Genomic DNA, 115343 nt, shown 5'->3' with positions numbered 1-115343 from the left:
TTCCACGCAGGTTCACCATCAGCTTTATTCAGCTTAAGTAAATCGCGAATTGGACTGAAACCATGTACACGTACTGTTGTAACACCTTCTTTTGGCTCGCCTTTAACTAAAGCCAAATGAATGTCCGGGTTACCAATCTCACGATAACGATAGAGTTCAAATGAACCATATTCTGTTTGAATGGTCTTTTGATCCAGACGTTCAACCGTTTGCTCATTGGTCATGCGGTAGTGAATCAAGTCCGCAATTGTACCAATTTTTAAGCCATGCTTCTCGGCAAAAATTTCTAAATCTGCACGGCGTGCCATTGTGCCATCTTCATTAATGATTTCACAAATGACAGAAGCCGGTTCAAGACCTGCTAAACGCGTTAAATCACAACCTGCTTCGGTATGACCTGCACGATGTAAAACACCACCTGGTTGTGCCATTAATGGGAAAATATGGCCAGGTTGTACGATATCAGTTGGTTTTGCATGCGCTGCGACAGCAGTTTGAATTGTATGTGCACGCTCTGCTGCTGAGATACCTGTTGTAATACCTTCAGCGGCTTCGATTGATAACGTAAAGTTAGTGCTATGTTGGGCACCGTTTTGGTCAACCATCAAAGGAAGGTTTAACTGTTTACAGCGCTCACGACTTAACGTTAGACAAACTAGACCACGTGCATGAGTAATCATGAAGTTAATATCTTCAGGACGAACATGCGTTGCTGCAATGACAAGATCACCTTCATTTTCGCGATCTTCGTCATCCATCAAGATAACCATTTTGCCTGCACGAATATCGGCGACAAGATCTTCAACACGACTCAGCGGCATTCGCTTTCACCTTTTTTTGTCGTAAGACAATTTCTATTTAATAAATTTTGCATAGTTTACGCTGTTTAGATAATTTTGCCTATGATTCTGATTTATCCAAATTTGTGACACTTAAGAATAGATCGAGATTTATTTATACAAATAAATCATAAAAAAAAGGAGGGGTTTTAAATAAAAGCTATGAATTTAAATAAAAAAACCTAGCCAAAAGGCTAGGTTCTGGTATGCGCAGTTATTTTTTATGAAGCTGCACTGCTTGGACTATCATTTTGTGGGATTGATTTTTTACCCATTAAAATTTCAGTCCGGATATTTTGAGCAAGTTCAGCACACTCTGCATTCATGCCATTGATCATAAATGCATGACGAGTCATCACATTGCTTGGGTTTGGCATTGCAACAAGTTGATAGCTGTCTTGAATCGCCTTGAGTTGATCATTCTCAAGATATAAAGCCGACTCTTTGGCATGAAGATGCTGTGCTAAACGTTGAGCAGCTTCTTTCGCATCAATTTGCATGGCTTCTACAGCGTTACACGTTGCACTACGAGTTTGCAGTGCGAAACGTTTATCTTCACGGTAACGTTTATATAAAACGTCAGAGAGTAGTTGGAAGACAGTTCCAATCATGAGCAGACACTCTACGGCATGCGTATGCGACGTTGAAATCGCAAGCGTCGCACCGTCGGCATTAAACTCGTCTACCACTTCAATATCGGTTAGCTTCAATTGGTAATGCTTAACGCACAACTCAATACTCTTGTTTAAAAAGAGCTGACAGAGTTTGAAATAAGGCACAGAAACAGATTGGTTAACACTGCTTAATAACTGTTTAGGGTCATAAAACTGGATATTGAGTGCCAAAGTATGTTGATCAACTGAATCTGAAGTTTTTTCAGTTTGTGGGCGAACCTTTGGTTTAGCTTTTGCTTGTTGCTGTGCTTGTGCAACCAACGTGACCGTATTTTGCTTTTCTAGAGCCAATGCTTGAGTTAACTGCTGAATTTCATGCTTCAAGCGGTTTTCTTCATTAATACGTGCCAAATATTCGCTACGGGTTGGACGAGCAATCGCGCGATAGGCAAGCCATAATAAAACATGCAAAAATAGTGAAGCTAAAATTGCAAGCCATTGTGTACGAAGAATTTCTCCAATACTTGGCTGGATCAGCGTAACTTCGATAGACCCTACTTTCTTTTCATTTTGAAGGGCATCACGAGCAAAAATCTCGCCTTGGCGGGTTTTTGAAATTCCGCTCGTTGCTAGAACCTGTTTGTTAGCATCAAGAATGCGAATAGACGCAACACTTGGATTGGTCGCATAGCGATTGGCAATCAGAGCTAAAGACACCGTATTGGCAGGTTCAAGCTCAGATAAGCTGTCTGCAACGAGCTGACTGGTCATGAGCTGACCTTGACTCGCACGGTTTTCATTAAGCTGGTGTGTCGTTGCAATGACCAATAAAAAGGTATGCAATGCAAAACTAACGATCAGTAGGCTAGCAAATAGCCCTTGTCTAGGCGCAATCAAGTTAAACTTCCAAGGCAATTATATTGAAATTCGATTATGATTCTTACAATAGTTGTCACTCAGACTAGAGTCAATTCATGCGAGAAATCATTCTTATATCCTTTTTAGGACCAGACCAACCAAACCAGTTTACCCGATTAATGCAAGTACTATCCGTACATTCATTGCAAATACTGGATGTAGGTCAGGCTGTTATTCATAATCAACTTACATTAGGCATTGTGGTCGCTTCTGATAATGAAACTGCGACCGCATTGGCAATGAAAGAGATTCTGATTTTAGCACATGATATTGGCTTAACAGTGCGCTTTAAACCAATCACGGGCGCAGAATACGATCAATGGGTAAGCGAAGGCGGCCGTACTCGTTATATCGTCACGGCTTTAGCCCCAGAACTCACTGCTGCACATTTACAAGCGGTTACACAAATTGTGTCTAGCCAAGGCTTTAACATCGAAACGGTAACGCGTTTATCAGGTCGTGTCGACTTTGAAAAGGATAGCGCATTCCCACGCCGTGCATGTGTACAGTTTGGTTTAAGTAGTGGCCCAACTTTAGATGCACAAGCTATGCGTGCTGCATGTTTACTTCTTTCAAGCGAATTAAATATTGATGTTGCTGTTCAAGAAGACAACGCTTATCGACGCAATCGCCGTTTAGTGTGTTTTGATATGGACTCAACCTTAATTGAGCAAGAAGTGATTGATGAGTTGGCGATTGAAGCAGGGGTAGGCGCTCAAGTTGCTGAAATTACTGAAAGAGCGATGCAAGGTGAGCTTGATTTTCAGCAAAGTTTCCGCGCACGTGTCGCATTATTAAAAGGGCTTGATGCCGCTGTTTTACCTAAAATTGCAGAGCGATTAACCATTACTGAAGGTGCAGAACGCCTGATCTCGACTTTAAAAGCACTTGGGTATAAAACGGCAATTTTATCAGGTGGATTCCAGTATTTTGCTGAATATTTACAAGGCAAACTGGGTATTGATGAAGTTCATGCCAATATCTTAGATGTGCAAGACGGTTTCGTAACAGGTGAAGTGAAAGGTGCGATTGTTGATGGTGCCCGTAAAGCTGAGCTATTACGCGAGCTTGCGAATAAAATGGGTATTTCTCTAGAGCAAGCGATGGCAGTAGGCGATGGCGCAAACGACTTGCCAATGCTTGCTATTGCGGGCCTGGGCGTTGCTTATCGTGCAAAACCATTAGTACGTCAAAATGCAAATCAAGCGATTTCAAGTGTGGGTTTAGATGGTGTACTTTATCTACTCGGTATGCATGACAAAGATTTAAATCGTGCTTAACCTATATGGATAAGCTTTAAGCGCTACTTCAGAGTAGCGCTTTTTTTATGCAGAATAGTCATAAAAACAAGCAAGTTATGACAGAATTTTGCACAGAAAAAAGGCAATAAAAAAAACTGAAAAAAACTTATTTTGATCCTTAAAAACAGCATATTTTTTTGTAATGACACGCCAGAATTGATGCCATATAGGGAATCGAACTTTTTGAATTTTACAAAAATGTAATGACAAAAGAATGTTGCGACAAAGTATGTCGCATTAAGAAAAAACGGGTCTTTTTTTCTAAAAAAAAACATACATAATGCATCCTAAGCTTCAACACAAATCATGAATTAAAGTTGTTTTTGGAATGAGGTCGGGTATTAAAGACCGAATGTTTTTAGACGTTTTCATTAAGACGGAGGTTTCTATGGTAACAGCGAATTTTGCCGCTATCGCCGGATTCAGCTTAATTGCTGTCGCGCTTGTTGCTGTTTTCTTTTCTCCTTACCGTCGTTGGCTTGGTTTTATGCTTGCAGGGATGTTCTTTTGGGGGCTATTGGAAGTGGTCCGTTTTGGAGTTCAAGTCACTTTTGAGATGCCAGTCACATATAGTTATTTAACTGCACTAAGTCTAGCGATGGTAATGGTTACATTTATTTTGTTACGTGAGGATAAACAAGCACAAAAGGCTTTGGCAAATCGCCAATATATAGAACACACGCCAGTATATGAAGATGATCAGCAGCAATGTTCTAGCCGATAATTAAATTGTTATCTAAAGGTAAAAAGGCATGCACAGCATGCCTTTTTCATTTACGAAACGTGATTTTTATTATACAAAGCATTTATTAAAAAATAGCCAGTTATGCTACGATAGATGTGTCTGTTGACGTTTCATCTAGATTGCGTTGTCAGCTAAAAAATTATCAATTGAGGCATAAAACATAAGCAATGGTATGGCCTTGCTAAGTTTTGCTCTAAAGTTTTCATAAAAATACAATAGGCGTGAATGTTCATGAAACTTTCTTCTATACCTGTAGTCAAGTTACCTCTCGTTGATGTCAGTACAGACCCGTTAGATTTATTGGTAGCAGGTTTAGTGCTGCGTATGAAGCAGTTGGCGCGTACTAGCCCTAAGTTTATTGAACTGATTCATGACCGTGCTTTCCGTATTCAGATCGGTACAGATTTAGGTGTTGCTCGCCAAATTATTATTAACAATGGTCACATCGATACAGTCGCTGGCTCACCTGAAAAAGCTGATTTTATTTTGCAATTTGCAGACAGTGAGCAAGGTGTAAAAACTTTGATCAAAGGTGACCCAACAGCATTTATGACGGGGATGCAAGAAGGCAGTATTAAAATGGAAGGTGACTTCAGCCTATTGGTATGGTTTAACCAAGTTGCTAAGCTCATTCCACCTAAGTTACCAAAACCAGTAAAAGATAAAGTACGTCAGGCGCGTGCTTTTATTAAAGAGAAAACTGGTCGCTAATATCCAGCTATAAAAAACTCCCGTTTTGGGAGTTTTTTTATATTTATGCTTCAACTTCCAGATTGAATGTCACTGGACCATCATTTATTAAATGTACTTTCATGTCAGCAGCAAATATTCCAGTTTGAACTTTTTCAAATTGAGAATGCGCATATTCAACCAATTGCTCGTATAAAGCTTTTGCGTCGCTAGGTGGCATTGCTGGACCAAAATCTGGACGTAATCCCTTTTGTGTTTGTGCCATCAAGGTAAATTGTGACACAAGCAGGATTCCACCATTTGCTTGAGATACATTCCAGCCCATTTTGCCTTGCTCATCATCAAAGATTCGATATTTCAAAATCTTATCAATAAGCTTTTGGCCAATAGCCAAAGTATCATCTCGGCCAATGCCTAAAAACACCAGTAGGCCGTGTTGGATTTCGCCTGTAGTTTCACCGTCTACGACCACTTTGGCTTCAAGAACTCGTTGTATTAAAGCGCGCATAGTTAAAGCAAATTTCTATAATTAATTGAATTAATGTAGTTTAGCAGAATTTAAATTAAATGATTTTTAAAAGGAAATTTCATGGAACTGCAACAATGGTATAAAACCTCGCAATTCATCCATAAAAATATGCTTTAATGCTAAGAAGCAAGCGAATAATCATTGACTATGTCTCCAATTATCCATTCTTTACTAGATACAGACTTGTACAAATTTACGATGCTACAAGTGGTTTTGCATAAATTCCCGCAAACACATAGTGTCTATCATTTTCGTTGCAGAAACTTAGAAGATACAGTTTATCCGTTAGTGGATATTTTGGATGACTTAAACGAGCAACTCGACCATTTATGTAATCTCAAATATAAAGAAGACGAGCTACAATATTTACGAAAATTACGATTTATTAAAAGTGACTTTGTCGATTATTTAGAATTATTCCAACTCAAACGACGTTTTATTCAGGCAAGTATTGACGCGGAAGGCCGACTAGATATTCATATTGAAGGACCAATGGTCCAAGCTATGATGTTCGAGATTTTCGTTCTGGCTATTGTAAACGAATTATATTTTAGCCGTATCAAAACAGATCAAGTTTGGGCTGAAGGCGAACGCCGTTTACAAGCAAAACTCGAATTGATTCAGCAATATGAAAAGTCTCAACATCCGAATGACCCACCGTTTTTAGTTTCTGATTTTGGTACGCGTCGTCGTTATAGCTTTGCATGGCAAAAACATGTCGTAGCAGCTTTTCATAAAACTGTACCAAATGTGTTCCGTGGTACAAGTAATGTATTACTGGCTAAAGAGCTTAACATTACACCAATTGGAACCATGGCTCATGAATTCCTACAAGCGTTTCAGGCGCTTGATGTCCGCTTACGTGATTTCCAAAAAGCTGCTTTAGAAACATGGGTGCAAGAGTATCGTGGAGATTTAGGAATTGCCCTAACTGATGTGGTGGGGATGGACGCCTTCTTACGTGATTTTGACCTGTATTTTGCCAAACTATTTGATGGTTTGCGTCATGACAGTGGTGACCCGTATGAATGGGGTGATAAGGCTTATGCGCACTACCGTAAATTAAAAATTGATACCAAAACCAAAATGCTGACCTTTAGTGATGGTCTTAATTTGCCAAAGGCATGGGAGTTGCATCAATACTTTAAAGATCGTTTTCAGGTGAGTTTTGGTATTGGAACTAACCTAACCAATGATATGGGCCAAAAGCCGCTCAATATTGTGTTGAAACTTGTTGAATGTAATGGTCAGTCTGTTGCGAAAATCTCTGACAGTCCAGGTAAGACCATGACTGATAATGATACGTTCTTGGCCTATTTACGTCAGGTTTTTGAAATCGAAGAACTTGAAGAAGTGGTTTAAGTAAAAAGTAGTCTCGCTATTTTTTATTTTTAAAAGTGAGAATGCTGATATCTGATTTTCTGCTAAAGCGTAGCAGAAAATCAGAGTTTGTTAGATATATGCTTATGCTAATATGAAATTAAGCTGGTATAAAAAGAAACCATGACGATGATACTCCCTGATTTTAAACTCGGTTTATTAATAGAAGCAGAAGAGTTAGTGCCTTATTTAGGCAATGAATTTATTCGCGTTGTAGATTTGAGCCGTGCATCGGTTTATGAACAACTTCATGTTCCACATGCCATTCACTTACAACCAAAATGGTTGGTAGCTCAACATGAAGAAGCTACTGGTGTTTTGCCGGATGAAGCGGGCTTACAAGCACTGATTGAAAAATTGAATATTTCACCTAATCATCATGTTGTGGTCTATGACGATGAAGGCGGAGCATGGGCTGGGCGTTTAATCTGGAATTTGCATTGCTTAGGATTCACCCGTACCAGTTTAATTAATGGCGGTATCCATGCATGGTTAGGAGCAGGGCTACCAACCACAGCAGAAGTCGAAAAAGTTTCTCCTGTTGCAGACTTAATTCAGATTGATTTATCGCATGCTGCTCAGTTCCGAGTGAACTATGAAGAGCTGCGCAAACAAGTTGAGCAAGAAAATGTGCAATTGTGGGATTGCCGCACGAGTGATGAATATAGTGGTGTCCGTTTAGCAGCGCGACGCGGCGGTCACATTCCAAATGCTCTCCATTTTGAATGGAGTACTGCACTTAATCGTGAAAATCATCTAAAATTGCATCCGCTTGAACGCACGCGGCAGCGCCTTGAACAACTGGGGTTTGATTTACATCAACCTGTAGTTGTGTACTGCCAGTCACATCACCGTTCCGGTTTGGCCTATATTCTGGCTAGACTCTTGGGCTGGGAAGCAAAAGCCTATGATGGTGCGTGGAGTGAATGGGGCAATCGCCTCGATAGTCCTATTATTACTGGAGAATCACCGTCGTGAGTTTCACATCTCGATTAAAAAAAGAATTATTTATTAAGGCACAAAATCTTGTACCACAGCATCAATTGAGCCGTGTGATAGGTAAAGTGGCGGCGAGTGAAAATCCAGTTGTGAAAGCCGCTGTTATTCATGCATTTAAAACCAAATATGGGATTGATTTATCAATCGCTGAACAAGGCAATGCATTGAAATATAAATCTTTTAATGACTTTTTTACCCGTGCATTAAAAGAAGGTGTACGTCTAGTTGATGAAAATGCAGATAGCATCGTGTCTCCAGCAGATGGTGCGATTTCCCAAATTGGTAAAATCACTGCGGGTGAAGTATTTCAAGCCAAAGGCCAAAGCTTTTCTGTAGAGAAACTCATTGGTGATCCACAGCTTGCTCAGCCATTCCAAGACGGTGAGTTCGCTACAGTTTATTTGTCACCGCGTGATTATCATCGTGTGCATATGCCTTTTGCAGGGACATTAACAGAAACGTTATATGTACCCGGCGAGCTATTTTCGGTAAATCAAGTCACTGCGGAAAATGTACCGGGTTTATTTGCTCGTAATGAACGTATGGTGTGTTTGTTTGATACTGAACTTGGCCGTATGGCGGTTGTTTTAGTGGGTGCAATGATTGTTGCTGGTATTGAAACTGTGGCAACAGGTAAAGTGAAACCTTCAGGTCGTATCGAATTACAGCATCATCAGTTAAAGCTAGAAAAAGGTGCTGAGCTTGGACGTTTTTATTTAGGTTCTACCGCAGTTATATTATTTGAAAAAGATAAGATCGAATGGGAACAACGTTTTAAAGCTGAGTCTGTGGTTGTAATGGGCGAGCGCATGGGTCATACAGTTTAATCACTTTTATAGCCTGTATAATACAAATAAGCCCTGAATTTAATTATTCAGGGTTTATTTTTTTAATACAAAAATTAAGTCGTTATTATATTCAACTTAAAAACGAATATATTCTAGATAGAGCCGAAATAATAATTTTAAATTATTTAGTCCAACCATATTTTTTGAAAATAATATTACCTTGCTGAGACGATAAGAACTCTACAAAACGTTTCGCTTCAGCATCTTTTAAACTATGTTTTGTTAATGCTACACCTGTATCGCGATAGACAACTAGCTCTGGCTCGATAGGGATAATTTGCCCTACGTCTGGGTTACTAATTCCCCAAATATTAAAGACTAGCCAAGCATCGTAGCTGCTATTTTCTTCCCAATTTTTCTTGGCAATACCTGTGTTGGCAGCGTAGGTGACAATATTTTTTCGAAAAGATTTTGTTAATTGAATATTTCCGGTTCTACCCGCAATATCCTCCCACATACCGACTTGACCTGCACCATGCGTAACTAAAACTTTAACACCGGGTTTAGTGAGATCCTTAAATCCTTTAATATTTTTAGGATTTCCTTTTCTCACTAAAATCGCTGCGGGACGTAAATATAAAGGTTCCACCGAGTCTTTTATAATTTGTTCAGAAAAAGCATTTTCAAAATCAGACATCATCGCCTCGGAACCACTATAGATCACATCGGCATCTAATTTCGCTTTATCAGACCATTGAGAAGTTGGGCCGGAAGTCACATGGACTGCTATCCCCGTTTTTTTGGTGAATTGTTTGGCAGCTTCTTTCATTGCTGGGGCTGGGCCACCAGGACCATAGACTTGTATGTCTGCAAAGCTATGGATAGGTAGAGAACCGAGAATAAGACAAATCAGGTACGGTATAAATTTATATTGTTTTGACATTTTAATCACTATCGTAATTAAGAAAATATCAGCATATATTTTTTATTATTTAAATGGGATTAATTTTTTGCAACTATATTTATACTAGATATTCTTAAAAGTTTTTTTATCAAATTTCAGCAATAATATTCAAAGTATTTAGTTATTGAATATAAATATAGATAATTTTATGGTAATTTATATTTTATAAATTAATTATTTAAATAGATGTAATATTAATAATAGAGGAGTAATCCCTTGATTAGAAAAAGTAATTCTTTTTTAAAAATTTTATTTAGCAGTGCTTGTTTGGTGTCAGGTTCTGCTATGGCTGCTCCAATTACAGATTTGGGTAAGCAAATTGTGAGCGAAAAACCGGGTTCAATACTCTCTATAGAACAACAAAAAGTGACGGATTTATTTCCTCATGCCGATCAACGTTTGTTAGTCAATTATCGTAGTCGAGGTATTCAGAACGAACCCATCGTGGCATCGGCTTTTATTTTATTACCGAAAGGAACACCACCAAAAAATGGCTGGCCGATACTTGCTTGGGCACATGGCACGACAGGAGTTGCTGATACCTGTGCACCTTCGGGTGATTATGTTGGTGGACCAGTTCATACATATCAAGAAGTTGCTTCTAAAGCTTTAGATGGTTGGTTGGCACGTGGCTATGCAGTTGTCGCACCTGACTATCAAGGCTTAGGTACTTTAGGTGCACATCCTTATATGAATGCAAAGAGCCAGCTACATACGGTGGTCGATGCTGTGCGGGCATTACATGTGCTTAAGCCTAAAGATTTTAATAAACAGTGGTTGGTAATGGGGCATAGTCAGGGTGGAGCTGCGGCAATTACAGTGGCGACTTATGGTCAGAAAGATGCTCCCGAATTAGATTTAAAAGGAGCGATTGCACTTGCTCCGGGTGGTTATCAATATGAAGGCATTGCAGAATATGTGTTGAGTCACCCAAATCCAGAACCTAGTGTAGCCGCATTTTTCCCAATTGTGTTGTTGGGAGCACAAGCAGCGGAGCCAAGTATTGTTCCTGAAAATTTAGTTAGTCCAGAAATGAACACGGTGCTGACTCAAGCACGTAGTCGCTGTTTATCTGAACTCCAATCTGATTTGAAGAAATCGCCTTCGAGCATATTTCGACCTGATGCAGACTTAAAACCTCTTTTGGCTTATCTAAAACAACAGTCCATTGAAAATATGGTGCCTACTGTACCGTTAATGATTGTTCAAGGTTCTAAAGATCATTTAGTCGACCCTAGAGGGACATCAGCTTATTACCAACAGTTATGTAAATTAAAAAAACCAACTATCTATCAAACAATTGATGGCGGAGATCATCGCGATGCATTGCGCCAGAGCAATACGTTTGCCACTAGTTTTTTAAACGTAATTGAGAAAAATCAGAGCAAATCGTATTGCTCTAATTTTAAGTAAATTGGTTTTAACTAATACAAAAAAGCCGACTTTTCATAAGTCGGCTTTTTATATGTACGGGGGATAATTTTAAGTCATGTTATATAGTCTTTCTTTTGGAAAAACTGCGGTAAATGTTGATCCTTCGTTTTCTTTAGACTGCACATCTAAATACGCGCCGTGTTGCATCAGCACGTGTTTTACAATCGCAAGACCTAAACCTGTACCACCTGTTTGGCGACTACGGTCACTGTCAACTCGATAGAAGCGTTCAGTTAGTCGTGGCAAATGCTTAGGGTTAATACCAATACCTGTGTCTTGTACACTAAAGTAAGCATGTTCGCCATCGTCGTGCCAGCCAATCGTAATCGTTCCACCTTTTGGTGTGTACTTGATGGCATTGGTAATTAAATTACTAAATGCACTGGCAATTTCCATGTCAGAACCAATCAAGTCACAGTGGCTATCAATATGTAAATTGAGCGTATGTCCATAATCGGCATTGTAGGCCTGAGCATCATCAAAGAGTTGATTCATTAAGCTCGGCATTTCAATAATCTGATTTTTCGCAATTTTCTTATTATTTTCTAAATTTGATAACAGCAGTAAATCATTCACCAAAGCATTCATACGCTTAGTTTGAGACTGCATCTGATCAAACGCACGTTTCCAGCGTGGACTAATATCTTCCTGATCGGTAAACGTTTCGATGTAACCACTGAGTACGGTTAGCGGGGTACGAAGTTCATGAGAAATATTATCGACGAAGTCTTTACGCATTTGCTCAAGGTTGTGCATGCGAGTCACATCGTAAGCGACTAATAAACGACTTTCTCCACCAAATCTTGTGAGTTTAACCTGCACATAGCGGTCATCATCAAAATTTGAGTGAAGCTTAATCCCGTCGGGTGCCTGATCAATATTGTTAAAATATTCAATAAAGGTTGGCTGACGTAAAATCGTTAATAAGTTACGACCACGGTCGAGAGGACTGATTCCTAACAAACGTTCAGCTGCAGGGTTCCACCATTCGATTTGATGTTGGTCATCAATGAGTACAACCGCTTCAGCAAGCGCAACTAATGAAGACTGTGCTCGGTCAATTAAACCGACCATTTCGGCCTGAACAATTCGTTCTTGGCGCTGAGCACGGTAGACGTTAAATAATAATGCCCCCCAAATCCCATTAAGATTTGGAGGAACGTCATAAGGTTTATTTGCAATCCAGTCATTGACCAGATATAAAGAACGCAACTGGAGTGTAAAAAACACCACAAAGGCGATAAAAATACAACTCCAGAAATACCCGACACCTAAACCGACTAAACCGGCAATAATTAGAAAAAATAATAAAAGCCGTAAATCTTGTTTGGCAAACGTCCATAAACTACTGTAGCGAGAAAGCTTTTGTTCACGTACCTGTTCAGGGACGGGGTAGGGTTCATACATAAATCTTGGTTAACCTGCGGCTAAATCTGCACGTGTAGAGAAACGGTAGCCAGTTCCACGTACGGTCTGAACAAATCGGTCAACACCAAAAGGTTCTAGTACTTTACGCAAACGACGGATATGCACATCGATAGTGCGGTCTTCAATATATACATTACCGCCCCATACTTGATCGAGCAACTGGGCACGCGTATATGCACGCTCTGGATGGGTCATAAAAAACGCAAGTAAGCGATATTCAGTTGGACCCATATCTAAAATACTGTTACCAAAGCTAACACGCTGGCTCACAGGATCAAGAATTAAACCATTGGCATCAATTGTTTTTTCACCACTTAATGCATTAGCACGACGCAGGACCGCCTTAATACGTGAAACCAGTTCACGTGTTGAAAAAGGCTTAGTCATGTAGTCATCTGCACCCGCGTCAAGACCTTGTACTTTGTGGTCTTCTTCTCCGCGAGCGGTGAGCATAATCACTGGAATTTCTGCTAGGTTCTCATCGCGTTTTAAGCGGCGACATAAATCGACACCGCTTACGCCTCCAGGTAACATCCAATCAAGCAAGATAAGCGCCGGACGTTGGTCGACGATAATTTGATGAGCCTGTTTGGCATCTTCTGCCTGTAAACATTGAAAGCCTGCCATGTCCAAAGAAGTATGGATCATTTCGCGAATAGGAAGCTCATCATCGACAATTAAAATGTAGTCATCTTTCACAACGCAATATCCTATAGATTTAACGGTGAACCGTTTTGTAGTTATGACAGGCTTATTACAAAGATTAATTATGACAATTTCATTGCAGAAAAGTCTATAAAATTGAATTTAGCAATAATTTGTGACAAAACCAAGGCAAAGGTATGACCAAATTATGACATATAACTTAGAGAATTCTTAAAAACATTCAATAAGTTACTATATTAAAGGTTTAACTGGTTTGTCCCATTTATAGCTGTCAAAAAACTTTAATATTATTTTGAAACTTGCGCTAATAAAGATAAGAAAACGATACGGCATGCGGTTAAAACCTGTTCAAGAGACTGCTTAAACCCTCCCATGACCCATCGAATCGCAATTTGAGTGACATATCCATTCAAACCAGTTGCGATTAAAGAGAGCTCATTTTCATGGTGTTGAATTTGGGGCATGGTCAGCATAACGAAGGCCTGAATCATGCGATCAAATTGCGCGAGTGTTTCTTGAATAGTGGCTTGATTATGTAATTCTTGTACCAAAACAGCATCGACATAGACAATGCGAGCTAATCTTGGGTCATCTTTTAAGGTAGTCAGCAGTGCTCTTAAACCTGCATCAACCATTTTTTCTGGATCGGGTGCAGCTTTAATCACGGCTTGCATCAGATTTTGCTGTAATTCTTCAATCATTTTTAAAAAGATGGTTTGGAATAAATCTTCACTCTTCTTAAATGATTCATAAAAATAACGTTCTGTGAGTTTTGCCTCTTGGCAGACATCTTTTACCGTTACTGAAAAAAAACCGAGCGTTCCGTAGGTCGCAATGCCTGCTTCAATCAGTTTTTCGCGGCGTGCTTCTTTACGTTCAGATAGAGATAAACCTTTGAACTGACGTTCTTTACTCACACTTTTTGTTTTCTTTTTACTGGTTGAGTCGTTAGTCGTCATAAATAAGTCGTTTCCTAATTTATAGGTTTTGGCCAAATATGCTCACTATGATAAAGCGCTCAGAAGAATTGTGCCATTCTATCTGAAATTACAGTGTACTATATTGACAATGGATATTGTCAAAATTATATTGAAGATGTCTAAACTGCACATGCAATGAACCGATTGTGCAAATATCGAAAAACAAAGGATGGACAATGAAAAATTTTAAAAACAAAGTCGCTGCAATTACGGGCGCAGGTTCTGGCATTGGGCAACAGTTAGCAATTCTTTTGGCAAAACAGGGCTGCCATCTTTCGTTGAGTGATATTAATGAAAAAGGATTACAACAAACTGTCGAGCTTTTAAAACCGTACAGTGATATTACTGTTACCACCAAAAAGCTTGATGTGTCTGATCGCGAAGCGGTAAAGCAGTGGGCGCAAGAAACTGTACAAGATCACGGTTCTGTTAACCTGATTTTTAACAACGCTGGCGTTGCATTAGGCTCTACTGTTGAGGGTGCGACCTACGAAGATTTAGAGTGGATTGTTGGGATTAACTTCTGGGGTGTCGTATACGGTACTAAAGAATTTTTACCGTTCATTAAGCAGACTCAAGATGGCCATATTATTAACATCTCAAGCTTATTTGGTCTGACTGCTCAACCGACTCAATCTGGTTATAACGCAACTAAATTTGCTGTACGCGGTTTTACCGAATCATTACGCCAAGAGTTAGATATCGAAAAAAGTGGTGTGAGCTCTTTGTGCGTACATCCGGGGGGAATTCGCACCAATATTGCTAAAGCTGCAAAAATGAGTGATAGCTTGAGTAGTTTGGGTATGGACCCGACGAAATCGATCCAAAACTTTGACAAGTTACTACGTACTCCACCAGAAGAAGCTGCACGTCAAATCTTGGATGCCGTTTTGAAAAATAAACGCCGTTTATTGATTGGTAGTGACGCAAAAATTCTTGATGCATTTCAGCGTTTGTTCCCAACAGGATATCAACGTGCTTCAACCATTGTGACCAAATTAATGAAATAAGATTTAAATTAAAAAAGCCATCAATTGATGGCTTTTTTTATATGGTTTAGATCATTCTAAATAAGAACTTTGATCTTCTTTTTCTTCCAGATAAATTGGTAATACAGGCCTTGGATAATACATAAACTGACAAATGCCAAGGCATAGGCAACCCAGATGCCTTTAAGGCCCCATATTGAGCTAAACCAATAAGCACATGGAATTTCAATAAATAAAATAGCCGAGATATTGATTAGCATTGGAACAGTCACAGTTCCACTAGCACGCATGATCGATGCAAAAATCGCACCTGCACCAAAGAATAAAATTGCCCAAAGTACAATAAATAAAAGTTGCTGCCCTAATACCACCACAGTTGGGTCGGTAATAAACAAAGCCATTAAATATTTTGAAAATAAATAGCCAAGTGCAATTAAGGCACCTGTAAATAAGAAGTTCATGCCTAAAGCTGTGCGGGTTACCCGTGCTAACAGATCTGATTTGCCAGCGCCAATCGCTTGTGCTGCAAAAATTGAAGCTGCAATTGAGATGGATAAGGCAGGAAACTGAATGTAGTTGAGTACCTGATTCACTGCACCATACGCTGCTGTAGCATGTGATCCATAACGGTTGACCAGTCCAACAATAACCAAACCCGCCATTGAGGTGGTAATCATTTGAATACCGGTTGGGACACCTAAGCGCAAAATGATTTTGCTCAGTTCTGGATTATGACGGATATGTTGCAGAAGCTGACGATTCGGGCGAAGTGGATGATTTTTCTTGTTCAGATAAATTGCGAGAAAAATCAAAATAGCTACATAGCCCGTAATCGTTGCGATTGCTGGCGCAATAATCCCTAGAGCGGGTAAACCAAAATAACCTTTAAGTAATATTGGGGTAATAACTAAGCCAATCACACTGGTTAAAGCAAGGGCCAGCAAAGGGGTAGTACTATCGCCTACACCACGTAAAATTGAGGTATAGATAATATATACAAACAGAAGCGGGCTACCCGCAAGCATCCATTGCACATAGGGCAAAGAAAGATGCATCACTTTTGGATCTGTACCTAATAACTCTAAAATATCATGGGCAAAAAACACACCGATAATCGCGGTAATTACCCCACCAATCAGTGTCATAAACAGGGTAGAGCCAACCACACTTTGGACTTTCTCTATATTTTGCGCCCCCCATGCTTGTCCCACTAAAACAGTAGTACCGGTTGAAATCCCGATAATAAAAGCAAGGAGCAAGAATAAAATAGGGAAAAAAACCGAGACGGCAGCAATCGCATCTACTCCCAGCATTTGACCAACAAAGATAGTGTTAATCGTTCCCGACAAGTTCTGTAAAATATTGGTTGCAATGAGGGGCAATAAGAAAACAAAAAATGCTTTCCATAGATTTTGCTGATGAATTAAAGACTGTCTTGGTGGCATGTATTCTCCATCGCCCATCTCTTTGATGAGCGGGGCGGATATTCAACTTAGCATAGTTGGAGCGAATGACTTGTAGTATTTTTACAGTGCTAAGTGGCTAAATTTATTAACATTCATTCAAGATTTCTCCTGCTTTTTGCAGAGTTTCATCATTTTTTGCAAAGCAGAATCGAATCAAACGTAAAGACTCAGGCGCTTGCTGATAGAAAACCGAAACTGGAATAGCCACGATCTTATGTTGCTCAGCTAAAAATTGGCACATTTCCACATCGTTTAAGTCGGATCTAATTTGACTGTAATCGAGATTTTGAAAGTAAGTACCTTGAGATGGTTTTAGTAAAAAACGACTATTGTGAATCGCCTGATTAAACCGATCTCGCTTAGTTTGATAAAACTGCGAAAGCTCTTGAATATGTTCTGGATGTTGCTCCATATATTGCGCTAGAGCAATTTGACAAGGTGTCGTGCCACAGAAATTTGCATATTGGTAAATCTGGCGGAATAAACGCATTAACTCAGGTGAGGCGACGCAATAACCTGTTTTCCAGCCCGTCACATGAAAGGTTTTTCCAAAAGACCCAATCACAAAACTACGCTCTCTGAGTTCTGGAAAATGCAATGCACTAAAGTGTTGCTGACCATCAAAAACTAAGTGTTCATAGACTTCATCAGATAAAACTACAATATTTTTATCTCGAATCAGTTCAATAAGCTCTAACCAATCTTGTTTTGCCCAGATAATCCCTGTTGGATTATGAGGAGTATTCACCACAATCATACGGGTTTTGTCATTAATCAAATCTTTAACTTGTTGCCAGTTCACTTTAAAGTCAGGTGCTTGCAGAGCAATATGAATTGCTTTACCGCCTGCTAACTCGACAGAAGGGCCGTAGCTGTCATAACTTGGGTCGAAAATAATCACTTCATCACCTGCAGTAATGCAGGCCTGTATGGCACAAAAAATTGCAATGGTTGCGCCAGGAGTAATCGTGATTTGAGTTACAGGGTCAAGTTGAAGCTGATCGCGCTGTTGAAATTGTAAAGCGAGTTGCTCCCGTAAACCGAGAATACCATCACCGGGTGGGTACTGATTATGTCCAGCTAAAGTCGCCTGAGATAGGGCTTCCAGCAGGGCCTGTGGTGCCGGAAAATCTGGAAAGCCTTGTGACAGGTTGAGTGCACCTAGACGATGTGCCAGTGCCGTCATGGTACTAAAAATAGTTACGCCTTGAGTGGCCAATTTTGACTTTAGCTGTAGCATATTGTTCTCTTTTTTAAAATATTTAAAGTTATAAAATTGATTCAATCACTGCCCGAATTACACCGAGTGTCAAACCAATAAATGCACCGACTACAACGCCATTCACTCGGATCATGTGTAAGTCGCCACCGACTTCATTTTCAATTTTCCCAATCATTTCGCGCGAATCCCATTCATGAATGCGCTCACTCACATAGCGTATGATTTTATGGCTATATTGATCCGTAAAATTCATAGCAAGTCCTGTCATTTCTTTGTTGAGAACTTCACGTACTTTTACATTCTGAACAAGGTTTTCACCCAGTTGCTGGATAGCCGCTCTTAAGTTCATTGCAATGCCAGAGTCTTCTTTCATTAAATCTTCTTTAATGGCATCACACAGAATCGTGACAGCACCACTAATAAAATTTAGAACCTGCGGACTGTCTAGCAACGCATCCTTACCGCTGTTAAGGCGCTGACTCGCAACGCTGTCTGGTTTTGCCAGCTCAAGCATGAGTGAATGAGCTATGGTTTCAATTTCTTGTCGCCATGGGTGTTTATGGTCTGCCAGCATCGATTCCACTTTTTCAACCAAGGAGTCGATGGTGCGTTGTTGAACGTCAATACCAATCCAGCTTGCACCTCTTGCAAGAGACCATACGCCTAACGCTTTAAACATTTTTCTGGTTAATTCACGAGTTTTATCCGGATTTTGTACTACCCACTCATGAGCGATATCCAGACCTCGCTGCAATACATCTTGGTGGAAATCATTTTCCAATACTGCACGCAGCATTTCACTTGCGAGTTTATTAACTTGAGTGTTACGTACCCATTGCACGCTGTTATTTTGCACAAAATTAGCAATTTGCTCTTGGCTAACAAATTCAAAAATTTTCGGCACAGTTTGCTGAATGAGCTCTACCACTTGTGTATTGTTTTGTGGACTTGCTAACCATTGACCAATTGCAAGGCTTAAGTCAGTTTTTTCTAAGCTACGTTCGACCACTTGAGGCGAAAGAAAATTTTCTTGTACAAAACGGCCCATTGACTCTGCAATACGTGCCTTGTTGCGTGGAATAATCTCGGTGTGGTCACGTAAAAACTTAGGAATTGGCAGCTTACCAAATGGGTTACGAAACAGAACGGTAATCGCATACCAGTCGGCTAAACCACCGACTACACCTGCTTCAGCACCCAGCATTAAAATATGAATAAAATCTGTGTACTCTGGCAGAAACCGGTCGGCAACCATCAGTGCGACCCACAGCACAACGACGATAATTAGCGCTAGAGTGGCAAAATATTTGCTACGTTTAAGACTGGGCACGTGGTGGACTTCTTCTACCATGCTCATACATTTATCCTATTCATTTTTGTTTTACTGGAGGCTCGGGCGGTGGCAACAGCGCTCCTGTCGGACTCAATCCATATTTTTGACCGATTGATTTCAAGATCAAGGTTGCATCAAAAGCGTCCTGAGGAGCCTGTTTTTGATCCCGATAACATTCAATAGTATACGACACTTGAACAGGATCGATATTGACCACTTGTGGGTAATCATAGAACGGATCATGCCAGAAACCTGGATAGCGTCGACCGTAGCCATAAGGATAAAAACTTGGAGCAGATGGATAAATCACAGCCTGACGTGGTGGTTTTTGACTCTGATTACTTGGGTCATTGAGTACTTTAAAAAAGCGGAAACCTTTTTGTACGGTCGTTTGTGCAGATTTCACCAAGGTGATTTCTTCAGCTCTGCCATAACTCATATTTGAATCGGCTTGAAAACTAATACGGAACGTTTGGGCATTTAGAGGATATGCTGAAAACTGCCCAAGCTGATCAAAGGTTTTTGGTTTACTTGGAGTCGTTGCACACGCAGTTAAAGTTAAGGCAGTGCCTAAGGCTAAACAAAGAGAGAGATATTTCATGATGAACTCCCAGCTGAGCATTAAAAAATAGATGACTCAGCATTAAAAATTAAGAAGTTTTAAAAACTACTGTTCGGTTCTAATAAAAATTCGGTTTCCTCTGGAGTGGAAACACGCCCGAGAATGGTATTTCGATGAGGATAGCGTCCAAAGCGATCAATAATGACTTTATGCTTTTTCTCAAAGCTTAAATTAATTTCATTGCCGAGGCGTTGAAATAATTTTAAGGCAAACTCATGAATCAATTTTGATTCACTATGCATAAACGGCATATATAAAAAAGAGCGTTGCTCTGGATTAAGGTGTGCATCGAGTTGCAAACTTATGGCCTCTTGCGCCAACGCTAATGCCAAGCTGTCATAGGCAAAAGATTGAGGCTGATCACGATAGATGTTGCGAGAAAATTGGTCTAGTACAATAATCTCTGCTAAACGACCTTCTGCTGTTTTTCGCCAAGACCAGAGTTCTGCTTGAGTTGCCTGTCGATGAACGTCAGAAAAATTTACACGGATTTTTTTGTCAAAATCATCACTTTTCGCAAACCAAAGTGAACGGTGTTCAGGAGAAAACCAGAAATTTAAAATGTCTTGTTCGTTCATGATATTGACAACTCTTTAGCAATTATTCTTCAATAAAATCACAATTCTTTCGTGTCTTAAATAACAAGATTGTGATAAAAATTGCCAAACTGGAATGATGTGATTATATAAATAGCCGTATCATCTCACGATTTTGTATATAGTGATCTTTAATAAGCGAGCAAATGCATGAGTCAACCCACTACACCATCTCAATCAGTTATTCCTGCTTGGGTGGATTCGTCGCTACTACAAGGCATGTTACGTGGAATAGAGCGTGAAAGCCTACGTATGCAAAGTAATGGGTTCTTATCGCAAGAGTTACATCCGAAGGCATTAGGTTCAGCTTTAACACATCCACAAATTACGACTGATTATTCAGAAGCGTTGATGGAGTTTATTACTTCACCTAAGCCAACGATTGAAGAAGCTTTGCATGAGCTCACCGATATTCATGCGGTTGTGCACCGTCATTTAGAAAATGGTGAAAAACTCTGGCCGCTTTCGATGCCATGTATGTTAGACGACAATGAAGAACGGATTCGTCTAGCACAATACGGCACCTCTAATATTGGTCGTTTTAAAACACTATATCGCCGTGGGTTAGGAATTCGATATGGTCGTCGTATGCAGACCATTTCAGGGGTGCATTACAACTTATCTTTCCCAGATACACTTTTTGCTGAGCTACAAGCTCATGAAACTGACGAACAATTAAAATCATTAAGTTTGCAGGATTATCGTAGCCATCGTTATTTTGGGCTTATTCGTAACTTCATTCGTTTAACACCGTTAGTGATGTTCTTGGTGGGCGCAAGTCCAACAGTATGTCGCTGTTTCTTGACCGGACATAAACATCATTTGTTGCCTTTAATCAAAGGTTCATATTATTTGCCGTATGCTACAGCACTCCGTATGGGACGATTGGGTTATCAAAACTCGGCTCAAAAAAGCTTAGGTATTCATTACAACAATTTGACGGGCTATCTGGATGGTTTACAAAAAGCCGTTCATTCTCCTTACCCACCATTTAGCCGTTTAGGGTTAAATGATGCCTCTGGTGAGCCGTTGCAAATTAATGACCATGTTTTGCAAATCGAGAATGAATATTACAGTCTAGTACGTCCAAAACAGGTGCCTCAAGCAGGTGAAACACCGTCTCAAGCTTTGAAAAATCGAGGAGTGGGTTATGTTGAATTACGTGCTGTTGATGTAAACCCATACTCGGCAATTGGCGTTGATGAAACGACGGCAGGCTTTCTTGAAGTGTTAGCACTTTATTGTCTGTTAAGTGATAGCCCAGACTTGCTATGTCCTGAACAAGACTTGGTTGAGAAAAATCAGACAGAAGTGGTAAACCGAGGCCGAGCGCCGAACGCAACCATTACAGATTTAACTGGGTCATATCACATCGAAGATTGGGCACGTCTGTATATTGCAAAAATGCAAGATTGTGCGCAGTTACTCGATCAGACCTATGCAACGAACTTGTATAGTTCAGCTTTAGCGGTCATGCAAGCACGAATTGATGAAGTTGATGAGACTTTGTCTGCACATGTTATTGACGATACGTTAAAGCATGGTGGAACTTGGAGTTTTGGTAGCCACATGGCTCAGTTACATGCTGAAAGTTATGAACAGCATGAGCTTAGTGTGGACACTTTGAAACATTTTGAACAATTGGCTGCACAATCTTTACAGCAGCAAGAACAACTTGAACAAGATACTCAGGTCAGTTTTGATCAATATCTTGAACAATATCGATAATAAAACGAGGTTTTACATGCGATTAAGTTACCGTTTGGTGAGTGGACTACTTGTTTTAGCAAGTATTGTCGGCATGTCTTTTGCGTTGTATCTGGAACATGTAAAAGGTTTAGAGCCATGTCCGCTCTGTATTTTTCAACGTGTTGGCTTAATGGCGATGGGCCTTGTAGCACTGATTGCCTTTTTGCATAACCCAGTTTCAAATGCGGTTAAACGTTTTTATGCATTTTTAGCAGGCATTGCAATTTTATGGTCAGTGGGTGTGGCAGGACGTCATGTCTGGTTGCAACATTTACCACCAGATCAAGTACCAAGCTGTGGCCCAGGTTTAAATTATCTAATTGATGCCTTACCAATGAAAACGGTTTTGCAAGAAGTATTGTCGGGTTCAGGTGAATGTGCAGCAATTGATTGGACCTTTTTAGGTCAATCTTTACCAGTTTGGTCATTGGTCTATTTCCTCTTACTATTACTGGTCTGTTTATGGCAGTTATTCCGTTTTTATCCAGTATTTAAGACAACCAAAAAAAGAGCTTAAAGCTCTTTAAAAAAGCCCAACACTATGTTGGGTTTTTTTATTGCTTGGGAATAGATCAAAATATAAAAAATGAATTAAAAAAGCATAACGATATAGACAGATAGTTCTGTTTTTTATAAAGTGCAGCCGTTTATACATCCTTATGATTATAAAAAATGCTTTTTAATATATTTAATGTTTTGGAAAAAATAGGGTTGAGTGCACAGAAACGCGCGATTCACGTGCAATTTTCTAATGAACTACTCAATAACCAAGTTTTTTTACAGCGTATCGAAGGCCAACATCAGCTAAATGGGGGAATTGAAGCTGAGTTAATTTGTCTTTCGACGAGTGCCCAAATTGCATTGAAGCAGTTTATAGGGGTGCAAGTTGCTGTTGATCAGGTTACTGATTCAGGACAATTATTCCGAACAACAGGAATTGTGACTGAAGCTAGTTATGGACAAAGTGACGGTGCTTTAACGCTTTATAAACTGACCTTAAAAGACGCGACAAACTTATGGCACAAGCGCCGTAATAGTCGTGTTTTTATGAATAAAAGTATTATTGAAGTCACGGAAGTTTTATTTAAAGAATGGCAAGAAAAAAGTCAGCTTTTTGCGACAAGTTTAACTCTTGATCTTAGCGGGTTAAGTCAGAATTATGATATTCGCCCATTCATAATGCAGCACAATGAGTCTGACTATGACTTTCTGACACGCTTATGGCGAAGTGAAGGCGTTAGCTGGTTAATTGATGAAGCCGAACTTTTTGTTCCTCATTTTACTGCGTCAATACAGACCCAAAAACTAAGACTCATTGATGACAATAGTCAGTACCAGGCTATAGAACGTCGCAGCATTCGTTATCACCGCAGCAGTGCAACAGAATATCAAGATAGCATTACAGGTTTTGTAGCGGTGCGGACTCTGCAACCGACAGCAGTACATGTGCAGCGCTGGCAACCCGATGTTCTGGCACATGAAGAAGGTGTAGGTTCAGTTATTACTACTCACATACATTCAGAGCAGTTTGATTCAGCGAGTTTGAGCCTTGAACAAGCATGGCACATGAGCCCAGCTTGGATGCAAGATTTAAAAGGGGAAGATCAAGCTACCGCTTCAAGTAGTAATCAGCTAGAAAAATTAAATCAGCACTTCACGAATATGTATGCGAGTCAAGCCAAATACTTTAAAGCCTATAGTAGTGTCCGTGATGGCCAAGTTGGTTATTGGTTTAATCTACAGGAGCATCCTGAAATTGATCAGCATGAAGGAGCAGATCAAGAGTTCCTAATCATTGCTAAAAATTTCTATAACCAAAATAACTTACCTAAAGATTTACATCAGCAAGTTAGCCAGTTATTAACCCAAAGTCGTTGGGATAAACATGGTTATGAAGATATCGAACGTCAAGGTAATGAGCTGACATTAATACGTCGTCAAATTAAAACTGCACCTGAATATAATCCAGAACAGCATCGACCAATTGCCTACCCACAAAGAGCGAAAGTCGTGGGGCCAGAGGGAGAGACTATTCATGTCGATGAATGGGGGCGTATTAAGGTGCGTTTTCTATTTACCCGTAGTGATGATCATGGACATGACGGTGGCGCAGGTAGCAATGACAATGATACCGACTCGGCTTGGGTAGATGTACTAACTCCTTGGGCAGGCGAAGGTTATGGGGCACGCTTCTTGCCACGTATTGGTGAAGTGGTTGTCATTGACTTCTTTGATGGCAATATTGACCGTCCATTTGTGACTGGGCGCATCCATGAAGCGCAGCGCTCACCAACCAAGTTCGATGTGAAAGGACAGCTTCCTGATACTAAAAAACTAAGCGGAATTCGCAGTCAGGAAATCAGTGGTAGTGGCTTTAACCAATTACGCTTTGATGACACAACTGGGCAAATTAGTACCCAATTACAAAGTAGCCATGCAGCGACTCAGCTTAATTTAGGCAACTTGAGCCATCCGAAAGAACAAGCAACAAGCCAAGGCCGTGGAGAAGGCTTTGAGCTAAGAACAGATGCTTGGGGAGCTGTGCGTGCAGGTAAAGGTATGCTCATTAGTACCTATGCGCAAGAGCAAGCGATTGCAGACCATTTAGAGGCTGCACAAGCACAATTCTTACTTTCACAAGGCTATGAAAGCATGAAAATGCTCAGTGAAGTTGCAGCAAAGCAACAGACTGATGCTTTGAACGTGATTAATCGCTTACCCAAATTCATCCAGTCACTTGAGCTAAAAACTACAGGACAGGCATTAGATAGTACGGTGAATCTATTTAAAGAAGGTATTAATAACGATCCTATTCACGCCTTAAAAGACTGTGGTGGCTTTATTCAAGATATTGGCGCGCTAGGGGGAAATGCAAAAGGCGTTGTAGACGAATTTAATGCTTTCTTTACCGATGCCAAAGATGCGGTGGAAAACTTAAAAGCATTTATTGAAAATGTTGAAGAGCATGGTGCCGACATCGTTAAAGGAAAACTTGCCAGTATTAAAGACCGCATTCATAAAAATCCATTTGAAAGTATTCAAGAGGTTGGAAAAGTCTTAGCCAACGTCGAGACCAAAGACTTTGACATGATGAGTGTATGTGGCACTTTTAGTAAAGGCAGTAAATTAGAAGTATCACCTTCTAAAGCATTAAGTTCTTTGCAAGGCTTTATGGAAGGTTATACCCAAGGTTTAGAAAGCAGTTCCGATACTAAACAGCAAGAGCAAGGCAAGATCTTTAGACAAGCTCTTATGTTGTTGGCATCGCCAAATGGTATTGCTTTGACAACGCCTGAAAATATTATTCTACAAGCTTCGCAAGATATTGCCGAAAGTGCGAGCGGTTCAATTAATTTGAGTGCGCAGAAAAATATTATTGGGCATGCACAAGACAAAATTAGTTTGTTTGCTGCGCAAAAAGGTTTCCGTGCTTATGCAGCAAAAGGAAAGCTCGAACTACAAGCGCAAGATGATGCTATTGAAGCGATTGCCAAGAAGGTCATCAAGTTCATTTCTACTGAAGAAAAAATCGAGCTTACTAGTCCAAAAGAAATTGTATTAACAGCAGGTGGGTCACAGCTCAAAATTAATGCTAATGGCGTATTTTCAACAACTGGTGGTAAGTTTGAAAGTAAAGCTGGGCAGCATTTGTTTACGGGTGGAGCAACAGTAAATGCTGAATTGCCGAAAATGCCTGAGAGTGGAATATTTAGTCGAAGATTTGATTTTAGTGATATTTTCAATTTAGAAAACTTGAAAGAAGAAATTAGATTTAAAGTCATCAATAAAACAAAGAGTACGGAATATATCGGGATATTGGATGAAATGGGAAGAACACCAAGAATATTTAGTGATTCGTCAGATGCTGTTGAGATTCAATTTATTAGTAACAATGGCAATAAAAGTACGCTACCTACAAAGGAATTAAATGAAGATCTTTATAATCATGATACTGGGGATTTTATAGATGATGGAATTCAGAGTCAGCTTGAGGAAGCTCTAGATGATGAATATAAAGATGATTTAGAAGATGATTTTAATAAATTTGGAGTATAAGAGATGAAACGCAGTTTAACATTGCTACTGAGCACATTTATCTCAATACAAGCTTTTGCTGAAGAAAATGCTTGTGAAAAAATTTGGGATAGCTTCAAAAATAAAAATGAAAGTATCAAAATTGATAAAGTTAATGTCCCCTGTAAACAAATTTGGGAAGATAGCAATAAAGCAAAGCTTATAAAGACTATTGGTTTAAACCCAAAAGATGCTCAATGGATGTCAACAGGGGAATGCCAAGTTATTGAAGTTAATAAAAATAAATACCAAGTTTATTATGCTTATCTAAAAAATGATCATAGTGATATAAATATCATTAATGACACTAATGGTAATTATTTTTCATATTTTAGAAATTTAGGTCGCTATGATATGTTTGAAGATAAGTTTTTTCCAACAAAAAAAGCTAATAAAAATGGTGTGGAATTAAGCTGCCCTGGATTGGGGAATTTTGAGAAAATGAAACCTATTTTAAGTTCATATATCAATAATAAAAAAATTGATATTAAACGATTTAGTTTTGAGGACTTAAATAAATGAAAAATGGTAAATCTATAAATCAAAAATCATATCCGTTAACGCGTTATGGATTTATTTGTGCCGTTTCAAGAATGGAATCTTCATCAGATTTAAGTTTACCCTTAACGGCACCGGTAAATATTAGAGCAAGCCAAAATAAAAATTCTCGGGGTTATATTGGTTTTTTTCAGTTTGGGGAAGCTGCACTGATTGATCTTGGTTATTATAAGCATTGGAAAGATAATTCTGATAAAACCAAAGCAAACGATTGGACGGGGAGTTGGGTTGGACATAATGGTGTTAATTCTTTATCAGATTTTTTGAAATCCCCTGCTAAGCAAATTCAGATCATTGGAGAATGGATAGATCTTCTTTGCAAACGATTAAGAAATAGAAGTTTTAATGAATACTATGGGAAAATAATAAATGGAATTGAAATTACTGAATCAGGTGCTATTGCAGGTGCTCATTTAGTTGGGGAAGGAGGATTAGGTTCTTTTTTAGGTATATCAGGTTTTAAAGGAAATTATAAAGAAGTAGATGGAAATAATGTTCATATTAGTAGATATATTGAGATGTTTAACCATTATGACTTAGAAAGCTGTTGTAGCAGAAAAATATATATAATATTAAAAAACCAAATAGGACAAATAGCAAAAAATAAAAAAGTAACTATTGAATCTGAATATAGTGGTAAGTTTAAACAATCTAAGTTTATTGTAAGCGCTGAGTCAGATGAGCAAGGATTATTACCTGTTATTATTAGACATCCAGACAGTAAAATTATAATTAAAGTAGATGGCAAACAATCTGCTGTTATCACACAAGCCTCTGATAAAAAACAATCTATTGAATTAAGTGTAAGTGAAGATATTAAAATTCAATCTGTCTTACAAAAACCTGCTGAACCAGAGCCAAAACAAGAAAAAGTTGTTGTTGTGGAACAGAAAACTGTTGATTTGAAGAAAGATGAGGTGAAAACGAATGCTTCTAAAGATATAAAATTTGATATAGCGATAATTGAAAGTGACACAAATAGAAAAATAACGAATATGAGGTTTTTCGTAAGATATAAAGGTAAGATCAAAGAGCATACTTCTGATAGTTCAGGAATAAAAACTGGTATAATTGCAGAAGAGGGGGAAAATTTAGATATATTGGTAAATGGAAGTAAAGGTTATCAAAAACTAAAAACAATATCTGTAACTAAAGGAATGGAAAATAGCTGTATATCAGTCCCATTAGGACTAGTCAGTGTGAAATTGAAGATACATGATAGTAAAGGTAATATTTTAAAAAATAATAAGTTTTTTGTTTCATATAGAGGTAGAGAAATAGAAAAAATAACGGATAGTAATGGCTTTATTCAATTAAAAATGTTGAATGCATTTGTTTATAAATTGCTACTTTCAAATAAGAAACCTGTTTTGACATTAAGAAATGATCCAAGTATTTCCGTAATCAATGTTAACTTAAATTCTGCGGCTACAATAATACAGATGCCTCGAGTAGCTCCAAATTCTCCAAGTAAGACAGTACCAGCAAAAACAACACCAGCGAAAGAAACGTCATCTGAGAAAGAAGAGAGCTTTGTTGATTACTTAATTGATTTTATTCCTTCATTAGGAAAAACAGAGAATGTTCATACAGAGAAAAATGGTAATCCTTTAACCAAACAATATGGTAGTGATGTCACTTTTACTATTAAAACAATCAATAAAGAGACAAATAAGGAAGAAAATCTAGCCTATTCAATTAAGTATAATGGTGCAAAAAGAACACATTATACTGGACACGATGGGATTGGATTAAAAAAACATCGGGGCGAAGAAGGAAAGAAAATTGAAATTGTTGTAGATGTTGATAGTAAAGAACAAGTACTTTATACCGCTATATTGAAGAATCCTATGCCAGTTATTGAAATAAGAATAGATAAGCCAAAAGATGATGGCTCATATTTATTCCCTTTAAAAGCACGGACAAATTCATATAAAAATGGATTTGCTCGATTTGGTTCTAATCGTAGTGGTGGAAAACGTAAACACGCAGGTTGTGATCTGTATGCACCAGCAGGAACTGAAATTAGAGCGATGGCTGATGGTGTAGTAAGAAATGTTTATTATTTTTATGATAATACAGATGCTATTGAAATTGTTCATCCAAAACATATCATTCGTTATGGGGAAGTTCGAAAGGGTAAATCTTTAGTAAAAGCTGGAGATAAAGTTGTAAAGGGTCAAGCAATAGCTTATGTAGGTAGCTTAACAACTAAAGGTATTCCAAGTATGATGTTGCATTTGGAAATGTACTCAAATCCAAATGATAAAGGCACTTTAAACGGTACAAGTGTTTATAAGCGGCGTTCGGATTTAATTGACCCTACACCTTTTTTAGATAGCGCATCATTATGAGCATTCAATCATGAAGAATATTTATATCTTAATTTTTATAGGTGCTTTAATTGCATGTAGTAATAAAGACCAACAGAAAACACCAAGTAGCTTAAATCACGAATCGAATGTAATTCAGGCTGAAGTGTATGAGCAACAATCTTCAGCTATAAGTGAAGTTTCACCAGCGAGTGAGCCAAAAGTAATTGCAGATAAGGTGGCCGATACAAAAGAAAATATTCAAGAAAATCAAATTTCATGTTTAAATAAAAATATTACAGATTGGTATGGTTTTGATGAAGCTAATGCTGAACCTAAATGTGTTAATTTAAGCAATTTTAGATTGTCTACTTATAAATGTGATATCTCTAAAAATGCTTTTGGTGCAGATAAAGATGCTCTTTTATTAGAAAATCAAGATAAGCGAATTTTCGCTTATTCTAATCCTCAAGATTGCAATGAAATTCTAGAAATACGAAATTCTAATGCACCATAAAGTTACCCCTGTTAGTTCTATTATTTGCAAATAATTTTAGTTCAAATAAAGATAAGTGCTAGTAATATATTTTTTAAACTTAGTATCCGTACTAAGTTTTTATTTATATTTGTAAGAAAAAAATAATAAATATCCTTATTATAGATGAGATAGTAATTAAGAGTAAGACTCTACTAAATCAATAAAAAATTAAAGATATTATCATGGATATAATTAGAAATTCGATAATATAGGTTTTTCTAAAAATCATTAAAGTTTAAAAAAGTTAATTTTAAAAGAATCTTTTTATTAAATTAAAACCAATTTAATATTTTTAAGTTATTGATTTTCATATTGTTAATATTATTGTTATCCCCGTTAATTAAATAGGGGAGTTTGGCGCCCATCAAAATAGGCAAGTCATCTTCAATATTATCACTATATGTTGCAAACCAAGGTTGTTTGATATCAAGCTTATTCAATCTTCTTACTTTTTCTTCAGACCTACAATGTATCCCACTTATCCATCCTCCTAGTTTCTTTTGCAAAGGAGTACCAATAATTTGTACATCTAGATTGATGGACTCTAGTAAAACATTCGCTAACTTTTCTGGTGCAGCCGTGGCAATAAACACAATCCTTCCATGTGCTAAATGATCTTTAACTTCAGTTATACCTTGCTCAAACCAATATAATGAATCAGAAGTAATATCTTTGATATTATTGGAAAATTTTTTAAAACTGTATTCTAATTCTTCTTCATTCATACCATACGTTGCAATCCACAAATACAATGAAGCACCTTTAGATTTATATTTCTTGAATTTCATAAGAGGTAAAGCAATCGGACTAACAATAATTGCAGCGATAAATTTGAGAAGATTAGATTTCAATTTATCTGTTAACCATGCCTTTGTAGAGTCACCCGCAAGTAATGTCCCATCCAAGTCAAAAACAACAATTTCTTTCATATATTTCTCTAAATTTACTAATAGTGATAAGAATTAATTTTTGAAAAGAGTATTTTTAATAGTTTATTTATGAAATCATAAAATATTTTATTGTATTGCAATTTGGTTATAATAGTTTGACTTAATTGTTTATAAATTAATTTAATGAAATTTTTTTGTTTATTATTGCTGGCTCTTTCTGCTAACGCATTTGCAAATACGGATAAGTGGAATGGTACTTATCATTATTATAGTTCAGAAGAGTTGCCGGGTGGTAATGTTGCGACGATAGAATCTGTTTTAACATTAACACCCAAAAAGTGTGAGTATTCTATTAGTGGCTTTCAGGTTGATAAATCTTATATATGCAAAGTGAAAGAGAAAAATAACGAGCTATATTTCTTTAATGTTCAAAGTGGTGAAAAGTTAGGAAAAGTAGTCTTTAAAAAAGGAAAATACTATCTTTATTCTGATGAAGTTTTAGATAGTAAAGACAACTTATTTTTTAAAGATAAATAATAGTTATAGAGCTTTTTTTACGTCTCTACAATCCCTTCTAAATCTTCGAGCGTATAGTTCGGCATATCAATAATATGAGTTTGAATACCTTCTTGCACATAATCATTAACATTAGGATATAACCAGCGAGTAATCTGTTCCGCGACACTTGAGTGATACTGAATTTCGAAGTGATTTAAGCCATAAAACACGGCTTTATGAGAGTCTGGGACTTTGAGCTGAAAACGTGGATTTGGGTGTTCACCTAGCGCGCTTTTTACACTTACCAAATAGTCGCCAATCACCGTCAGCGCTTTGTTACGTACTTTTTCAAACTCGAGGGTGCCTGCCACTAAAAAAGTATTGATATGGGAAGGTAGCGGAGCTGGGGCACGATTATCATCCATCATGCCAATTCGGGCATCCATATATTCCCAATCGTCATCACGGACGCTACCGTGGCGTAAGTCTAAAATGCCATTACTACGAATATTAACCAGTTGACCAAGTAAACCTACAAAAGGGAAAGCCCCGAGTTTGTCTTGTATGGTAAAGCCAAAGCGTTCTAAGACTGCGCCATGATGTGGTGAACCAATGCAGACTAGATTCTCGACCATATGAATCCATTGATACATATTTTGTTTACCATAAAACAAGGCACTACGAGAAACCAATCCACCCATACTATGGCCAATGATATCAATACTGGTAATTCTTGGGTTACGTTGTACCAAATCTTCTAATAAATTTGAAAAACTGCGTCCATTGGCTGAAATACGTCGACCTGTATTGTAGTTTAAATACAGCATCGTGTTGTGGTCACGCTGGGCTAACAAGCGCTCCCCAATACCGCCATAATGTGCATTTGACCAAGTAAGATGGTTCATACACAAACCATGGGCCAAAATTACGATACGTCCTGCAAGTTCCCCTTGTTGGATTGCACCGTAGTGATCATATAGCACCATGGGTAAGGCGAGGGGGCTATGCTGTTTAAGCAGATAATCCCCAAAAATCCCATTCAAAATTCCAACCAAAAAATGTAGGCTTGGGGTGAGTGGTTTTTCGTGAAGTGTAGGATATTTTTCAATAATATGACGTAAACTTGGCGCTAAAAAACAGCTACCGTATTTTTGTAAAGCGCCATAAGAAAGCTGATATGCCTTTTGCACAAATGGTCGTTTTTGAAAGTTTTTAGCATTTTGTGTGCTCACACCAAAAGCATTTTTTAATACTTCAATATTAATAACTTGAATTAATTCATGTACACCATTTAAGCTGGTGCTGAACAGTTGAGCTAGACCTTCTAATACGTCTGCCTGACTAGGTGGCGTACGATCCCATTTACAATAAGTTTCATGTAGTGGTGTTAAGCTCGGCATATCTTTTCCCCATGTACGTTATAACCGACGTTTTAAGCTGTACTTTTTATCAACGGCAGTAAACGTTTCCATCTTAGTAGTTTAAATAACACATGTTTTTAAAATACTGATGAATGGTTAGTTGAGTGGTTTTTCTTGTCTAACAATAGCGTTTTTATATACAAACTGAGAACAAAAATGTGAGTTTATTCTCAATTTAGAGGGAAATATATGAATATTATCTACCTCCATGGCTTTAATAGTAGCTCTCTTTCAATTAAGGGACTAAGCCTGAAGCAGTATTGTAGCGAATTGGGTATAAATGTGCATTTACCAGACCTAAATAGATCTCCCGATCTAGTGGTAGAGCAAGTTTCAACACTTATTGAATCTTTACAAGACGTGGCTTTAGTCGGTAGTAGCCTTGGCGGATTTTTTGCGACATATTTTGTCGCGAAATATAATATTCCGGCTGTACTGATTAATCCTGCTATGCAACCATGGAAGCTGTTTGATGAGTTATTTCAAGTTGAAAGCATGCCCTATGTGGTGAATGATCAATGGTCAATTGACCATATTCAGTTACGACAGTTACAACAACTTGAACTGAAACAACCTGAAAATGCTGACAAAATACTCGTCTTGTTGCAACAAGGCGACGAAATTTTGGATTATCGTCAAGCACAACGCTATTATAGTGCTGCAACGCCATCCTCATTGATTTTGACGGATGCTCATGGCAATCATGCTATGGAAGATTTTGAAGAAAAATTACCGTTAGTGATCGAATTCTTTGCGCACACCATCAAATAAGGAAAACGTACAACGTGACACAATATACGGCTCAATCGCTTGAAGTCCTTTCTGGTTTAGACCCTGTTCGTCGTCGTCCAGGGATGTATACCGATACGACTCGACCTAACCATTTAGCCCAAGAAGTGATTGATAATGCTGTTGATGAAGCATTAGCTGGTCATGCCGACAAGATATGTGTCACGGTTTATAAAGATGGTTCATTGTCAGTTGAAGATAATGGCCGTGGTATGCCAGTGGATATTCACCCTGAATATGGCCAAAGTGGTATCGAAATCATTCTGACCAAGCTGCATGCCGGTGGTAAATTCAGTACCGATAACTACCAATTTTCAGGTGGTTTACATGGTGTGGGGATTTCAGTTGTAAACGCTTTATCAACACGTGTTGAGGTTGAAGTTCAACGTCAGGGTAACCTATACCAAATGGCCTTTGAGCAAGGTGAACCAGTAGCGCCTTTAGCCGTTCTCGAAGGTAAAGCACCAAAACGCGCGACAGGGACAACGGTACATTTTTGGCCAGAAGCGAAATATTTTGATAGTCCAAAATTTGCTTTAAAAGCCCTTAAACACAATTTAAAAGCCAAAGCTGTTTTAGCGGCTGGCTTAAAAATTATCTATATCGATCAAATTAACGATGAAAAAATCGAATGGCAATTTGAAAATGGCCTCGTCGATTATTTGATGGATGAGTTGCAAGATCGCGAAATCTTGCCAAATCCTGCTTTTGTGAGCAGCGGTCAGGCAGATCGTGCGGCATGTGAATTTGCAATTTGTTGGAATGTAGAAGGCGGTGAACAGGTTCAAGAAAGTTATGTCAACCTGATTCCAACCGCGCAAGGCGGTACTCATGTGAACGGTTTACGCTCAGGTGTAACTGAGGCGTTACGTGAGTTCTGTGAGCTGCGCAACCTGTTACCACGAAACCTTAAACTTTCGGCAGAAGATGTTTGGGATGGCGTGAACTATATTTTATCGCTCAAGTTTCAAGAGCCACAATTTTCAGGTCAAACCAAAGAGCGTCTTTCGAGTCGAGAAGCATCTAATATTGTTTTAAATATTGCTAAAGATGCTTTCGCACTCTGGTTAAACCAACATGCTGAAATTGCTATGCAACTGGCAGAAATGGCGATTTCTAAAGCTGGTCGTCGTTTAAAAGCAGCGAAGAAAGTCGAACGTAAAAAGATTGTTTCTGGCCCTGCTTTACCGGGTAAATTGGCAGACTGTGTGGGGCAAACACGTGAAGACAGTGAGCTATTCATTGTCGAGGGTGACTCAGCAGGTGGTAGTGCCAAGCAAGCCCGTGATAAAAACTTTCAGGCCATCATGCCAATTCGTGGAAAAATCTTAAATACGTGGGAAGTTTCTTCAGATGAAGTATTGGCTTCTCAAGAAGTTCACGATATTGCAATTGCGATTGGTGTAGATCCGGGCAGTGATGATTTATCTGAACTACGTTACGGCAAAATCTGTATTTTGGCCGATGCGGACTCGGACGGCTTACACATTGCGACTTTGCTTTGCGCTTTATTTGTTAAACACTTTCCAGCATTGGTTGAAGAAGGACATTTGTATGTGGCAATGCCACCATTGTTCCGTATCGACATTGGCAAAGATGTCCATTACGCGCTTGATGATGATGAACTTGAAACTATTTTGAAAAATATTAAAGGTAATCGTAATCCGCAAATTACCCGATTCAAAGGGTTGGGTGAGATGAACGCGATTCAACTACGTGAAACTACGATGGATCCTAATACACGCCGCTTGGTTCAATTAGATCTTGATGATGCCCATTTTACAGCAGGTTTACTCGACAAATTACTTGCGAAAAAACGTTCGGCAGATCGTAAGCAGTGGCTTGAGCAGAAGGGTAACTTGGCTGATATTACTGTTTAAAATAGAATTAAAAAAATCCCCGCTCAACTGAGTGGGGTTTTTTATGCAAACCTAAATTGTTGGAAATCACCACTACGGGTTCTGCCATTAAATTAAAAAATAGACAGATTTGTCTATTTTAATTTAGACAGTAATTTTTATAGCTTCTGGAAATTGAAAAACATCACAATTTGCACCGTTACCAATTCGATCCACCACTGCAAAATCACTTGGTGCTTCAAAGGTAAGCAAAGGATGATGCCATGTGCCTGCCCGATAATTGATACCTTGCTTACCATCTGAGATAAAAGCACATAGCTTTGAAATATCGGGAGTATTCTCGTCTAAAGCGGGCGCAACAATAATTAAAAACTTTTGTTGCTGTAATGGAATAAATGCTTGAGAGCCTTTCGGATGGCGTTCTAACATTGAAATTTCCAGAGGTAGCACACTGGCCTTAATATTACGGAAAATACTAATTCCTGCCTTTGCTTCCCCTTCAATTTCAGTTTCTACGAGTGCATGGTAGCGCTCGGTGTGGGCATCGTTAATATGAAAAAAGTCATGCCCGTCACAACAAATAACTTCTCCGAAGGGCTGAAAATTTTCAATTGTTAAAGGCTGAATTTGAACATTCTTCATCATGACTTGGCAATTTTTCCCCATAAACGAACACGGCTAATGCCACCATCTGGAATCATGTTAATACGAATATGCGAGATTTTTTCATGCTGTAAAATCTCATTTACATACTCATGAATATGATCCATTTGCATCGGTTGAGCTTGTAGTAAGTAAGACCAGAACATACTTTGAGGAATTAACTGTGCATCGGTTGGATTTTCAAGGTAAACCGCCTGAATAGAAACCTCAGCAGGGAAGTTCCCTTTAAAGTGAGCCGTATCAATTTCAAGTTTCTCAATTTTTCCGCTTTTACCGAGTGCAAGAATACACCAGTCATAACCCGGAGCTCGGCGGCGTTTAGTTTCCCATCCATCGCCCATGTTGACGCCACGACCAGGGTTAATCAAATTACGTGGATGTCCAAAATGCGCATCGCTATAGGCAACTACACGGCCACCATTTTTGAGAGCTAATAAATCAAGAGTTTGCTCGCTATCAGTTACCTGAATATGAACGTCTCCATAGACACGTAAACGAGCAATACCACCATCTGGGAAAATATTGAGGCGTATATGAGTGAAAAGTGCATCATTATTGACCATAAAAATATGATGCTGACTTGGGCCGAGTTCCGTATTTCCTAAAAGACTCTCCCATTTTGCCCCTGTAAGGTCACCATTTGGTGCATAACATGCTTCTAATGATGCAGATGCAGGATAGTTTCCTGTAAAAAAGCTGGTGTCGATATCAAGAGCAGTGATTTTTCCACTCACCCCTAGTTTTACAATACACCAGTCATAGCCTGCATGACGCTTACGGCGAGTTTCCCAGCCGTCCATCCATTTGCCGTTGTCATCAAATTTATCTTCAACAAAAATAGGTGCTTCAAATTGCAGCATACGCTTTGCTTCTGCAAAGAAATCATCTGAACACTCAATGACTTGTGCACCAATTCGGGCATCTGCCAAATTAGTTTTAGTATTCAAAATTTCAGGAAGTTCAAAAGCTGGAGCATGCAATGTTGCCATAATGGAGTATCCGTATTTCTTGTTAAAAACATGATTTTTCATTTAAAACTGCACTCACACTGAGCGTGCCGAGACGAGTTTTGTACTTAAATATATAAGCATGGTGCATGCCAGTTTTGTGGAAAAGCTAAATAATTTTTGAACGATGGCATGTTTTTAGCATAAGCACCCTATAGGTCAATATCTATAGGAGCGTGTTATGAATGTGGTGATTATTGGTGCGGGAATGGGAGGTCTAACCACAGGCATTGCATTAAAAAAATTTGGTCACCAAGTCCGTATTTTCGAACAAACTGAAAAAATCCTTCCTGTCGGTGCAGCAATTTCGCTATGGTCAAATGGTGTGAAATGTCTGAACTATTTGGGATTAACCGAGAAAATCGCCAAACTTGGCGGACAAATGGATGACTTGGCCTATGTAGATGGTTTAACTGGCGATGTGATGACACAATTCAGTTTATTGCCATTAATTGAAGAAGTAGGCCAACGACCTTATCCAGTTGCACGTGCTGATTTACAAAATATGCTCATGGATGAATTTGGCCGAGATCAGATTTATTTAGGCAAAAAAATGGTCCGCCTTGAAGACAAAGCTGATTATGTCGAGGTTCATTTTGCAGATGGTAGCTCAACGCAGGCTGATCTATTAATTGGGGCGGATGGTACCCACTCACTTACACGGACCTATGTGTTGGGCCAACAAGTACAGCGCCGTTATGCGGGATATGTGAACTGGAATGGCCTAGTTGAAATATCTGAAGATTTAGCGCCAGCCGAGCAATGGACGACTTATGTGGGGGAAGGTAAACGCGCCTCTCTGATGCCGGTTGCGGATGGTAAGTTTTATTTCTTTTTAGACGTACCTTTACCAGCAGGTCTAGACAATAACCGAGATGACTATAAAAAACTTTTAAAACAATATTTTGCTGATTGGTGTTTGCCAGTACAGCAACTCATTGAGCGCTTAGACCCGCAAAAGACCAATCGGGTCGAAATACATGATATTGAACCGTTCACTCAATTTTATAAAGGTCGCGTGGTGATTTTAGGGGATGCTGCACACAGCACGACACCTGATATTGGGCAAGGCGGTTGCCAAGCCATGGAAGACGCAATTTATTTAGCGCGTTCTCTGCAAATTAATACTTTGGGGCTAGAGGATGCTTTACGTCGTTATCAAAACAAGCGTAATGAACGTGCAAATGAATTGGTACTTCGTGCACGTAAACGTTGTGATGTGACGCATATGAAAGATGAAGCTGTTACACAAGCATGGTATGAAGAACTACGCCGTGAACAAGGCGGACATATTATGCAGGGGATTATTAGCAATATTGTGGGTAATCCACTCGATTAAAAACAAAAACAGCAAGGATTCTTCCTTGCTGTTTTTATGCTTCTAAATAAAAATTTTAGAAGTGGTATTTAACCAATGCACTAACGTTATTTTCGTCGGCACCTTTAATACCAAATTTGTTATTCCACACTGAGTGCTCGATACCTAGGTATAAACGTGTATCAGGAGAAATGTGTTTACCTACATTCCATTTCCATTGAGTTGTCCAGTTCAACTCGCTTGCATGGTCATCTTCAGCAGTTGACCAGTCAAGGAAACCATCTACCAAGAAATCTTCAGATCCTAATTTTAATGGAATGCCGTAAACGAATGTCATTTGATAATCGTCGTCAGTGTTCTCATTATTCGCACGGTAGAAGTTTAAATTCGCATATTGGAAATATGGGATATCTAAATCAACTGCAAAACCATAAAGGAAGTTGTCGAAGTTATTGCCGTTTTGAGAGTTACTCTCCCAAGTGGTACTAATCAACACATCTTTTACTGGGCCATATGCCAGTTTTTTACCAGACACTTCACCTAAGCTTAAACGCGGTGATAACTCAAAATAAGTACTTTTATAGTCATCTTCGCCACGCATGCGATCTAAGAAGAAAAATACATCAGCGTATTTAACTTTCGCTGCATATTCCAAAGTAATTGTGGTTTCTTTCTCATCTACAACTTCATAGTTTTCACCATAAAGTCCAGTCACGCTAAAATCTTGCCAAATTGGTTTCGCCTGAACCATGGCAGTTGCAGATAACAAGGCACAAGTCGCCGCAAGTTGCTTTAATTGCATTTAAATGATCTCCCCCCAAATAAAGCACGCTAAGGATACAGGGTCTTAAGCAAAAATGAAGCCAAATTTGATCAACGGTTAAAAAAAAGCCCACCGAAGTGGGGCGCTAAAAAGTAAATCTTTAATGAGTATTTCTTGTGTTTATTGTTTGGCTTAAATGCGGAGTACGCGAGCTGCGAAATGAAGGTAAATGATTAAATAATAAATTCAACAAGATAGCAAAAATACATGTTGAACTAATACCTGAGTGAAATAATGTTTGTACCCAAACTGGGAAATGGGCATAAAACTCATGGTTAATAATTGGGATCATCCCTGCTGATAAAGCAGTTGCCACAATAATCAAATTTTTCTGATCGTTATAATCTATTTTTGCCAAAGTGCGAATTCCACTCGCTGCAACCGACCCAAACAAGACCAAACCTGCACCACCAAGTACGGGCATTGGAATCGCGGCAATCAAACGACCCATAATGGGCAGTAGTCCTAAAACAATCAGAATCACACCACCTGCTGCGACTACAAAGCGGCTTTTGATGCCTGTAATCGCAACCAGTCCAACATTTTGGGCAAAAGCACTTTGCATGAATGAACCAAAGATAGGCGCAAAAGCACTCGAAAACATATCTGCACGAACGCCATTGGCGATCCGTTTCGAATCGACTTCAGTTCCTACAATATCTCCGACTGCAATAATATCGGCTGTGGTTTCAGTCATAATGACTAAGGTAACGATTAGCATCGACAAGATTGCACTGAGCTCGAAAGTTGGTAAACCAAATGCAAATAAGTGTGGAAATTGGAGCCATTCGCCTGAACTCACCTGACTAAAATCACCAAAACCCATAAAGTAGCCAAGGGTAGTACCAACAACAATAGCCAACAAAATTGATAAACGACGAATGCTTGCTTGCGGCAGCATATTTAAAACAATCACAATGCCTAAGGTCAGCAGGGCCAAAGAGATATTTTCTACGCTACCCCAGTCAGGCGCTTTGTTGTTACCACCCATCATCCAGCGAATTGCAACAGGTAGCAAAGACAATCCAATAATCGTAATGACGCATCCAGTCACAACGGGTGGGAAAAACCGAATAATTTTTGAGAAGTAAGGCGCAAGGCATAGTCCAATCAGAGATGCAGCAATGACCGCGCCGTAGACAGCAGGCAAACCACCGCCTGTGGTGATAATAGCAACCATGGTGGCTACACCTGCAAAAGACACACCCTGTACCAGAGGTAATTTTGCGCCTAAATATTTGGTTCCGATTGTTTGGATTAGGGTTGCCAGTCCCCCTACAAATAGAGCAGCTGCAATTAACATTCCGATTTGTGCTGCGCTTAAGCCAGCTGCCGTTCCAATAATCAAGGGCGGGGCTACAATGCCACCATACATAGTCAGCACATGCTGTAAGCCGTAAGCAAAACTTTTGGAAATTCCTAAATATTCATGCTCTGGAGAAATCGCATTTTTTTGCTGATGATTCATATTTTTCTCCTATTTATAATTGAGTTAGCTACCGCGATAAGTGGAGTAAGCAAATGGGCTGATCAGTAATGGAATGTGATAATGCTGATTGACGTCTTCTATAAAAAATTGGATACAAACGCGTGGGAAAAAAGTTTTGACTTGTTGTGATGAAAAATAAGGTGCAATTTCAAATTCAAGTTGATAAGCACCTTTGGCAAAGTCTTTTATTCCAAAATCACTCACTCGACCGTCTTGATTGGTAATTGCAGTCGCTATCAGCTCATGGGTTGTTGCATGAAACAACTTTACTTCTACGTCTGCAGCCGGTTTACCTAAATTCGTATCTAAAATATGAGTGCTGATCATGCTTGTATTTCCTGAGATAGACGTAATAGAGCAATCGCTGCGAGTTGCTCATGTACAATTTTTTTTTCAATAGCCAAGTCATTTTGTAGACGTTTATGTAGCTTTATTAAAATTTCATCGCTACTCAGGCCTGCCGCTTTAATTAAAAAAATAAAGCCAAACTTTTGTTCATAATCGAGGTTGCCTTGTAGCAAAGCTTGTTGTGTTTGTTCATCTAAAGAAATGCCAGCTTGTTCTTTAGATGAAAAATGCTGCTCTTTTGCATTGAGTTGTTTTTTTGCTTGTCTTTCACCGATTTTAGGATGGGTGGTTAAAGCGGTTTGAATCTCTTGCCATGACCATAGGCGGCTTAATTGCTCTGCATATTCCAAAAAAGCTGCTTTTGATGAATAAGGGCGTTCTGAAATAATTTTTTCGGCCCATGCAGAAATATGGACACAGTTGTTTAACAGAGTCTTGAGTTGTTCGGGCGGGGCTTGATTAAACTCGATTAAAAACACTGTTATTCCTAAACTCGTTAATGTGATATAGAGTTTTAGCAATAACAGTGCCAAGAGTGATGTGTGATTCGCTGATGAATTTGGAAAATTAAAAATCAATTATTGAGTTATGTGATTTTTATACCAATACTGCGCAATATCCTGTCGACGACATATCCAAACACGATCATGCATTTGAATATAGTCGAGGAACCTTTGTAGCGCTTTAAAACGGCCTGGTCGCCCTAAAATACGGCAATGCATTCCAATGGACATCATTTTTGGTGCAGTTTCTCCTTCTGCATACAACACATCAAAACTATCTTTTAAATATTGAAAAAACTGTTCTGAGCTATTAAATCCACCCGGTGAGCAGAACTTCATGTCGTTACATTCCAAAGTATAAGGAATAATGAGATGAGGGCGTGATGCACCAGCTGTATCGGTGAGAGTCGTCCAAAAGGGCAGGTCATCGCCATAATAATCAGAGTCATATTGAATTTGCGGAAATTCTGCAAGTAACTGACGTGTATTCGGGCTGTCACGTCCGGTGTACCAACCTGTCACTTTATTTCCAAACAAGTTTTCTAAAACAGATAAAGCCTGTTCGATATGCTGCTTTTCAACTTCCCTATCGGTATCTTGATAGTGAAGCCAGCGGTAGCCATGAGAAACCACATCATAATCAGCTTGCTTAATCGCCTCTACAATATAGGGGTTACGGGCAAGCGCCATAGCCACTCCGAAAATGGTCATTGGGAGTTTGCGCTTTTGGAACTCATTATGAATGCGCCAAAAACCAGCACGTGAACCATATTCGTACATAGAGTCCATCGACATATGTTTCGCCGGGTAACTTGCAGCGCCAATAATCTCCGATAAAAACTGTTCTGAGCCATCATCGCCATGCTCAATATGTTTTTCGCCACCTTCTTCATAATTAAGCACAAATTGCACTGCAACCTTGGCATTGTTAGGCCATTTAACCTGTGGAGGTTGCCCGTGATAACCGATCAAATCACGTGAATAAGGAGACTTTTGAATTTGCTCAATGAGCTCGGCTCCAGATAGGTAAAATTTGGACACGATTGCTCTCCTTTTGTTCAATTTTTCATAAAAATTTAAAAAATCAGCTTGCATATTTTTATAGATGGACTGATATTGAAGATATGAAGATCTTCAAAATAAATTAAAAGCAGTACGTTTAAGTCAGGAGATAACAAACCATTACACCATCAAAATGTACAATTGAAGTCAGTTCATGCATGCTTAAAACATGCCAACATAAAAAAGTTTTGCATAGAAAAGATCCACAGTAAGAAAGAGAGGATGGTATTTATGAATATTGAAATCCGCACAGATAAAAACATCCATAACAGTGAACGTTTAATTACTTATGTACGTGCAGAACTTACTCAAGAATTCCAACGTCATAGCGAACGTATTACGCATTTCTCGGTTCATTTTAGTGATGAAAATGGGGACAAAGGTGGTGACAAAGATATCCACTGTATGATTGAAGCGCGTCCTTCAGGTTTAAAACCGGTTGCAGTGCACCATAAAGCAGGAAATATTGATGCCTCAATTCATGGTGCGATTGAAAAATTAAAACGTAGCCTTGAACATACTTTTGAGAAAAAAGAACACCCGAGAGGTGGACAACCAGAATTCATTGATGATGAAGTCTAATTGAAAACGCTAAAAAGCCCTTAGGGGCTTTTTTTATATTTGATGAAAATAAAACTATTCACAACATTAGGTTTGCAATGCGATGCAATCAACCTCTAAAATCTTCATATGAGATTAGGCATAATAGCCCTAATATATTTTTGAGAGATGGTCATGTTAACCACCCAGCAGCAAGCTTTAATTAAAGCCATAGAAGAATTAGAACTCGCGCAAGTGCAAAAATTACTTGCTGACGGGCTTGATCCGAACTTTATTGATCCGGAACAAGGACCACCTGTATCAATCATTTGTGACGGAATTTTCAAATGGTGGGAAGATGTATCAGAAGCCTATGAAGCGGGTACACCTTTATCAAAAGAAGAAAAGCAAAAAAGATTACAAGTTTACCTCGATATTCTTGAAGCTTTAATTCAAGCCAAAGCCAACGTACACCTTTGGGATGCAGAAGAGTTTTATGGTCCTTTATGGGATGCGGCAAGCTCGGCATGTGCTCCAGCCGTTCAACGTTTACTCAATGAAAAAGTTGACCCAAACACACGTGATGAAGAGGGTCTCACTATTTTATCTTCAATCAGTCAGTTGTTCTTTGATTGTGACTTTGATGAAATAGATTGGTCAGAAGCGCTTCAAGAAGAGCGTGAAACACTCGAGTTATTGCGCCAACATGGGGCAAAAATGTCAAAAGAACTAACTACTTGATTGGATAATAGAATGAGAACATTTCAAATTTTAACTTTTGCTCTGACCACTGTTGCTGCAGGAAGTACTTTTGCCGCAGAGTTCTCGTTTGACCGTCCAGGTGCTGGAATGGGAACGGGAATTACTCCTGTAGGTAATTTGGCTTGGGAGCAAGGTTTACCAAGCGTAACCTATACTGAGTCGACTGTTGACGGTGTTAAAGAAAAGACCGTAACCTTAAATCAGGATATGTTATTCCGTACAGGTTTAGCGCGTGATTTAGAATTACAATTAGGATGGCAAGGTCCAGCATGGACTCAAACTAAACGTGCTGGCAAAAAAAATGATACTTCAGGTTTTGGTGATGTAAGTATTGGTTTAAAAAAAGCTATTGATTTAAAAGACGATAGATTGTCTATGGCAGTGTTGGCAGAAGCTATCATTGCAACGGGAAATGATAAATTTACAGCCCATGATGACATTTATAGTCTTAGCTCTGCGGTAGCTTACCAATATAGTGATTTAGTGGGCACCTCAATTACCATGCGCTACGAAGTGCAAAATAGTGATTGGGCAGTGACAGCAGTACCGACGATTGACTATAAAATCGCAGGTAAGCTATCAGGTTATTCTGAGTTCATTTACCGTAAAGCTGAAAGCCAAGACTATGAGTATGGTTTAGGTACAGGTTTAGTCTACGCCGTAAATAATCGTACACAACTCGATGCAAGTATCGGGGTTGATTTGAATGGCCAAGACAAGAGCTACAATGGTGGCTTAGGTGTGGCGTTCTTGTTCTAAATAAAGCAATTTAAATTTATGTTAATGAAAAAGCTTATTCATCAGGGAATTCTTTATTTTCTAGCAGTTGCTGTTTGTGTGTTTAGCCAGTTGGTTTCTGCGCAAGATAAGTTACTTTCACCCGAACAAGCTTTTTCATTTTCGGTTGAATCTTCTGAGCCGCATACTGCGAGTTTGTCTTGGCAGATTCAGCCAAATTACTATCTTTATCAGCATAAATTTTCCGTACAACAAGGTACTCAACCTTTAGCTTTGAAGTTACCCAAAGCGATTGCCCAATATGATGAAAATTATGGGCAAAGTCAGGTTTATTACCATCAAGTTAATTTCCAAATTAAGACTAAGCCATCAGAGCACTATAGTGTGACTTGGCAGGGCTGTGCCAAAGATCGTATTTGTTATCCGCCACAAACTATTGAGTTTCAAACTGATGCAGATGGCCTAGTTGGTGTACAAAACCAAGCAGGAACAGCCCCAAAACGATTGCTAGATTTAGCAAATACACAATCTGACACTTCCAAGGGTTCAGAATCCATAGAAAAAGAGCAGAATACAGAGACAGCAGTTACTACAACCACACCACAAATTGCGCAAGATCAGATCTGGTCTGCTAAGTTAATTGAGAACTCATTGTGGTATGGCGTTTTATTATTTTTAGGTTTAGGCATGTTGCTCGCATTTACACCATGCTCTTTACCGATGCTGCCCATTTTAACTTCACTCATCATTCGGGATCATAAAGGTCTAAAAGCTTGGACCATTGCACTTACTTTTGTGTGTAGCATGGCATTGGTTTACGCAGGCTTAGGTTTAATTGCTTCTTCGGCAGGTCTAAATTTCCAGCGCTGGTTACAACAGCCAGCAACCTTAGTTGCTTTTAGTTTGCTGTTTATTGTCTTTGCTCTGAATTTATTCGGTCTATTTGAGCTTCGTTTACCACAAACATGGTTAAACCGACTTGATCGTATTCAGTCGATGCAACAAGGTGGCACTTTAGTGGGTGCTGGAGTCATGGGTGTGGTTTCTGCACTCTTGGTGGGTCCTTGTATGACCGCACCCCTCGCTGGAACTTTATTATTTATTTCTCAAACACAAAACCAGTGGCAAGGGGCTTTGCTTTTATTCTGTCTAGGTTTTGGTATGGGAATTCCGCTATTACTGGCAAGTATTTTAGGGGCGAAATTTCTGCCTAAAGCTGGTGATTGGATGCATCAGATTAAAGTTATTTTTGCTTTTCTGATGTTAGGTTTAAGTCTTTATTTTATTCGTCCTTTATTGCCAGATTGGGGCATGCAAGTTCTTAGTCTCGTATTAGGTCTCGCTTTTATAGCCTATGCTGTTTATCAGTTTTTCTGGAAAAAAGGACAGCTACAATGGCTCTACGCGATTTTATTATTAATCGTTACACCTTTTGTAGCCTATAACCAATACCAACACATTCAAAATCGAACTTTGCAAAGTTCTAATCATATGGCCGAATGGCATATTGCAACTACAGCAGCGGACTTTGAGAAAATTTTAGCAGCAGCGCCTACAGATCGAGCTATTGTCGTTGATGTCTATGCAGACTGGTGTGTTGCCTGCCAACCGATTGAGCATCGTATTTTAAAATCACCTGAGGTTCAGGCTGCTCTTGCACCATATTATTTAATTAAGCTTGATTTGAGTCATTATGACCAGTCACATGAAGCGCTACTCAAACAATGGAATATTTTAGGTCCACCGACCTATCTATTTTTAAGCCCAGAGCAAAAAGAAATTCGCGCATTGCGTTTAACTGGTGCTTTTAGTCAGCAAGAGCTTTTGCAACAACTTGCGAGCTTGGCAAAACTAAAAGATTCATAAGGTATTCATCGTTTCAATCTGATGAAATGTACGTACTTGATTGCGTCCTGAAGCTTTTACCGCATAGAGTGCTTGATCAGCCTGTCGAATAACAAGATAAGGGTCTTCTGCAAAAGCTGAACTGCTGATTCCAAAACTTGCACTAATATGAATAGGATTGTTTTGAGCGCTACAAACGGGTAGTTCTTGTAAAGCAAGACGACAACGCTCAGCAATTTTCTCTGCTTGAATAATATCGGTGTGAGGGAGTAATAAAATAAACTCCTCTCCACCAAAACGTCCAATAATATCCTCGTTACGCAAGTTCTCAGAAAGACATTGAGCGATTTCAATTAAGACTTGATCACCTTGGTGATGCCCGTATATATCATTAATTTTTTTAAAATGATCGATATCGAGAAGTACTACTGCATAATCAAATTGCTGTTGGTGTAGCGACTCTAAATGCGTGTTTAAACTACGTCTATTTAATACATTGGTTAAGGGGTCAAGTTGGCTTAGGCGTTGAATATAAGTTTCACGTTGCCGCCATTGAGTGAGCAATATTTCAAATAAAATAAAACAGGCCAATAAGATGGGCATAATAAAAAAAGCCATGCTCCCTAACCAAAAGGGGTTAGTTTGAGCATGTTCCATAGCCTTAAAATTAAATAGAGGGGCATAAGGCACAGTACCGCTCATACTTAAATATGTACATACCGTTAAAATAATCGTTGCAGGTACAAGTGCGCTATAAACAATTTTACGGTCAAATAACACCAGACCGACACCAATAGTGCCCACATAGCCGACCATAGTGGCTGGACTAATACTGCCAATTAAATATCCATCATGGCATAGCATGAGTGCAAAGAACTGCACACTAATGAAAGGAATGACTCTTTGAGCCCACTCAACATTTTTGTATCGATAGCAGGGGATAATCAAAAGGCCCAATAAAAATAAGGTCAATAAATTAAGCCAGATTTGTGACTCAACCAAAGGCAGATTTGCCCATTGCCAGACGCTTGGCGTAATTAAAATATAACCTTTCCATAAGATCCAACTAAAGTTCATGGCGCAGGCAAGTGTGAGCATCAGTGCGCTTTTTTGTAGTGGTGTCCAGTTGATGATGTGATTGTTATGGATGAAATCGATTATCACCTGTTTTGTTCTATGTATGGGATAAGTGATTAAACGATTTTTCATAGTACGTAAGGGCTCCTAAATTTAGATGCCTCTTTGTTAGACCATTCTAATATTGGATTGTTTAAATTAATTTATATTTTAAACATAGCATGATTTTCATTTTATACATGATGCCTTTTATAAGGAAAATGATGTGAAAAGTTTTTAGAGCTATTCACATCATTGATAGGTAAATTAAGTTTTATCAAGCTCATGGGCAAATTCAGCAATATCTGCCAATGCTTGTTTTGCTTCATCAAACCACGCATTAAACATCTGAAAGTTATGCCACATGCCCGTATAAAGTTTGAATTGAACTTTAACGCCAGCCTCTTCAGCTTTTTCTCTAAAACGCTTGGCATCGTCTAATAAGATTTCTTTAGATCCTACTTGAACCAAAGTTGGCGGTAGGCCATGCAAGTCATCGAAAATAGGTGAAACGCGTGGATCATCAGCTGCAATATGATTGCCTATATAGTACTGAGTTCCTGTTTTTAGGGCTTCAATAGATAATAATGCATCATGTTTTTTATTAAATCTGAGAGACTCACTCGTGAGCGTTAAATCCAAAAATGGAGATAACAAAATCAGGCCACTTGGCATAAGCTCAGGTTGTTCTTTTAAACGCAAGCAAAGTGCCAGTGCTAAATTTGCTCCGCATGAATCACCCGATAAAATAATATCTTTAGGCTGAACGCCTTGTACCAATAAAGATTGATAGATGTCATATAGTGCTTCAGTCGCCTCAGGGTAGGGATGTTCAGGCGCAAGCGGATAATCCACATGAATAATCTGCATTTGGGTGCGGGCAGCTAAATCCGTCATAAAAGCATGGTGAGTTTTGACACTCCCAAGGAAAAAAGCACCACCGTGAATGTGAAAAATCAGTTGAGTTGCAGAATCTTGCGGTTTGATTTCTTCACCTTTAATGCCTGCTAACCGAATTGGGCGCACAGAAACATTTTTTTGTCGTGGAAAAGCACGACACATCTGATCTAGAACGGGACGTAAAGCGGTAGCCGGCAAATTTAGCTGGCTTGGCTTGCGAATTGTTGTTTTAAGAAAAGTTTCTGTAAAGTAATATTTCCAAACATTTGATATATTCATATAGCATCCATTTTTATGCTAGTTTCTTGTTTTCTTGTAAATTTTATTTTGCAAGATTACAAGGTTACACGAAACAGTCACATTCAAAAATTGCAATATCTTTGCGACTTCTGAATACTGAAAATCTTGAAAGACCCAAGGATATTACAAAAATGAAAAAGATTGCTTTAGCTTTAGGACTCATTGGTATGGCTGCATTTGCCAATGCGGCTGATTCACTCAATGGAACGGTATGGAAAACGATTGATGATCAGACCAACAAGCCAAAAGCCGTAGTGAAATTTACGGAACAGAAGGACGGAACCTTAACTGCAACCATTCAAAACATTTTGACACCGGGCGAAGAAAACGCTTGTACAAAATGTGAAGGTCCGTATAAAAACAAACCACTTAAAGGTGTCACCATTGTACATAATTTAAAAAATGTAGGTGGTAACAGTTATGAAAACGGTACGATTTTAGACCCAAAATCTGGTAAAACTTACAAATTGAAAGGTGAGTTAACCGATGGCGGTAAAAAGCTTAAACTGCGTGGTTATATTGGCGTTTCTGCACTTGGTCGTAACCAAACATGGATTCGCGCGAACTAAAAGTTTTAATAAAAAAACGAGCCGTATGGCTCGTTTTTTTATGCTTGGATATTTTGATAAGTGGTTTCATCGAAACCTACAATGAAACCTTGAGCGGTTTGTAAAACGGGTCTTTTAATCAAACTTGGTTGAGCAATGAGTGCTTCAATAAGGTGATCTTCATTGCTTAAAGCACGATTTTGTTCTTCTTCTGAAAGCTTACGCCAAGTTGTGCCTTTTTTGTTGAGAACAGTATCTTGTCCAATTTCTTTTAACCAGATTTTTAGAGTATCTGCATCAATGCCTTGTTTTTTATAATCATGAAAATCGTAGCTAAGCCCTTTGGCTTGCAAAGCATCAAAAGCTTTTTTCATTGAGTTACAGTTTTTAATTCCATAAATTTTTAACATTTTATCGGACCATGTCAAAAAGAGAGAGCACACAGCCTAACCCAAAAAGCTTTTAAGCACTACTTTATACCGATACTTTTAAAACAAATGAAAATTAATGATTAATTGAAAGAGAAATGTCATGTTATTGTCATAAGACAAGGTAATAATGAGCTTAATAAGAAGAAGTTAAAACTAAAAGAACTTAGCGCAAAAATAAGAGACTAAAAAAGAGAAAACCCGCATTTAATCATCCTGATCATGCGGGTCTCATTTCAACGTCCATTGTCACATCCTTGCAAATAAACTTATCATAAGTTTATTTTATCTTCCTACGGCGTCCTATCCTTTTGCGTCATCCTGACTGCTTCCCTGTGCCGTGGGGCTATAATGCCGTTAAAGCTGTGTAAGAAAAATACTCAAAAACGACATATGCTGTAAGCGAAAACGACAATGTAAGTGAACAGTTGTTCACTTACTCTTGAATTTTGTAGTCAATAATGACAGGTGCGTGGTCACTAAACCATTGATCTTTATAAACCCAAGCATTAATTGTGCGGGCTTTCCAGTCTGGTGAGCAAGCATGATAGTCAATACGCCATCCTACATTTTTTGCACGGGCTTGACCGCGATTTGACCACCATGAATAAAGTTCTGCTTCTGCGCGAACCACACGGAAGGTATCGACATAACCCAGTTCGTCATAAATATGATCAAGCCATGCACGTTCATGTGGTAAACAGCCAGATGATTTTTGATTACCTGACCAGTTTTTAATATCTATTCGTTTATGAACAATATTGTAGTCACCGCAAATGATGACTGACTTATTTTCATCACGCCATTGTTTCAAGATTTTTGCGTATTCACCTAAAAATAAATCTTTACGTGCTTGCGCTTCTTCACCACTTGAGCCTGAAGGTAAGTATAATGATGCAATATGTACCGGATGTGACAAACCTAAATCGAATTCCGCAGAAATAAAGCGGCCTTGACTGTCAGCTAGCTCAAACCCTAAACCATCTTTAACAGAGACGAAGGGTAAGCGGCTATATATCGCAGTCCCTGCGTAGCCTGCACGCTCTGCTGGAAAGAGATGGGTATGCCATCCTTCGGGTCTAAACTTTTCAGTCCATTGTTCATGGGTAATGCGGCTTTCCTGCATGCATACGACATCGGCATCTGATTGTTCTAACCATTCAAGTAAGCCTTTCGTTACTGAAGAACGTAAGCCATTTACGTTAATGGAAACGACTCGAAGAATTTTTACATCACTTGGATACTGATCCTTTGGTATCATGCGAAAATTTAACCTCAATTGTGAATTTGGAGCACCTCATGACAACGCCTGTGTCATTTCACCCGCAAGCATTTATCGAACTCGCATTATCACGCGGTGTGCTTAAATTTGGTGAGTTTACTTTAAAATCTGGACGCGTGAGTCCTTATTTTTTTAATGCAGGCCTACTCAACGATGGTGAAGCTTTATCTCTTTTAGCGCAAGGCTATGCTGATAAATTAACACAATGCCAAAATGTTGATGTGATTTTTGGACCAGCTTACAAAGGTATTCCGTTTGTAGCAGCGACCGCTGTTGCTTTGTCTCAAGTCCATAACAAAAGTGTGCCATGGGGCTTTAACCGGAAAGAAGCAAAAGATCATGGCGAAGGCGGTGTTTTAGTTGGTGCTGCGGTTGAAGGTAAAAAAGTTTGGATTATTGATGACGTGATTACCGCGGGTACAGCGATTCGTGAAGTTGTAACGATTTTGAAAAATGCTGGCGCAACTATTGCGGGTGTTTTGGTGGCATTAGATCGTCAAGAACGTGGTCAAGGTGAGCTTTCAGCAATTCAAGAAGTTCAAAAAGAATTAGAAATTCCTGTGCACGCCCTCATTACCATGAAAGATTTGATGGATTATTTAGAAGCGAAAGGCGAAAAAGAAGCGCTAGCCAATATGCAAGCTTATCGCGAGAAATATGGTATCTAAAAAGAAAAAGGCATACCTCTAGATAGAGGTATGCCTTTTTAATATTTACTTAAAACTGATAATTCAAACGCAATAGCACATTACGTGGTGTGCCTGGCATGCTATCTGAGCGCCAGTACTCTTTATTGGTTAGATTATTCACCGCAAGTGTGACGTTCCATGGGTTAGCACTATAACCAATCGCCGCATCGACACGGTTAAAACCTTCCATTTTTACTTGATTATTAAGATTTGGATAATAAGAGCCCACATAGGTCACCCCCACCTCGGTATACCACTGCTCGGTTGGTAAATAGCGAACAAATAAATTACCCGTGTTTTTAGATGTGTTGGCTAAATAATTGCCTTCTTGTTCAGGTTTTTGTTTGTCTTCTTTTACTTTTGCATCTGTATAGCCATAACCACCACGGACAAAGACATTATCAAGTACACGGCCAATAAAACTAAATTCAAGACCACGGGATTGATGCTGACCAGCAGTTGCCCATACTTCCGGTTCTTCATTAGGTTTTGGTTTATAGCGGATATTATTTTTACGAATATCAAAGACAGAAAGTTGAGTATTTAAACGATTATCTAACCATTCACTTTTTACCCCAACTTCGTATTGCTCGTTATATTGAGGTTCTTTATCCATTTTTGTGACATCGGTGCTTCCAGTGACTTGGTTGACACCCATTTGTCCGCCAAATGGTGCAAAGCTCTTAGAATAAGACGTGTAAAAGCTATGTTCAGGAAGCGGTTGCCATACCAAACCAACATTTGGGCTAAAGCTACCATCTTTTACATTACGGTGTTCATTAGTTAACTTGTTGGTGGTTGAAAAATCGAAGTAGTCGTAGCGGACGCCCATCATGAGTTTAAGTTGGTCATTTAGACCAATTAAATCCTGAATAAATATGCCGTAAGTGGTGCCTTCATTATAGTTATGCTGACTAATTTTTAATGGGCCATTGCCACGACTGTACTCTCGTTCACCCGTGATTGGATTAACGTAACCATAAATGGCTGACCCATTTTGAGTTTTATTGGCTAGACGTGGCTCTCGCTGTTCATACGTCCAGTCTGTACCCACCATAATTTGGTGTTCAAGCTGACCAGTTTTGAACTTACCCTTAATATCAAAGGTATTGGTGGTGGTCTTATTGCTTGTTTGCTGCCAGTAGTAATTCTGATTGATATAACCTTTTTTGGTGTTGCATTCTTTGCCTTTCAAGTCATTTCCATCGAGGCCACAATATGTTCCAAAATAAAAATGATCAAAGTTCTGCTCTGCTTGTCTGTAACTTGCTGCCCAGTGAAAGTTCCAATCAGGTGCATATTCATAATTCACATCGGTACGCACAACTTGCAAAATATCATCAACATAATCGCCGTCTTGGGCAAATCCCATTTTAATTGAATTTCCCGCAGGCAAGTTTTCATATGCTGGACCACGATCAGGTACACGACCTAATTTGTCATAGGTGTATTGCGTGGTCCAAGTGAGTGTTCCATCGTCATTTTTATAAGTGAAACTTGGTGAAAACATTTCAATCTTATTTTCAATACCAGAGCGGAAGCTGCCTGTCTCGCCATATTCTCCCGTTAAACGGACTGCTAAATTGTCATTAATGACTTGGTTGATGTCAGCGGTTGTTCCGTAGTTATCATATGAACCCGCATATGCACCAACTGAACTTTTAGAGTCAAAATTGGCGAACTTACTCACCATATTCACAACCCCGCCACCAGCACTACGACCATATAAAATAGAAGCGGGGCCTTTTAAAATTTCAATACGTTCAATATTGGCTGTACTACGGCGTACTTGTCCGCTTTCACGTATACCATCGCGGTAAATATCGCCTGTATCAGCACCAAAACCACGAATCGTAATGCCATCACCGCGCATATCGTAACTGGTTGATACGCCTGGAGTACCTTGCAGCATCACACTTAAATCATTCGATCCATAAATTTTATATTTCTGTACATCAATGGTATCAACGGTTTGAGGAATATCTTTTTTGTCTAAACCATTACGTGTGACATTGGCTTTGTCATAGTCGATATAACTTTTAATCGGATCGAGCTCACTCATGGCCTCAATTTTTATGGTGGGCATGGTAGCTGCAACTTTTGATGAGTCAGTTACATCTTCTGCATAGGCCCCTTGACTATTTAAGATCATTAAGCTGAGTAAGCTGAGCGGGAATGAACCCTTAATGTGGGGAGATGATAAAGAAATTCTTAACATAAAAATAAAATCAATTAACAAAAATAAAAGTATAAATGATAATTATAATCATTTAATTGTTTAGAATAAAAGAAATATTGCCTTAAAAAATGACATCTTTATTTTTTAGTAACTGATTTTTAGAAAGATGATTGGGGAATTAAACGGATAATATGAGTTAACTCATTAGTTTTTCTTGTTAATTGATTTTTGAAAGGGGAGCTTTTTACCGATTAAAGCTCCCCTTAGAATTACGCATTATTTTTGAGAACATCTAAAATATCCATTTCTGGATCATAATTTTCATCAATCGTTTTACAAATTGCTTGTCCAACAATCACATGCGTGCCATTAAAGGTCATAGTTGGCGTTTCATATAATTCCCAACCATGATTCAATGCTTTAGTGACTCGTGCACAGAAAGCAGAGTCATCTGGGCCTGTTAAATAGCGATAAAGTTTCATCTTTAGCCTTTAAAAATAATATTTTATCAATATAGTTTAACCGAATTTACCTTTGCTCAAGATAAAGAAATAACAGATAAGGTTTTACTGAAATTAAGAAAAACCAGTGAAAAATCTCAGTTATACTCATGCTAATTTAAATTTTAAGAAGAGCTTGAGCATGCGTGTACTTGTCGTCATGGATCCGATTGAAACCGTAAACCTTAAAAAGGATTCAACCATGGCAATGTTGTGGGCGGCGAGCCGTCGTGGACATGAATTAGGTTATGCATTACAGCAAGATTTATATATTGATCAGGGTAAGGCGTACGGCCTAATCTCACCGTTAAAAGTTTTTGAAGACTACAATCATTACTATGAGCTAGGCGAAAAGAAAAAAGAATCTATCGCAGCTTATGATGTTGTGCTCATGCGTAAAGATCCACCGTTTGACATGAATTTTGTCTATACAACTTATGTGCTTGAGCAAGCTGAGCGCGAAGGTTCATGGATTATTAATAAGCCTCAGTCACTGCGTGATTGCAACGAAAAACTTTTTGCAACGCAATTTCCAGAATTACAAGTCCCTACACTTGTGACATCGCAACAAAGTTTAATCCGTGAATTTATTAAAGAACATGGTGATGTCATTGTTAAGCCACTTGATGGTATGGGTGGTATGGGTATTTTCCGTTTATACCAAGACGGTGTAAATATTGGATCTACCTTGGAAATGCTGACAGAGCTAGGTACACGTCCAATTATGGCACAGCGTTATATTCCTGAAATTGTAGAAGGGGATAAGCGTATTTTAATGGTAAACGGTGAGCCTATTCCTTACTGTTTGGCTCGTATTCCACAAAATGGTGAAGTACGTGGTAACTTGGCGGCAGGCGGTTTAGGCCAAGCACGTCCGCTTACTGAAAACGATAAGTTGATCGCAGCTAAAATTGGTCCTTTCTTACGCGAAAAAGGTTTGGTTTTTGTTGGTTTAGATGTAATTGGTAATTATGTCACTGAAATTAATGTCACTAGCCCAACCTGTATTCGTGAAATTGATGCTCAATTTGGTACATCAATTGCAGACGATCTATTTGATGTATTAGAAGCTGGTCGTTCAGCTTAACTCGTTATTTCAGGTGGTTTTCCACGGTATTTATGGGAAATCACCTGAAAATATATGAATTAATAAAATAACAATACTAAATACACCACAGCTTTGTAGGCATATTTTCAAAAAAGCACATCTTTCTGTTATAAACGAGTGAAATTCGCTTTTCGTTAATGAAGCTTTAGGATTAAAATAAACGGCTACAAAAATAGATGACAATTTCCATTGTTTTTTGAGTTGAAGAATTAGACCGTGACCGATTCACAGCAAAGCAAACCCAAACATGTCATGATGATGGCTGCCGGTACAGGCGGACATGTTTTTCCAGCCCTCGCCGTAGCCAAGCAACTTCAACAACAAGGTTGTCAGGTTTCATGGTTAGCCACGCCAACTGGTATGGAAAATCGGTTGTTAAAAGATCAAAATATTCCAATATATCAAATTGATATCCAAGGGGTTCGTGGCAATGGATTAGTCCGTAAAATTGCTGCACCTTTTAAAATTTTAAAAGCCACTTTGAGCGCAATGCGCTATATGAAACAGCTTAAAGTTGATGCAGTTGCAGGCTTTGGCGGTTATGTGGCGGGGCCGGGTGGTTTAGCCGCACGTTTGTTAGGTATCCCTGTACTTATTCATGAGCAAAATGCAGTTGCAGGTTTTACCAATGCGCAGTTATCTCGCGTTGCTAAAGTGGTGTGCGAAGCATTTCCAAACACCTTTCCCGCTGGTGGAAAAGTCGTAACCACAGGAAACCCTGTGCGTCGTGAAATCACGGATATTTTGAGCTCAAAGTGGCGCTATGATGAGCGTGAGCAAGCGGATAAACCTCTAAATATTCTAATTGTTGGCGGTTCTTTAGGTGCTAAAGCACTCAACGAACGCTTACCTCCAGCATTAAAACAATTACAAGTTCCACTCAATATTTTTCACCAGTGTGGCCAGCAACAAGTTGAGGCAACTCAAGCACTTTATGCAGATGCACCAGCTCATTTAACTGTTCAAGTTTTGCCTTTTATTGAAGATATGGCAAAGGCTTATAGTGAGGCGGATTTAATTATTTGCCGAGCTGGAGCACTCACGGTAACAGAAGTTGCAACAGCAGGTGTGGCCGCAGTTTTTGTACCACTTCCTATAGCAGTTGATGACCACCAAACTGCAAACGCCAAATTTCTGGCCGATGTCGGTGCTGCGAAAATTTGCCAGCAATCGACCATGACACCAGATGTTTTAAATGAATTGTTCACTTCGCTGATGAACCGCCAATTACTTACCGAAATGGCAGTGAAAGCGCGTCAACATGCCCAACCAAATGCGACTCAGCATGTGGTTGATCTTATCCAAAAAATGTAATCGGATTTACTATGTCTCCATCAACAGCTGCGAACCAAGCAAAAAAACTGATTAAAGTGCCTGAAATGCGCCGTATCAAACACATTCATTTTGTGGGGATCGGTGGCGCTGGGATGTGTGGCATTGCAGAGGTTTTGGGTAACCAAGGCTATAAAATTTCCGGTTCAGACATTAAAGCGTCTAAAACTACAGAACAATTAGAGAATAATGGCATCAAGGTTTATATTGGCCATCAACCGGAAAATATTAAAAATGCCAATGTGCTTGTAGTTTCTACAGCAATTGATCCGGAAAATCCGGAAATTAAAGCTGCGATTGAACAGCGTATTCCAATTGTACGTCGTGCAGAGATGCTAGGCGAACTGATGCGTTATCGTCATGGTATTGCTGTAGCAGGTACACATGGTAAAACCACAACTACAAGTCTTTTGACGACGATGTTGGCTGAAGAAAACCTTGATCCCACTTACGTTATTGGTGGTTTACTTAACAGTACAGGCGTAAATGCAGCATTAGGTGAAAGTCGTTTCATCGTAGCTGAAGCTGATGAATCAGACGCATCTTTCCTTTATTTGCAACCAATGGCAGCCATTGTAACGAACATTGATGCTGACCATATGGATACCTATGAAGGTAGCTTTGATAAATTAAAAGATACATTTGTACAGTTCCTTCATAACTTACCATTTTATGGTTTAGCCGTAGTGTGTGGTGATGATGCCAATATTCGTGAGATTTTGCCGCGTGTAGGCCGTCCGGTTATTACTTATGGTTTTAATGAAGATAACGACATTCGTGCAATTGATATTGAACAAGATGGTATGCGCTCGCACTTTACTGTGTTGCGTAAAGGCCGTGAACCATTAGGTCTAACGATTAATCAACCGGGTTTGCATAATATTTTGAATGCCTTGGCAGCAATTGGTGTCGCAACGGATGAAGGTGTTTCTGATGAAGCAATTAGCCGTGCATTAGAAGGATTTAGTGGTGTAGGTCGCCGCTTCCAAGTACAAGGTGAGTTTGAACTTGCTGATGGCAACGTTAAGTTAGTTGATGACTATGGACACCATCCTAAAGAAGTAGAAGCAACCATTAAAGCTGCTCGTCAAAGCCATCCAGATCGTCGTTTGGTTATGTTGTTCCAGCCACATCGTTACTCTCGTACTCGCGATTGTTTTGATGACTTCATTGAAGTGCTTTCTCAAGTCGATCAATTATTATTATTGGAAGTTTATCCTGCTGGTGAAAAACCTATTGTGGGTGCAGATAGCCGTACTTTGGCGCGTAGTATTCGTTTACGTGGACAAGTAGAGCCGATTTTAGTTGATCCGGTTGAAGGTAATTTGCAAAACATCATGCAAAATGTGTTACAACCAAATGACTTGTTATTAACGCAAGGTGCGGGTAACGTGGGAACAATTTCGGTAGAACTTGCACAACACCATTTGTATGTGAAATAAACAAAAAGTATTGAATTATCGGGTTAAGGATTTAAACGTGTCAAATGCTACAAAATTCGGCAAAGTTGCCGTGTTATTTGGTGGGAAATCGGCTGAGCGTGCTGTGTCTTTAGATAGTGGTCAGGCAGTTTTGGACGCTTTGTTACGTTCAGGTGTTCAGGCTGAAGCATTTGATCCGCAAGACCGCAGTGTGACTGAACTTGTAAATTATGATCGTGCATTTATTGTATTGCATGGTCGCGGCGGTGAAGATGGCCAGATTCAAGGTGTACTTGAATGGTTAAATCTGCCTTATACAGGAACCGGTGTACAGGGTTCTGCTATTGGCATGGATAAAGTGAAAACCAAGCAAATCTGGCAAGGTAGTGATTTACCTACAGCGCCATATCGCATTATTACTAAAGAAACAGATTTAGATGCGGTAATTGCTGAGTTGGGCTTACCTGTCATTATCAAACCTGTACATGAAGGCTCGAGTGTCGGCATGAGTAAGGTTGAGAAAGCAGAAGACTTTGCTGCTGCAATTGAAAAAGCGACCCAGCACGATGCTGTGGTGATGGCCGAAAAATGGATCACTGGTCGTGAATTCACAATTTCTTTCCTAAATGGACAGCCATTGCCGGTTATTCGTTTGCAGCCACCAGCAGATGTTGCTTTCTATGACTATGAAGCGAAATATCAACGTAATGATGTAGAGTATGGTATCCCTTGTGGTCTCAGTGAGACTGAAGAGAAAAACCTACAAGCATTGTGTTTACGTGCTTTTCAGGCTGTTGGTGCAGAAGGCTGGGGTCGTATTGATGCAATGCAGGATGAGCAAGGTAATTTCTGGCTTTTAGAAGTAAATACTGTCCCAGGTATGACCAGCCACTCTTTAGTTCCAAAAGCTGCTAAGGCTGTTGGTTATAGCTTTGATGAATTGTGTGTTGCAATTCTTGAGCAAACATTGGAAGGTACGGCTTAAATATGGCACAACTTCCGGCTTCCATGCGCCGTAAACGTGCGGCCATCACCTCTATTCATGATAAACCGCCTACACGTAAGCAGAAACTTGCGAATGCTGGTGGATGGGTGCTGTTGGTTATTGCTTTTGTAGTGCTGGCAGTCGGAGTTTATGGGTTATATAAAGTTATTACAGATGCAAAAGTTGCAAAACTAGAAGTTGTCGGTTCAGCCTCTTCGGTTGAAACACAACAAGTGATGCAACATGTTGCTCCAATTATAAAAGCAAATTATTTCACATCTGATTTAGAGCAGATTCGTGACAAAACATTAGAAATTTCATGGGTAGACCGAGTTGTTGTATCTCGTGCTTGGCCCAATGGCATTCGTGTTCGTGTCATGCCTCGACATGCTATCGCCCGTTGGGGAACAGGTCGCTTGTTAAGCGATGGAGGCGATGTGTTTAGTGAGGCGGAGCCAACAATTCATCCTGAACTTCCGTTGCTTCATGGGCCGGTAAGTCAGTCAAAAATGATGATGCGACGCTATAATGAAATTAATCAATTATTCCATCCTGTCAATTTACGCTTAAAAGAGTTATATCTGACTGAGCGAATGACTTGGTTTATGCAGTTTGACTCTGGTTTACGCATTATCGTTGACCAAGATCAAACAATGAATAAGTTGCAACGTTTAAGTCATTTGGCACAATCTGACTTAAAACAGGTGTGGCCGAAAATCTCAGCCATTGATTTGCGATATCGTAATGGATTATCTATTCAATGGAAGAACGCAACACCACCTAAAATTGTGAATGGTCAGTTTGTTGTAACGATTGATGACACAAGCATTGCAGGTGGAACAAAAGCAAAGCCATAATACGTGGCTTTAAAATAGGCAATTTGCCTGGTATTAAACAACAAAGAAATGGTATGAGTGATGAGTGAAGCTGTTCCCTCAGTTGTTGCGATTGACATTGGGACGCATAAAGTTTCAGTTTTGATTGGAAAAATTCATGCGCCGGATAACATTCAAGTTATCGGTATGGCAACTGCTCGCAATCGAGGCATGAATAAAGGAAAAATTGTAAGCCTCGATAAAGTCATTGCTGCGATTAAAAATGCTGTTGCGGAAGCGGAAAATATGGCCGAATGTCGCATTCATAGCGCATGGGTATCTATTCCGAGTACCGAGTTGCAAAGTTTTTATGCCTCTGGTCGCACACCAGTATCTAATCCAGCACATGTGATTACAACAAATGAAGTTGTGCGCGCGTTAGAATTGGCAAAAGCAAGTCATGTGACTTCTGATTACTATTTAGCAAGTGCAGTACCGCTAGGCTTTGAATTAGGTGATTCTGCTGAATGGGTTCAGAATCCAATTAATATGACTGCCCATAGTATGACTGGACATTATCAGTTAATGATGATGCCTATAGCGACTATGCAAAACCTTGATCGTGCGATGAAAGGCGCAAATATCGGGGTTGAAAAAATGGTGGTGTCTTGTCTGGCAACCGCTGAGGCAAGCTTGCTGAAAGATGAAAAAGAGTACGGTGTTTGTCTCGTTGATATTGGCGCAGGCATTACCAATCTTGCAGTTTATCTTGATGGACGTTTAGCGCTAGCGCGTACATTGCAGCGTGGTGGTGAGCATGTCACACGTGATATTGCCGCTGTATTGCAAACTACGACAGAAGAAGCTGAACGAATTAAAATTCTACATGGTTGTGTCGATTTAAGTGCTGTTAAGCCAGATCACATGATTCAAGTAGAAGGGATTGATGGCCCTCAAACTATTAGCCGGATTGAGTTGTCAGAAATTATTATTGCTCGTTATGAAGAGATCTTTAGCCAGATTCGCGATGAACTCGAACAAAGCGGTGCAATTCATGGTTTATACCATGGTGTAGTATTGACAGGGGATGCTTGTCAAATAGAAGGTATGGTGAGTTTAGCTCGTCGTATGTTGGGTGTATCTGCACATTTGGGTAATCCACCGTTACAGGTTTATGCTGATGATCAACATCAAGCAGCCTTACGTCGTTCTATGTATGCAACAGCAGCTGGTTTGCTCATGTTTAGCCAAAGTGAGTTGCAAGATGCTGTTGAAGAGCCTGAAGAGGCAAATGACCGTTCGGTATGGGAACGAATGGTAAATGGCTGGAATGCGTTTAATAGCAAGTTAAAAGCCATTTTTTAGGATGTATGTATTTATTGGTAGAATTGTTAGGAAGTTGTAAGAGAAAACCGCTGTACTTGACAAGGTTGGTATTGCACAGCATTCTTAAAATTAGTTATTTTTGAAAATCAAGGCAGTATACGGGCTGAAGTGACTGCCATAATGTATTAGGAACCCTAAAGGTCATGGCCTCATTTGAATTTATAGAAGATGAACTAAACGATGGCAACGGTCAAGCCCGTTTCACTGTATTTGGTGTAGGTGGTGGTGGCGGTAATGCCGTTCAACATATGGTGCAGTCTGATATTCAAGGTGTTAAATTCGTTTGTGCCAATACAGACAAACAAGCACTGGACTGTATGAATGCACCTTTTAAAATTCAGTTAGGCGAGCAAAGTACACGTGGTCTAGGTGCTGGTGCTAACCCTGAAGTAGGGCAAGTTGCAGCAGAAGAAAGCCGTGAAATTATTCGTCATCACCTTGAAGGTACCGATATGGTTTTCGTTACCGCTGGTATGGGTGGTGGTACAGGTACTGGTGCAGCGCCTGTTGTGGCTGAAGTTGCCAAAGAAATGGGTATTTTGACTGTTGGTGTAGTTACAACTCCATTTAACTTTGAAGGCCGTCGCCGTTTAAAATCTGCTGAACGCGGTATTGAAGCACTTGAAGCACATGTTGATTCATTGATTATTATCCCTAACCAACGCTTATTGAGCGTATATGGCGATATTTCAATGAAAGATGCTTATAAAAAAGCTGATGATGTATTGTTAAACGCTGTACGTAGTATTTTTGACTTGGTTGTTAACCGTGGTCACATTAACCTTGACTTCGCCGATTTGAAAACTGCAATGAGTACACGCGGTTACGCAATGATGGGTGCTGGTTTAGGTCGTGGTGAAGACCGTGCGCGTCAAGCTGCTGAACAAGCGATCCGTAGTCCATTACTTGATAATGTTAATATTATTAATGCCAAAGGCGTGTTAATTAACATTACGGGTGGTGATGATATTACGTTACGTGAAACAGAAATCATTACTGATGTGGTGAACCAGATTGTTGACCTTGATGAAGGCGAAATCTTCTACGGTACAGTATTTGACCCAGATGCACGTGATGAATTACGTGTAACAGTGATTGCAACCGGTTTAACTCGTAATGCAGCAGATGCTGAACCGAGAAAGCGTAATACGGTAAGCCATGTATCAACTCAATCAGCTCAATCTGTTGATGAAGATGATGTTCCTGCAATCAATAAACGTCAAAATGCTGATAATGAAGTCAGTAGCGCAGCAAGTTCTACTCCGCGTTCTTCTCCAATGAGTATTCAAGATTACTTGAAAAATCAGCAACGTAAGTAAATAATCGTTAGATTTAATGAAAGGCAGTGTTTAAACACTGCCTTTTTTTATTTTTGATCAATGACTAAATATGCTAACGTATAGCGGTTTTAAAAAAGAAGTTACAAAGCATGGTGAAACAACGTACTCTCAGTCGTGTGGTAAAAGCGAGTGGAATAGGTCTTCATAGCGGTCAAAAAGTGATGATCAATTTCATTCCACATACCGTGGATGGAGGTATTGTATTTCGCCGTATCGATTTGGATCCACCGGTTGATATCCCTGCCAATGCATTATTGATTCAAGAAGCTTTTATGTGCTCCAACTTGGTCACTGGAGATATAAAAGTGGGAACAATTGAGCATGTAATGAGTGCAATTGCAGGTTTAGGAATTGATAACCTGATTGTTGAAGTATCTGCGTCTGAAGTTCCGATTATGGACGGAAGTGCTGGTCCATTTATTTATCTTTTAATGCAAGGTGGATTGCGTGAACTGGATGCACCGAAAAAATTTATAAAAATATTAAAACCAGTTGAAGCACTGATTGATGATAAAAAAGCAATTTTTAGCCCGCATAATGGTTTTCAATTAAATTTCACAATCGATTTTGACCATCCTGCATTTGCAAAAGAATATCAATCTGCAACGATCGACTTTTCGACAGAAACTTTTGTTTATGAAGTTAGCGAAGCGCGTACGTTTGGTTTCATGAAAGATCTAGATTATCTGAAAGCAAACAATTTAGCGCTAGGCGCAAGTTTGGATAATGCGATTGGTGTAGACGATACAGGGGTCGTTAATGAAGAAGGCTTACGCTTCGCCGATGAATTTGTCAGACATAAGATTTTAGATGCAGTAGGTGATTTGTATTTGCTTGGTCATCAAATTATTGCCAAGTTCGATGGCTATAAATCAGGACATGCTTTAAATAATCAGCTGTTACGCAATGTTCAAAGTGATCCGAGTAATTATGAAATTGTAACATTTGATGACGAGAATCAGTGTCCAATTCCATATGTCAGCGTGACATAAGTCATTGTCTTTACTTGGCTACGTTATAATGTAACATTTAAAAGTGTGATTATAATCACATAACAAGAACGATTCTAATTAAGAAATAGAAAGCTGATCATTTTTTATTGCTTGCCAAACGTAGTAAAGCTTGGCTAAGCTTAGGGTCGCTCACGAAGTCGGCTGCACTACGTAACATTTCTTGTGTTTCCGGGGGGATGGGTTTAGATGGCTCAGATGAGGGTGCATTGGGAATATTTTTATTTCTCAATCGAACCTGAATTCTTTGTAAGTCTTTTAACCCTTCAAGCTGAGATAATTTAGATACATATTGGTTCTGTAAGTAACTGAGTTGACTGATCATCGCTTGATTTTCACCAGTAATGATTAAAGAACCATTTTGATAACACACGACCTGCCATTGTTCCGGTTGGGGCAATAAGGGTTGGATAATTTTCGTAAGTCTTTGCCATTGCGCGACTTGCGTTGTTAGAAACGTAAGGTTTCCTGTTTTTATGTGTTTTCCGGTTTGTTGAAAAACGTTATCGGGTTTAGACATGTTCATTCTCGGATGGATTCTTGTCTTAATCTTAAGCGTTCATTTCAATCGATATCAAGGAAGAGATCATAAGGAACTTGAGTAAGAACAGTTTCAAGAGGTTTTTATGCACACGCGTCGTATTTTATTAGCGTTTTCACTTGCCGCTTCGGCAGCATCAGTTGCTTTTGCAGATTATCAAACAATTAACCAATCTACTGACTCAGATCGATTGGAACAGCTATCAAAAACATTATCTCAAGGTTCATATACTCATCCTGACGATTTAGATCTTCCGGCGAGTGCGAAAGTTTCAGTGACCTTACGCCAAAAAACAGTTGAACTCAACAATGAGTCGCTTGCAAAGAAGTATGGTAATGCGACCGCAAAGAATTCTTTTAATGCTTCTTCTTCAAATTCTTACTCTTGGTTAGTTTCTCATCCTCTTCCTGATACGGTACGAGTTTCTTCAAACTTTGGTGGTCGCACCATGGGTGGTCGTGCAGAACATCATGGTGGTTTAGATATGGCTGCTCCGAGTGGCACACCAATCTATGCTACAGGCCCAGGTATCGTAACTAAATCTGGTTGGGGCACTGGCTATGGTCAATATGTTGAAATTAACCATGGCAATGGTTACTTAACGCGTTATGCTCATGCTTCACGTTTAATGGTTCGTGTAGGCGACCAAGTGTCAGCAGGCGAGCATATTGCTAATGTAGGTTGTACAGGTCGTTGTACTGGCCCACATTTACATTATGAAGTAGTAAAAGATGGTCAACGTAAGAACCCAACGACTTACTTAGCGATGCTTCCATAAAAGCATAGTTAAAAAGGTAAGGTTATTAAATTTATGAATCTAAAACTAAGCTAAACCTTTTTTAACGTAAAGATTGTATAAAAAAACGCCATTATTGGCGTTTTTTTGTTATTTTGTTTAATGCTCGGTCAATGACTATTCATTCAGAAAATAATAGAGCCCCCTCACATTCACCCGAGGCAATAACTTGAAAGGGGTAAAACGTGGTAAAAATACAAAGTAGATTAGAGAACAAGGAACAGGTGAATTATGGCGTTTTACGGTGACTCCGACGCACAAGAAACCCAAGAATGGCAAGATGCATTCGATTCAGTTTTACAACATATGGGAACTGAACGAGCGGCATTCTTGTTGGAAAAACTTTACCAACAAGCAATTGCTAAGCATGTTCCAATTCAACGTCTCAATACACCTTACTTAAATACAATTTCTGTTGAAGAACAACCTGCAATGCCAGGCGACCAAGATATGGAACGCCGTATTCGTGCATTGATTCGTTGGAATGCCTTAGCAATGGTACTTCGTGCGAATAAAACAGGTGATGATTTAGGTGGACACTTGGCGAGCTTCGCATCAAGTGCAACATTATATGACGTAGGTTTTAACCATTTCTTCCGCGCAAACAGCAATAACTTTGGCGGAGATATGATTTATTACCAAGGACACTGTGCTCCTGGTATTTATGCACGTTCATTCCTTGAAGGACGTTTAACTGAAGAACAGTTAAGTAATTTCCGCCGTGAAGTTGGCGGTAACGGTTTACCAAGCTATCCACATCCATATTTAATGCCTGACTATTGGCAATTCCCAACCGTATCAATGGGTCTTGGTCCAATCATGTCGATTTATCAAGCACACATTCAAAAATATTTGATGAACCGTGGCTTGATCAAAGAAGAAGACCGTAAAGTTTGGGCTTATCTTGGCGATGGTGAGATGGATGAGCCAGAAAGTACTGGTGCGATTTCGCTTGCTGGCCGTGAAAAGCTTGATAACCTTATTTGGGTTGTTAACTGTAACTTACAGCGTCTAGATGGTCCTGTACGTGGTAACGGTAAAATCATTCAAGAGTTAGAATCTTTATTCCGTGGTGCGGGCTGGCGTGTCATTAAAGTTGTATGGGGTCGTCATTGGGATCCACTTCTTGCAAAAGACACCTCAGGCGCTTTAAAAGCGGTAATGGAAGAAACAGTTGATGGTGAGTACCAACGCTACCAAGTAAAAGGTGGTGCATATACACGTGAGAAATTCTTTGGCAAGTACCCAGAAGCTGCGGAACTTGTAAAAGATTTAAGCGATGAAGACATCGATAATCTCAACCGTGGTGGTCACGACCCTTACAAAGTTTTTGCTGCATATGCAGAAGCAATGAAAGCCAAAGGTCAACCAACAGTTATTCTTGCGAAAACTGTTAAGGGTTACGGTTTGTCTGAAGAAATTGAAGCGGTGAACAAAACTCACCAAATCAAAAAAATGCAGATCGACTCTTTGAAATATGTACGTGACCGTTTCAACCTTCCATTTACAGACGATAAGTTAGAAGAGCTTCCATTCTATCGCCCAAGTGAAAACTCTCCAGAAATGAAGTATATGAAGGCGCGTCGTGAAGCATTAGGTGGCTACCTACCTGCACGTCGTCGTGAGAGTGAAACTTTAGCGATTCCTGAATTATCTGTATTTGATGCTGTATTAAATGGTTCAGGTGGTAAAGAACAATCTACCACTATGGTGATGGTTCGTTTAATTGCTTCTTTACTCAAAGAAAAAGCGATTAAAGACCGCGTAGTACCAATCGTTCCAGATGAAGCACGTACTTTCGGTCTAGAAGGTATGTTCCGTCAGCTCGGTATCTATGCCGCTCATGGTCAAAAATATACCCCAGAAGACCAAGAACAGCTAATGCATTACCGTGAAGCAAGTGACGGTCACATGCTTCAAGAAGGGATTAACGAAGCTGGTGCGATGAGTGCATGGGCTGCGTTGGCAACAAGTTATTCAACCAATAACTTGCCGATGATTCCAATGTACATGTATTACTCAATGTTTGGTTTCCAACGTATTGGTGACATTGCATGGGCAGCTGGTGATGCGCAAGCTCAAGGTTTCTTGTTAGGTGCGACTGCTGGTCGTACAACATTGAACGGTGAAGGTTTACAGCACCAAGATGGTCATTCGCATATCTTGGCGAACACGATTCCAAACTGTGTATCTTATGATCCATGTTTTGGTTATGAGTTAGCTGTAATCGTACATGACGGTTTAAAACGTATGTATGTGAACCAAGAGCGTGTGTTCTACTACTTAACTGTAATGAACGAAAACTACGAGCATCCTGCAATGCCTGAAGGCGCTGAGGAAGGCATTAAACGTGGTATGTACTTGTTCGAAAAAGATGAAAAAGCAACTGTCCAATTGCTTGGTTCAGGTGTGATTCTTCGTGAAGTGATCAAGGCGGCGAAAATCTTACGTGATGAATACCAAATCCATTCAAACGTTTGGAGTGTAACAAGCTTCAATGAGTTGTCACGTGATGGTATGGCATGTGAAGAATACAACCGTTTACACCCACTTTCTGAAGAAGTGAAAGAATCATGGGTATCTAAACAGTTACGTGGTACAGAAGGTATCGTTGTTTCAGCAACTGACCATATGCGTGCTTATAGCGAACAAATCCGTGCTTATCTTCCAGATGGTCGTCCATTTGTTGCATTAGGTACGGATGGATATGGTCGTTCAGATACACGTGCTAACTTACGTAGTTTCTTTGGTGTTGATGCTGCACATATCGTTGTTGCTACTTTGAAAAAATTAGCTGACGAAGGTGAAGTAGATGCACGTTTGGTTAAAGACGCAATTTCTAACTTTGAGTTAGATACTGATCGTCCTGTGGCATGGGCTCCTCAAGCGCATCCAGAAGTTCAAGCAGTTGCTGAATATAATGAAACGCAAACAGGTGAGGGGAACTAAGCATGCAAATTAAGACCCCTGATATTGGTGTAGATAAAGCAGTTGTTGCTGAAATTTTAGTAAAAGTTGGCGATAGCATTGCAGAAAATGACAGCCTTGTTTTGCTTGAGTCAGATAAAGCCTCTGTTGAAGTGCCTAGCACTTCAGCAGGTGTAGTAAAAAGCATCTTAATCAAAGAAGGTGATAGCGTAACTGAAGGTACGGTATTGCTTGAACTTGAAGCTGAGGGAGCTGCACCTGCAGCTCAAGCAGAAGACGCTCCAAAACCTGCACCAGCAGCTGAACAAACTGCAGCGCCAGCAGCGGCACAACAGTCTCCAACTGCTGCTCAACCAGCAACTGCAACCACTAGCCAAGTGGTTGAAGTTCAAGTTCCCGATATTGGTGTTGAAAAAGCACTTGTTGGTGAAATTTTAGTAAAAGTTGGTGAGCAAATCGATGTCGAGCAAAGCATCGTTGTGGTTGAGTCTGACAAAGCAACTGTAGAAGTACCAAGCAGTGTTGCGGGTACTGTAGAAAGCATTCAAGTTAAAGAAGGCGATACAGTTAAAGAAGGCGTGGTTCTCATTCAAGTGAAAACAACGTCTGCATCTAGTGCACCGGCTGAATCTGCCCCTACAAAAGCAGCTCCGGCGGCAGCACCTGCACCAGCTCAGCAAGAAACTGTAGCATCGACTGCTACTCAATCCGGACCAGTTGATATTAATGTTCCTGATTTGGGTGTAGATAAAGCCGTTGTTGCTGAAATCTTGGTTCAGGTTGGTGACAAGGTTGATGTAGATCAAAGCCTTGTTGTTGTTGAGTCAGATAAAGCAACTGTGGAAGTTCCAAGTACTGTTGCGGGTGTTGTGAAGGCAATTCACTTGCAAGCGGGCCAACAAGTTTCACAAGGTGTATTGCTTGCAACAATTGAAACTGAAGGCCAAGCACCTGCTGCTGCCCCAGCGGCAAAAGCAGAAGCAGCTCCACAGGCAGCAGCGCCTAAAGCTGAAGCTCCTGCTCCGACTCAAGCAGTATCTGCTCCAGCCTCTTCTGGTAATGATAAATTAACCAAAGAACAAGAAGCTGAAAACGCTAAAGTTTATGCAGGCCCTGCTGTGCGTAAGCTTGCTCGTGAGCTTGGTGTAGTTTTATCTCAAGTTAAAACTTCTGGTGAACATGGTCGTGTTGTTAAAGAAGATATCTTTGCCTATGTGAAGAGTCGTTTAACTGCGCCACAAGCTGCACCAGTTGCTGCGGCTGCCCCAGCGGTTTCGGGCTTACCAAAACTTCCTGACTTTACTGCGTTTGGTGGTGTAGAAGAAAAAGTACTGACGCGTTTGCAGCAAGTATCAATTCCGCAATTGTCGTTGAACAACTTTATTCCACAGGTAACTCAGTTTGACCTTGCTGATATTACTGAGTTAGAAGATTGGCGTAATGAGCTAAAAGGTAACTTCAAAAAAGAAGGTATCAGCCTGACGATTATGGCATTCATTATCAAAGCGGTTGCGCATTTATTGAAAGAAGAGCGTGAGTTCGCAGGCCATCTATCTGATGACGGTAAATCAGTGCTCTTGCGCAATGAAATCCATATGGGAATTGCGGTAGCAACACCTGATGGTTTAACTGTGCCAGTACTTCGTAACCCAGACCAAAAATCAATTAAGCAAATTGCAGTTGAATTGGGTGTGTTAGGTCAAAAAGCACGTGATAAGAAATTAACACCAAAAGACTTACAAGGTGCGAATTTCACTATTTCAAGTTTGGGCGCAATAGGTGGTACAGCATTTACACCACTTGTGAACTGGCCACAAGTTGCAATTTTAGGTATTTCACCTGCAACAATGCAGCCTGTTTGGAATGGTAAAGACTTTGACCCACGCTTAATGTTGCCATTGTCGTTGTCTTATGACCACCGTGTGATTAATGGTGCAGATGCTGCTCGCTTTACTAATAAACTTACGAAACTGCTTAAAGATATTCGTACTTTATTGATCTAATATTTTGAAATGAATCATTAAAACCTCGCTTCGGCGGGGTTTTATTTTGATATTTAATTTAATTGATTTTAGGTTAATCTAAAGCCCAGTATTGAATGATCGAGAGAGAGGAGAAATTTCTCGTTATTAAGCAAAGGAGAAATACTAAATGACGGGTTTTTTAAAAATCATGGTACCCATCCTATTGATTGTATTTTTATTGATGGGGGTATGGGTGAGTGTTTTACACTTTCCTTGGGAATGGATGACCTATGTTGCAATGGGTTTGGAAGTGTTTGTGGCCATGCTTATTTTGCCATTTGAATTTCAATCACAGCACGTAACTGGCATTAATAATTTCGGATTTATTAACTTAAGTATTTGTTTAGCTTTGCTATTGGGTTTAGGTCGATTGTTGGTTTGGGCATGGATAAAATTTTTTATTTGAAAAATAGAATTGCTCGAATATAATGAGCACATACTTCATTGGGGAGTAGCCGCTATTCATTTCTGAATGAATAGGTGATGATCAACATAATTGTTCAACAGAACATGGTCATCATAGCTTAAACGTCTCATCGTTTCCGAGTTGGCAAGACCTTTGATTTACCACTCTGCAGATATTTGGCTAGCAGGAGGGGTAGGTCATGGGCATTTATGCTAGCCAGAGAAACGACATGCAAGAATTTCTGATTTCCACCTCAATTGTTGCCCTCGCTGAAATGGGCGATAAAACGCAACTATTGGCCCTTCTACTGTCTGCACGTTTTCGTAAGCCAATCCCTATTCTCATTGCGATTCTTTTAGCGACTCTAATTAACCATGGTATTTCTGCTGTACTTGGACAGTGGATTACAACCGTGCTGAGTCCCGAAATTTTAGTCTGGGTGCTCGCTGCTGGCTTTATTGGTATGGCGTTCTGGATGCTTATTCCGGATGAGCTGGATGATGAAACAGCAAGTATTAATAAATGGCAAAAATTTGGTGTTTTTGGTGCAACCTTTATTTTGTTTTTCTTAGCTGAAATTGGTGATAAAACCCAAATTGCAACAGTGGCTTTGGCTGCACGTTACGACAGCATTTTTTGGGTGATGTTGGGTACAACCTTAGGGATGATGATTGCCAATGCGCCAGCTGTGTTTATTGGTAATAAATTAGCGGAACGTTTATCTATTTCGCTCATTCATAAAATTGGGGCTGTTATTTTCTTAATTGTTGGTATCTCTACTTTGGTACAACATTATTTTTTCTAAGTAATTTCAAACTTGTATAAAAAACGCACTCAATTCGAGTGCGTTTTTTATGGATAATTTTAATAGTTAAATTTCACAGTGAAGTTAATCTGACGTGGATTGCCTAGAGTTACCATATTTTCATTTAAGGCACCTGCGTAATAATCTTTATCGAATAAATTACGGATTGCAAGTTGCGCACCCCAGTGTCCTGCATCGTAGCCAGCTTCTGTATCAAATACGGTATAACCAGGAATTTGGATATCTAGCTTATCCATAGTTTTATATGTTTCGCCTCGGAATCCACCACCAACATACCAACCAATTTTTGATGCAGGGTCAAACTTATAACGAGCAGACAGGCTGTAAGCATGCTCAGGAATGTTATCTAGTGCTTTGCCGACATTGCTTGAGTTCGCATCTTTACTAATTTCAGCATCTGCGGTGTAAGTATAGGTTGCCGTTAATTTTAAGCCATCTAATACATCTGCATTTAACTCAGTCTCAATACCACGAGTTAATTGTTCACCGCGCTGTATTTTGAAAGTAGTATCTGTAGGGTCGTTGACTAAAACATTTTGACGTTTTAAATCATACCAAGCAATGCTGCCTTGTATTCGCTGATCAGGACTTTGCAGTTTCATCCCGATTTCGACCTGTTTACCTTTCTCAGGATCAAAGGTATTTCCGGCAGAGTCTGAGCCACTTGTTGGGAAGAAAGACGTTGCATAGCTTATATAAGGTGCAACTACATCATTAATTGTATATAACAATGAGGCATTACCCGTAAAAGCCTCTTCTGATTTTTTAGTATTGGTATTTTTAACTAAATCTACAGTTTGTGTTTGCGCCCAATCTTGGCGACCTGCAAGATTTAAAACGAGCTGGTCATTAATCTGGATACGATCACGTAAATATAACCCCATATACTTTAGGCGGTTAATATCATGGTTTGTGACTTTTTCCGGACAAGTGACTGTAGTTCCGTATTGCGGTGAATATAGATTTAAATTTGTGGCAGTACAGCGATTATTTAGATAATCATTTTTGTCTTGCAGACCATCTAAACCAATTGTTATTTGATGTGTCATATCTGCTATCTGAAAAGTCTTTTGGACATTATTGTCGATTGAGAAACTTAGATTACTGACATCCTGATAGCGAGCTTGACGTTTAAGTGTTGTATAGTTCTTATCGGTCCAACCGTTATAAAATACCGCAGGACCAATCATTTCTGTTTTTTGAATTGCAAAATTTTGCTTAAATTCCCAACCGTTATCAAAAGCGTGCCTAAAGTTATAACCTGTACGGAAGACATCGGCATCATAAGCGCCGTAACTCGGTTCACCAATAAATAAGTCTTTAGGCAAACTTCCATTCGGATTGTCTTTGATTGTTCCAATCACAGGCAAGCCTTGCTGACGAATATATTCGCGATGCTGATAACTTGCGATGACAGAGAGGTCAGTGTTATCTCCTAAGTCAAAGTTATAAGAAGGGGAGATATAGAAATTTTTAAAATAGACATAATCTGTCGGATCATCTTGATCAGAGATACGTCCATTTAAACGAAAAGCCCCTTTTTCACTATTATTAGGACTATAGTTTAAATCGAATGTCCCTTCTTTAAGATTGTAGCTGCCATAAGTCATACTGGCCCGAGCAAAGCTTTCAGCTTGAGGACGTTTAGTCACTAAATTGACCATACCACCTGGTTGTACCAGTCCAAAATTAACTGAAGCGGGGCCTTTTAAAATTTGTACCTGATCCATGCCCGATATTTCTGCTGCAACAAAGGTGTTTTGTTGAGCTTGGCGTAAACCATCTATAAAAATTTGATCAGAAGAAGTTTGTCCACGGATAATGAAATCATCCCAACCACGGCGACCAAGTTTCCCAGCACCCACACCTGCAACGCCTTCAATTGCATCTGCAAGCGTCTTTGCTTGTTTCTGGTCAAGCTGCTCGCGGGTCACTACTGAAACCGACTGAGCAGTTTTAAATAAGGGCGTATCTGATTTTAAAATAGAGTTAGCTTTCGTTGCGACATAAGGTGAAGAGCTTTCTTTTTGTGCTTGAACAGAAATTGTGGGGAGGATATTGGTTGAATTTCCTTGTTCTGTTATTTCTTCAGCGTGACTTGCTGTCATCGAAGTAAAAATAGCAACTGCTAACAATGTTTTTGAAGTCGAAAAACGGAAGGGTTGAGTCATGGGAGGCCTAAGCAGCACAAAAAAGTAAATTTGATAATGAGAATTATTTTAATTTATTGCGAGTTAATTTTAAATAACATTATGATTCATTTCTAAAATAAGAAAATCCAAACCTATTTTAAAATATTATGAGAAAAATCAAATAATTCATTGCAAGCATTACATAATCCCATTATTTTATTATGGATATAAAAATATCTAATATTTAAAGCTTTTTTGGGGAATTGTATGGGGTTTGAAAAAACAACGTCGCAGATATTATTCGATAATGGCGTACATAAATGTATTAGTTTTACCAGTTTGGTCAAAGGGGAAGGTATCCAAGCCAATCAATTTTTAATTATTGACCATGAACGAGCTGCTGTAATCGACCCAGGTGGCGATTTGACCTATGTTCCATTAACAATGGAATTAAATAAATATACACGTTTGAAAAATTTGGACTATGTGATGGCTTCGCATCAGGATCCAGACATTATTACTTCAATGCCGCGTTGGTTAGTCTATACCGATGCTAAAGTCGTGGCGTCAAAATTATGGGCACGATTTTTACCGCATCTAAATTCCTCATTTATGAGTGAGCGTATGAAAGGTAATTGGGAAGACCGTCTTATTGAATTGCCTGACTGTGGCCAAGTGATTCAATTGGGCGAGTCAAAGCTTGTGGTGGTTCCTGCACATTTTCTACATTCGGTGGGTAATTTCCAGTTTTATGATCCAGTCGCTAAAATTTTATTTTCGGGTGATATGGGAGCATCTATCGTTGAGGATGCTAATCAACCTTTAAAAGATTTCGACACGCACATCATGAAAATGAAAGCCTTTCACCAACGTTATATGTGCTCCAATAAAGTTATACGTTTATGGGTCAATATGGTCCGGCAGATGGATATTGAAATGATTGTTCCACAGCATGGCAGCCCGTTTATTGGTAAACAAATGGTTAAGCAATTTTTAGACTGGATTGAAACATTACCTTGTGGTGTTGATTTAATGACGGAACAAATTTTTAGCTGTCCAACATAAAAATGATATTGGATATATTGAGTCTCATTTAAATTTTTTTTAGGATTTTGCGTCACAGAAAAATTTTTGATGACGAGAATTTGAATAAAAATGTTATCTCAAGTTGCGACTCCAGATGAGTGCCTGCGCTGTGGGGCGTGTTGTGCACATTTTCGGGTTTCATTTTATTGGGCTGAGGCTGAGTCAATGGGCGAACATCTAGTTGAACCTTTGACACCTGTCTATTCATGTATGCGTGGAACCAATCAGGCTGAGCCACGATGTCAGGCTTTGACGGGGGAAATTGGTAAAGAGGTGGGTTGTTCTATTTATGCAGTGCGTAGTTCTACCTGTAGAGAAGTGCAGATTGCTGATGAGCAATGTAATAAGGCTCGTTTAGCGCATCAGCTTATTCCTCTTATTCAAGTTAGCCCGGCAGATTCAGAGAATGATCAAGACTATGATCAGGTGAGTTAAATATCAGCTAACTTGATAATAAGTGAGAAATATTTAGAGTAGGTGGATATCTATTGCTGAAAAAGGCAAAGATTATATGAAAATTGCATCGAAATTTGTTTATAATAGCTCACGGAATTTACCAGTGAGATTGTTATGCTGACCATCGTTCAAGAAGCGCTAACCTTCGATGATGTCTTATTACTTCCTGCCTACTCTACTGTTCTCCCAAAAGATGTCTCTTTAAAGACACGTTTAACTCGCGGCATTCATTTAAATATCCCATTAGTTTCAGCAGCAATGGATACAGTGACTGAGTCACGTATGGCGATTGCAATGTCACAAAATGGTGGTATCGGGATTTTGCACAAAAACATGGATATTGCTGCTCAAGCTGCAGAAGTACGCCGTGTTAAGAAATTCGAAGCGGGTATGGTGAAAGATCCTATCACTGTAACGCCTGAAACTACAGTACGTGAACTGATTGCAATTACCAATGCTAATAACATTAGCGGTGTACCTGTTGTGAAAGACGGCAAGGTTGTTGGTATTGTGACAGGCCGTGATACGCGTTTTGAAACTAATTTAGAACAGCCAGTTAGTAACATCATGACAGGTCAAGATCGCTTGGTGACTGTGCGTGAAGGCGAATCTAAAGAAAATATTCAAGCATTATTGCAAAAGCATCGCATTGAAAAAGTCTTGGTCGTTGGCGAAAACAACGAACTTAAAGGCCTAATTACAGTAACTGACTTCCGTAAAGCTGAGAGTTACCCAAACAGTTGTAAAGATGATCTTGGTCGTCTACGTGTTGGTGCTGCGGTAGGTACAGGCGTTGAGACTCCAAGTCGTGTGGAAGCATTAGTTGAAGCTGGTGTAGACGTTATTGTTGTTGATACAGCACACGGTCACTCAGCTGGTGTGATTGAACGCGTACGTTGGGTAAAACAAAACTTCCCTCAAGTACAAGTGATTGGCGGTAATATCGCAACTGGTGATGCTGCATTAGCATTATTAGATGCAGGCGCAGATGCTGTAAAAGTTGGTATTGGTCCTGGTTCTATCTGTACCACACGTATTGTGGCGGGTATTGGTATGCCACAGATTTCTGCGATTGACAGCGTTGCTAATGCACTAAAAGATCAAATTCCTTTAATTGCAGATGGCGGTATCCGCTTCTCTGGCGATATGGCAAAAGCGATCGGTGCGGGTGCAAGTACGATCATGGTGGGTTCACTTCTAGCGGGTACTGAAGAAGCACCTGGCGAGGTTGAGTTTTTCCAAGGTCGTTACTACAAAGCATATCGTGGTATGGGTTCATTAGGCGCAATGGCGGGAGCTACAGGTTCTGCTGACCGTTATTTCCAAGACTCAAAAGCGGGTGCTGAAAAGTTAGTACCAGAAGGTATTGAAGGTCGTGTTCCATATAAAGGCCCAATGGGTAATATCGTTCATCAAATGATGGGTGGTTTACGTTCGTCGATGGGTTATACAGGTTCATCAGTAATTGAAGATCTTCGTCAAAATGCGAAATTTGTGAAAATTACTTCAGCAGGTATGTCTGAGTCACATGTTCACGATGTAACGATTACTAAAGAAGCTCCAAACTATCGTGTTGGTTAGATTTTGGTAACCAAAACAATCAAGAAAGCCGTCATTACACTGACGGCTTTTTGTTTTTGGTGTAAAGTAAATCTGACGAAAAGAAATATGGCGGAATTGCCATATATGAAGTAAGCCACGGTTGAAGTGGCGTAAGAATGAGATAAGCTATGAGTTATTTTGGAACGGATGGTATTCGTGGAAAATTTGGGCAAATGCCTATTACTCCAGAGTTTGCTTTAAAACTCGGTTTTGCTGCAGGGAAGGTATTAAAACGAACGAGTCCGAAAAATAAGCCACTCGTTGTATTAGGAAAAGACACTCGTTTATCTGGTTATATTTTAGAGTCTGCTTTACAGGCAGGTTTGAACGCTGCTGGCGTGTATGTTCATTTACTTGGTCCATTACCAACACCAGCAATTGCACACCTTACCCGTGCTTTACATGCCCATGCAGGTATTGTTATCTCTGCATCGCATAACCCATATTTTGATAATGGTATTAAATTTTTCTCAAGCGAAGGTAAAAAATTACCAGATTCGTTGCAAGAAGAAATTAACCTTGAATTAGAAAAAGATTTATTAATTGAGGATACTGCAAACTTAGGTAAAAGTGTTCGCGTAACTGATGCGAACGGTCGCTATATCGAATTTTGTAAATCTACTTTCCCTTACCACTTTGACTTAAATAATTTAAAGATTGTATTGGACTGTGCTCATGGTGCGGCGTATAGCGTTGGTCCTTCGGTTTTCCGTGAGTTAGGCGCGAAAGTTGTTGCTTTATATAATGAGCCAGATGGTCTAAACATTAATGAAGGTTGTGGCTCAACTCACCCTGAAAAACTACAAAAAGCAGTAGTTGAACATCAAGCAGATTTAGGGATTGCTTTTGATGGCGATGCTGACCGTGTCGTGATGGTCGATAAGTTTGGTAACTTAATTGATGGCGACCATATTTTATATATTTTAGCGACTCAAGCTCAGAAAAAACCAGCAGGTGTTGTTGGTACTGTCATGAGTAATATGGCACTTGAGGTTGCACTTGAAAAAGCGAATGTTGGCTTTGTGCGTGCTAAGGTTGGTGACCGATATGTACTACAAGCTTTAGAAGAAAACGGCTGGGTAACAGGTGGTGAGCCTTCTGGTCATATTCTAACTTTAGACAAGAGCACAACTGGTGATGCGATTATTGCAGCACTTCAAGTTTTAACCGTGATGGTCGAGCAAAATAAGGCTCTTCATGAGTTGGTTCAAGACTTTAAACTATTCCCGCAAATTCTTGTGAATGTACGTTTAGAACAAATGCTTGATCCGTATTCAATTCCGGCATTGGTTGCTGAATTTGATAAAGCAGAAGAACAGCTTAAAGGCCGTGGTCGTATCTTGATTCGTAAATCAGGAACTGAGCCTGTGATTCGTGTCATGGTTGAAGGAGATAACGAGCAAGAAGTGAATGCTTTGGCTGAGCACTTGGCAAATGCGGTTCGTTCACAAGCACAAGTTGCGTAAGGTGCATGACATGAGTGATGTCATTAAAGATTTAAGTGAATTACGCTTAAGTTATGAGCAAGGAGAGTTGCATGAGGGGCAGGTTGAATCTAATCCTCATCAGCAGTTTCTAGGTTGGTTTAACCATGCTTTAGCAGCGAATTTACATGAACCCTATGCAATGTCATTAGCAACAGCAGGCGCGAATGGCAGACCCCATGTTCGAACAGTTTTGTTACGTGGGGCCACAGAAGCTGGGTATGATTTTTATACTAACTATGACAGTCAAAAAGGTATAGATTTGGCAGAAAATCCATATGCCGAATTATTATTTTATTGGCCAAGTCTAGAGCGTCAGGTGAGAGTTGGTGGTCGTGTAGTTAAAATTGCTGAGCAAGAATCTACAGATTATTATCTTAAACGACCACGTGATAGCCAGATTGCAGCACATATCAGTACTCCACAAAGTGGTAAAATTGAAAGCCGAGAGCTGTTACAGCAACGCTTTCAAGACTTACAACAGCAAGTCGAAAGTCGTGAAGTGCTTGATAAGCCAGAGTTCTGGGGAGGCTATCGTTTGCAACCGGATTATTATGAATTCTGGCAGGGAAGACCAAATCGTTTACATGACCGCTTAAGTTATGAAAAAATCGATGGTCAATGGACGCTGCACCGACTGATGCCTTAAATGACAAAAATACAAATCAAACAAAGACCTTTATTAACACGCCCTGAACAGTTTCAGGGCGTGCCTCCGTTTATTGCTGAAATTTTAGCAAGACGTGGAGTGAAATCTGAACAGGAATTAGAGTTAAAACTTAAGAACTTATTAGCTCCACAGCTCAAGGGATTAGAAACCGCTGTGGCATTAATAGACCAAGCCATTGATGAGCAGAAAAAAATTGTTATTGTCGGTGATTATGATGCCGATGGTGCAACCAGCACAGCATTAATGGTATTGGTGCTTCGCGATATGGGAGCACAAGTCGACTATTTGGTTCCAGACCGATTTAAATATGGTTATGGACTTACCCCTGCAATTGCAGAACTTGCATATCAAACATATCAGCCTGACCTATTGATTACTGTTGATAATGGTATTTCCAGTCATACTGGTGTGGATGCAGCGCATGCGCTAGGCATGCAAGTTATTATTACCGATCATCATTTAACGACTAAAGAAACGCCTCTGGCAGAAGCAGTGGTAAATCCTAATCAGTTAGGTTGTGAGTTCCCAAGTAAAGCGCTTGCAGGTGTTGGAGTTGCATTTTATGTGCTGGCCAATTTAGTGAGTTTACGTAGTAAACAAGGTAAAAGTACGAGTAAAGTCACTCAATATTTAGATTTGGTTGCTTTGGGAACTTATGCCGATGTTGCCGTCCTAGATTATAACAACCGCATTTTGGTCGATGCAGGCGTGAAGCGCATTCAGCAACATCAATGCCGAGTTGGAATATTAGCACTGTTAGATATTGCTGGCCGTGAGGCTTCATCTTTACGTGCACAAGATTTAGGTTTTGTTTTAGGTCCGCGTATTAACGCTGCTGGCCGTATGGAAAGCATGCGCATCGGGATCGAATGCTTGTTGGCAGACTCTATGGAAACTGCCTATCCGATCGCGAAACAATTAAATCAATTAAATATTGAGCGGCGTCAAATCGAAGGGGAGATGAAGCAACAAGCCTTATCTGCTTTAGATAGCTTGCAGCTTTCAAAAGAAGATATTCCTCCAGCTCTTGTACTCTTCGAAGAAAATTGGCATCAAGGTGTGATTGGAATTGTAGCAGGGCGTTTAAAAGAACAGTTTCATCGTCCCACTATTGTTTTTGCACCAGATGAAGACGGTATTCATATTAAGGGGTCTGCACGTTCAATTGATGGCGTGCATATTCGAGATACGATTGAACAGGTTGCGGAGCAACATCCAGAATTGGTGAGCCATTTCGGTGGGCATGCAGCAGCGGCTGGTTTAACCATACGTAAAAAAAATTTTGAAGCTTTTAAAACAGCGTTTACCAACTGCATTGCAGAAATGGAAGAATCTTTGTTTCAAGCAACGCTATGGACGGATGGAGAACTCCCTGCTTCTGCCTTACAACTCGATACTTTAGACTGGATAGAACAGCTAGGACCGTGGGGGCAAAAATTCCCTTTTCCGCAATTTGAAGGATATTTTAAAGTTGTTGATTATCGTTGGCTTAAAGAGGCGCATCTCAAACTTAGATTGGCACTAGATCAATATATTTTTGATGCGATTGCTTTTAATGCCGCAGGTAAATTTGAATTTAATCCTATGCAAGATAAAGTTCATTTGGTCTATGAAATAGACCGAAATGCATTTAATGGTAATGTAAATTTGCAATTGCGCATCATACATTTGAACCAATAAAAAAATCCGCTCAATTGAGCGGATTTTTTTATGACTTTAGGCTTGATTAGAAGCGGTATGCTGCACGAACACCATAAGTGTTGTCGTTGTCACCGAAACCAACACGACCTTCAACACTTACTTGCTGATTTAAGAATTTTTTAGCATTGATACCAAATTCATCTTTATCAGTTAAGTCGTTGTTGTAGTAATCTGCACCAACACTTAAAGTTTTGTCGATGTAGTAGTCACCACGAACTTTATATTCGTCTAGGTCACCAAACGCGCCATAAGCTTCTAGATTTACGTCATGTTGACCTACTTGAGTTACGTATTTAGCACGTACTGTTGGATCAGCACCGTCTTTACCGTCTTTTTCGTCGTAACCTTTAACACCTAGAGCAAGTAATAAACCAGGAGCTGGTAAATAACCTACTTCAGCTGTATAAGTCGTTACTTTACGGTCAATATTAGTGTTATCAATTTCACGTTCAGTTCTACCTACATCACCGCTAAGGTAGAAATCTGAGTTAGGAACGTAGTATTCAACACCTACGCCATATTGAGTATCTTTTGTACCGCTATTATCGCCATAATTGATAAGGGCGTTAACGTTACTTGCACGGCTTAAGAAAGCTGCTTCAGCAAGTGGAGCGTTACGAGTTTGAACAGGATTAAAGTAATAAGTCCCGTCAACACCGAATTTACTTACGCTGCTACCGTTGTCTGGATCAAGATAATTGTAAGAACCACCAACTTCAGCTTGGTAAGCGTTTGCTGCGCCACTTACTGCAAGAGCAGATAAAAGAGCTGATGCAATTGCTAGTTTTTTCATGGAATCTCTCCCCTCTAAAAAGCGATTTTATAAATGTTTTGTTACAACTTTAAGTCTAGACGAAAAAGCTTGATCGTCAATCTTGCTCAAGTAACCGTACTGTAACCGTGTGCTATTTATGTAAAGTAATTTAATTTAACTAATTGATTTTAAAATATAAAAACATAATGTTTTATTTTATTAAAATTGAGGATATTTTGTGTAGATCATAAAAAATGCTGTAAAAGTACCCAATTTTGTATGAGGATGTTACCAATTAAACTTAAAATAAAATGAAAAATGCTCAAGGAAAATTTCCTTGAGCATTCATATTTTTAATAGTAAATACTTATGGTTTAGAAACGGAATGTTCCATTAATACCAAAAGAGTCAGCATCATCAACAGTTGTGTAAGTTAAGCCTACTGCTACTTGAGGTGTAAAGAATTTCTGTGCGCGAACACTAAAGATTGTATCTGAATCTTCTGCTGTTGAATCTGCAAAAGATGCTCCAATACTTAAAGTAGGATCAAGATAGAGATCTGCACCTAAACGGTAAGTGGTTTCATCACCAATATAGGTTTGTGCTTCAAAATTAGTATAAAAACCCGAAATTTGAGTAACATACTTGGCGCGTAAAGTTACTGCGGTATCATCATCTTCACCAGTTACGGCTACGGCATTTGAAAGCGAAGTAATGAAGCCATATTTAGCTGCTTGTAGTGGATCAAAACTTTCAGACAAGTCTGTTACACCAGCAGCCAATAACAAACCATCGGTTGGCAAGAAACCAACTTCTACAGCATAGCCGTTACCACTATCATCAACCGAACCAAAACCATTTGCAGTGACTTCAGTTTTTGTACGGTTAAATGCTCCTGATAAATAGAATGAGGTATTTGGAATAAAGTATTCACCCGTAATCCCTAAAGAACTAAATTCGAGTTTTCCAGAGTCTTCGTCATCTTCTAATTTGCTATAGGCATATCCAAGACCAATATTAGAAGCTTTATTTAAAAAAGCAGCTTCAGCTAAAGGGAAAGTTTTTGCTTCTACTGGATTAAAATAATATTTGCCATTAATTCCGAAGCTATTATTTTCTCCTTCATCCATATCTGTAAATTCATACATTGTACCAACTTCAGTTTGATAGGCATTTGCATTGAAAGCACATACAGCTGTGAAGAGTGCAAACAAAAATTTTGATTTTTTCATGGGTAAAACTCTAGAGTAATATATGTTATAAAGTTATTAAGACTTAAGTTATTAATTTTAATGTATTTTTAATATATAAATCAATAATATTCTATTTATTTTCCATCAATAAGATAATAAAAATCAACGTGTTTGAGCCTTTTTGTTTGAGTATGGCAAGCTATGCTAAAATAATTGACTGTTTATCTGCTTTTATGGGAACACTCGCGTGGAAATTAATCCTTATCTAAACCAATTGAAAGACTTAACTGATCGTAGCCAAACACTACGGGGGTATCTTTGACTACGATCTGAAAAAAGAACGTTTAGAAGAAGTTTTACGTGAGTTAGAAGATCCTGCGATCTGGAACGATCAAAGCCGTGCTCAGGCAATGGCGAAAGAAAAGGGCGAACTAGAAAACGTTATTAATGTATTGGATGGCTTATCTACACAGCTTGACGATGCAAAAGCGATGTTGGATTTGGCTGTAGAAGCTGACGATGAGAGCTTGCTTGAGGATGTTCAATCAGAGCTTGGTGCGGCTGAAGATGAACTGGCTAAACTTGAATTCCGTCGTATGTTTAGCAACCCTATGGACCCGAATCCTTGTTATGTAGAGATTCAATCAGGTTCAGGTGGTACCGAAGCACAAGATTGGGCATCTATGCTATTACGTATGTATATGCGCTGGATTGAACGTCATGGCTTTAAAGCAGAACTTATGGAAGTGTCTGATGGCGATGTCGCTGGTATTAAATCAGCAACGATTCGTGTTGAAGGTGAATATGCCTACGGTTGGTTACGCACAGAGTCAGGCGTACACCGTTTAGTCCGTAAATCACCATTTGATAGTGGTAACCGCCGTCATACTTCATTCTCTGCGGTATTTATTTCACCAGAAGTTGATGACAATATTGAAATTGATATTAATCCTTCTGATGTTCGTACTGATACCTACCGTGCATCGGGTGCAGGTGGTCAGCATATTAACAAAACCGACTCTGCTGTACGTTTGACTCACATTCCAACAGGTATTGTGGTGGCGTGTCAGAACCAACGTTCGCAACATGCTAACCGTGACCACGCATGGAAACAGTTACGTGCGCGTTTGTATGAATTAGAAATGCAAAAACGTAATGAAGCGGCTCAAGCTCTAGAAGACTCGAAGTCTGATATTGGTTGGGGAAGCCAAATTCGTTCATATGTATTAGATGATTCTCGTATTAAAGATTTACGCACAGGTGTAGAAAACTCTAATACAGGTGCTGTTCTTGATGGTGACCTTGATCGTTTTATCGAAGCGAGTTTAAAGCAAGGTTTATAAGAGTCTGCTGAACTTTTGGTTTAAATACAGTTCATCTATGAATATGTAGAACTCTTGGATTTTTAGCGATTAAAACGGCAAAGCAGTTCAGTCTTCGAATGTTAATCGAAAAAATACGATATGAATATCGAAAAAAATAGATATGAATATCGGAAAAATGCGATATTATATTTTCGAAATGCTGAACAAAGCTTTGTTCGTTTAAAAGACGTGTTGAGCCTATGGATATTGATGCAATTAGCAAAGCCCTTTCCAATCCTCTTCGCCGGCAAATTTTGCAATGGTTAAAAGAACCTGCACAATATTTACCGATTGAAGAATGTGGTGGTAGTTTTGAGAAGGGTGTTTGCGCAGGTCATATTGAACGCTTGGGTAAAGTAGCTCAGTCTACGATGTCTAATCATTTGTCTGTATTACAACAGGCGGGGCTTATTCAGGTCCAAAAATATGGTCAATGGTCTTATTTTTCACGTAACGAAGCTTTGATTCAGCAATATATCGAACATTTAAAACAAACACTTTAAATTATTAAAAGTGTAAGTCGAGGCGATTATGGCTGAACTCAATACTCCTTTAACGATTGGTGATTTTGAAATCAAGAATCGATTGGTCATGGCTCCATTAACGCGTGCGCGTAGTGGTGAAAGCCGAGTACCGAATGATTTAATGGTTGAATACTATCAACAACGTGCAAATGCTGGTCTAATTTTGACTGAAGCAACAGTAATTGGTTCAAAAACTGTGGGTTATGCAGATACCCCGGGGTTATGGTCAGAAGAGCAAGCACAAGCTTGGAATAAAATTATTGAGGCTGTTCATGCTCAAGATTCTAAAATTGTAGTTCAACTTTGGCATGTAGGCCGTATTTCGCATCCTGAGCTTTTAGATGGTGATATTCCTGTTGCGCCAAGCGCGATTCAACCTGCGGGTGAAGTGAGCCTATTACGCCCTAAACGCCCGTATGTAAAACCGCGTGCGCTTTCATTAGAAGAAGTGAAAGAGGTGGTCGCTCAATATAAACATTCAGCAGAATTAGCTAAAGCAGCTGGTTTTGATGGTGTTGAGTTACACGCTGCAAATGGTTACTTAATTGACCAGTTCCTTCAAAGTAATACCAACCAACGTGATGACGAATACGGTGGTCCTGTTGAAAACCGTGCACGTTTATTATTAGAAGTCGTTGATGCATTTATTGAAGTGTGGGGCGCTGGCCGAGTAGGTGTACATATTGCACCGCGTGGTGATTCACATGATATGGGCGATGAAAACCCGTTAGCAACTTTTGGTTATGTGGTTGAACAGCTTAACCAACGTAATGTAGCTTTCATTTTCTCTCGTGAATATGAAGCTGCTGACAGTATTAGTCCTAAACTCCGCGAAAAATTTAATGGTGTATGGATTGCCAATGAGAACCTAACACCAGATTCAGCAAAACGTATCTTGCGTGAAGGTCAGGCAGATGCTGTATCTTTTGGTAAGGCATATATTGCCAACCCAGATCTTTTACAGCGTTTAGAACAAGGCTTACCATTAAACGAACTTCAACCAACAACTTTATATGCGAAAGGTGCTGAAGGTTATACAGACTATCCAACACTAGAAGCTTCATAAGATTCTTTGAAATGATGTTTTGCTGACTTCGTCCATTTCTGAATTCAGTAAATCGCTTTTCTTGTAATGGTAGAGTTTAGGTATCGAAACTCTGCCATTTTTTCTATCTATGTTATATTTTCCCCAGTCTAAAACTTTGATGATTTGAGGCAAACCGCTTGGCGACCCCTTTTTGGTACAACACCGCACTACATTTATTAAAACCTTTTTACCACTGGCGGATAAAAAAACGTGCAGAAAGCCAGGAATTATATCATCAGGAATGTCTGGAAAGATTTGGGCCGTTTGAAACTCCGAAAAATGTGAGAGCAATTTGGTTCCATGCTGTTTCGGTTGGAGAAACCAATGCTGCACAGCCTTTAATCGAGCATTATCTTAAACTTGGCCAGCCTGTATTAGTGACCAACACAACGAAAACAGGACAGGCACGTGCCAAATCATTATTTTTAAAAGCGCCTTATTTAGATTTATTTCAAGCAGTTTATTTGCCTGTTGACCAAAAACATCTTTTAAAACAATTTTTTGAGTTGTACCAGCCAAAACTTTTAGCATTGGTTGAAACTGAGCTTTGGCCAAATTTAATTGATCAAGCCAAATTACAACAGGTTCCTTGTTTATTATTAAATGCGCGATTATCAGAAAAATCAGCTAAAGGTTATAGTCGCGTTTCAGGTCTAACGGCAGGAATGCTGAAACAAATTGACTGGGTATTGGCACAAGATAATGCAACTCGCCAACGCTATGTCGAGCTTGGCTTAGATCAACAAAAAAGTCAGGTGGTTGGAAATATTAAATTTGATATTCATGCACCCGAAGCTTTTATAAATCAGGCTGAGCAACTACAACAACAATGGTATTTGGGACAGCGTAAAGTCCTGACAATTGCCAGTACACATGCACCCGAAGAACAACAAATTTTAGAAGCGCTTGCACCTTATTTAAAGTCAGATCCAGATTTAGTTTGTATTGTCGTACCTCGACATCCTGAACGTTTCGACGAAGTCTTTGAAATTTCCCAAAACTTAGATTTAGTCACTCATCGTAGAAGTATGAATCATAGTATTCATGCCAGTACACAGGTTTATCTGGCGGATAGCATGGGTGAACTTTGGTTATGGTACGCCTTAAGTCAGGTGTGTTTCGTGGGTGGATCGCTTAATGAACCGGGTGGTGGGCATAATATTTTAGAGCCTATGGTTTTAAATGTGCCGACCGTAATCGGACCTCGTTACTTTAATTTCCAAACGATTGTTGATGAATTCATCGATGAGAATGGGGTGCTCATTGCCCAAGATGCTGAGCAAGTCGTAGCAATCTGGATGGCATGTTTAGCTGAACCTGATCAGACTCAACAAGTGGTTGAGCAGGCGCATAAAGTCTTGCAGCGTAACCAAGGTTCATTACAGAAACATATTGGCGTAATTAATCGGTATTTGGCCGAAAAATCATGAATATCGTTTTGCTAGAACCTGAAGATGTTCAGTCAGAGTTATGGTCAATCCGTTCAAAGCGCCAATTAGAGCATTTACATGAACATCTTGATATTACAGTCGGCCAAAATCTAAAAGTTGGCATTCGTAATGGGGCGCGTTATATCACCGAAATTATGTCGATTAACGAGCAAGAAGTTTGTATACGGCCTATTACTAAAGAAGCTATACCTGCAAAACTTCCAGTTCATTTAATCGTAGCTTTACCAAGGCCCAAAGTTTTACGCCGTTTAATTGTGGACAGTGTGACTTTGGGGGTTGAAAGAATTAGTTTGATTCATAGTTATCGTGTAGATAAAAGCTATTGGCAAACGCCATTTTTACAACAACTCGATAACTATGTAACTTTAGGACTTGAGCAAGCAGGCGATACCATTGTTCCTGAAATTCAACTATACAAACGCTTTAAACCCTTTGTTGAAGATGTTGTACCGAGCTTAATTTCAAAGGAAAGCCCCGCTTATGTGGCTCACCCTTATGCCGAGCAAAGTATGCCATTCAATATTCCACATGCGTGTAGCGTAATCGTGGGACCTGAAGGTGGCTTTATTCCCTATGAAGTTGATTTACTCACAAAAAACGGCTGCCAAGCTGTGAGCTTAGGCAACCGTATTTTAAGAACTGAAACGTCTATTTCTTATATTTTAGGTCGTCTCTTTACTTGATGTTTCTGGGGTTAAAAGTGGCTGGTTTGAAGCCATTTTTAATTCCTGAATTGGGTAAGGAATATTAATGTCGTTGTCATTGAAAGCTTGTTTTACTTGAGCTTGAATTGTACTGATAGATGACGACATATCTGTTTCAGTGGTATCAACCCACCAACGTACAGTCAGGTTAACCGAGAAATCTGCCAAAGCTGTAACGTTAACCGAGAAAGCCGGTTGACTGAGTACATTTCGGTCATTATTAAGAATATCTAAAATGATCTGCTTGGCTTTTTGTTCGTCGTCATCATATCCAATTCCGACTACAAACTCGCAGCGTCGTTGTTGATAAGCTGTATTTACAGTTAATGCACTCGTATAAACAGTGGCATTTGGAATAACGATACGGCGTCCATCTGGTGAGCGTAAGAATGTTGCACGAATTTGAATATCTTCAACAGTTCCTTCAAGTGAATTCACCACGATTGAATCGCCGATACGGAATGGTTCACTTAATAAAATCAAAATACCTGAGAGCAGGTTTTGAAAAATATCTTTAAATGCGAAACCAATTGCAACCGAACCAATCCCAAGTGCACTCATGAGTTGTCCCGGCGTAAACCCTGGAATCATGATGACGAGTGCAATTAAAAATCCAAAAAATAAAATTGTTGTACTACCGACACGGTTTAAAACAAGTACCAGATTTTGGCGCGTGTAAGAGCGATTTTCTAAGGTTTTACGAACAAAGAATTTAAATAATTTGGTGAGTAGCCAAAAAATAACGAAGACGATAATCGCAATACAAATATAAGGCACACGCTCCCAGAAGCTATCCACGATTTTATCAATAGTGGTATAGGCATCATGATACTTTTCAGTATGAGCTAAAACCGTTTGTGTGGTTTTAGTACCTGCTTCTTGCAAAAGTTCGCCTGTATTTTTTGCAACATCCGTTAAGGAGTTTTGTTCATCAGCCACGACAAGTCTCTATTTAAAAAAATGATGAAAGCGATGATCGGCTTTCATTATAGTAGGAGATAAAATGTGCGCCTACTATAATGAGTTCATCTAAATAATAAAGTGTTTTTTAATTAAAAGTATTCCGTTCCTTTTTGTAAGATTTGTGACGGAGTTTCTATAGTATCGGTACCAGAGAAGTAGTAAAAAAAGCCTGCGGTAGAAATAAGGCTAATTAAAATAGCCAATAAAATAAACCAAGCCATAAGTTTTTCTATAAATGTGGATGGTCGAGCTGGACCATATTCGTTGGGGCCCGCTGTACCTGATGCAAGCAGTAAATAAATCATAAAAAAGAACTGAACCACTGGAATGAATAATAGCAAACCCATCCAGCCACTTTTATTTAGATCGTGCAAACGTCGAACAACGAGAACAATATTTAAATAAATCAGAAATAGCCAAAAAGCCCAGACGATCAAGGCACTAACACCAGAAAGAGAGCTATAAAACTCAAAATTAAATAGATTGCTTGAAAGCTGAAAACTTCCAAGAAATGAAGCCAAAATGAAATAGCCCACGAGAGTGACTAAATAAATCAGCCCATAACCGCCTAAATAGCTCATGCGATTAAAGCGCCCATGAATTGAAAACGGACTATCTTTTAAAGGGAGTTGTGGTGGGCGTGAAGAGCTAGTTTGGGCAAACATATTATTTTATTCCTGGGTTGCATATGAGAGACAAAATAATCTTTGTTGATGATCAAAACCATCAAATCTTGAAAAAATTATAAAAGTAAAAGCTATAGACAAATGTTTTAAATCAACTTAATTTTATAAAAATGTTCATAATTTCGTATGCTTGAGTAAGTGGTTAATATATGACCAAAGTCGCATTGTCTAGGCTTTGAAACAGTCATCATACTGAAAAGGCATACAAATAAGATCCAGTAAAATAATAGCCACAGTCTCGAGATGGGATGCACAAGATCAAGGAAGTTGCGTATGAATGAGATCTATCCAGTACCAGAGGAATTTAAAAAGACAGCTCGTACTGTTGAAGCAGACTACTTTAAACGTTATCAACACTCTATCGAGAACCCAGATGAATTCTGGGCAGAGCAAGCTAAAATTGTCGATTGGATAAAGCCATTTACCCAAGTTAAAAATACGAGTTTTGACAAAGACAATTTCAAAATTGAATGGTTTGCTGATGGTGAGTTGAACGTATCAGCAAACTGCCTAGACAGGCATCTTAAAGAACATCCACATAAACCTGCAATTATTTGGGAAGGTGACCATCCTTCTCGTCATAAAATCGTTTCTTATAAAGAATTACACGACGAAGTCTGCCGCTTTGCTAACGTTTTGAAGAAATATGGCATTGGTAAAGGCGACCGTGTTGTACTGTATATGCCGATGGTCACTGAGGCCGCAATTGCCATGTTAGCCTGTGCCCGTATTGGTGCTGTTCACTGTGTCGTGTTTGGCGGGTTCTCGCCAGACTCTTTAGCAAGTCGGATTGAAGATAGTCAAGCTAAATTGGTGATTACTGCAGACTCAAGTCTACGTGCCGGTAAACTCTTACCACTTAAGGAAAACGTCGATTTGGCTTTAGCATTGCCGGGCACAGAGTGCGTTGAAAATGTCGTTGTGGTTTACCGTAATGCCAACCCGATCGAAATGAAGCCGGGTCGTGATTTGTGGTATCACCTTATTATTATGGAAGTAGATGCCAACTGTCCTCCAGAACCGATGAAGGCAGAAGACCCATTATTCATTCTTTATACCTCAGGTTCGACTGGTAAACCTAAAGGTGTCTTGCATACTACCGGCGGCTATCTGGTGTATGTGGCTAGTACCTTTAAAGAAGTTTTTGATTTAAAACAGGATGATGTGTACTGGTGTACAGCCGATGTAGGCTGGATTACAGGTCACAGTTATCTCATTTATGGACCACTAGCAAATGGTACTACGACCTTAATGTTTGAAGGGGTGCCTCAATACCCAACGTGGGCGCGTCTTGGTCACGTAGTCGATAAACACAAAGTCTCGATTTTATATACAGCGCCAACCGCAATTCGCGCAATGATGCGAGAAGGTGATTCGTTTGTACGTGAAAGTAACCGTAGCAGCTTACGTTTACTCGGTTCAGTGGGTGAACCTATTAACCCCGAGGCTTGGAACTGGTATTACAACGTAGTTGGCGAAGGTCGCTGCCCGATTGTTGATACATGGTGGCAAACCGAAACAGGCGGTATTTTGATTGCCCCATTACCAGGTGCAACAGCTCTAAAACCAGGTTCTGCAACACGTCCTTTATTTGGAATTCAACCCGCTATTGTCGATGGTGAGGGCAATGAACTAGAAGGTGCGGTTGAAGGTAATCTGGTGATTAAAGATTCATGGCCAGGCCAGATGCGCACTATTTGGGGTGATCCGGACCGCTTTATTGAAGCTTACTTCTCGACCTTTAAAAATACGTATTTTACGGGTGATGGTGCTCGCCGTGATGAAGATGGCTATTACTGGATTACAGGTCGTGTTGATGATGTCTTAAACGTTTCGGGTCACCGTCTAGGTACTGCTGAAATTGAAAGTGCTTTGGTATCACATGAAGCCGTGGCCGAAGCTGCTGTAGTAGGAATGCCACATGATATTAAAGGGCAGGGTATTTGTACTTTTGTGACTTTGCAAGCAGGCGTTCCAGAGTCGGAAGAACTACGTAAAGAGTTAATTAGCTGGGTCCGTAAAGTGCTTGGGCCAGTAGCTTCACCTGACGCATTACACTGGGCACCAGCATTACCTAAAACTCGTTCGGGTAAAATCATGCGCCGTATTTTAAGAAAAATTGCAGCAAATGAATTAGATAGTTTAGGTGATACTTCTACCTTGGCTGAACCAGCAGTGGTGGATCAGTTAATCGCCACGGTTTATCCCGATAGACAAAAATAACGTTTTAATAAAAAAGCCCCGATAGGGGCTTTTTTATTGGGCTTTATTTAAGGCTTTCCTAAAAAGTCAGCAGTATTTTGTACATTTGCAAATGTACTCAGCGCAGTTAAAAAAGCGGTTTGTACGTCTTCAGCTTTTACAGTTTTTCCGTCATGGCTTAAATCGCGAGTTGCGGTTGCATCTGCAATTAAGATCGGTTGATAACCAAGTTCTTTGGCTGCACGTGTACCTGAATCAATACACATGTGTGTCATCATGCCTGTAATAACGAGTTGCTCAATTTGATGTGCTTTTAAAAGTTCATCTAAATTGGTTTCTAAAAAACTGTTTGGATAATGCTTTGTCACGATCAATGACTCATCATGAGTACTAAGTTCATGATGAAGTAAAACACCGTTAGTATTTTCTTGAAAGAAACTCGCTTGTGGCGGATTAATATGTTGTACGTAAATGATGGGCAAGTTTTTCTCATTAAAATATTGTTCAAGCTGCTTTATTTTTTCTAGCGCTTGCTCTGGCCCAACCAATTCCATTTTGCCATTTTTAAAATAATCATTTTGTACATCGATAACTAATAATGCTTGTTTCATGAGATTACTCTTGTTGATATGAGATACAACAAGATTATTCTCTGCTTGAAAAATCGGCTATAGTCAGATGAAAGCATTACCGCCCGTTTTCTTTCGCCATGAAAAATGAATATTGAATTAGACCCGATCGATCTAAAAATTATTGCATTGCTTAAACAAGATTCCCGTCTCACAAATAAAGAAATTGGGCAACGCGTGCACCGGACAGGGCAGGCAGTGGGTGCTCGAATTGCTCAGTTGATGGATGCTGGGGTCATTAAAAATTACACGATTGCCGTGCAGTATTCCCATAAACAATTTATTCATTTGCATTTAAATGAACAACGCGCATTTGAAGAAATTGAAAATCTGGTCAAGCAATATGAACAAATCGATGAATGTTTTAAAGTCATGGGCAATGCTTGCTATATGATCGTAAGCCATTTTGAACATGCAGCATTAAATGAGTTTATAGAGAAACTTTCAAAATGGTGCCGTTACTCAGTTGAAACTGTGGTTCGAGAAGTTGAGAAATCTTAAAAAATAAAGGCTCCAAGCCGAGTCTTGGAGCCAATAAATTCTTTATTTTTAATTTATTGTTTTTATTATCTTGCGCTGTTTTAACTGGGGTTTTTAGGCTGATTTAGCTTGAATTTCTACTTCCTTTTCCTGTTGAAGTTCTAACTGGCGAACGAGTGGTAGAACCTTTTCTCCAAAATATTCCACCTCTTCAATAAAATGTAAGAATCCTGAAAGAATCAAATCAACGCCTACATTTTTAAGCGCCACAATCCGCTCTGCAATTTGCTGTGGTGTACCAATTAAATTGGTTTTAAATCCATCGTTATATTGCACTAAATCTTCAAAACTTGATTTTGCCCAGTTACCTTGTTGCTCTGGGGAAGCCGCACCCGCTTCGCGAGTTGCATCGCCGAATGCATTGACCGCTTCAGTGTTGGCTTTATCAATAATTTCGTGAAGTACTGCTTTTGCTTCTTCTTCGGTATCTCTGGCAATAATGAAAGCGTTTACCCCAATTTTGACATGATGATTATTGGCTTTTGCTTTGGTGCGAATGTCTTCAACTTGTTTTTGAATTTCTTCGACAGTATTACCATTAGTAAAATACCAATCAGATACACGAGACGCCATGTCACGTGCAGCACGTGAGCTACCGCCTTGAAAAACTTCGATATAAGGCTTTTGCAGAGGTTTTGGTTTAAGTGTGTAGTTTTGGAACTGATAGTATTTACCATCGAAACTGTAGTTATCTGTGGTCCAGATTCCTTTTAGTGTACGAATAAATTCTTCAGAGCGAACATAACGTTCGTCATGCTCAGGCCACTCTTCTCCAATGGCATCAAACTCACCTCTGAACCAGCCACTCACCACATTAATGGCAATACGGCCTTCGGTTAGATAATCAATCGTTGCAAGTTGTTTGGCTGCAAGTGCCGGTTTCCAAGGGCCGGGCAGAATCGCCGCAATGACTTTAAGTTTTTCAGTTTTTGCCAGTAATGCATGACTGAAACTTACAGATTCATGTTGGTTTTCTGCCCCGTACCCCGCCGTAAAACGAATTTGGGTGAGCGCATATTCAAAACCATTGTTTTCGGCAGCCTGTGCAAGTCGAACATTGTAGTCATAACTCCAGTCTGTACGCTGTTCGATGTTACTCACCACAAGGCCACCGCTTACGTTTGGTACCCAATAAGCAAATTTAATTGGTTGTTGTAATTGCGTCATGGTTCGCTCTCCCCATTCGTTCTTTTTATTTAGCTCTGTTGCGTTTAGGCAACATGCGTTAATGATTTGCCAGACTTGTGATGCAAACGAGACTCTGCCGCATCAAGATCTGGTACAGCCGCTGAAGGTAATACTTCTTCTTGTTCAATTTGCTTGTTAATACCAAGCTCTTGATTTGCCTGCTGTGATTTAGGTTTAACCACCTCAGCACGTTTACCTTTTGCTGGTGCCCATTCTAAAATTGGCAATGCACGTGCTACCGCTAAGGTAATACGATCTGATAATTGCTCGCTTTTCACCGTATATTCAGGAGTAAAGTCACGATCGGTCGCATATACACCAATCGGTAAAGTTTGTGCTTGGAAGAAACTAAATAACGGTCGAAGTTGATGCTCGAGTACCAGCGCATGACGATCACTACCGCCTGATGCCGCTAAAAGCACAGGTACATCAACCAATGCAGTTTGTTCAACAAAATCGAAGAAATGTTTGAAAAGACCTGTAAAAGAGGCACGATAAACAGGTGTACCTACAATTAAAGCATCTGCTGCTTCAACTGCTGCAAGATCATCTTGTACGCGCTGTGGAAGTTGGTTGCGATAAAATGCACCTCCTAATAAAGGTCCAATTTCGCTTAATTTAATGAAGTGAACTTTAATATCGATTGCTTCGGATAACTCATCAAGAATGGCTTGAACCAGACTTTCCGTTTTAGATGGGGTATTTAAGCCACCAGAAACGGCAACAATATTTAAAGGTTTTGGTGATGTGATACCAGTCATAATTTGGTTCCTAAGCCTAAAACAAGAGATTAGACTTATTAATCAACAACGACGGTAAACTGTAAAATAACGAAATTGGTCAACCTTATCAGTTTTAAATATAAAAGATAAATAGTGGATTTTTATACTTTATTTTTATATTAAGCTATTGTTTTTATTGTATATAATTATAGGTGATATATTTTTTATAATAAAAAGGAAGCTTATATAAAAAACAGATTAATTTTGATTAAAAGTTAAAAAACATCTGAAAATCTTGGCTAAGTTCTACATTTATCAACATTTTGCATAAAAATGGATAAGATGAACGTATCTTTCATCTAAATAGTAGGGTTACAATAGGCCATACTTATGCTCAAGATTACTTTAATCGCTTATGAATATTTTAATCGTTGATGATCATCCTTTGTTTCGTCATGCTTTAATTCAAGCAGTACGTTATAGCCTGCCACAGGCACAAATCCATGAAACAGCCTCGGTTGATGAGTTTTATGAGCGTTTGGAAAATGGGGCAGAACCTGATCTAGTATTACTCGATTTAAATTTACCGGGTGCTTCAGGCTTTTCGGCTCTGGTTTATGTAAGAGCACAGTATCCCTCTATTCCGATTATTGTTGTTTCTGCACATGAAGAAACTTCAATCATTCAGCGTGCAATTGCACATGGTGCGATGGGTTATATTCCTAAGTCGGCTCATCCAAGTCATATTGGCGAAGCGATTCGTCAAGTCTTAGAAGGTGATATCTGGTTACCACCTAACTTGCCATCTAATCTTAACCTTGACCCAAGAGCAGCAGATGAAACTGCTTTAGCTGAACGTATTCAATCTCTAACACCTCAGCAATTCCGTGTTTTGATGATGGTTGCGGAAGGTTTGTTAAATAAGCAGATTGCATACGAGCTTGATGTTTCAGAAGCAACGATTAAAGCCCACGTAACGGCTATCTTTAGAAAATTAGGTGTGCAAAACCGTACACAAGCCGTATTGGCTATTAGTGCACTCAATATTGAAGATAAGAAAATCTAAAAAGAAAAAAGACCTCGATTGAGGTCTTTTTTATGGGTGTCATTTAAGCAAGGCAATCTTGCTTAGGTGTTAGGCTGTCGCAGTACAACGGGTTAAGTGCACATTGCAAATCATCAATTTGTTCTTGAGTCACATAGCCTTTCATTTTTAAATATTCAGCCACACGGTCATCACGTAAGCTTAGGAAGGCTGCATCATAAACACCTAAATCAACAAACAGAGCAGCTGTTTCTAGGCTGTTGAAACGATCCAAGAAAATATCATTGCCATACATCAAGAAGATATGGTCAAGTTTTGCTTTTTCATCAACATGTAGTCGTTCAGCAAGTTGATCGGGGTGCGTTTTAATAAAGAGTAAATCAGATAATTCATCAAATTGAGTCATATCTAACTGATTCTCGCCGAGTTTGACATGGCCAAGCCAAGCTTTGAAAACCAAAACCGCACCGCCACGGAGTAGCATGCTCCAGATTTGATGACGTGTGTCATGGTCAAGATTTTCACTTTCAGCACTAAGAACTTTTAAGAAATTTTCTTCTTGTTGTGCCAATTTATCAAACAAGCCTAGTCCTTGCGGATGGTAAGCCGCAGGTGCAAATACATCAAAATTTAGGTCGTGGAATACATTAAGTGCGAGGGGGACAGCAGACTGATAAATTGTATTTAACGCTTTGATATGTGCTTCATTGAGTTTGCTGTGAGGGAAAATACTTTGCCAATCTAGTTCAGGAAGTAAAGCATTGGCACTGTATTGACGATAAAACTGTTGAGACGAAAGTTGGCCTTGTGGGCTGTTATCAGAAATATTCATGGCAATTGTCCTTTGCATTAATTCGTGAGCAGGGGTGCTTTATATAGAAATGGGTTATAAAAAATAGCGGTACATCGAATAAATTGGTTTTGAATATTTATGTGTCATGAAGAATGCAAGTAGAATACGACTAAAGTCGTATATGGTTGTTTTTATCTAATTATAATTTTAAAAAACAGTTATTTATGAAATTGTAACTAAGTATACAAGTGTTCACTTACAAAAAAGGTGGGCTTTGCCATAGAAAAAGAGCTATTGGAAAGTTTGGCCAATTATTTAATAAGCAAAAGTAGACTTTTTGAGCAGTTCTGCCTATTGGCTTAAATTAGACCTATAATTTTTGCCAAAAATCTCTCCCAAACTTATTAAGGCGTTGGGAGAGAAAAAATTAATCTGTTTCACTGGCAATTTTAAGGCCCGATAGCCATGCTCTTAAAGAAGCCGGTTTAAGCGGTTTTTTAAGTAAAACGATATTCAGTTCTTTCAATTGTTGAGGTAACTCTGGATGGGAGTCTGCTGTAATCAGAGCAACCGGAACGTCATGTTGACGATTTTGCAAAATAAAATCGACACCGAGTTGGTTGTTATTTAAATGCTGATCGATAAGCCAGACTTGAATATTTTCTTTTTGAATAATTTCAAATGCTTGTTCGGGTTCAGTGGCTTTAAAGACCTCGTAGCCCCATCGACCTAATAAGCTACCCATGCCCTCAAGAATTGTTTCATCATTGTCTAAACATAAAATTCGATAGGCTTTAGTTTTTAAAGGCACTGCTTGTACGGTTGGAGTGACCATTTTTGGAGCTGCTACCACTGGAACCTCAATCATAAAGCAAGAGCCTTTATCGAGTTGTGAGTAGACATGAACCGGATAATTCAACAAACCAGTCATACGCTGCACGATAGCAAGTCCCAAACCTAAACCTTGCTCACCCCAAGGTGATAAATGTCCACAGCGTTCGAATTCTTGAAATAGTTTAATACGTTGCTCTTCGGCAATTCCGGGGCCTGTATCCCAGACACCAATTCGAATATGACCAGGTTTTTGAGCTGAACGTAATACACCGACAATCACTCGGCCTTTGGCTGTATAGCGCAAAGCATTACTTACAAAGTTTTGAATAATGCGTCGAATCCACTGTGGATCTGTATCAATCCAGAACGATACATCATGAACTTTTAATGAAATATTTCGCTGTGCAGCAATTGATTTGAACTGGAGTTCAAGATCGCTTAATAAATCGTGTAAAGGATAAGGCTGTCTTTTGGGTTGTATGGTGCCGCCTTCCAAACGTGCAATATCGAGTAGGGCAGAGAGCATACTTTCTGCGCCATACAGAGCACGGTCAAGTTGCTGCAAAGTTTGACGATCTTCTTCAGTTGCGATGCTTTGTTCAAGAACCGTACTAAACAAACGAGCAGCATGCATAGGTTGTAATAAGTCATGACTGGCCGCTGCAATAAAGCGGCTTTTCGACATATTGGCCATATCGGCTTGTTCGCGTGCAAGCTGTTGCTCGCTTAAGGCGTCGGCAAGTTGTTGTGTTCGATCTTTTACGCGTGCTTCAAGTATTGCCTCATTCGCACGGAAAGCAGTAATGTCGGCAAACGTTGTAACGAAGCCTCCACCTGAAATAGGATTACCACGCATTTGAATAACGCGTCCATCTTTACGGATTCGTTCAAATTCATGCGCACTTCCGACTTTCATCCAATGTAAGCGTTTACGAACATGCTCTTCGACTGAACCGGGGCCACATTCGCCGCGTTCAGCGTTATAACGAATCAGATCGGCAATTGGACAACCCACATAGACTAAATCTTTAGGGTAGCCAAACAATTTTAAATATTGGTTGTTCCAAGCCACCAAACACATATTTTTATCGACCACACTTACCCCTTGGGTCATGTGATCAATCATGGTCATGAGTAAGTTTTGATTAAACCGTTGCCATTGTGAGGCTTGGTCTAAAATATTGGCGACTTGGCCTAATGCCAAACCATTGTTAATCATTGCTGTCGTCAGCAACGTACGTGCAGAAGCAGCCCCGATAATGCCTGCAAGATATTGTTCGGTGAATCGCCACCACATGCCATTGGCAATACTATTTGGATTGAGTGTGAGATGATTTTGCTCACAAAAGTTCTCAAACGCTTGTGTTGTGGGTTGCTCTCCTGTAATTCTTTTAGCAAGGGCGAACAGATCACCTACTTTTAAACGTGCAGCATCGTGTGGTAAATAGGTCAAATCGGTAGACGTATGCGGTGATGGCAAAGGCTTAGTTTCATAATAGAAAAAGCTTTCTGCCTGTATTTGTTCTGCCACACTTGGGCGGTAAAGTTTAGAAATCCAGATATATAAAACAATATTTAAACCAAGTGACCAGATTACGCCGTGTGTAAGCGGAGCAAATGATTCAAAACCAAAAAGTGACTCTGGACGTAACGCATTAATTCCAAAAGGCCCAAAAAGTAAAATACTTTGAGCTGTGTCCTGATAGATCTCTGGCAAGCTACGTAAAATCGTTGGAAACAGTAATGTGTAACTCCACATTAAGAATCCAACAATAAGACCAGCGTAAACACCTTGGCGACTTCCGCCTCGCCAATACAACCCGCCAATGAGAGCAGGTGCAAACTGGGCAACCGCACTAAATGCTAATAAACCGAATACTGAAAGTTGATTAATATCATTAAAGAAATGGAAGAATAAAAAGCCAAGAAGCATTACTGCGACAATACTAATACGACGACTAAATTTAAGAACTTTCGGTAAGTGTTTGTCGTGTCGCGAAAGTAACTTGAACCGCCACAGGGCAGGCATAATCAAGTCGTTACTGAGCATGATAGACAAGGCAACAGATGAAACCAGTAACATGCCGGTGGATGCAGAGAACCCGCCTAAAAAGGCCAATAGGGCTAACCATTCTTGGTTATAACTCAATGGTAATGAGAGTACTGCAACATCGGGCACTGTTAAGAATTTTGGCGCTGCATGTAAAGCCCAGCTTGCAATCGGGATAATAGCTAGAATCGTTAAAATGAGATAAGCCGCAAACCATTTACGTGCACCGCGAATATGCTTTTCATCGCGTAATTCAACAACAGCTACATGGAACTGACGGGGTAAACAGATAATCGCTAGTCCTGCCAATAATGTCTGAATCCAAAAAGTTTCAGGGACCCCAAATAATTGAACTTCCTGAAAGGTTTGGTTTACGTCGGCTGTAACTTGAACTAAGTTCGCGGGTGCCTCAAAAATAAAAAATAAAGCGACACAAATCAGCGCGAATAATTTTACAAAAGATTCAAAAGCGACAGCTAACATGAGGCCGCCATGCTGTTCGGTGTTTGCAATTTGCCTTGTACCAAAAATCATAGCTAAGATCGCAAGGACACTGGTTAAAAGCAAAACGCTATTGGTGGTCGTATGAATATGAGCATTTTGCTCCAAGATGACGGATGTACTTAAGGCAATTGCACGTAACTGAAGGGCAAGGTAGGGAATAATCGCAATGACTGCCAAGATCGTAACCAGTGAAGCCAAGACGCCACTTTTGCCATAACGTGCAGCAACGAAGTCGGCAATTGATGAAATCGCGTGATGCTGACGCACTCGGCCTAAACGTCGCCAAATGTCATAACCAAACCAGACAAATAATAGTGGCCCTAAATAAATCGGTAAGAAAATAACACCTTCTCGGACGGCAGCCCCAGTTGCGCCATAAAAAGTCCAAGATGAACAGTAAACACCTAAGGTTAAGCTGAACAAGAACATGCGGCCACGTGTACTTAAACGGCTGGCATGCTTTTCGCCAAAAAAAGCACAAATGAATAAGAGTGCTATATAAAGAGTGAGTACCCCAATAATCAGCCAGCTGTTCATATGACCTACATGATTAAAACCTTGTGCCTATCATACCCCAAGCAGAAACAAAGCTATAAATTGATTAAATTTTAACGACCAAAGTCTAAGTTACGAATTACACGTAATTTTGCTAATTTGAATAATGAGAAACTACTATTAAAAAAGTGGCCAAGGTTGGGCACAGGGCAAGGAGTTTGGTTATGGATCAAAGCCAAGTAGAAAAGATTCTACACAATCCAAAGTTTCAGAAAATGGTCAAGAAAAAAAGTGCATTAAGCTGGACGCTCACAATCATTATGTTAGTGCTTTATGTGGGCTTTATGCTACTTGTTGGCTACAACAAAGAATTTTTGATGAGTTCATTTAGTGGTGGTGTAACGACATGGGGTATTCCACTAGGCTTAGGAATTATCGTTTTATCTTTCCTACTGTGTGGCGTGTATTCCTATATCGCAAACAATACCCTTGACCAGTTGAGTGAAGAAGCGTTGAAGGAAGTTGAAGCCATCACGCATGAGAAAGGATTACACTAATATGAAATGGAATTCATTAAAAGCGAAAGCCTTATTGGCAGCAGCATCGCTATATTCAACTGTTGCTATGGCAAGCCCGGACTTAGGTGAAGCTGAGCAACAAGCCACTAACTGGCATGCCATCATTATGTTTGTCATCTTTGTTGGTTTCACTTTGTTTATTACCAAGTGGGCGGCAAAACAAACCCAATCGGCACAAGATTTCTATACCGCAGGGGGCGGAATCAGTGGTTTCCAGAATGGATTGGCAATTGCCGGTGACTATATGTCAGCTGCATCTTTCCTCGGTATTTCCGCGATGGTGTTTAGTTCGGGTTTTGATGGCTTACTTTATTCTCTTGGGTTTATGGTAGGTTGGCCAATCGTTTTATTCTTGGTTGCAGAGCGTTTACGTAACCTCGGTAAATACAATCTTTCAGATGTAGTGTCATTCCGTCTCGAAGAAAAACCGGTCCGTACCTTAGCTGCCTTGAGTTCACTTGTTGTTGTGGCATTCTACTTGATCGCTCAAATGGTAGGCGCGGGCCAACTCATCAAATTACTATTTGGTTTGAACTACAACATTGCTGTTGTGATCGTTGGTCTATTAATGATGGCATATGTGATCTTTGGTGGCATGTTGGCAACGACATGGGTACAGATCATTAAAGCGGTTATGTTGCTTAGTGGTGCGACTTTCATGGCATTCATGGTGATGAAAGCAGTTGGTTTCAGCTTCAGCAACATGTTCACTCAATCAATTGAAGTATTCAGTAAAGTTCATAGTGTAAGCTTTGAAGAAGCTGCAAAAATTATGGGTCCGGGTAAACTTGCCGCAAACCCGATTGATGCATTGTCTCTTGGCTTAGCACTCATGTTTGGTACAGCGGGTCTTCCACATATTCTTATGCGTTTCTTCACTGTAAAAGACGCAAAAGAAGCGCGTAAATCGGTTGTTGTTGCGACAGGTTTCATTGGTTACTTCTATCTTTTAACTTTCATTATTGGTTTCGGTGCGATCCTTTTCGTATCAAACAACCCACAGTTCCTTGATGTTGCGAAAATGGCAGTATCAGGCAAGCTTGAGCTTGTTGGTGGTAATAACATGGCAGCCGTGCATTTAAGTGACGCTTTAGGCGGTGACTTATTCATGGGCTTCATTTCAGCAGTAGCGTTCGCAACGATTCTTGCTGTTGTTGCTGGTTTAACACTTTCAGGTGCATCTGCAATCTCACATGACTTATACGCTAACGTATTCAAAAAAGGTCAAACGACTCCAGCTTCAGAACTTCGTATGTCAAAAATTGCGACACTTGGTTTAGCAATCTTTGCCATGATTTTGGGTATCTTGTTTGAAAAACAAAACGTCGCGTTCATGGTGGGCTTAGCATTCTCTGTGGCATGTTGTGCGAACTTCCCAATCCTTGTTCTTTCAATGTTCTGGAAAGGTTTAACCACTCGTGGTGCGGTAATTGGTGGTGTGGTTGGTCTTGTAACAGCAGTGGTACTTATTATTCTGTCTAAAGCAGTTTGGGTAGATACCTTAAAAATCTCTGATACACCAATCAACCCGTTCAATGGCCCTGCATTATTTGCGATGCCATTATCATTCCTGTGCTGTTGGTTCTTCTCGGTGACTGATAACTCTGCACGTGCTAAAAGAGAACGTGCTGCATTCGATGCCCAATATGTTCGTTCAATGACAGGTATCGGTGCTTCTGGTGCGTCAGACCACTAAAATCAATACTAATAAATATCTCATTAAAAGCCCTTAGGGGCTTTTTTTGTTTATCTTATATACTGAGATGAAAGAGCTTTTTAATAAAGAACAACTTGTTTATCCTATTTTTTGTACAGTATGATTTTCTATAATTCAAAATATAACGAAAAAGGAAAATAATTAAATGCGCTCTATTATCGAGTTCTGGGCGAGCTTTCGATTGCTACCTTCTGCGTGGCTGTTACTGGTTCAGTTTGTTTTATTGATCTTAGCTATGCTGACTTTTCACGATGCCTCTTATCGAACTCTCACTTGGGCGTTAGGAGTACTTGCCTTACTCATTATTGCCAAAGTGATTCGCCAAACCCCAATGTTTACTTTTCTGGGTCTAAGCTTTGTCAGTGGAGCGATTATATCTTCAGTCTTTATTTTACTGGGCTATAGCAACTTAACGGTCCAGATATTTGCTCATAGTTGTGAAGCGTTAGCTTATTTTTCGGCTGCGTATGGTTTATTTCGGTATATGTTTGCTGACCGATATTTAACAAGGGATGAATTATTTGCAGCCGCCGCAGTTTTTACTCTGCTTGCTTGGGGCTTTGCATTCCTCTACAACATTTGTCAGTTATTAATTCCTGCTAGCTTCCAAAATCCAAATAATGCTCATCATCTACAGACGTGGTTAGATCTACTCTTCCTGAGTTTTAGCTTACAGTCAGCGACAGGCTTATCTGATTTAATGCCGCTTAGTCCGCCGGCACGCGTTTTAGCGATGTTACAAATGTTTTGCGGCGTGATGTATCTGGCTTTGATTGTTACACGTTTGATTGCTCTACAGTATATTGGTCATCCGCCAAGGAGAAATACTGACAAATAAAGAAGAGGGTGTTTCAATTTGTTTACACCTTTGTAACTGCAATATTATTTAAGTTTATTTAGAGTATTATCGGCTTTCTCTATTGAAAGATTTAACTTTGTTCATTCCGTGAATATCTCTATTGGCTTAATGCCTGTCACTTTTCATTAAAATAACATGGAGGAGTTATGCCTTCCAAACAACCAGGTTGGTTCGCAAACGTTAATCCTAACGTATTTTTTGGTACGGTCATTATCATTGCCTTATTTTTAGCAGTTGTGGTGATCGCCCCGAGTTCCTTTGAACTTCTAACGCAGCAATTAAAACAATGGATCACCGATTCATTTAGCTGGTTTTATGTTTTATCTGTTGCCTTCTTTCTCATTTTATTGATTTATATCGCTTGCTCATCAATAGGCCGGATTAAGTTAGGACCTGACCACAGCCAGCCTGAATATAATAATGGGTCTTGGTTCGCCATGCTGTTTACAGCAGGGATGGGAATCGGTCTAATGTTCTTCGGGGTTGCCGAACCCGTCATGCATTATGTTAATCCACCGAGTGGGGACGCCCAGACTATTGATGCAGCCCAGCAAGCACTTAGAGTAACTTTCTTCCACTGGGGCTTACATGCATGGGCAATTTATGCAGTAGTCGGATTGGCATTGGCTTATTTTGCTTATCGACATAATTTACCCTTAAAGACCCGTTCAGCACTCTATCCGCTCATTGGTAAAAAGATTTATGGACCATGGGGCGACAGCATCGATATATTCGCGACCATTGGTACGGTATTTGGTGTAGCGACTTCTCTCGGGTTCGGTGTAACTCAGATTAACTCTGGTTTACATTATTTGTTCGGTGTTGAGCAAAGCACCCATATTCAAGTTTTACTCATTATTTTTGTGAGTATTTTAGCCTCCTTGTCTGTGTTCTTAGGTCTTGATAAAGGGGTCAAACGCTTATCAGAGCTAAACTTAGTCTTAGCCTTAATTTTATTAGCATTCGTTTTTATTGCTGGTCCAAGTATCTATTTGCTCCAAACCACTATTCAAAACACTGGGCAATATATCTCTAATCTTTTTACCATGACATTCAATTTATATGCTTATCAGCCAAATGGATGGATTGGTGGTTGGACAATTTTGTACTGGGCTTGGTGGATTTCATGGTCACCATTCGTGGGAATGTTTATCGCACGTGTTTCACGTGGTCGTACTATTCGAGAGTTTATTGTGGGAGTTCTGCTCATCCCGACAGGTTTTACGATTATCTGGATGGGCTTTTTAGGAAATGCTGCGTTATTTAGTATTATTCATGAGCATCAAACCACTCTCATTCAAGCTGTTCAGCAAGATTCCTCAGTTGCACTATTTGAGTTTTTAGGCCACTTGCCATGGTCAGGTGTCATGAATATTTTGGCTACTATTTTAGTCGTTTTATTCTTTGTAACTTCTGCTGACTCTGGAGCATTGGTCACCGATTATTTAACAGCAAAAACTGAAAACTCACCTACTTGGCAGCGTTTGTTCTGGACGGTGCTGATGGCTGTACTTGCCATTATCTTATTGCTAGTCGGTGGTTTAGCCGCGTTACAGTCTTCAATTATTATGAGTGCATTGCCGTTTACTGTGGTTATGCTTTTAATGAGTTGGGGATTGATAAAAGCATTGCATCTTGATGTCACCAAAATGACAGCCATTCAGGAAGCACGCATTACTCCACGTGCCATTCATAATCCACGAAGCTGGCAACAGCGTCTCGGATTAATCATGCACTATCCTCATAGTGAAGAAGAAGTAAGAGAATATATTGAAAAGCAAGTAAGTCGTGCGTTTGAAAATATTAAACATGAATTTAGACGCCGTCACTTAGAAGTTTCAATTACTCAACTTGAAGATGGAATGCAACTTCGGGTCGATCACCATCATGAAATTAATTTTATTTATAAAGTTGTTTCACGTGAAACAGTGCCGCCAAGTTTTTTAATTGGACGTACTGAAGCTGAAGATGGGCAATATTTCCAAGCTGAAGTCTTTTTAAGAGAAGGCGGGCAGAACTATGACGTAATGGATTGGACTCAAGAAGATTTAATTCAGGACATTATTGATCAATATGAACGTCATTTATATTTCTTAAATATTGTACGAAGTTAATATTTAGCTGTAAAAAAAGGACTCAAATGAGTCCTTTTTTAATTCGATTTCTAATTTAAATTAGAAGCGAACTTTAGCATTTAAGCCGATAGTTTGTGTATCGTAGCTAGACTTTTTAACGTCAGCTTTCATGTACGATGCACCAACTGCTACAGCTGGAGTAATGAAGTAGTTTACGTTACCACCCCAAGCTTGACGGAATTCACCAAGGTCATTGCCTTTGATGTCAGCTGAACCATCGTTACCAATGAAAGATGCGCCAACGCTTAACTTAGGAGTTAAGTAAAGGTCAGTTTTTAAACCATATTGGTTTTCTTGACCGAAAGCACCAGCAGCTTCAAAACCGATTGCCATGTTAGTTCCATCGATTGGACCTACATATTTAGCACGAGCTGTAACAGCATCTTGGTCGTCTTGGATCGCAGCAGTTTGGTTCACAGCAGAGTAGATACCGTTGCTGATGATGCCAAAGTTGTCTAAAGCGAATTGGTTAGCAACGCTTGTATAACCAACAGTCATCAAGAAGTTAGGTAACAACATAGCACCAACTTCTAATGCATAACGGTCACCGTTGTCATCACGAGAGATAGCGTTTTTACCATCAACATCAGTGTGGTTATAAGTTGCGCTAGCGTATACAGGAAGGTAAGGAGTAGGAACGTAAGCCTCACCTTTAACACCGTATGTACCAACGTGGTAGTTTAAACCGTTGCTTTGGTCATACTGTTGGTAGCTATAACCTAAAGATACGCTAGAAGCTTGGTTCAAGAAAGCTGCTTCAGCTAAAGGACCTTTAGCGGTATCAACATTTTTTAAATAGAATGTACCAGCAACGTCACCAGTGAAGTTTTTATCATTTGCAGTTGTGTCAACGTATTCAGATTGACCTTGAACTTCAAATTGATAAGCATGAGCACCGGTCATGGCTAATAATACAGCAGTGGCTAAACCAAGTTTTTTCATAATCATTTCCAGCATTAACAAGAGATAAAGCTGGGGTCATTGTATTGTAACAATTTATGAAGTCAATAATGTAGGAAAGGTAATGTTAAAGATATTTGACACTTATGTTAAAATTGGTGAAAAACTAATCAAATGAAAAGTGAATTGTCAACCTGATAAAAAAATGAACATTTACAATAAGCTAATAATTATATTTCATTATGAATTAAGAAGTAAATATTAAAAAGATATTACAATTGCAATTGGAAAAACTGATTATATTGATCGGTTTTAACATTAATGAAAGTATCGCTTTGTTTACAAAGTGAATAAAAAATAGCCATTTTATTATCTAATTTGTTTTATTTTGAGGAATAGTTAACAATATTTAGATTAGTTTAGCTAAAAAATTTAACTATTCTTAATTATTATATAAGTGAATAAAGTAAAAGAAATCTCTATTTCAAGTCAAAAAAACGATTAAAGTTTTAATTCTGATTAATTTAATCAACTTTACAAAAGTAGAGATAAATCACATAATTCAATTGCAAAGTTCACTGCCTAACGTTTTTAGGATTTAAAGTGCTTGCCCAGATACGATGTGTATACCACATCAGATTTTACGAGCTCAGCTTTCCCCAAGGTTGAGCTTTTTTTTATCTATAAGAAAATCTAAAAACTCTAATAAGAATTACGTGAAGTTTATTTTAAAACATTTGGTCAAAAAGAACCCAGCTTAAAGAAGCTGGGCAATGGATGCTGGGAGAAGCATCCAAGAGGACAAGTGAATATGTTTGATTATCATCACCAAAACAGTTCAATCTGTAAAATGGAGTTTTTTTATAAAAATTATTCAATTTTCCGATTTTGTTTATTAATTAAGCTTACGGTATGTAGAGCTCTTATAATTATTAAGAAGAGAAAAGATCAGTTTATTGATGAAATTTTAGTTATTAAAATGCTAGGATAAATTTAAGCCTAATTTATATCGCATTAAAAATGGCAGGGCATTTACGGAGTATCAGCTAGAAATGGCAGGATTACGTTCAGAACATATTAGTAATCGACTGTTCCTTTTCATGCTGGTTATTATTTTGTCCTTATTATTCATGGCTATACCTCTTATTGTGGGAAGCTATCAGGATTATATAAAAACTAGACAAGCCTTAGCTGAAATAAAAAGTTTAAGAGCAGTAGCAGATATTGCTTATAAAATCTCTAAGGAGCGTGCTCCTGCTAACAAAATGATGTCGAGTACTCCTGAGGATTTATTAAAGAATCAACAAGAATTAAGAAAATTTCGTTTAATTGTCGATGAGCAAATTGATTCAAGTATTCTTATTTTAAAACAAGCGGGTTATGTTTCATTAGCTAATGAGTTGCAAACCAGTTTAAAGGAAAATATTAGACAAGCGAGAGCTGTCGTTGATTATTATGGTGAAACTCCCTATGCAGCAAGGACTTCCGTTCAAATGGATAATGCTATTTTAGGGATGTTTGGCGCATGGGATCATTGTAGGGAAATCCTGCAAAAATTGATGTTGCAGCTAAAAAGTAAAGACAGCCGTATTTCTAATTATTTTACGCTTATTATTGTGCTGACTGATATGCGTGATCAGGCTGGACGCATGGCTTCTAACATTATTGCTCCCGTTAGTTTTAATGAAGAGATTCCAAGTAATAATCGGGCACGCTCTCTACAAACTCAGCATCAAGCCAGATATTTATGGATTTTGGTTGATACTTTGCAGCCTGAACAGGCAAAAACTTCAGAATATCGTCGATTATATTCACAAGTAAAAACGGAGTTTATAGACAAAGGTATTCCAATTGTAGAAAAGCTATTGGAAGAGAGCCAAAAGGGCGAGCCATATTTTCTAAATGGTACACAGTTAACCGAAAAAATCGTAGGTAAATTTACTACTGTCGTTGATTTACAAACATATATTCTTAATGAAAGTGTGGTGATTGCAAATCAAGAAAATGCGATTGCCCGAAATGATTTCTTTTTAACTTTATTTATTTCTTTAATTTCCTTGGCTACAGCATTACTTACTCTGATATATGCCCAAAGACGTGTATTTTCCCCTTTAATTAAAGCGAGAACTTTAATTTTAGATTTATCTCATAGTTCTGATCATTGTACAGATGACATGAATGTCACCACAAAAGGTGAATTTTTTTCTTTGTTTGAAGCGATAGATCGATTGCAGCGTATGTTACAGCAACGAGATGCTTTTGAGTTTCAATTAAAGAATATCGCGAATACGGACCCCCTCACTGGTGTGTCTAACCGTTTGGCTCTATCTGAATATTTAAAAATTGTTGAAAGTTATCCTCAAAAATTTACCCAGACCTGTTTAATGATTATCGATATAGACCGTTTTAAACAGGTGAATGACCAATATGGACATATTGTGGGTGACCGCGTTATTGTCAGTATTGCAGAGCAATTAAAACAAAATATTCGAAGTTCAGATTTAATTGTCCGTTATGGGGGAGATGAATTTTTAATACTGTTAGAGCAGGTACAATTTGTGGATGCCCGTCTTTTAGCAGAAAAAATTCGAATGGCGATTTCTTTAGAAGAGATTGATTTATCTGGTTCAGAAGAAAAATTGCATGTGTCTGTCAGCATTGGTTTTGCGATAGGAGCGATGAGTTGGATTGAGCTTTTAGAGAAGGCTGATAATTCACTCTTAAAAGCCAAAGCTAGAGGGCGAAATGCAGTTGAGGGATAAAAAAGCCGGAAATCATTTCCGGCTTTTTATTTTATTGCTTCAACATCGGCTTTAGGAAACGCCCCGTATGGGAAATCTCGACCTCAGCTACTTGTTCAGGTGTGCCTTCTGCAATGATCATCCCACCGCCTGAACCACCTTCAGGACCTAAGTCCACAACCCAGTCGGCTGTTTTAATCACATCAAGGTTATGTTCAATCACCACAATGGTATTACCCTTGTTACGTAGCTCATGCAAAATGTCGAGTAACTTGGCAATATCATGGAAATGTAAACCTGTTGTTGGTTCATCCAAGATATATAAAGTTTTACCCGTATCTCGTTTTGCTAACTCACGTGCAAGTTTTACACGTTGCGCTTCACCACCAGAAAGCGTGGTAGCAGCTTGACCTAAACGGATGTAGCCTAAACCTACCTGAGTTAAGGTTTCTAAGCGGCGATGAATCACTGGAATTGCACTAAAGAACTCCGCAGCATCTTCAACAGTCATTTCTAAAACATCAGAAATATTTTTGCCTTTATAGCCAACTTCAAGAGTTTCACGGTTATAACGTTTGCCATGACACGCGTCGCAAGGTACATACATGTCTGGTAAGAAGTGCATTGCGACTTTAATCATACCGTCGCCTTCACACGCTTCACAGCGTCCGCCCTTTACGTTAAACGAGAAACGACCCGCACTATAACCACGAGCTTTTGCTTCTGGTGTTTGTGCAAATAATTCACGAATTGGCGTAAATAACCCTGTATAGGTCGCTGGGTTAGAACGTGGTGTGCGTCCAATTGGGCTTTGGTCAATATCGACAACTTTATCTAGATGTTGAAGGCCATCAATCGAGTCAAACTTCTCGGCCGTTAATGTGGTTGCACCGTTAAGCTGTGTCGCAGCCAATGGAAGTAATGTGCGGTTAATCAACGTCGATTTACCCGAACCTGAAACCCCAGTTACGCAGGTCATAATACCAAGCGGAATCGTTAAATCGACATTTTTTAAGTTGTGACCACTTGCCCCAGAGAGTTTGATGACCTCATCTGGACGTGGTGATTGAGTACGTTTTTTGGGTACTTCAATTTTGAGTTTGCCCGAAAGATATTGACCTGTAAGAGAATCAGCATGTTTAGCCAATTCATCATAAGTCCCTTCAGCAATAATCACACCGCCATGCACTCCAGCACCCGGACCGATATCAATAATATGGTCAGCCGCACGGATTGCATCTTCATCGTGTTCCACGACCAATACTGTATTACCTAAATCACGTAAGCGAATGAGGGTTTGTAATAAACGATCGTTATCGCGTTGATGTAGGCCAATTGATGGTTCATCAAGCACATACATTACGCCCATTAAACCTGCACCAATTTGTGAGGCTAAACGGATACGCTGTGCTTCTCCGCCCGATAAGGTTTCGGCAGAGCGAGCTAGACTTAAATAGTTAAGTCCCACACTCACTAAGAAGTGTAGACGTTCACGAATCTCTTTAAAGATTTTATCTGCGATTTCGCCTTTAGCACCTTCAAGGTTTAAACCTTGATAGTAGCTTTCAGCATCACCAATCGACATACGAGTAATGTCAGCAATCGTTTTATCTTTCACACGAACGTTGCGTGAAATTTCATTGAGACGTGAACCATCACATGCATCACAAGCTGCATTAGAGAGATATTGAGCTAAATCATCACGTACATAGTTACTTTCAGTTTCACGATAACGGCGTTCAAGGTGAGGCAAGACTCCCTCAAACGGTTGTACGCGAGTATGTTTACGGCCACGTTCGTCGATATAGCTTAAATCGACTTTTTCTTTGCCCGTACCTTGTAAGAATTTCTTTTGAGTGTCTTTATCTAGCTGGTTCCAAGGCGTATCAAGTTGAAAACCAAAATGATCGGCAACTTTTTGTAGCATTGAATAGTAATATGGACGTTGACGATCCCATCCACGAATAGCACCTTCACTAATCGCAAGGTCAGAATTTGGAATCAGCTTTTCAGAACTAAAATGACTGCGTGTACCTAAACCATCACAAACAGGGCAGGCACCGAACGGGTTGTTAAATGAAAACAAACGTGGCTCAAGCTCTGCGACAGCGCGATCACATTCTGGACATGAGTGCTTTGCAGAAAAAACGCGATCAGGATGTTCACCATTCATCCATGATAAAACAGCAATATCTCCACCTAAACGCAGTGCAGTTTCAAATGATTCTGCAATACGGTTTCCTAAGTCTTCACGCACTTTAAAGCGGTCAACTACAACTTCGATAGTGTGTTTTTTCTTTTTGTCGAGCTCTGGTGGCGTATCAATATCAATGATTTCACCATCTACACGAGCACGAACAAAACCTTGACCTTGTAACTGCTCGAACAGGTTACTGTATTCACCTTTACGCTCACGAACGACAGGAGCAAGCAACATGAGTGCTGTGCCTTCCTCAAGGTTTTTTACTGCATCGACCATTTCAGAAACAGTTTGCGCAACCATTGGCAAGTCGTGTTCAGGGCAGTAAGGCGTGCCGACACGTGCGTAAAGCAAACGCAAATAGTCATAAATTTCGGTAATCGTACCGACGGTTGAACGCGGGTTGTGACTGGTAGATTTTTGCTCAATCGCAATCGCGGGTGATAAACCTTCAATCGAGTCGACTTCAGGCTTTTCCATTTGCGATAAAAACTGACGGGCATATGCTGAAAGCGATTCGACGTAACGGCGTTGGCCTTCGGCATACAGGGTATCGAAGGCTAGAGAAGATTTTCCTGAACCTGATAACCCCGTAATTACCACAAATTTGTCGCGTGGAATATCGAGAGACACATTTTTTAGATTATGGGTACGTGCGCCTCGAATACGGATATGACTTTGGCTCATAAAACATCTCAATTATGTATTGATGAAAATTTAGGTGTTGTTTGATCAGCCGCAGGGAAGTGTGACTAGTAGTAAACAACAGACCCTATATATGATAACGATTTAAAATTGTTCAAGTGGTACAAAATGATTTAAAGCGACAAATTGTGACGGTTAAACGACAATCGACAAAATTTGTTTAAATAAGCAGGTTGTATTTTTATCATTCCTTAGTTCAGATTTCTACTCTAGACAAATTTTAACCAGCAACATAACTTTACTAGACGACTGGTCTAATAGTTGTTTATGATGTAGGTATGAAACGATTAAATAAAAGTGAAACCACGCGACAACACATTTTAGATACGAGCTTTGAGCTGGTATTACATAAAGGTTTTGTTGGGGTTGGTTTGCAAGAAATCTTAAAGGCTTGTGACGTACCTAAGGGTTCGTTTTATCACTACTTTGCTTCGAAAGAGGCATTTGGCTGTGCATTGTTAGAACAATATATGGCTGATTATAAAGTCCGTGTGGAACAACTCTGGCAGCACAGCGAGCGAAGCGCCCATGCCCGTTTAATGGCATTGTGGCGGGCGTGGATTGATGATCCGGTAAATGGCAGTTGGGCTGAAAATTGTTTGATTGTGAAATTGGCAGCCGAGGTTTCGGACTTATCAGAAGATATGCGTCAAATTCTCAATGACGGTGTGTACAAACTAACGCAGCGTCTGGCTTTGCTACTCAAAGAAGGACAGCAAGAAGGGTCAATTCCAAAACATATTGAGCCTTTAAAAACTGCGCAAGTCATGTACCAGTTATGGTTAGGTGCTGCTTTACTTACAAAATTGTCGCAAGACAAAGCACATCTCCATCTAGCCCTTGAAACCACCCAACAACTCATAAAACCGATAGAGGAATAAAGCATGCGAAGTATTATCCATCGTAATTTTGGCGAACCTGTAGACGTTTTAGAGCAGGCGGATATGCCAAAGCCAGAACCAAAAGCAGGCGAAGTGCGTATTAAAACCATCATGTCTCCAATTCATAATCATGATGTATGGACAGTCCGCGGAAGCTATGGCTATAAGCCGACTTTACCTGCGATTGGCGGTAGTGAAGCGGTTGGTATTGTAGATGCGTTGGGTGAAGGCGTTGAACATATACAGGTAGGTCAACGTATTGCAGTGGCAGCTGTGCATGGCAGTTGGGCTGAGCACTTTATTGCACCTGCTCAAGGACTTATTCCACTTAATAATGAAATTGATGACGAAACAGCAGCACAGCTCATTGGTATGCCAATTAGTGCCCTGATGCTTTTAGATTTTGTTAACGTTCAACCAGGTCAATGGCTCATTCAAAACACGGCGAACGGTGCAGTCGGTAAAACAGTTGCGATGATTGCTCAGGCACGTGGTTTATCTGTGATTAATTTAGTTCGTCGTACGGATGCAATTGCAGAAATGCAAGCATTAGGCATTCAACATGTTGTTGCGACCGATCAACCTAACTGGAAAGAACAAGTTAAACAGATTCACGGTGACCAACCTCTGATTGCTGGTGTAGATTCGATTGGTGGAACAGCAAGTGGTGAAATGCTGCACTTACTCAGTGAAAATAGCTTGCTCGTTTCGTTTGGCAGTATGACAGGTGAAACCATGCAGATTTCATCGGGTGATCTAATTTTCAAACAAGCAACAGTAAAAGGTTTCTGGGCGAGTGTGGTTAATAAAGAAATGCCGGCAGCTCGTAAAAAAGAATTAATTGTTGAGCTATTAACATTAGCGACTCAGAAAAAATTAATCTTGCCCGTAGAAGGTGTATTTAGTTTTGATGAGATTAAAACTGCCGCTCAAAGCGCAACGCAGGGTGCTCGTCAAGGCAAAGTATTGTTAAAGCCGTAACACACTAAAAGATCAGTCGAGAGATTGATCTTTTTTCATATCTTTAAAATAAAAAGGAAAATTGTATGATCGGACAAATTTTAATTGCGCTTATCGCAATATTACATGTTTATATTTTAGTATTAGAGATGTTTTTGTGGGACAAACCTTATGGCATGAAAGCCTTTGGAAATAATGCCGAAAAAGCAAAACTCACTAAAGTGATGGCTCAAAACCAAGGCCTTTATAATGGCTTTTTAGCAGCAGGTTTATTCTGGTCTTTATTGGCAGATGCACCATTTGCGACATCTATTGCTAATTTCTTTTTAGGGTGTGTGCTGATTGCAGGTATTTATGGCGGGCTGACTGCCAGTAAAAAGATTATTTATATTCAGGCAGTTCCAGCATTGATTGCTTTAGTCGCTGTTAATTTTTTATGATGAACTGAAATCTAGGTAATACTTTTAATTTCACGACGGAGCTTTAATCCGTGAGATTAGATACTATCAGTTAATTCTGTTACTTTTGTTTTGGCAAAAGTAACCAAAACCATTGTCATCTGCAAAACCTGTTGTTTTACATCATCTATCCACTCTCTTGCAAAAACATTCATTTATAATCATAGGCAGGTTGCAGATGACGTTTAGCACAAGCAGATTGTGGTTTAAGTATCTTTAGTCAAACTGCACGATATTGAAGTTTATAGTTAAGCGTTGGATCTAGATTAAATATGTGGGTGTTATTTTTAAAGTGTATGTTGGGGGCTGGGGTTGTCCTTATCATTTCAATTTTATCGAAAAGTAAGGCCTTTTATATTGCAGGTTTGGTCCCACTTTTTCCTACATTCGCTTTGATTGCCCACGTGATTGTTTACCAGCAAAAAGGGGCGGAGGCGTTACAAAAAACGGCTCTGTTTGGCCTATGGTCACTGATTCCCTATGCCATTTATTTAGTTGCTGTTTATGGGTTGGCAACACGGATGTCGATGTGGTCATGTCTAGGACTGGCAACGCTATGTTGGGTGGTCGCTGCGGCAGGTTTGATTTACGGCTGGCAGTGGTTTCAAAGTTAAATTTAAGGCTGACCATTTAACGAAGTAAATGATCAGAGCCTCATCTTGATTTAGATCTGATCTAAGCCCAACCATTGTCTTTGGTGGTAGGCACTATCCCAAAACAACCATTCAAGTTTTGCACCCATGGTGTAAGCGGCATGCATTTTTTCTAAAGTGTCTGCATCACAACGTGCTGCAACTTTATCTACTGTCGCAATCACATTACGAACCGCTGTATGGAACTCTTCACCAGCGTAAGTATCAATCCATGCTTGGTAAGGGTTGTTAGGAATTGATTTATTCACAATATCTTTACCCACTTCGGCATAAATCCAGAAGCAAGGTAACAATGCTGCAAGTACGACAGGGTAGCTCTCAGACCAAGCAGTTGCGGTCAAAAATGAAGTGTAATGATGGCCTGCCAAGGTCAACGGCGTATTTTTAAATTCTTCTTTTGTGACACCAAAGTTTTTCATGAAGTCATCATGCAAGCTGCGCTCAACCACAATTGCAATTTTAGCGGCATCTGAAAATTGCATGATATCGTCAGCCTCGAAAGCTTTCGCAGCTGCAACAGCAAGCACCCGGCCATAAGCTACTAAATA

At 39.5% G+C, this 115343-nt stretch carries 101 protein-coding genes and 1 riboswitch (2 of these 102 running past the window's edge); of the genes, 60 read left to right on the top strand and 41 right to left on the bottom strand.

Annotated features, from left to right (window positions below; all coding sequences use genetic code 11):
• Together ribBA and POD11_RS11235 are read right to left on the bottom strand one after the other, a co-directional pair.
• A protein-coding gene (gene ribBA / locus POD11_RS11240) for a bifunctional 3,4-dihydroxy-2-butanone-4-phosphate synthase/GTP cyclohydrolase II (RefSeq protein ID WP_016142707.1) crosses the window boundary here: on the bottom strand, positions 1 to 821 show its 5' portion. Its footprint begins 301 nt before the window's first position; only the first 821 of its 1122 coding nucleotides appear in the window; it begins with the start codon at positions 819 to 821; its stop codon lies off the left edge, out of view.
• Positions 822 to 1060: 239 nt separating this feature from the next.
• Positions 1061 to 2368 carry a hypothetical protein gene (locus POD11_RS11235; protein ID WP_224992208.1) on the bottom strand — a complete coding sequence of 436 codons (1308 nt, stop codon included), beginning with the start codon at positions 2366 to 2368 and terminating at the stop codon, positions 1061 to 1063.
• A gap of 59 nt (positions 2369 to 2427) precedes the next feature.
• On the opposite strand from POD11_RS11235, the gene serB reads away from it, so the two are divergent.
• The 3 genes from serB (at position 2428) to POD11_RS11220 (ending at position 5128) form a co-directional block, all read left to right on the top strand.
• A complete protein-coding gene (gene serB / locus POD11_RS11230; RefSeq protein WP_005078729.1) occupies positions 2428 to 3651 on the top strand; it encodes a phosphoserine phosphatase SerB in 1224 nt (407 codons plus the stop codon).
• A gap of 409 nt (positions 3652 to 4060) precedes the next feature.
• Complete coding sequence (gene aciT, locus POD11_RS11225) at positions 4061 to 4396, top strand: ciprofloxacin tolerance protein AciT (protein ID WP_002119105.1); 336 nt, start codon at positions 4061 to 4063, stop codon at positions 4394 to 4396.
• 252 nt (positions 4397 to 4648) lie between these two features.
• Positions 4649 to 5128: an SCP-2 sterol transfer family protein gene (locus POD11_RS11220; RefSeq protein WP_262457218.1), complete on the top strand. Its 480-nt coding sequence runs from the start codon at positions 4649 to 4651 to the stop codon at positions 5126 to 5128.
• Between the two features lie 43 nt (positions 5129 to 5171).
• Here the strand turns inward: POD11_RS11220 and dtd are convergent, their stop codons facing one another.
• Positions 5172 to 5615 (bottom strand): D-aminoacyl-tRNA deacylase, encoded by a 444-nt coding sequence (gene dtd, locus POD11_RS11215; protein ID WP_032005029.1) that lies wholly within the window; start codon positions 5613 to 5615, stop codon positions 5172 to 5174.
• A 168-nt stretch (positions 5616 to 5783) separates the two neighbouring features.
• Between dtd and pncB the strand changes: the two genes are divergently transcribed.
• The 3 genes from pncB to asd all read left to right on the top strand — a co-directional run bounded on the left by pncB (position 5784) and on the right by asd (position 8842).
• A complete protein-coding gene (gene pncB, locus POD11_RS11210; protein WP_262457217.1) occupies positions 5784 to 6998 on the top strand; it encodes a nicotinate phosphoribosyltransferase in 1215 nt (404 codons plus the stop codon).
• Between the two features lie 147 nt (positions 6999 to 7145).
• Complete coding sequence (locus tag POD11_RS11205) at positions 7146 to 7994, top strand: sulfurtransferase (protein WP_262457251.1); 849 nt, start codon at positions 7146 to 7148, stop codon at positions 7992 to 7994.
• The gene (asd, locus tag POD11_RS11200; protein ID WP_262457216.1) at positions 7991 to 8842 is read left to right on the top strand and encodes an archaetidylserine decarboxylase; all 852 of its coding nucleotides are present in this window, start codon (positions 7991 to 7993) and stop codon (positions 8840 to 8842) included. Before POD11_RS11205 ends, asd begins: the two co-directional genes overlap by 4 nt.
• A gap of 142 nt (positions 8843 to 8984) precedes the next feature.
• On the opposite strand, the gene POD11_RS11195 is transcribed toward asd, so the two are convergent.
• Positions 8985 to 9746 (bottom strand): AcfC family putative adhesin, encoded by a 762-nt coding sequence (locus POD11_RS11195; RefSeq protein ID WP_262457215.1) that lies wholly within the window; start codon positions 9744 to 9746, stop codon positions 8985 to 8987.
• Positions 9747 to 9983: 237 nt separating this feature from the next.
• Here POD11_RS11195 and POD11_RS11190 point away from each other — a divergent pair, with 237 nt between their 5' ends.
• Positions 9984 to 11180 (top strand): lysophospholipase, encoded by a 1197-nt coding sequence (locus tag POD11_RS11190; RefSeq protein ID WP_262457214.1) that lies wholly within the window; start codon positions 9984 to 9986, stop codon positions 11178 to 11180.
• 69 nt (positions 11181 to 11249) lie between these two features.
• Here the strand turns inward: POD11_RS11190 and phoR are convergent, their stop codons facing one another.
• The 3 genes from phoR to POD11_RS11175 all read right to left on the bottom strand — a co-directional run bounded on the left by phoR (position 11250) and on the right by POD11_RS11175 (position 14254).
• Entirely contained in the window at positions 11250 to 12608 is a 1359-nt protein-coding gene (gene phoR / locus POD11_RS11185; RefSeq protein ID WP_068564604.1) for a phosphate regulon sensor histidine kinase PhoR, read from the bottom strand.
• A gap of 9 nt (positions 12609 to 12617) precedes the next feature.
• On the bottom strand, positions 12618 to 13328 hold the full coding sequence (gene phoB / locus POD11_RS11180) for a phosphate regulon transcriptional regulator PhoB (protein WP_000650776.1): 711 nt from the start codon (positions 13326 to 13328) through the stop codon (positions 12618 to 12620).
• Positions 13329 to 13582: 254 nt separating this feature from the next.
• The gene (locus POD11_RS11175; protein ID WP_262457213.1) at positions 13583 to 14254 is read right to left on the bottom strand and encodes a TetR/AcrR family transcriptional regulator; all 672 of its coding nucleotides are present in this window, start codon (positions 14252 to 14254) and stop codon (positions 13583 to 13585) included.
• A gap of 197 nt (positions 14255 to 14451) precedes the next feature.
• Here POD11_RS11175 and POD11_RS11170 point away from each other — a divergent pair, with 197 nt between their 5' ends.
• Entirely contained in the window at positions 14452 to 15285 is an 834-nt protein-coding gene (locus POD11_RS11170; RefSeq protein WP_262457212.1) for an SDR family NAD(P)-dependent oxidoreductase, read from the top strand.
• 56 nt (positions 15286 to 15341) lie between these two features.
• On the opposite strand, the gene POD11_RS11165 is transcribed toward POD11_RS11170, so the two are convergent.
• The 5 genes from POD11_RS11165 to POD11_RS11145 all read right to left on the bottom strand — a co-directional run bounded on the left by POD11_RS11165 (position 15342) and on the right by POD11_RS11145 (position 20485).
• Positions 15342 to 16709, bottom strand: a complete 1368-nt coding sequence (locus tag POD11_RS11165) for an MATE family efflux transporter (protein WP_224992199.1) — start codon at positions 16707 to 16709, stop codon at positions 15342 to 15344.
• 106 nt (positions 16710 to 16815) lie between these two features.
• On the bottom strand, positions 16816 to 17970 hold the full coding sequence (locus tag POD11_RS11160; protein ID WP_262457211.1) for a pyridoxal phosphate-dependent aminotransferase: 1155 nt from the start codon (positions 17968 to 17970) through the stop codon (positions 16816 to 16818).
• 28 nt (positions 17971 to 17998) lie between these two features.
• The gene (locus tag POD11_RS11155; protein WP_262457210.1) at positions 17999 to 19309 is read right to left on the bottom strand and encodes a DUF445 domain-containing protein; all 1311 of its coding nucleotides are present in this window, start codon (positions 19307 to 19309) and stop codon (positions 17999 to 18001) included.
• A gap of 13 nt (positions 19310 to 19322) precedes the next feature.
• Entirely contained in the window at positions 19323 to 19886 is a 564-nt protein-coding gene (locus POD11_RS11150) for a CC0125/CC1285 family lipoprotein (protein ID WP_262457209.1), read from the bottom strand.
• A gap of 59 nt (positions 19887 to 19945) precedes the next feature.
• Positions 19946 to 20485 (bottom strand): DUF924 family protein, encoded by a 540-nt coding sequence (locus tag POD11_RS11145; protein WP_262457208.1) that lies wholly within the window; start codon positions 20483 to 20485, stop codon positions 19946 to 19948.
• A gap of 168 nt (positions 20486 to 20653) precedes the next feature.
• Here POD11_RS11145 and gshA point away from each other — a divergent pair, with 168 nt between their 5' ends.
• The 6 genes from gshA to POD11_RS11115 all read left to right on the top strand — a co-directional run bounded on the left by gshA (position 20654) and on the right by POD11_RS11115 (position 29713).
• Positions 20654 to 22231 carry a glutamate--cysteine ligase gene (gshA, locus tag POD11_RS11140; protein WP_239969811.1) on the top strand — a complete coding sequence of 526 codons (1578 nt, stop codon included), beginning with the start codon at positions 20654 to 20656 and terminating at the stop codon, positions 22229 to 22231.
• Positions 22232 to 22247: 16 nt separating this feature from the next.
• A complete protein-coding gene (locus POD11_RS11135; protein WP_002121896.1) occupies positions 22248 to 22769 on the top strand; it encodes a disulfide bond formation protein B in 522 nt (173 codons plus the stop codon).
• Positions 22770 to 22924: 155 nt separating this feature from the next.
• Entirely contained in the window at positions 22925 to 26308 is a 3384-nt protein-coding gene (locus tag POD11_RS11130) for a type VI secretion system Vgr family protein (RefSeq protein WP_262457207.1), read from the top strand.
• Positions 26309 to 26311: 3 nt separating this feature from the next.
• Positions 26312 to 26848 carry a hypothetical protein gene (locus tag POD11_RS11125; protein WP_262457206.1) on the top strand — a complete coding sequence of 179 codons (537 nt, stop codon included), beginning with the start codon at positions 26312 to 26314 and terminating at the stop codon, positions 26846 to 26848.
• The gene (locus POD11_RS11120) at positions 26845 to 29238 is read left to right on the top strand and encodes a M23 family metallopeptidase (RefSeq protein WP_262457205.1); all 2394 of its coding nucleotides are present in this window, start codon (positions 26845 to 26847) and stop codon (positions 29236 to 29238) included. Before POD11_RS11125 ends, POD11_RS11120 begins: the two co-directional genes overlap by 4 nt.
• Before the next feature lie 10 nt (positions 29239 to 29248).
• Positions 29249 to 29713: a hypothetical protein gene (locus tag POD11_RS11115; RefSeq protein WP_262457204.1), complete on the top strand. Its 465-nt coding sequence runs from the start codon at positions 29249 to 29251 to the stop codon at positions 29711 to 29713.
• Between the two features lie 293 nt (positions 29714 to 30006).
• On the opposite strand, the gene POD11_RS11110 is transcribed toward POD11_RS11115, so the two are convergent.
• A complete protein-coding gene (locus POD11_RS11110) occupies positions 30007 to 30663 on the bottom strand; it encodes a haloacid dehalogenase-like hydrolase (protein WP_262457203.1) in 657 nt (218 codons plus the stop codon).
• Positions 30664 to 30807: 144 nt separating this feature from the next.
• On the opposite strand from POD11_RS11110, the gene POD11_RS11105 reads away from it, so the two are divergent.
• On the top strand, positions 30808 to 31161 hold the full coding sequence (locus POD11_RS11105) for a DUF5991 domain-containing protein (RefSeq protein WP_262445854.1): 354 nt from the start codon (positions 30808 to 30810) through the stop codon (positions 31159 to 31161).
• A gap of 17 nt (positions 31162 to 31178) precedes the next feature.
• Here POD11_RS11105 and POD11_RS11100 read toward each other — a convergent pair whose 3' ends face one another.
• Entirely contained in the window at positions 31179 to 32522 is a 1344-nt protein-coding gene (locus POD11_RS11100) for a GPI inositol-deacylase (RefSeq protein ID WP_262457202.1), read from the bottom strand.
• 210 nt (positions 32523 to 32732) lie between these two features.
• Here POD11_RS11100 and POD11_RS11095 point away from each other — a divergent pair, with 210 nt between their 5' ends.
• Positions 32733 to 33314 (top strand): YqiA/YcfP family alpha/beta fold hydrolase, encoded by a 582-nt coding sequence (locus POD11_RS11095; RefSeq protein WP_016142731.1) that lies wholly within the window; start codon positions 32733 to 32735, stop codon positions 33312 to 33314.
• 14 nt (positions 33315 to 33328) lie between these two features.
• Positions 33329 to 35212: a DNA topoisomerase IV subunit B gene (parE, locus tag POD11_RS11090; RefSeq protein WP_016142732.1), complete on the top strand. Its 1884-nt coding sequence runs from the start codon at positions 33329 to 33331 to the stop codon at positions 35210 to 35212.
• Between the two features lie 123 nt (positions 35213 to 35335).
• On the opposite strand, the gene POD11_RS11085 is transcribed toward parE, so the two are convergent.
• Together POD11_RS11085 and alc are read right to left on the bottom strand one after the other, a co-directional pair.
• Positions 35336 to 35857 carry an ureidoglycolate lyase gene (locus tag POD11_RS11085; protein WP_262457201.1) on the bottom strand — a complete coding sequence of 174 codons (522 nt, stop codon included), beginning with the start codon at positions 35855 to 35857 and terminating at the stop codon, positions 35336 to 35338.
• On the bottom strand, positions 35833 to 36843 hold the full coding sequence (gene alc / locus POD11_RS11080) for an allantoicase (RefSeq protein WP_262457200.1): 1011 nt from the start codon (positions 36841 to 36843) through the stop codon (positions 35833 to 35835). The genes POD11_RS11085 and alc overlap by 25 nt, the downstream gene beginning before the upstream one ends.
• Positions 36844 to 37042: 199 nt before the next feature.
• Between alc and hpxO the strand changes: the two genes are divergently transcribed.
• On the top strand, positions 37043 to 38200 hold the full coding sequence (gene hpxO, locus POD11_RS11075) for an FAD-dependent urate hydroxylase HpxO (protein ID WP_262457199.1): 1158 nt from the start codon (positions 37043 to 37045) through the stop codon (positions 38198 to 38200).
• 55 nt (positions 38201 to 38255) lie between these two features.
• On the opposite strand, the gene POD11_RS11070 is transcribed toward hpxO, so the two are convergent.
• From POD11_RS11070 to puuE, 5 genes are all read right to left on the bottom strand, one after another.
• Positions 38256 to 38981 (bottom strand): outer membrane protein OmpK, encoded by a 726-nt coding sequence (locus POD11_RS11070; protein ID WP_239966969.1) that lies wholly within the window; start codon positions 38979 to 38981, stop codon positions 38256 to 38258.
• A gap of 121 nt (positions 38982 to 39102) precedes the next feature.
• The gene (locus tag POD11_RS11065; RefSeq protein ID WP_262457198.1) at positions 39103 to 40470 is read right to left on the bottom strand and encodes a nucleobase:cation symporter-2 family protein; all 1368 of its coding nucleotides are present in this window, start codon (positions 40468 to 40470) and stop codon (positions 39103 to 39105) included.
• Positions 40471 to 40494: 24 nt separating this feature from the next.
• Positions 40495 to 40818 (bottom strand): hydroxyisourate hydrolase, encoded by a 324-nt coding sequence (uraH, locus tag POD11_RS11060; protein WP_262457197.1) that lies wholly within the window; start codon positions 40816 to 40818, stop codon positions 40495 to 40497.
• The gene (uraD, locus tag POD11_RS11055) at positions 40815 to 41318 is read right to left on the bottom strand and encodes a 2-oxo-4-hydroxy-4-carboxy-5-ureidoimidazoline decarboxylase (RefSeq protein ID WP_262457196.1); all 504 of its coding nucleotides are present in this window, start codon (positions 41316 to 41318) and stop codon (positions 40815 to 40817) included. The genes uraH and uraD overlap by 4 nt, the downstream gene beginning before the upstream one ends.
• A gap of 99 nt (positions 41319 to 41417) precedes the next feature.
• Complete coding sequence (puuE, locus tag POD11_RS11050; protein ID WP_262457195.1) at positions 41418 to 42383, bottom strand: allantoinase PuuE; 966 nt, start codon at positions 42381 to 42383, stop codon at positions 41418 to 41420.
• Between the two features lie 252 nt (positions 42384 to 42635).
• Here puuE and POD11_RS11045 point away from each other — a divergent pair, with 252 nt between their 5' ends.
• From POD11_RS11045 to dsbD, 4 genes are all read left to right on the top strand, one after another.
• Positions 42636 to 42986 carry an HPF/RaiA family ribosome-associated protein gene (locus POD11_RS11045; RefSeq protein WP_001019316.1) on the top strand — a complete coding sequence of 117 codons (351 nt, stop codon included), beginning with the start codon at positions 42636 to 42638 and terminating at the stop codon, positions 42984 to 42986.
• Positions 42987 to 43139: 153 nt separating this feature from the next.
• The gene (locus POD11_RS11040) at positions 43140 to 43685 is read left to right on the top strand and encodes an ankyrin repeat domain-containing protein (protein WP_262457194.1); all 546 of its coding nucleotides are present in this window, start codon (positions 43140 to 43142) and stop codon (positions 43683 to 43685) included.
• A gap of 12 nt (positions 43686 to 43697) precedes the next feature.
• A complete protein-coding gene (locus tag POD11_RS11035; protein WP_239966973.1) occupies positions 43698 to 44465 on the top strand; it encodes a transporter in 768 nt (255 codons plus the stop codon).
• Between the two features lie 18 nt (positions 44466 to 44483).
• Positions 44484 to 46310: a protein-disulfide reductase DsbD gene (dsbD, locus tag POD11_RS11030; protein WP_262457193.1), complete on the top strand. Its 1827-nt coding sequence runs from the start codon at positions 44484 to 44486 to the stop codon at positions 46308 to 46310.
• On the opposite strand, the gene POD11_RS11025 is transcribed toward dsbD, so the two are convergent.
• Positions 46305 to 47498, bottom strand: a complete 1194-nt coding sequence (locus POD11_RS11025; RefSeq protein ID WP_239966975.1) for a GGDEF domain-containing protein — start codon at positions 47496 to 47498, stop codon at positions 46305 to 46307. The two genes, dsbD and POD11_RS11025, sit on opposite strands and share 6 nt — an antisense overlap.
• A 174-nt stretch (positions 47499 to 47672) precedes the next feature.
• Positions 47673 to 48584 (bottom strand): alpha/beta hydrolase, encoded by a 912-nt coding sequence (locus POD11_RS11020; RefSeq protein ID WP_262457192.1) that lies wholly within the window; start codon positions 48582 to 48584, stop codon positions 47673 to 47675.
• 152 nt (positions 48585 to 48736) lie between these two features.
• Here POD11_RS11020 and POD11_RS11015 point away from each other — a divergent pair, with 152 nt between their 5' ends.
• Complete coding sequence (locus POD11_RS11015; RefSeq protein WP_002121971.1) at positions 48737 to 49174, top strand: DUF2147 domain-containing protein; 438 nt, start codon at positions 48737 to 48739, stop codon at positions 49172 to 49174.
• 38 nt (positions 49175 to 49212) lie between these two features.
• On the opposite strand, the gene POD11_RS11010 is transcribed toward POD11_RS11015, so the two are convergent.
• Together POD11_RS11010 and POD11_RS11005 are read right to left on the bottom strand one after the other, a co-directional pair.
• Complete coding sequence (locus tag POD11_RS11010; RefSeq protein WP_016142747.1) at positions 49213 to 49563, bottom strand: arsenate reductase; 351 nt, start codon at positions 49561 to 49563, stop codon at positions 49213 to 49215.
• A 454-nt stretch (positions 49564 to 50017) separates the two neighbouring features.
• Positions 50018 to 50842, bottom strand: a complete 825-nt coding sequence (locus tag POD11_RS11005) for an exodeoxyribonuclease III (protein ID WP_016142748.1) — start codon at positions 50840 to 50842, stop codon at positions 50018 to 50020.
• A gap of 38 nt (positions 50843 to 50880) precedes the next feature.
• Between POD11_RS11005 and pyrE the strand changes: the two genes are divergently transcribed.
• Complete coding sequence (gene pyrE / locus POD11_RS11000) at positions 50881 to 51531, top strand: orotate phosphoribosyltransferase (protein WP_005300604.1); 651 nt, start codon at positions 50881 to 50883, stop codon at positions 51529 to 51531.
• Positions 51532 to 51580: 49 nt separating this feature from the next.
• On the opposite strand, the gene POD11_RS10995 is transcribed toward pyrE, so the two are convergent.
• Positions 51581 to 53770: a TonB-dependent receptor gene (locus tag POD11_RS10995; protein WP_262457191.1), complete on the bottom strand. Its 2190-nt coding sequence runs from the start codon at positions 53768 to 53770 to the stop codon at positions 51581 to 51583.
• Positions 53771 to 54000: 230 nt separating this feature from the next.
• Positions 54001 to 54213: a DUF1737 domain-containing protein gene (locus POD11_RS10990; protein WP_262457190.1), complete on the bottom strand. Its 213-nt coding sequence runs from the start codon at positions 54211 to 54213 to the stop codon at positions 54001 to 54003.
• 160 nt (positions 54214 to 54373) lie between these two features.
• Between POD11_RS10990 and gshB the strand changes: the two genes are divergently transcribed.
• The 8 genes from gshB (at position 54374) to lpxC (ending at position 63610) form a co-directional block, all read left to right on the top strand.
• Positions 54374 to 55318: a glutathione synthase gene (gene gshB / locus POD11_RS10985; protein ID WP_057106087.1), complete on the top strand. Its 945-nt coding sequence runs from the start codon at positions 54374 to 54376 to the stop codon at positions 55316 to 55318.
• Positions 55319 to 55555: 237 nt separating this feature from the next.
• Positions 55556 to 56653 carry an undecaprenyldiphospho-muramoylpentapeptide beta-N-acetylglucosaminyltransferase gene (gene murG / locus POD11_RS10980; RefSeq protein ID WP_262457189.1) on the top strand — a complete coding sequence of 366 codons (1098 nt, stop codon included), beginning with the start codon at positions 55556 to 55558 and terminating at the stop codon, positions 56651 to 56653.
• An 11-nt stretch (positions 56654 to 56664) separates the two neighbouring features.
• Positions 56665 to 58113, top strand: a complete 1449-nt coding sequence (gene murC, locus POD11_RS10975; RefSeq protein WP_262457188.1) for a UDP-N-acetylmuramate--L-alanine ligase — start codon at positions 56665 to 56667, stop codon at positions 58111 to 58113.
• Between the two features lie 37 nt (positions 58114 to 58150).
• Complete coding sequence (locus tag POD11_RS10970) at positions 58151 to 59077, top strand: D-alanine--D-alanine ligase (RefSeq protein WP_002121862.1); 927 nt, start codon at positions 58151 to 58153, stop codon at positions 59075 to 59077.
• A gap of 2 nt (positions 59078 to 59079) precedes the next feature.
• Positions 59080 to 59934 carry a cell division protein FtsQ/DivIB gene (locus tag POD11_RS10965; RefSeq protein WP_224992170.1) on the top strand — a complete coding sequence of 285 codons (855 nt, stop codon included), beginning with the start codon at positions 59080 to 59082 and terminating at the stop codon, positions 59932 to 59934.
• Between the two features lie 60 nt (positions 59935 to 59994).
• Complete coding sequence (gene ftsA / locus POD11_RS10960; RefSeq protein WP_002122057.1) at positions 59995 to 61257, top strand: cell division protein FtsA; 1263 nt, start codon at positions 59995 to 59997, stop codon at positions 61255 to 61257.
• A gap of 164 nt (positions 61258 to 61421) precedes the next feature.
• Positions 61422 to 62597, top strand: coding sequence for a cell division protein FtsZ (ftsZ, locus tag POD11_RS10955; RefSeq protein WP_262457187.1), 1176 nt, complete (start codon positions 61422 to 61424; stop codon positions 62595 to 62597).
• Positions 62598 to 62707: 110 nt separating this feature from the next.
• A complete protein-coding gene (gene lpxC / locus POD11_RS10950) occupies positions 62708 to 63610 on the top strand; it encodes a UDP-3-O-acyl-N-acetylglucosamine deacetylase (RefSeq protein WP_224992168.1) in 903 nt (300 codons plus the stop codon).
• Between the two features lie 97 nt (positions 63611 to 63707).
• On the opposite strand, the gene POD11_RS10945 is transcribed toward lpxC, so the two are convergent.
• On the bottom strand, positions 63708 to 64154 hold the full coding sequence (locus tag POD11_RS10945) for a DciA family protein (protein ID WP_079284272.1): 447 nt from the start codon (positions 64152 to 64154) through the stop codon (positions 63708 to 63710).
• A gap of 100 nt (positions 64155 to 64254) precedes the next feature.
• Here POD11_RS10945 and POD11_RS10940 point away from each other — a divergent pair, with 100 nt between their 5' ends.
• From POD11_RS10940 to POD11_RS10920, 5 genes are all read left to right on the top strand, one after another.
• Positions 64255 to 64947, top strand: a complete 693-nt coding sequence (locus POD11_RS10940) for a M23 family metallopeptidase (RefSeq protein WP_016142757.1) — start codon at positions 64255 to 64257, stop codon at positions 64945 to 64947.
• A 249-nt stretch (positions 64948 to 65196) separates the two neighbouring features.
• Positions 65197 to 67914, top strand: coding sequence for a pyruvate dehydrogenase (acetyl-transferring), homodimeric type (aceE, locus tag POD11_RS10935; protein WP_104080033.1), 2718 nt, complete (start codon positions 65197 to 65199; stop codon positions 67912 to 67914).
• A gap of 2 nt (positions 67915 to 67916) precedes the next feature.
• Positions 67917 to 69896, top strand: a complete 1980-nt coding sequence (locus tag POD11_RS10930; RefSeq protein WP_262457186.1) for a 2-oxo acid dehydrogenase subunit E2 — start codon at positions 67917 to 67919, stop codon at positions 69894 to 69896.
• Between the two features lie 148 nt (positions 69897 to 70044).
• Positions 70045 to 70323 carry a hypothetical protein gene (locus POD11_RS10925; RefSeq protein WP_016142760.1) on the top strand — a complete coding sequence of 93 codons (279 nt, stop codon included), beginning with the start codon at positions 70045 to 70047 and terminating at the stop codon, positions 70321 to 70323.
• A gap of 28 nt (positions 70324 to 70351) precedes the next feature.
• A riboswitch (yybP-ykoY riboswitch) is annotated at positions 70352 to 70537 on the top strand.
• Positions 70538 to 70552: 15 nt separating this feature from the next.
• A complete protein-coding gene (locus tag POD11_RS10920) occupies positions 70553 to 71128 on the top strand; it encodes a TMEM165/GDT1 family protein (RefSeq protein ID WP_125739508.1) in 576 nt (191 codons plus the stop codon).
• A gap of 59 nt (positions 71129 to 71187) precedes the next feature.
• On the opposite strand, the gene POD11_RS10915 is transcribed toward POD11_RS10920, so the two are convergent.
• Positions 71188 to 73320, bottom strand: coding sequence for a TonB-dependent siderophore receptor (locus POD11_RS10915; protein WP_262457185.1), 2133 nt, complete (start codon positions 73318 to 73320; stop codon positions 71188 to 71190).
• A gap of 228 nt (positions 73321 to 73548) precedes the next feature.
• On the opposite strand from POD11_RS10915, the gene POD11_RS10910 reads away from it, so the two are divergent.
• From POD11_RS10910 to recJ, 6 genes are all read left to right on the top strand, one after another.
• Positions 73549 to 74346: an FprA family A-type flavoprotein gene (locus POD11_RS10910; RefSeq protein WP_262457184.1), complete on the top strand. Its 798-nt coding sequence runs from the start codon at positions 73549 to 73551 to the stop codon at positions 74344 to 74346.
• 90 nt (positions 74347 to 74436) lie between these two features.
• Positions 74437 to 74802 (top strand): YkgJ family cysteine cluster protein, encoded by a 366-nt coding sequence (locus POD11_RS10905; protein WP_025470425.1) that lies wholly within the window; start codon positions 74437 to 74439, stop codon positions 74800 to 74802.
• A gap of 135 nt (positions 74803 to 74937) precedes the next feature.
• Positions 74938 to 76404 (top strand): IMP dehydrogenase, encoded by a 1467-nt coding sequence (guaB, locus tag POD11_RS10900; protein ID WP_016142765.1) that lies wholly within the window; start codon positions 74938 to 74940, stop codon positions 76402 to 76404.
• Between the two features lie 149 nt (positions 76405 to 76553).
• Positions 76554 to 77891, top strand: coding sequence for a phosphoglucosamine mutase (glmM, locus tag POD11_RS10895; protein ID WP_262457183.1), 1338 nt, complete (start codon positions 76554 to 76556; stop codon positions 77889 to 77891).
• 10 nt (positions 77892 to 77901) lie between these two features.
• Positions 77902 to 78558 carry a pyridoxamine 5'-phosphate oxidase gene (pdxH, locus tag POD11_RS10890; protein WP_224992161.1) on the top strand — a complete coding sequence of 219 codons (657 nt, stop codon included), beginning with the start codon at positions 77902 to 77904 and terminating at the stop codon, positions 78556 to 78558.
• Positions 78559 to 80259 carry a single-stranded-DNA-specific exonuclease RecJ gene (gene recJ / locus POD11_RS10885; protein ID WP_262457182.1) on the top strand — a complete coding sequence of 567 codons (1701 nt, stop codon included), beginning with the start codon at positions 78559 to 78561 and terminating at the stop codon, positions 80257 to 80259.
• 46 nt (positions 80260 to 80305) lie between these two features.
• Here the strand turns inward: recJ and POD11_RS10880 are convergent, their stop codons facing one another.
• A complete protein-coding gene (locus tag POD11_RS10880) occupies positions 80306 to 81073 on the bottom strand; it encodes a putative porin (protein ID WP_262457181.1) in 768 nt (255 codons plus the stop codon).
• Positions 81074 to 81408: 335 nt separating this feature from the next.
• On the bottom strand, positions 81409 to 82266 hold the full coding sequence (locus POD11_RS10875) for a putative porin (RefSeq protein ID WP_262457180.1): 858 nt from the start codon (positions 82264 to 82266) through the stop codon (positions 81409 to 81411).
• Between the two features lie 208 nt (positions 82267 to 82474).
• On the opposite strand from POD11_RS10875, the gene prfB reads away from it, so the two are divergent.
• The 5 genes from prfB to POD11_RS10850 all read left to right on the top strand — a co-directional run bounded on the left by prfB (position 82475) and on the right by POD11_RS10850 (position 87336).
• A protein-coding gene (gene prfB / locus POD11_RS10870) for a peptide chain release factor 2 (RefSeq protein WP_155237660.1) occupies positions 82475 to 83570 on the top strand; the annotation gives its coding sequence in 2 pieces (ribosomal slippage) (positions 82475 to 82546 and positions 82548 to 83570; 1095 coding nt in all).
• A gap of 221 nt (positions 83571 to 83791) precedes the next feature.
• Positions 83792 to 84094: an ArsR/SmtB family transcription factor gene (locus tag POD11_RS10865; RefSeq protein ID WP_262457179.1), complete on the top strand. Its 303-nt coding sequence runs from the start codon at positions 83792 to 83794 to the stop codon at positions 84092 to 84094.
• A 28-nt stretch (positions 84095 to 84122) separates the two neighbouring features.
• The gene (locus POD11_RS10860) at positions 84123 to 85181 is read left to right on the top strand and encodes an alkene reductase (RefSeq protein WP_262457178.1); all 1059 of its coding nucleotides are present in this window, start codon (positions 84123 to 84125) and stop codon (positions 85179 to 85181) included.
• Positions 85182 to 85339: 158 nt separating this feature from the next.
• Positions 85340 to 86632 carry a 3-deoxy-D-manno-octulosonic acid transferase gene (locus POD11_RS10855; RefSeq protein WP_262457177.1) on the top strand — a complete coding sequence of 431 codons (1293 nt, stop codon included), beginning with the start codon at positions 85340 to 85342 and terminating at the stop codon, positions 86630 to 86632.
• Positions 86629 to 87336: a 16S rRNA (uracil(1498)-N(3))-methyltransferase gene (locus tag POD11_RS10850; RefSeq protein WP_262457176.1), complete on the top strand. Its 708-nt coding sequence runs from the start codon at positions 86629 to 86631 to the stop codon at positions 87334 to 87336. The genes POD11_RS10855 and POD11_RS10850 overlap by 4 nt, the downstream gene beginning before the upstream one ends.
• Here the strand turns inward: POD11_RS10850 and POD11_RS10845 are convergent.
• Both POD11_RS10845 and POD11_RS10840 read right to left on the bottom strand, forming a co-directional pair.
• Complete coding sequence (locus POD11_RS10845; protein ID WP_262457175.1) at positions 87316 to 88296, bottom strand: mechanosensitive ion channel family protein; 981 nt, start codon at positions 88294 to 88296, stop codon at positions 87316 to 87318. The two genes, POD11_RS10850 and POD11_RS10845, sit on opposite strands and share 21 nt — an antisense overlap.
• Before the next feature lie 113 nt (positions 88297 to 88409).
• A complete protein-coding gene (locus POD11_RS10840; RefSeq protein ID WP_224992156.1) occupies positions 88410 to 88985 on the bottom strand; it encodes a DUF805 domain-containing protein in 576 nt (191 codons plus the stop codon).
• A gap of 294 nt (positions 88986 to 89279) precedes the next feature.
• Here POD11_RS10840 and acs point away from each other — a divergent pair, with 294 nt between their 5' ends.
• The gene (gene acs, locus POD11_RS10835) at positions 89280 to 91229 is read left to right on the top strand and encodes an acetate--CoA ligase (RefSeq protein ID WP_016142778.1); all 1950 of its coding nucleotides are present in this window, start codon (positions 89280 to 89282) and stop codon (positions 91227 to 91229) included.
• A gap of 47 nt (positions 91230 to 91276) precedes the next feature.
• Here acs and POD11_RS10830 read toward each other — a convergent pair whose 3' ends face one another.
• Positions 91277 to 91819 carry a cysteine hydrolase family protein gene (locus POD11_RS10830; RefSeq protein ID WP_262457174.1) on the bottom strand — a complete coding sequence of 181 codons (543 nt, stop codon included), beginning with the start codon at positions 91817 to 91819 and terminating at the stop codon, positions 91277 to 91279.
• Between the two features lie 105 nt (positions 91820 to 91924).
• On the opposite strand from POD11_RS10830, the gene POD11_RS10825 reads away from it, so the two are divergent.
• Positions 91925 to 92338: an Lrp/AsnC family transcriptional regulator gene (locus tag POD11_RS10825; protein ID WP_262457173.1), complete on the top strand. Its 414-nt coding sequence runs from the start codon at positions 91925 to 91927 to the stop codon at positions 92336 to 92338.
• Between the two features lie 93 nt (positions 92339 to 92431).
• Here the strand turns inward: POD11_RS10825 and sfnG are convergent, their stop codons facing one another.
• Both sfnG and msuE read right to left on the bottom strand, forming a co-directional pair.
• Positions 92432 to 93544 carry a dimethylsulfone monooxygenase SfnG gene (gene sfnG / locus POD11_RS10820; protein ID WP_163118796.1) on the bottom strand — a complete coding sequence of 371 codons (1113 nt, stop codon included), beginning with the start codon at positions 93542 to 93544 and terminating at the stop codon, positions 92432 to 92434.
• Between the two features lie 44 nt (positions 93545 to 93588).
• Positions 93589 to 94326, bottom strand: a complete 738-nt coding sequence (msuE, locus tag POD11_RS10815; RefSeq protein WP_016142782.1) for an FMN reductase — start codon at positions 94324 to 94326, stop codon at positions 93589 to 93591.
• 376 nt (positions 94327 to 94702) lie between these two features.
• Here msuE and POD11_RS10810 point away from each other — a divergent pair, with 376 nt between their 5' ends.
• Complete coding sequence (locus tag POD11_RS10810) at positions 94703 to 95353, top strand: response regulator (protein WP_002122041.1); 651 nt, start codon at positions 94703 to 94705, stop codon at positions 95351 to 95353.
• Between the two features lie 43 nt (positions 95354 to 95396).
• On the opposite strand, the gene POD11_RS10805 is transcribed toward POD11_RS10810, so the two are convergent.
• Together POD11_RS10805 and POD11_RS10800 are read right to left on the bottom strand one after the other, a co-directional pair.
• A complete protein-coding gene (locus tag POD11_RS10805; RefSeq protein ID WP_032054486.1) occupies positions 95397 to 96164 on the bottom strand; it encodes a hypothetical protein in 768 nt (255 codons plus the stop codon).
• A gap of 388 nt (positions 96165 to 96552) precedes the next feature.
• Entirely contained in the window at positions 96553 to 100050 is a 3498-nt protein-coding gene (locus tag POD11_RS10800; protein ID WP_262457172.1) for a hybrid sensor histidine kinase/response regulator, read from the bottom strand.
• 182 nt (positions 100051 to 100232) lie between these two features.
• Between POD11_RS10800 and POD11_RS10795 the strand changes: the two genes are divergently transcribed.
• The 4 genes from POD11_RS10795 (at position 100233) to POD11_RS10780 (ending at position 105276) form a co-directional block, all read left to right on the top strand.
• A complete protein-coding gene (locus POD11_RS10795; RefSeq protein ID WP_016142785.1) occupies positions 100233 to 100565 on the top strand; it encodes a DUF485 domain-containing protein in 333 nt (110 codons plus the stop codon).
• A 1-nt stretch (position 100566) separates the two neighbouring features.
• Complete coding sequence (locus tag POD11_RS10790; RefSeq protein ID WP_262457171.1) at positions 100567 to 102282, top strand: cation acetate symporter; 1716 nt, start codon at positions 100567 to 100569, stop codon at positions 102280 to 102282.
• A 166-nt stretch (positions 102283 to 102448) separates the two neighbouring features.
• Positions 102449 to 103141: an ion channel gene (locus tag POD11_RS10785; protein WP_239966993.1), complete on the top strand. Its 693-nt coding sequence runs from the start codon at positions 102449 to 102451 to the stop codon at positions 103139 to 103141.
• A 167-nt stretch (positions 103142 to 103308) separates the two neighbouring features.
• Entirely contained in the window at positions 103309 to 105276 is a 1968-nt protein-coding gene (locus POD11_RS10780) for a BCCT family transporter (protein ID WP_224992149.1), read from the top strand.
• Between the two features lie 60 nt (positions 105277 to 105336).
• Here POD11_RS10780 and omp33-36 read toward each other — a convergent pair whose 3' ends face one another.
• A complete protein-coding gene (gene omp33-36 / locus POD11_RS10775) occupies positions 105337 to 106239 on the bottom strand; it encodes a porin Omp33-36 (protein ID WP_016142789.1) in 903 nt (300 codons plus the stop codon).
• A 1010-nt stretch (positions 106240 to 107249) separates the two neighbouring features.
• Between omp33-36 and POD11_RS10770 the strand changes: the two genes are divergently transcribed.
• The gene (locus tag POD11_RS10770; RefSeq protein ID WP_262457170.1) at positions 107250 to 108959 is read left to right on the top strand and encodes a GGDEF domain-containing protein; all 1710 of its coding nucleotides are present in this window, start codon (positions 107250 to 107252) and stop codon (positions 108957 to 108959) included.
• Between the two features lie 31 nt (positions 108960 to 108990).
• Here POD11_RS10770 and uvrA read toward each other — a convergent pair whose 3' ends face one another.
• Complete coding sequence (uvrA, locus tag POD11_RS10765; RefSeq protein ID WP_262457169.1) at positions 108991 to 111825, bottom strand: excinuclease ABC subunit UvrA; 2835 nt, start codon at positions 111823 to 111825, stop codon at positions 108991 to 108993.
• A 296-nt stretch (positions 111826 to 112121) separates the two neighbouring features.
• On the opposite strand from uvrA, the gene POD11_RS10760 reads away from it, so the two are divergent.
• The 4 genes from POD11_RS10760 to POD11_RS10745 all read left to right on the top strand — a co-directional run bounded on the left by POD11_RS10760 (position 112122) and on the right by POD11_RS10745 (position 114756).
• A complete protein-coding gene (locus POD11_RS10760; protein ID WP_016142793.1) occupies positions 112122 to 112724 on the top strand; it encodes a TetR/AcrR family transcriptional regulator in 603 nt (200 codons plus the stop codon).
• Positions 112725 to 112727: 3 nt separating this feature from the next.
• Positions 112728 to 113705, top strand: a complete 978-nt coding sequence (locus POD11_RS10755; protein ID WP_262457168.1) for a zinc-binding dehydrogenase — start codon at positions 112728 to 112730, stop codon at positions 113703 to 113705.
• Positions 113706 to 113770: 65 nt separating this feature from the next.
• Positions 113771 to 114124: a DUF1304 domain-containing protein gene (locus POD11_RS10750; RefSeq protein WP_000580165.1), complete on the top strand. Its 354-nt coding sequence runs from the start codon at positions 113771 to 113773 to the stop codon at positions 114122 to 114124.
• Between the two features lie 290 nt (positions 114125 to 114414).
• Positions 114415 to 114756 carry a GlpM family protein gene (locus tag POD11_RS10745; protein WP_262457167.1) on the top strand — a complete coding sequence of 114 codons (342 nt, stop codon included), beginning with the start codon at positions 114415 to 114417 and terminating at the stop codon, positions 114754 to 114756.
• 50 nt (positions 114757 to 114806) lie between these two features.
• Here POD11_RS10745 and tenA read toward each other — a convergent pair whose 3' ends face one another.
• A protein-coding gene (gene tenA, locus POD11_RS10740) for a thiaminase II (protein WP_057086125.1) crosses the window boundary here: on the bottom strand, positions 114807 to 115343 show its 3' portion. 138 nt of this gene lie beyond the right edge of the window; 537 of the gene's 675 nt are visible here — the last part of the coding sequence; its start codon lies beyond the right edge, outside the window — the gene reads right to left on this strand; its stop codon occupies positions 114807 to 114809.

Origin of the sequence: Acinetobacter sp. P1(2023), assembly GCF_028367635.1 — a bacterium.
Classification (GTDB): domain Bacteria; phylum Pseudomonadota; class Gammaproteobacteria; order Pseudomonadales; family Moraxellaceae; genus Acinetobacter; species Acinetobacter pittii_E.
Note: the sequence above shows the minus strand (reverse complement) of the source record. Positions and strands in the feature narration are given on the sequence as shown.

Bases quoted from the DNA above. Each gene is read 5' to 3' on its own strand.
- POD11_RS10805 (WP_032054486.1), bottom strand. From the start codon at position 96,164: ATGAATATTTCTGATAACAGCCCACAAGGCCAACTTTCGTCTCAACAG.
- POD11_RS11005 (WP_016142748.1), bottom strand. From the start codon at position 50,842: ATGATACCAAAGGATCAGTATCCAAGTGATGTAAAAATTCTTCGAGTC.
- acs (WP_016142778.1), top strand. From the start codon at position 89,280: ATGAATGAGATCTATCCAGTACCAGAGGAATTTAAAAAGACAGCTCGT.
- hpxO (WP_262457199.1), top strand. From the start codon at position 37,043: ATGAATGTGGTGATTATTGGTGCGGGAATGGGAGGTCTAACCACAGGC.
- POD11_RS10940 (WP_016142757.1), top strand. From the start codon at position 64,255: ATGCACACGCGTCGTATTTTATTAGCGTTTTCACTTGCCGCTTCGGCA.
- dtd (WP_032005029.1), bottom strand. From the start codon at position 5,615: ATGCGCGCTTTAATACAACGAGTTCTTGAAGCCAAAGTGGTCGTAGAC.
- pyrE (WP_005300604.1), top strand. From the start codon at position 50,881: ATGACAACGCCTGTGTCATTTCACCCGCAAGCATTTATCGAACTCGCA.
- POD11_RS11145 (WP_262457208.1), bottom strand. From the start codon at position 20,485: ATGAACGAACAAGACATTTTAAATTTCTGGTTTTCTCCTGAACACCGT.
- POD11_RS10905 (WP_025470425.1), top strand. From the start codon at position 74,437: ATGTTATCTCAAGTTGCGACTCCAGATGAGTGCCTGCGCTGTGGGGCG.
- POD11_RS10780 (WP_224992149.1), top strand. From the start codon at position 103,309: ATGCCTTCCAAACAACCAGGTTGGTTCGCAAACGTTAATCCTAACGTA.
- lpxC (WP_224992168.1), top strand. From the start codon at position 62,708: ATGGTGAAACAACGTACTCTCAGTCGTGTGGTAAAAGCGAGTGGAATA.
- pncB (WP_262457217.1), top strand. From the start codon at position 5,784: ATGTCTCCAATTATCCATTCTTTACTAGATACAGACTTGTACAAATTT.
- POD11_RS11065 (WP_262457198.1), bottom strand. From the start codon at position 40,470: ATGAATCATCAGCAAAAAAATGCGATTTCTCCAGAGCATGAATATTTA.
- POD11_RS10865 (WP_262457179.1), top strand. From the start codon at position 83,792: ATGGATATTGATGCAATTAGCAAAGCCCTTTCCAATCCTCTTCGCCGG.
- POD11_RS10760 (WP_016142793.1), top strand. From the start codon at position 112,122: ATGAAACGATTAAATAAAAGTGAAACCACGCGACAACACATTTTAGAT.
- ftsZ (WP_262457187.1), top strand. From the start codon at position 61,422: ATGGCCTCATTTGAATTTATAGAAGATGAACTAAACGATGGCAACGGT.
- POD11_RS11155 (WP_262457210.1), bottom strand. From the start codon at position 19,309: ATGAGCATGGTAGAAGAAGTCCACCACGTGCCCAGTCTTAAACGTAGC.
- POD11_RS11220 (WP_262457218.1), top strand. From the start codon at position 4,649: ATGAAACTTTCTTCTATACCTGTAGTCAAGTTACCTCTCGTTGATGTC.
- omp33-36 (WP_016142789.1), bottom strand. From the start codon at position 106,239: ATGAAAAAACTTGGTTTAGCCACTGCTGTATTATTAGCCATGACCGGT.
- glmM (WP_262457183.1), top strand. From the start codon at position 76,554: ATGAGTTATTTTGGAACGGATGGTATTCGTGGAAAATTTGGGCAAATG.
- POD11_RS10910 (WP_262457184.1), top strand. From the start codon at position 73,549: ATGGGGTTTGAAAAAACAACGTCGCAGATATTATTCGATAATGGCGTA.
- gshA (WP_239969811.1), top strand. From the start codon at position 20,654: ATGAGTCAACCCACTACACCATCTCAATCAGTTATTCCTGCTTGGGTG.
- POD11_RS11135 (WP_002121896.1), top strand. From the start codon at position 22,248: ATGCGATTAAGTTACCGTTTGGTGAGTGGACTACTTGTTTTAGCAAGT.
- dsbD (WP_262457193.1), top strand. From the start codon at position 44,484: ATGTTAATGAAAAAGCTTATTCATCAGGGAATTCTTTATTTTCTAGCA.
- POD11_RS10785 (WP_239966993.1), top strand. From the start codon at position 102,449: ATGCGCTCTATTATCGAGTTCTGGGCGAGCTTTCGATTGCTACCTTCT.
- POD11_RS10800 (WP_262457172.1), bottom strand. From the start codon at position 100,050: ATGAACAGCTGGCTGATTATTGGGGTACTCACTCTTTATATAGCACTC.
- aciT (WP_002119105.1), top strand. From the start codon at position 4,061: ATGGTAACAGCGAATTTTGCCGCTATCGCCGGATTCAGCTTAATTGCT.
- POD11_RS10825 (WP_262457173.1), top strand. From the start codon at position 91,925: ATGAATATTGAATTAGACCCGATCGATCTAAAAATTATTGCATTGCTT.
- murC (WP_262457188.1), top strand. From the start codon at position 56,665: ATGTCTCCATCAACAGCTGCGAACCAAGCAAAAAAACTGATTAAAGTG.
- gshB (WP_057106087.1), top strand. From the start codon at position 54,374: ATGCGTGTACTTGTCGTCATGGATCCGATTGAAACCGTAAACCTTAAA.
- POD11_RS10965 (WP_224992170.1), top strand. From the start codon at position 59,080: ATGGCACAACTTCCGGCTTCCATGCGCCGTAAACGTGCGGCCATCACC.
- POD11_RS10995 (WP_262457191.1), bottom strand. From the start codon at position 53,770: ATGTTAAGAATTTCTTTATCATCTCCCCACATTAAGGGTTCATTCCCG.
- POD11_RS11120 (WP_262457205.1), top strand. From the start codon at position 26,845: ATGAAAAATGGTAAATCTATAAATCAAAAATCATATCCGTTAACGCGT.
- uvrA (WP_262457169.1), bottom strand. From the start codon at position 111,825: ATGAGCCAAAGTCATATCCGTATTCGAGGCGCACGTACCCATAATCTA.
- POD11_RS10795 (WP_016142785.1), top strand. From the start codon at position 100,233: ATGGATCAAAGCCAAGTAGAAAAGATTCTACACAATCCAAAGTTTCAG.
- POD11_RS11025 (WP_239966975.1), bottom strand. From the start codon at position 47,498: ATGAAAAATCGTTTAATCACTTATCCCATACATAGAACAAAACAGGTG.
- POD11_RS11095 (WP_016142731.1), top strand. From the start codon at position 32,733: ATGAATATTATCTACCTCCATGGCTTTAATAGTAGCTCTCTTTCAATT.
- POD11_RS10925 (WP_016142760.1), top strand. From the start codon at position 70,045: ATGACGGGTTTTTTAAAAATCATGGTACCCATCCTATTGATTGTATTT.
- POD11_RS11100 (WP_262457202.1), bottom strand. From the start codon at position 32,522: ATGCCGAGCTTAACACCACTACATGAAACTTATTGTAAATGGGATCGT.
- POD11_RS10850 (WP_262457176.1), top strand. From the start codon at position 86,629: ATGAATATCGTTTTGCTAGAACCTGAAGATGTTCAGTCAGAGTTATGG.
- POD11_RS10945 (WP_079284272.1), bottom strand. From the start codon at position 64,154: ATGAACATGTCTAAACCCGATAACGTTTTTCAACAAACCGGAAAACAC.
- POD11_RS11115 (WP_262457204.1), top strand. From the start codon at position 29,249: ATGAAGAATATTTATATCTTAATTTTTATAGGTGCTTTAATTGCATGT.
- sfnG (WP_163118796.1), bottom strand. From the start codon at position 93,544: ATGACGCAATTACAACAACCAATTAAATTTGCTTATTGGGTACCAAAC.
- POD11_RS11125 (WP_262457206.1), top strand. From the start codon at position 26,312: ATGAAACGCAGTTTAACATTGCTACTGAGCACATTTATCTCAATACAA.
- POD11_RS10880 (WP_262457181.1), bottom strand. From the start codon at position 81,073: ATGAAAAAACTAGCAATTGCATCAGCTCTTTTATCTGCTCTTGCAGTA.
- aceE (WP_104080033.1), top strand. From the start codon at position 65,197: ATGGCGTTTTACGGTGACTCCGACGCACAAGAAACCCAAGAATGGCAA.
- POD11_RS10860 (WP_262457178.1), top strand. From the start codon at position 84,123: ATGGCTGAACTCAATACTCCTTTAACGATTGGTGATTTTGAAATCAAG.
- msuE (WP_016142782.1), bottom strand. From the start codon at position 94,326: ATGACTGGTATCACATCACCAAAACCTTTAAATATTGTTGCCGTTTCT.
- POD11_RS11205 (WP_262457251.1), top strand. From the start codon at position 7,146: ATGATACTCCCTGATTTTAAACTCGGTTTATTAATAGAAGCAGAAGAG.
- POD11_RS11045 (WP_001019316.1), top strand. From the start codon at position 42,636: ATGAATATTGAAATCCGCACAGATAAAAACATCCATAACAGTGAACGT.
- POD11_RS11040 (WP_262457194.1), top strand. From the start codon at position 43,140: ATGTTAACCACCCAGCAGCAAGCTTTAATTAAAGCCATAGAAGAATTA.
- POD11_RS11150 (WP_262457209.1), bottom strand. From the start codon at position 19,886: ATGAAATATCTCTCTCTTTGTTTAGCCTTAGGCACTGCCTTAACTTTA.
- POD11_RS10750 (WP_000580165.1), top strand. From the start codon at position 113,771: ATGATCGGACAAATTTTAATTGCGCTTATCGCAATATTACATGTTTAT.
- POD11_RS11170 (WP_262457212.1), top strand. From the start codon at position 14,452: ATGAAAAATTTTAAAAACAAAGTCGCTGCAATTACGGGCGCAGGTTCT.
- POD11_RS10915 (WP_262457185.1), bottom strand. From the start codon at position 73,320: ATGACTCAACCCTTCCGTTTTTCGACTTCAAAAACATTGTTAGCAGTT.
- serB (WP_005078729.1), top strand. From the start codon at position 2,428: ATGCGAGAAATCATTCTTATATCCTTTTTAGGACCAGACCAACCAAAC.
- POD11_RS10790 (WP_262457171.1), top strand. From the start codon at position 100,567: ATGAAATGGAATTCATTAAAAGCGAAAGCCTTATTGGCAGCAGCATCG.
- POD11_RS10930 (WP_262457186.1), top strand. From the start codon at position 67,917: ATGCAAATTAAGACCCCTGATATTGGTGTAGATAAAGCAGTTGTTGCT.
- POD11_RS11130 (WP_262457207.1), top strand. From the start codon at position 22,925: ATGCTTTTTAATATATTTAATGTTTTGGAAAAAATAGGGTTGAGTGCA.
- POD11_RS10990 (WP_262457190.1), bottom strand. From the start codon at position 54,213: ATGAAACTTTATCGCTATTTAACAGGCCCAGATGACTCTGCTTTCTGT.
- POD11_RS11175 (WP_262457213.1), bottom strand. From the start codon at position 14,254: ATGACGACTAACGACTCAACCAGTAAAAAGAAAACAAAAAGTGTGAGT.
- POD11_RS10770 (WP_262457170.1), top strand. From the start codon at position 107,250: ATGGCAGGATTACGTTCAGAACATATTAGTAATCGACTGTTCCTTTTC.
- POD11_RS11015 (WP_002121971.1), top strand. From the start codon at position 48,737: ATGAAAAAGATTGCTTTAGCTTTAGGACTCATTGGTATGGCTGCATTT.
- alc (WP_262457200.1), bottom strand. From the start codon at position 36,843: ATGGCAACATTGCATGCTCCAGCTTTTGAACTTCCTGAAATTTTGAAT.
- ftsA (WP_002122057.1), top strand. From the start codon at position 59,995: ATGAGTGAAGCTGTTCCCTCAGTTGTTGCGATTGACATTGGGACGCAT.
- POD11_RS10840 (WP_224992156.1), bottom strand. From the start codon at position 88,985: ATGTTTGCCCAAACTAGCTCTTCACGCCCACCACAACTCCCTTTAAAA.
- POD11_RS11010 (WP_016142747.1), bottom strand. From the start codon at position 49,563: ATGTTAAAAATTTATGGAATTAAAAACTGTAACTCAATGAAAAAAGCT.
- POD11_RS10875 (WP_262457180.1), bottom strand. From the start codon at position 82,266: ATGAAAAAATCAAAATTTTTGTTTGCACTCTTCACAGCTGTATGTGCT.
- POD11_RS11165 (WP_224992199.1), bottom strand. From the start codon at position 16,709: ATGCCACCAAGACAGTCTTTAATTCATCAGCAAAATCTATGGAAAGCA.
- POD11_RS11160 (WP_262457211.1), bottom strand. From the start codon at position 17,970: ATGCTACAGCTAAAGTCAAAATTGGCCACTCAAGGCGTAACTATTTTT.
- POD11_RS10745 (WP_262457167.1), top strand. From the start codon at position 114,415: ATGTGGGTGTTATTTTTAAAGTGTATGTTGGGGGCTGGGGTTGTCCTT.
- POD11_RS11105 (WP_262445854.1), top strand. From the start codon at position 30,808: ATGAAATTTTTTTGTTTATTATTGCTGGCTCTTTCTGCTAACGCATTT.
- uraH (WP_262457197.1), bottom strand. From the start codon at position 40,818: ATGATCAGCACTCATATTTTAGATACGAATTTAGGTAAACCGGCTGCA.
- POD11_RS11110 (WP_262457203.1), bottom strand. From the start codon at position 30,663: ATGAAAGAAATTGTTGTTTTTGACTTGGATGGGACATTACTTGCGGGT.
- POD11_RS11020 (WP_262457192.1), bottom strand. From the start codon at position 48,584: ATGAATATATCAAATGTTTGGAAATATTACTTTACAGAAACTTTTCTT.
- pdxH (WP_224992161.1), top strand. From the start codon at position 77,902: ATGAGTGATGTCATTAAAGATTTAAGTGAATTACGCTTAAGTTATGAG.
- POD11_RS10755 (WP_262457168.1), top strand. From the start codon at position 112,728: ATGCGAAGTATTATCCATCGTAATTTTGGCGAACCTGTAGACGTTTTA.
- recJ (WP_262457182.1), top strand. From the start codon at position 78,559: ATGACAAAAATACAAATCAAACAAAGACCTTTATTAACACGCCCTGAA.
- POD11_RS10810 (WP_002122041.1), top strand. From the start codon at position 94,703: ATGAATATTTTAATCGTTGATGATCATCCTTTGTTTCGTCATGCTTTA.
- guaB (WP_016142765.1), top strand. From the start codon at position 74,938: ATGCTGACCATCGTTCAAGAAGCGCTAACCTTCGATGATGTCTTATTA.
- POD11_RS11085 (WP_262457201.1), bottom strand. From the start codon at position 35,857: ATGGGGAAAAATTGCCAAGTCATGATGAAGAATGTTCAAATTCAGCCT.
- POD11_RS11195 (WP_262457215.1), bottom strand. From the start codon at position 9,746: ATGTCAAAACAATATAAATTTATACCGTACCTGATTTGTCTTATTCTC.
- phoR (WP_068564604.1), bottom strand. From the start codon at position 12,608: ATGTATGAACCCTACCCCGTCCCTGAACAGGTACGTGAACAAAAGCTT.
- POD11_RS10830 (WP_262457174.1), bottom strand. From the start codon at position 91,819: ATGAAACAAGCATTATTAGTTATCGATGTACAAAATGATTATTTTAAA.
- POD11_RS11035 (WP_239966973.1), top strand. From the start codon at position 43,698: ATGAGAACATTTCAAATTTTAACTTTTGCTCTGACCACTGTTGCTGCA.
- POD11_RS10920 (WP_125739508.1), top strand. From the start codon at position 70,553: ATGCAAGAATTTCTGATTTCCACCTCAATTGTTGCCCTCGCTGAAATG.
- POD11_RS11070 (WP_239966969.1), bottom strand. From the start codon at position 38,981: ATGCAATTAAAGCAACTTGCGGCGACTTGTGCCTTGTTATCTGCAACT.